Below are 115343 nucleotides of genomic sequence, written 5' to 3'. Positions count from 1 at the left end.
GGTTCTTACAAGGACCATACGTACGAGCTGGGCGTCAGCTTTTTGCAGGAAGAAATTCGGCGCACGCATGCGATCGGAACCAAGCAGATCGTGCTGCATCCCGGCGCGTTTACCGATAAAGACGTCGAATACGGCATCGAGCGCATCGCGGCGGGCCTGACGGAAGTGCTGAGCGGCGTGCAGGAAACGGACGTGAACATCGCGCTGGAAACGATGGCAGGCAAAGGCACGGAAGTCGGCCGTTCGTTCGAAGAGATCGCGCGGATCATCGAAAAAGTGCCGAACAACGAACGTCTCAGCGTCTGCATGGATACGTGCCATATTCACGATGCCGGTTACGATGTCGCGAACGATTTCGACGGCGTGCTGGAGCAGTTCGACCGCATCGTGGGACTGGGCCGGATCGGCGTCATGCACATCAACGACAGCAAAAACCCGGTCGGCGCGAAAAAGGACCGCCATACGCCGATCGGTTCGGGCTGGATCGGATTCGACGCGATCGACAAAGTCGTCAACCATCCGTCGCTTGCGCATCTGCCGTTTATTTTGGAAACGCCGTGGATCGGCAAAGACGTCAAGACGCAGCGCCCGATGTACGAGATCGAAATCGCGCTGCTGCGCGGCACCGTGGGGGAGCGCTTCGGCTCGGGCTTTGCGGAAGACGTCGAGAAGCTGCATACGTTCTTCGCGGCGCAGAATCTCGATCCGCGGGCGTTCACGCTGGACGTCTGGTCGCTGCTGAAAAACGACGCGAAGGCGAAAAAGGCCGACCCGCGCGAACCGCTCGAGCGGATGTACGATTTGGCTCTGGAAGCCGCCGTGCTGCCGGGACTGTCCGAAGAAGACCTCAACAAGCGTCTGATCGCCGTGCTGGCGGGCAAGGAAGCGCTGGCGCGTTTCTAAGCGATTCGCTCCTGGGCAAAGTTTCAACAAAATGCGGGGGAAAGAAGCGGCGCCGACGTCCATAACGCGTCGTCGCCGGGCTCCTCTGCGCGCAAAACGTCAACAAGACCGGCGCACGCAAGTGCAGGTCCGGACTCAAGGAGGATATTGGAATCATGGAGCTTCATATCAAAACTGCGGGTTCCGCAGGCCAGCAGCAGCCCGAAAACCGGGCCCGCATGCTGATTTCGTGTCCGGACGGTCCGGGCATCGTATCGACGGTATCCCGCTTCCTGTTCGATCACGGAGCGAATATCGTGCAGTCCGACCAATATACGATGGACCCGGACGGCGGCATGTTTTTCATGCGGATCGAATTCGACCTGGACGGGCTGAACGGCAAGCTGCCGCGTTTGGAGTCCGATTTCGCGGAGATCGCGGAACGTTTTTCGATGGATTGGCAGATCAACCGGGCCGCCAAGAAGAAAAAGCTCGCCATCTTCGTCTCCAAGGAGGATCACTGCCTGGTCGAACTGCTCTGGCAGTGGCAGGCGGGCGATCTGGACGCGGAAATCGCGGTCGTCGTCAGCAATCACCCGGACATGCGGGAATACGTCGAATCGTTCGGCATCGAATACCGGCATATTCCGGTTACCAAGGACAACAAGCCGGAAGCGGAGCGGCAGCAGCTTGAGGCCGTAGGCGGCGACATCGACTTGATCGTGCTGGCGCGCTACATGCAGATCGTGTCGCCGTACTTTATCGAGAACTACCGCAACCGGATCATCAACATCCATCATTCCTTCCTGCCTGCGTTCGTGGGCGGCAAGCCTTACGCCCAGGCGTACGACCGCGGCGTGAAGATCATCGGGGCGACCGCCCACTACGTGACGGAAGAACTGGACGGCGGCCCGATCATCGAGCAGGACGTGCAGAGGGTCAGCCACCGCGACGACGTGCCGGAACTGAAGCGGATCGGCCGGACGATCGAGCGGGTCGTGCTGGCGCGGGCGGTCAAATGGCATGCGGAAGACCGCATTCTGGTGCATCATAACAAGACCGTCGTCTTCAACTGAACATCAATTTCGTAACAAAAAGCTGCCGGCGGCCGTCTTAATAAGGGGAAGTCCGGGCAGACGATTCCAATATCATTCTGCTGCCGAAACGGCGCATAACCGGCCTGTTGAGTTCTCAACAGGCCGCTGCCGTTTTCAGGTATGTAAAATTTAGCTATTTATGGCGTCTAAGTGTTCTGTAAGCTGAAGGAACGAAAGGAGAATGTTATGTTTGCATGGAGAAAAAGAGCGGCCGTAAGCGTCACGGCGCTGCTGCTGCCGATCGTGCTGATCGCGGCGCTGCTGCCGATTTTCCCGGAAGGAGCCGCTGCCAAGGAAGACACGGGCGGTCTGCGGGTATCCGCGGAATTCGGCTACGGAGGCAAGGTTAACGAGGGCCGCTGGAATCCGCTTACGGTAACCTTGACGAGCGGAGAGGACTTGACCGGCGACCTGGTCGTGCAGGTGGCGCCGCAGAACGGGATGGGAGAAAGTACATATGTGCGCCGCGTGGAGCTTCCGGCCGGAACGGCCAAAGAAGTGACGCTGGCTATTCCGGGCGGTTCGTATTCGCGCAATACGAGCATGATCCGCTTTTACCCGGGTTCGGTGGAGAAAGGGGACGCCGCGCCTTTCCGGGAAGGTCGGGCTTATCTGAGCAGTTCAAGCCAATACGGCGGGATCGTCGGCGTCCTGGCATCCGATCCCGACACGATGAATTTCCTGAGTCTGCTGCAGAGCAGCGGACAGACGATCAGCGTCGTGCCGCTCGAAGCGGACGATATCGGCGGCAATCCGATGCTGCTCGACGGACTCGACGTGCTGGTCCTGAACGACTTTGCTTCCGATACGCTGAGCGAGGAACAGCTCGGCGCGATCCGGACCTGGGTGGAGCGAGGCGGCTCCTTGCTGCTGGGGGGCGGCGCGGGCTACGCGAAGACGGCGGCCGGGCTGGAAGATCTGTCGCCGGTCGAAGTCTCGGGCGGCACGGAATCCGTATCGGCCGCGCCGCTGGCGGGAGGAGGCGGAGGCAAAGCCCTTCCCGCAGGCTCTTCGCTGACCGCGGCGAAAGCTTCGGCCAAAGCGGAGGCTTCCGTGCGCTACAGCTCGGGCGGCCTGCCGCTGATCGCTTCGATGCCGGTCCAGGCGGGGCGCGTGTGGTATTCGGCGTATGACCTGTCGCTCGCGCCGCTGTCCTCCTGGGCCGGCAGTGCGGATCTGTGGGGCAAGCTGCTGACAAGCGACTTATCCGCCGCCACGGCCGTCGGCGGAGGAGTGGCCGTACCTTCGTTCAGCTCCAACTATTACAATCTGTCGTATGCGCTCGACTATTTCCCGTCGCTGCATATGCCGAAGCTGAGCGTGCTCGTTTGGCTGCTGCTGATCTATGTCGTGATCGCGGCTCCGATTCTGTATCTGATTCTGCGCAAATTCGATAAACGCGAATGGGCCTGGGTGCTTATCCCCCTGATCGCGATCGTATCCAGCGCGGCGATCTACATGACGGGCTCTTCGGACAAAACGAACGAGCTGGCCCATACGCTGAGCTATGTCACGCTGGACGGCGAGGGCGAAGGGTTACGACGCAGCGCGACGGCGTTATTCGTGCCGAATTCCGGCAATTATAAGGTCGATTTCCCGGCCGGCACGCAGGTGTCGATGATGAGCGGGGACAATTGGATGGGCGGCAGCGGCGGACAGGTGAGCGGTCAGCTGAACAATTTCGTGCGCGAACAGCCGGACGGCACGCAGCTTCGTCTCGGCGGCATGTCATATTGGTCCGTCGCCAAGTTCACGGTCGAAGAGCCGGAAGGGCTCGAGACGGGAAAATTGGATGCGGAGCTGAAGATCGACGAGCAGGGAGAGATCAGCGGCCGCGTCGTCAACGATACGAATGCTCGGTTGACGGATGCCGCGTTGGTCGCGGGCGGCAAATTGTACAAGCTCGGTCAGTTGGAACCGGGAGGAGAAGCGACGATCGGCAAAGGCATGACGCTGACCTCGGGCTATTACGACATCGGCAGCTTTTTGTTCTCGACTCCGATGTCCGGTAACGATCCGTATGTCCGCCAACGGTCGATGACGCAAAACATTCCGGGAAGCGGCGTGCTGAACGGGGTCGGCATGCAAAACGCGTTCCTGATGGCTTTCGCGGAAGATTCCGGCGATAAGCTGACCGCGGGCGGCAAGTCGGTCACGAACGACCGTCTCAGCATGTATACGCAGCCGGTCACCGTCGAGCTGATTCGGGAAGGAGAAGTCAACATTCCTTACGGATACGTGGGAGGCTCCGTCATTCATACGAATACGACGCAGGTCGGCGACGACGGCATGGGCCGAGTCAGCGCTTCGCCGGGCACGATGACGATCGGATATTCGCTGCCGGATCTGGAAGGCGTGAATTACGAGCAGCTGGATGTCCGCCTGCCGGACGGCAGGGTTCAGACCGCGACGCTGGAGATCTGGAACGAGGCCGAGAAAAAGTGGCAGCCGATCGATTGGAAGACCGGAGCGGTATCGGAGAATTACAAGCAGGCGGACGATTACGTGACAAGCGGCGGCCAGGTTCAGATCCGCGTTCGCGTGAACGAGTGGACCACGATGGCTCTGCCGGAAATCAAGCTGAAAGGAGCGGTGCAGCCATGATCGAGATCAAGGATCTGAGCAAGCGCTACGGGAACTTCCAAGCGTTGGACGGTATCAGCATGACGATCGACGCGGGAACGGTATTCGGCTTCGTCGGTCCCAACGGGGCGGGCAAGTCGACGACGATGTCGATCCTGGCGACGCTCCTGCTGCCGGATTCGGGCATCGCGAAAGTCAGCGGGTTCGACGTGACGAAGCATCCGAAAGAGGTGCGCCGCCGGATCGGCTACATGCCGGACTTTTTCGGCGTATACGACCGGTTCAAGACGGACGAATATTTGCATTTTTACGGAGCGAGCTACGGCATTGCGCGATCCGAACGCGAGAAATTGATCCCGCAGCTGCTGGAACTGGTCAATCTGTCGGATAAAAAAGAAGCTTACGTGGACGGACTGTCGCGCGGGATGAAGCAGCGTCTGTGCTTGGCGCGCAGTCTGGTGCACGATCCGGAAGTGCTGATTCTGGACGAGCCGGCTTCGGGTCTGGACCCGCGGGCGCGGATCGAAATGCGCGAAATTTTGAAAGAACTCAAACGGATGGGGAAAACGATTATTATCTCCTCGCATATTTTGCCGGAACTGGCGGAGATGGTCGATCAGATCGGCGTGATCGAACACGGAAGAATGGTCGCGCAGGGCAAAGTATCCGATATTCAGAGCCGCTTGCGGGTCAACCGGGTGCTGCATATCCGGACGCTGGCGCGTCAGGAAGAATTGGCCGCGAAGCTGCGGGACGAAGCGCACGTCAGCCGGGTGCTGAGCGACGCGAACGGCATCCAGGTACATTTCAGCGGACAGGACGTCGAGCAGATGCAGCTGCTGCGCCGCGTGCTGGACTGGGAATACGAAGTGGTGTCCTTTAACGAAGCGCAGACCAACCTCGAAGACGTCTTTCTCGAAATCACGAAAGGAGGAGCCGCGACATGAGCTTGAAAAACAAGGCCGGCGGAGGAAGTTTGTGGATCAATCCCGTGCTGGACAAAGAATTTCGCCTTCGGATGCGCACGCCTCGTTCGTTCGTCGCGCTGCTGATCTATGTCATGGTGCTGGGACTGCTGGCGATCGGATTTATCTACGTGACGACGGGGCTGCAGGATCAGCAGTCGGGCGGAAGATTCGATCCGTCGGTCAGCCGAGTCTTATTCTACGTGCTGAGCATCGCGCAGCTCGTATTGATCGCGTTCATGACGCCGGCGCTTACGGCGGGCGTCATCAGCGGAGAACGGGAAAAGCAGACGCTGAACATCCTGCTGACCACGCAGCAGAGCTCGTCGGCGATCGTGCTGAGCAAGCTTTTTTCCTCGCTGGCGTTCATGGTGCTGATCGTGCTGGCGACGCTTCCGGTCTACAGTATCGTATTTTTGTACGGAGGCATCTCGCCGTCGCAGCTGGCGCTCGTGTTCCTGTTCTATCTGTTCACGATGCTGCTGCTCGGCGCGCTGGGCATCATGTGCTCGACGATCTTTAAACGCACGATTATTTCGGTCATCATGACTTACGGCATGACGATGTTCATTTTCGCCGCGACGGGAGTCGCCTATCTGCTGATGCTCGCGATCGTGCAGCAGTCTTATTACAGCGGTACGGTCCCGCCCAAATACTCGTGGGTCGGGTTCATTCTGGGACTCAATCCGGTAGGCGCGCTGGTCAGCATTTTCGAGCCCGGCATTTCGAAGCAGGCTTTCCTCGTCAACAGCGGCAATCTGCAGGGCAAAGCGCCGATCGCGCTGTGGCTGCAGTTCCTGCTCGTTTACTCGGTCGTGATCGTCGGCGCGCTGTGGGTCGCGATCCGTCGCATTCGGCCCGTCCGCCGCAAACGGCGAGAAGACGATTTCGACGCGCCGAATAACGGCGCCTCTGCGGGAGAAGTCGCGGAGATGAAGCCTGCCGAGGGCATGAAGAACGATAAGTAAAAGACTGTCGCAAGCGCGAGAGGAAGGGAGGAGACGGCATGGATAACCTGATGGCTTCGATCCGATCGGTCAGGCTGCGGCTGCAGATTTTTAAAATATGCGCTTTCGCGTTCAGAGGCCTGCTGATCGGCCTCGCGGCCGCCGTCCTGCTCTCGGGTGCCGCTTATTTGATTCCGATTCCCCGCGCGGCGCTGTGGGCGGCCGTCTGCGCGCTGCTGGGCGCTGCCGCGGGAGCCGCGGCGGCTTGCTTGCGCCCTGTCGGAACGGAGGAGGCTGCCCGGGCCATGGACGCGGCGGACCCGGCCGAAGAACGGCGCGATCTGGTGACGACCGCCCTGGAGTTCGCGGACCGCGATTCTTCCGCTTCCAGATGGCAGCGGGCGCAGGCGGAGGCGTACGGGCTGGAGTTTGCGGCCAAACGCCGGGAACGGCTGCCTTTCGGCTGGAAATTCGGCCGTGCCGAGTCCGCGGCTTCCGCTCTGGTCGTCGTCTGTGCGCTGCTGCTCCTCCTGCCCAATCCGATGGACGGCGAACTGCGTCAGCGCGAGCGGGAGCAGGCGCTGATCGACGCGCAGCAGAAGCGGGCCGAAGCGCTGGCGAAAGAGCTGAACGAAGCGCCGATCCCGCCGGAGGAGCGGGCCCCGCTGGCCGAGTCCGCCGCCGGTCTCGCGAAGGAACTGGGAAATTCGCGCCGCGCGGAAGAAGCGCTGGATAAAATGGAAGAAGCGATGAAGGAGCTGGGGCGCCAAGCGGATACGGCGGAGAAGCAGCAGCAGGAGCTGCAGGACTGGAACCGGCAAATCGCCGCCCAGCAGGCGCTCAAGGAGGCGGCAAAGCAGCAGGCAGCCGACGCATCAGAGCGGGCGGAAGCGCTGAAGAACGCCGTGTCGAAGCTGTCGGAGCAGCAAAAAGAGCAGCTGGCAAATGCCATGAAGGGGCTTGCGGAGCAGGCGCCGAAGGAAGGAAAGGAAACGGCAGCGCTGCAAAAAGCGCTGCAGAAAGCCGCCGAACAGCTGGCCGCTTCGGGGAAATTGTCGGATGAGCAAATTCAAGACTTGGCCGAGAAGCTGGCGGCTTCCGCCGCCGAATCCGGATCGCTCGGCGAGCAAAGCGAGCTGGCGGCCGAAGCGGCGGCGCAGCTCGCTCAAAGCGGCATGGACATGGCCGGGCAGCTGGCCGCCTCGGGCATGTCGGTATCCGACGCCTGGGGCAAAGGAGGCGCAGCCCAGGCGCTGGCGGATGCCGCTTCGGCCGCCGAGGGAGGCTCCGAAAGCGCGAACGCTTCCGAAGGCTCGCAGAGCGAAGGAGCGGAAGGGCAAAGCGCCGACGGCGAAGGTTCTTCCGGAAGCGGACAAGGTTCCGGCTCCCAAGGCCGATCCGGACAGGGAAGCGGCAGCGGTCAAGGGCAAGGTCAAGGCCGAGGGAACGGTTCGGGTTCCGGAGGAAACGGCTCGGGACAGGGAGGCGGAGCCGGCTGGGGAAGCGGCGGCCGCGAGCTGGTCACGACGCCGAGAGATCTGAAAGGCGAAGGCAATGTCCAGTCCGACGGCGGCCCTTCGAGCGGCGGAGACAAGCAGACGGGCGGCGTTTCGCCGACGATCGACGGCGTGAGCCGTCCTTACGAGGAAGTATACGGCGAATATTCCGAGAGGGCCAAAGATTCGCTGGGCCGCAGCGATCTGCCGCAGAGCGTGCAGGGCCTGGTGGAAAGTTACTTTACCGAGATCAGACCGGAATCCTGAACGGGATTCGGGGAAAAACCGACCCGGCCCGTCAGCGGCCGGCAGAGGGGGAGAAGCTATGCTGCAGGAAACCGATCGCATCGAGATCTGGAGGAGAACGATGGAAGAGGTGCGCGACGAGATCGGCAAAGTCATCGTCGGGCAAAGCGAGACCGTCGAACAAATGCTGTGGTGCGTATTCGCGGGCGGGCATGCCCTGCTTGAAGGAATTCCCGGGCTGGGCAAAACGATGCTGGTCCGCTCGGCGGCGGATGCATTGGACCTGCCTTTTTCGCGGATTCAGTTCACGCCCGACTTGATGCCGAGCGATATCACGGGCACGGACGTGATCCACTTCGGAGGAGAAGGAGGCGTATCCGGCGAATTCCGCCGCGGTCCGCTGTTCGGCAGCATCGTGCTCGCCGACGAGATCAACCGGGCGACTCCGAAGACGCAGAGCGCCCTGCTCGAGGCGATGCAGGAGAAGACGGTAACCGTGGGCGGAACGACGCATCGGCTTCCGGAGCCGTTTTTCGTTCTGGCGACGCAGAATCCGCTGGAAAACGAAGGTACATATCCGCTGCCGGAAGCGCAGCTCGACCGATTCCTGCTGAAGCTGGACGTCGACTATCCGTCGCCGGAAGAGCTGAAGGAAATCATTCGGCGCACGACCGTATCGGATAACCGGCAGGCGGTCAGACGCGCCGATGCAGCCGCGCTGCTCGAAATCCAGCAGGGGGCGAAGGAAGTGCTCGTCGCCGAGGAGGTGCTGGACTACGCGGTGCGGCTGCTTATGATGACGCATCCGGCGCAGACCGAATCGCCGGAGTCCGTCAAACGTTACGTTCGCTTCGGTTCGGGGCCGCGCGGGCTGCAGGCGATGATCGCCGTCTCCAAAGTCCGCGCGATCGCCAAAGGACGCATGCACGTCTCGACCGGAGACATATTGGCCGCCGCCAAGCCGGCGATGCGGCACCGGCTGCTGCTGAATTTCGAAGGGCAGGCGGAGGGCGTCTCGCCGGACGCGCTGGTCGGAGACATTCTCGATCGGCTGGAGCAGTCGAGATGAAGCCGGAAGAGCTGCTGAGCGCGGAATGGATCGCGAGATTGGACCGGTTGACGCTGGCGACGGGCCGCCGCGTGCGGGGAACGAGGCAGGGAAGAAGGCGGTCCCGGGAATTGGGCGCTTCGCTCGAATTTGCGGATTACCGCGAATATTCGCCCGGCGACGACGTTCGGCGGTTCGACTGGAGCGTATACGGACGAACGGGCCGCAAGGTGGTCCGTCAATATCTCGACGAGCAGGAGCTTCAAGTGACGCTGTATGTGGACGTTTCGCGGTCGATGGATTTTTCCGACGAGGACGGCCCTTCCAAGCTGCTGCATGCGTCCCGTCTGGCGGCAAGCATCGGCTATATGACGCTTGCCGCGTACGACCGGCTCGGCGTCTACCGGGTGAGCGAGCGGATCGGGGAAGGGCTGCCGCTGCTTCGGGGACGTCCGGCGGTACACCGGATGCTCGATTTTTTGGCCTCTTCGGAAGCGGAAGGGCGCGGCGACCTGGCGGGAGCTTTTGCGGAACGTTCGCGGCTTCCGAGGCTGCCGGGCATGACCTGGATTTTTTCGGATTGTTGGACCGAGCGCGGCGAAGAGGAACTGGAAGAGGCCATGGCACGGCTGCAGGCGGCGCGTCAGGAAGTCGTGCTGGTGCAGGTGCTGACGAGAGGCGAGATCGCCCCGCGCTTAACCGGCGATCTGAAGTTGATCGACGCCGAGCTGGGAACGTTCAAGGAAGCGGCGCTGACCGGACGCCTGGTCGAAGCGTACGAGCGGGAATTCGACGCTTACCGCGGGCGGCTGGCGGAGTTCTGCGCGCGCAGGGGAATCGCTTACGTGCTGGCGCCTACCGACGTTCCGCTCCGCGAGACCGTGCTCGGCACGATGCGCGAAACGGGACTGGTTCGTTGAACGGGACGGATAAACGCAAAGAAGGGAGGTGCGGCCGATGGGAATCGGTTCGTGGGCCGGGCTCTGGTTTGCGCTGGGCATTCCGGCGATTCTGATCATGTACCTGTTCAAGCGCAAATTTATCGACACGCCGGTGCCCAGCCATCTGCTCTGGAGAAGGGTGCTGGAAAATACCGAAGCGAACCGCCCCTGGCAGAAGCTGCGCAGCCGGCTGCTGATGTGGCTGCAGCTGCTGGCGGCGGCGGTGCTGGCTTTCGCGCTGATGCGTCCGTTTTTGTGGGCGGAAGCGGGTTCCGGCGGGCACTTGATCGTCGTGGCCGACGTCTCGGCCAGCATGAGCGCGCGGACGGGCCCCGGCAGCGGGGGGAAAGACCCGTCCGGCGGAGAAACGCGGCTTGACGAGATGAAGCGGCGGATTCTGGAGGATACCCGGCAGTCGGACGGCGGACTTACGCTGATTCGCATGGGAGCCCATCCGCAGGTTGCCGCGTCGGGAACGGAAGATCGCGGGGCTTGGGAACGGGCGGTGGAAGGGCTCGCCCCGGACTACGCGCGAACGTCTTACCGCGAAGCCGTTTCCTTGGCGTCGGCGGTCGCCGAAGGACAGGAGGATGCGCGGATTATCGTCTATACGGACGGGCAGTGGAGCGAAAAGACGGACGGTATTCCGGTGTCCGCGCCGATCGAAGCGCGTCGGGTCGGGGGGACCGTCTACCGCAACGCGTCGGTCGAACAGTTCGGCGTGGACGGCGGCGGACGGGCGGTCGGCGTCGTGGCCAATACGGGCACCGAGCCTCTCGAAGCCGTCGTGGAATTATCGGGCGACGGCCGGCCCCAGGGCAGCGAGAGCCTCAGCCTGCAGCCGGGCGAGCGGCGGACCGTCACGTTCGACGGAGCGGGAGCCGCGGAAGTCTATCGGCTGAGTCTAAAGGGGACTCCGGACGACTATGCGGCGGACGACGACGCGTTCGCTTTCCCGCAAAGCGGAGGCGCGGTCAAAGCGCTGCTGCTGTCGGACGGCAATTTGTTTCTTGAAAAAGCGCTGAGGTTGTCGGGTGCCGAAGTTACGCGGCTGGACCTGAACGGCAGCGTGCAGGGAGGCGGCGAAGGTCGGAGCGAGGGCGGCTTGGCGAACGGAAACAGCGCCGTGCCGCCTCTTCCCGAAGCCCGGCCGGATCTGGTCGTCGTGGACGGCAGGCTTCCGGACGATCTCCGCAGCGGCGAATGGGGCCGCCTGCTGAACGGAGCCGCGCTCTGGACGATCGGCGGAACGGACGATCCCCGGCAGCCCGCGGACCGGCGCGTGACAGTATCGGCTCATCCCGTAACCCGGTATTTGTCGCTGACAGAGCCTTATTTGGGGCCGTTGACGGAAGGACGGCCCGCCGGTCTCGAAAATATCGTAACCGTCGGGCAGCGCCCCGCCATTGCGGCCGGCACGGAAAACGGGCGCCGGACGCTGTGGTTCGGCTTCAATCTGCAGAACGGCGACCTGCCGCTGAACAGCGAGTTCCCCGTACTGGTCAGCAATGCGGTGACCTGGCTGACCGGCGGACGCGGAGGCGGCCTCGGCCGGGCGGAAGCCGGAGCGGCGGTCGAAGTGCCGATCGCGGCGGGAGCCGAATCCGCCGTATGGCGGCCGCTGCAGGGAACCGCGTTCGAAGCCGGGGACGGGGCGATTCCGGCGGAAACGATCTCGGATTCGGCGGCAGCCGGAAGCTCGCCCGGGGAAAAATCGGATTCAAAAAACGATCCGGTTCCGGCCCGGCCTGCCGACAACAGTCCGGACTTAACCGGTATTCCGAGCTCTTCGCAGCCCGCGCCGAACGTTCCGGGATTGTACGCGTTCGAGCAGGCGGGAACGGGACTAGACGATGCGCCGGTCTATCTGCTCGATGTGCGCCCCGACGCTTCGGAGTCGGCGGCACCCGCCGAGGAGGGGCCGGCGTTCGGAAAAGGAGCCGAAAACGAAGCGCAGGCAGGGGGCGAAGCGGCGCCGGACCGGGCCGCCGCCGGCGACAGTAGGGGCCGGCTGCCGTTGACGCTGCCGCTGGCGGCGCTGATCGCCGTTATCATGCTGACGGAATGGGGGGTGTACCGGCGTGGGCGTTCAATTTGATCATCCTTGGCTGCTGCTGTTATCGGTTCCGCTGGCGGCCTTTGCGTTCTTCGCGTTTCGCGGGCCCGCGAGAATCTCCATGTTCCGTCATCGGCTGGCGGCTTCGCTGCGCACGCTTGCGCTGCTGCTGCTCGTGCTCCTTCTGGCCGGTATGCAGCTGTATACCGTCGAACGCCGGCACGAAGTGGTCTACGCCGTCGACCGTTCGTCCAGCGCCGATTCCGGCGATTCGGACCGGGAATGGATCTCTTCGTCGCTGAAAAACAAACACGAGGACGACGAGTTCGCCGTGATCTCTTTCGGCCGCGACGCCGCGGCGGAACGGACGATGAGCGGGAATTCTTCGCTGGGCGGACTGGATGCCGCGGTCGATCCCGATTACACGAACGCGCAGCGGGCGCTGCAGCTGGCTTCCGGCATGCTGGGCGCCGGCGATCCGCGAATCGTGCTGATCAGCGACGGAGCCGAAAATATCGGGAATATGCTCGAAACGGGACGGCTGCTGAAAAATCGCGGCATTGCCGTCGACGTGCTCGAAAAGCAAGCGGACACGGACCGGGACGCCGCGATCGACTCGCTCTCCCTGCCGGGCAAACTGTATCTCGGCGAAGCTTTTACGGTCGAAGCGCAGCTGCGCAGCACGTTCTCGGGAACGGGCGAAATCCGGCTGTACGAAGACAATGTCGAGATCGGCTCGCAGACGGTGCGCGTGGAACGCGGGGACAGCAGCGTACTGCTGCAGGGACTCGCCAAGAGCGCCGGCCTGCACCGCTACCGGGCGGAATTAAGCCTGCCGGGCGATCGTCAGTCGGCCAACAATGCCGCTTTCGCGTTTACCCGGGTGGCCGGCAGCCCTTCCGTGCTGATCGTGGAAGGCAAGCCGGGTACGTCGGCGAATATCGCGAACGCGCTGAACGCCGGGCTGATCGATGCGACCGTCATCGTACCGGGACAGCTGCCGACGGAAATCGCGGGTTACGCGCGCTACGACAGTATCCTGTTCAACAACGTCTCCGGCGACTCGCTGGGGCAGGCCAAAATGGATCTGATCGAAACGGCGGTGCGCAGCTACGGCATCGGCTTCATGATGAGCGGCGGCGACCAGAGCTTCGGGCTCGGAGGGTACTTCGATACCCCGATCGAACGGGCGCTGCCCGTCTCGATGGAGCTGGAAGGCAAGCGGGAGATCCCCGAGCTGGGCTTGATTCTGGTCATCGACCGATCGGGAAGCATGAGCGGGAGCAAGATCGAGTTGGCGAAGGAAGCCGCGATGCGCACGGTCGAATTGATGCGGGCCAAGGATACCGTAGGCGTCGTCGCTTTCGACGATGCGCCCTGGTGGGTCGTGGAACCGCAGAAGTTGACCGACAAGGAAGAGGTGCTGGCGCAGATCCAGTCGATTCCGGACGGCGGCGGAACGAACATTTACCCGGCTATGGCCTCGGCCGCGCAGTCCATGCAGGAGATCGACGCGCAGCGCAAGCATATCATTCTCCTGACGGACGGGCAGTCCGCCGGAGGAGGGAATTACGATGAGCTGCTTGCCGAACTCGGCAAACAGAACGTGACGGTCTCCGGCGTAGCGGTCGGTTCCGACGCCGATCGGGGACTGCTGCAGCGCATCGCCGACCTGGGCAAAGGCCGCTTCTACGATGTTCAGGACGAAACGACGCTGCCGGCGATCTTCAGCCGGGAGGCGGTGCTGCTGGCCAGGACTTACGTGGTCGACAAGCCGTTTACGCCGGCCGTCGCCGACGCGGGCGACTGGTCGCCGCTTTTTGCGGGCGGGCTTCCGCAGATCGGCGGATATGTCGCGACCAGCGCCAAGCCGTCGGCGCAGACGGCGCTCGTCAGTCCCGAGCCCGATCCGCTGCTGGTCAGATGGCAGTACGGCTCGGGCAGAACCGTCGCCTGGACAAGCGACCTGACCGGGGCATGGTCGGGGAACTGGGTATCCTGGGACCGGTTCGCGAACGTGCTGACGCAGACGGTAAAGTGGACTTTTCCCCAGTTCAGCGCTTCGCCTTACCGCATCGAAACCGCGCTCGGCGAGGGAGGGACGGAGCTCAGCGTAACCGCTTCGCAGGAAGGGGACGCCGCGCTGCCCGACGAGCTGGTCGCTTCGGTCGGAAGCGGAGAAGAAGGCGGCGGAGCGGCGGAGCCGGTCACGCTGGTGCAGACGTCGCCGGGACGTTATACCGGAACGCTGCCGTTAAGCGATCCGGGAGCGTATCTGCTCCATTTGTCCCCGGCGGGCCAAAGCGCGCCGGAAGGACAGGACGCCTCCCGACAGGACGGGTCGACGGAGAGCGGCGGCGAAGGAGAGCCCGGCGGAACGGAGGGTTCGGCCGCGGAAACGGGCGAGCCTCCCGCCTCGATCGGCACGGGGCTCGTCATTCCGTACTCGCCGGAGTACCGGATCGCTTCGTCGTCGGACGAAGGCGCATCCCGCCTGTCCGAGCTGGCTCGGCTGACCGGAGGACGCGTTCTGTCCTGGGACGATCCGTCCCAAGTGTTCGCTCTGCCGGCCGCTCCGCACAAACGGATGCAGGATTGGACTTCGGCGCTGCTGGCCGCTGTGCTGGCGCTGTGGATCGCGGACGTCGCGGTCCGCCGCCTGGCCGTTCCGTGGGAACGGCTCGCCGCCGCGCTGGCCGCGCCGTTCGCGGCGGCCCGCCGGCGGAGCTCCGGCGCCGCTTCGGGCGAAGCCGCCTCCGCGGAGGACGGCGCGCTCGCGCGCCTGTCCGCCGCCAAGCGGCGGAGCACGGCCTTCCGAGGCGGCGAGAAGCGCGCCGCCGAAGGCGGGGCCGCGCCTTTGCAGGGCGCGGCGGACCGGCCCGCGCAGCGGCCGGCCTCGGCTCCCCGCGCCGAAGGCGGGGAGCCCGGGTCCGCGGCGGAGGGAGGCCTGACCTCCGCCGTGGACCGCCTCCGCGCGGACCGCGGAGGCGCCGTGCCCGGCCGCGAAGCGGGCCGGGCGGATTCCCCGGCCGGCAGCGCGCAGCCGCCGGCCGAAAAGGCCCGTCCGGCCCAGCCGGCACGGCCGGACGGAGAGTCGCCGACGGAGTCCGGCGGCAGCGCCATGGATCGGCTGCTGGCCGCCAAGAAGCGAAGCGGCCGTTAAAAGCCGAGCCGCGTTTCTTCTTGGGGAGGCAGCGTCTTAGGAAAGTTGAGCGAAGCCCGTTCGATTCGCGAACGGGCTTTTTTGCGCCTGCGGGGCAGGGGCCGGACGTTACTAACGATGAAATTTTACACAAATCCCGATCCGCGTTAACACGCCGGGGCTGGACGAACGCGAAGGATCGACTTATAAAAGATAAGAAGAGTTGGAAATAAGAAAGGCGGGGTTCCGTGAAGGACGAATCCGATCTCAAATCCGGCGCCCGGCCGGGAGAAAATCGACAGAACGCGGGCCGTCTGCTTGAAATTTTCGCCGTATCGGCCAAACTGGGCCTGACTTCGTTCGGAGGCCCTGTGGCCCATCTCGGTTATTTCCGCGAGGAATACGTGCGGCGCCGGGCCTGGCTGGATGAGCGAAGCTATGCGGAATTGGTCGCGCTGTGTCAATTTTTGCCGGGTCCGGCAAGCAGTCAGGTAGGAATGGGCATCGGCATGATGCGCGGCGGTATCGGCGGCGCGCTGCTCGCCTGGCTCGGTTTTACGCTCCCTTCGATCGTGCTGATGATCGCGTTCGCCTTTTTCCTGCAGGCGTTCGATGTGGGGAATTCCGGCTGGGTTCATGGCCTGAAGATTGCCGCGGTCGCGATTGTCGCGCAGGCCGTACTCGGGATGGGCAGGACTCTGGCTCCCGACCGGGTGCGGGCGGGGCTCGCCGTTTTGGCCGCCTGCATCGTGCTGTTGTGGCAGACTTCTTTCAGTCAGATCGCGGTAATCGCAGCGGCCGCCGCGGCGGGAATCGCGCTCTACGGCAGGACGGGAGGAGAGGGCGCGCCTTCGCTTCCGGTTCCGATCGGACGGAAATTCGCGGCCGGCTGCCTGGCGCTCTTTTTCGCCCTGCTGTTTCTGCTGCCGCTGCTGCGTTCCGTGGTAGGCGGCAGCCAGCTGGCGCTGTTCGACGGTTTCTACCGGGCGGGAGCTCTCGTATTCGGAGGCGGACATGTGGTGCTTCCGCTGCTCGAACGCGAGGTGGTGCCGACGGGATTCGTGAGCGCTTCCGACTTTTTGGCCGGATACGGCGCCGCGCAGGCGGTTCCCGGGCCGCTGTTTACGTTCGCTTCCTATCTGGGTGCGGCGGGAGGCGGTTTGACCGGAGCGCTGGTCGCTACCGCTGCCATCTTCCTGCCCGCTTTTCTGCTGATCGCCGGCACGCTGCCTTTCTGGGGCGCCTTGAACCGCAGTCCGCGCATTCGCGGAGCGCTGACCGGCGTGAACGCGGCCGTGGTCGGCATCCTGCTGGCGGCGCTGTACGATCCGGTATGGACGGCTGCCGTTCATTCTTCCGCAGACTTTGCGCTTGCGGCGCTGCTGTTCGTCCTGCTCGCTTTCTGGAAGCTGCCGGCTTGGGCCGTGGCGGCGGCGGGAGCGGTCGGCGGCTGGCTGCTCGGATTCCTGTAACGGCGTACCTCCGCGGGACCGACCGCCGAAAAAAGCTTCCGGGCTGTGCCCGGAAGCTTTTTTCGTCCTGCTTTTCGATACCGGACGCTTCGCCGTTACGGCGGGTTTATTTCCTCAGTTCGTAAAATTCGCACGTATGCCGGTCGTAATAATCGAGGTCGCTGACGCTCGACTGCACGGCGATCATGGAGGAATCGAAGCGGATCACCCGTCCTCCCGCGTTGAGCATTTCGTCGTCCCGGAACACGCGTATGGTCCGTTCCTGGTCCATCGCTTCCTGAAAATCCTGCTCGGTCTCGAGCCTGCGGTTCGTAGCCATAGTGTTCCCTCTTTCTGTAACGGATTCTGTTCGCGCGCGGCGCCAAACTTATTTTAGCATAATCCGGATCCGAGGCTTTCGCCTTTCTCATGCTCGCGCGCTGACGAAGACGGGCGCCCGGCAAATCCCTGTCAAAAGGCAACGCCGTTTTAGGCGTCTTGTTCCGCTTTCCGGACCGGGAAGACGCGAACGGGCTTTCGTTTCGAGGCGAATCCCGGCGGGGCTTCTTTAATTTTCCGAAACCCCTTTCGCTGTTTTGGGCAGGGCGTATAATAAGACGGTGAGCTCTGCACAAAAGCCGCCGAGAGGCGGGGAAAACGACTTTTAGGAGGATGCACGAATGAATCCCGTAATTTTATGGCCGGAAGGCGCGCCGAATGCCGCCGGAACTACCGATGAGGACATACCCGCGATCTTTCCTTATCTGGCGGAAGGGGAAAATCGGGCGGCCGTTATCGTATGCCCGGGCGGAGGCTACGAGTTCCGCGCCGATCACGAAGGGGAGCCGATTGCGCTGTGGTTGAATTCGCTGGGGATTTCGGCTTTCGTTATTCGGTACCGGGTGGCTCCGTACCGTTATCCGAGCGCTTTGTCCGACGTCCGGCGGGCGGTGCGCACCGTGCGTCATCGCGCCGGGGAATTCGGCGTCGATCCGGCGCGAATCGGCGTGCTGGGCTTTTCGGCGGGCGGCCATCTGGCTTCGACGGCGGGGACGCTGCACGATGCCGGAACGCCGGATGCGGAAGACCCGATCGAGCGGCACTCGAGCCGTCCGGATCTGCTGATGCTGTGCTACCCGGTAATTACGCTGCAGGAGCCGTATACGCATGCCGGTTCGCGCATCGCCCTGCTGGGCGCGGACGCTTCTCCCGAAGCGATCGAGGCGCTCAGCAGCGAACGCAATGTCAATGCGGATACGCCGCCGACCTTCCTGTGGCATACTTCCGAAGACGGACTGGTTCCGGCGGAGAACAGTCTGCTGTTCGCTTCTGCGCTCGGTCGGCACGGCGTTCCGTTCGACCTGCACGTTTATGCGCTGGGAGGACACGGGATGGGGTTGGCCGAAGGGGACGAACATGTGCGCCGCTGGACGGACGAATGCGCGTCCTGGCTCAAATTGAACGGGTTTGCGGATCCTAAGTAAAGAAAGCGGACCCCGCGGAACGCGGCACCCGTTCGGTCGAACTTCGGTCGAACCGAGCGTTCCCGCGAATTTGTTTCTCCTACGGGAAAGCCGAAGCGGCCCGGTGCCGCTCCGGCTTTTTTTTCGTGGGCAAAAAGACAGGGATTCGCCGCCGAAAACTTCCTGTGCGAAAACCCGAAAATGCTCAAAAAGAAGCAGTTTCGGCAAATTGCAAAAAGGGGAATAGGAGAGTGAAAAGGAGGTGGAAACGTTTCCTATGGCTAAATTGAAAAACTCAATGTGAGAATTTTTTGATGAAATCCAAAAGGCAAAAACATCAAATGGAAGCGCTTCCCATTCGCGGTTTTTATTTTTTTCGACGTTTTGATGCCAAGTCGGTGAAAGCAATTCAAAGAAAGCGGTTTTTTATTTTCGGATTTTTGTAAAAACCGTATTGACACTTCTAAAATTCAGGTTTATGATGTGTATCGAAACGATTCGACAGACCAGGAAAACGCTTCCTTCACTTAAGGAAACGTTTCCCATAAACGAAGTCGAGCACGATCAAAATCGGCTTGGGTGCTTAGAAGCCGACTGATAACCGAGGTGAAGCGGCAGACCAGATGAACATCAAGGACATAGCCAAAATTTCCGGAGTGGGCATATCGACGGTATCGCGAGTGCTCAACAACAGCGGAGTCGTCAGCGATGCCACTCGCGCCAGGGTACTGGCGGTAGTCAAGCAGCATAACTACGTTCCGAACAGCAATGCCCGCAATTTGAAGAAGACCCAGTCCAACACGATCGCATTGATGGTCAAAGGCATTTCCAATCCCTTTTTCGCCAATATGATCAAGGAGGTCGAACGGCAGGTTCATTTGAGAGGCTGTCCGCTGATGATCCAGCATGTGGAGGACGGCGTGGACGAGATTGCCGCGGCGATGCAGCTTATTAAGGAGAAGAATTTGTGCGGCGTCATTTTTATGGGCGGCACTTACGACCACTCCGAAGAAGAGTTCCGGCAGCTGGGCGTTCCGTTCGTATTGACGACGATCACCACGCTGAAAGAAGTCGATCCGTCCGCGTATTCGAGCGTATCGATCGACGACGTGAAGAGCGCCTATAAGGCGACCAGTTATTTGATCTCGATGGGACACCGCAACATTTGTTTTCTGGCCCGATTCCCGTTCAGGGAAAACACGATCGGCAGCCGACGGCTGCTCGGTTACAAGAAAGCGCTTGAAGAGCACGGAATCGAATACGATCCGGCGCTCGTGGAAGACTGCGAGTACGCGCCGAGCTTCGGCTTCGCGGCCGCCAAACGCCTGCTCAATAAGAACCTGGGCGTAACGGCGATGTTCGCGGCCTCCGACGCCATCGCGATCGGAGCCGCAAAAGCGGTGCTGTCCTCGGGCTTGTCGATCCCCGGCGACATATCGGTAGTCGGTTTCGACGGCATCGAAATGGCGGAATACTATCATCCGTCGCTCGATACGGTCAGCCAACCGGGCGTCGAAATGGCCCATGTCAGCGTCGAAATTTTGTTCGATCTGATCGCGGGGGAGACGACGAACCGGCATGTGGTATTCGAGTCCATGCTCGTCAAGCGCGGTTCCAGTCGGAAAGTCAATTGATCGGCCGGAAGCGGGCGGCCGCTTCCGGGTCCCGGCGGAGAGGAAGCCCGAAGGGGCTTCCGATCGGGCCGACAAGTAAACGCTTGCTGTAACCGTTCACGCGGTGGCGGCTTTTCGTTTGACGTCGATCGAAACGATTCGCTTCAAGATCGAAACGACATCGGAAACGAAAGGTTTTCTTCTTTCAGCATCACAGAGACCCAAGTAGAGTGAGGAGATGTCATGTGAAACCCGCAGCTATAACCCCGGGCACGTCCAAAGGGGAACAATCGAAATTCAAAAGGCTGTTCGTCGAAATCTGGAAGTACAGAATGACGTACACGCTGCTCATTCCCGGATTGATCTGGCTGATCCTGTTCGCGTATCTGCCGATGGGCGGCCTGTCGCTGGCATTCAAGCATTACCGCGCCAATGACGGAATCTGGGGCAGCGAGTGGACGGGTCTGGAGAACTTCATGTACGTGTTCCGGGATCCGGCATTTATCGACGCCGTATGGCGTACGCTGTACGTCAACATCATCAAATTGTTCATTACCTTCCCGTTCCCGATCCTGCTCGCCCTGCTGCTGAACGAGCTGCGGATGAGACGGTACAAAAAAGTGCTTCAGACGGCCTTTACGTTCCCGCACTTCCTGTCCTGGATCATCGTATCGGGGATTATCATCAACGTGCTGGCCTACGACGGTTTCGTCAACAGCCTGCTCGCGCTGCTCGGCCTGCCGACGATCAACTTCCTCGGTTCCGAACAGAACTTCTATCCGATGATCATTTTGACGGACATCTGGAAGTCGACCGGTTGGGGCGCGATCGTGTTCCTGGCGGCCATATCCGGCATCGATCAGGAACAGTACGAGGCGGCGCAGATCGACGGCGCGACGCGGATGCAGCAGATGTTCAGAGTTACGCTCCCGAACATCATGCCTACGGTCACGATCATGTTCATCCTGTCGGTCGGCGGACTGATGTCCTCCGGTTTCGACCAGATCTTCAACTTGGCGAATGCCGCCACCCAAAATGTATCGCAGGTGCTCGACGTATATATTTATCGGATCACGTTCCAGTCCTCGACCGACTTCGGCTTCTCGACCGCAGTCAGCTTGTTCCGTTCCATCGTGAACATGGTGCTGCTGCTGCTTGCCGACCGGGCGGCCAAATGGATGGGCGGAGACGGCCTGTTCCGATAAGAGAGGAGAACGAAGCCCAATGAGTACTTTGGCGAGAAAAACAAAAAAAGCAAAGGTCGGCACGAACCGGATGGGCATCATGGATTACGTGATCTTCGCCATCCTGACGCTCGGCGCGCTGTCGATCCTGGTTCCGTTCTGGAACGTCATCATGATTTCGTTCGCGACGCAAAAAGAATACGCCGCGAACCCGCTGCTGATGTGGCCGAAAGACCCGACTCTGGCGTCTTACAAAGCGCTGTTCGCGGACGGAAGCATCGGAACCGGCTACTGGAACACGCTTAAGCTGATGGCCGCGGGGCTCCCGCTGAGCTTGTTCCTGACGGTCAGCATGGCCTACGGCCTCAGCCGTCCCAGCTTCCCGGGCAAAAAGCCGATCTTCTTCCTCGTGCTGTTCACGATGATCTTCAACGGCGGGATCGTGCCGCTGTATCTGGTCATGAAAGACCTGCATCTGACCGGGTCGCTCTGGGCCGTCATCCTGACGGGAAGCTTCAGCGTGTTCAATATGATCCTGATGATGAACTACTTCCAGGGTCTTCCGGAATCGCTGATGGAATCCGCAAGGCTCGACGGAGCGGGAGAGTGGAAAATCTTGGCTTCCATCGTGCTGCCGCTGGCCGCTCCGATCATGGCGACGATCGCTTTGTTCTACGGAGTCGCCTTCTGGAACAGCTGGTACGACGCGATGATCTTCCTTCGCAAAGCCGAACAGCTTCCGCTGCAAAACGTGCTGCGGGCGATCATCGTCGAATCGCAAACCAACGCCTCCAACGCGACCAGCGTCGGACAAGGCGTGGCGCAATCCTTCTCGACGGGTATGAAAATGGCGGCGGTGTTCGTCACCATGGTTCCGATCATGGCGTTCTTCCCGCTGCTGCAAAAGCACTTCGCAAAAGGGGTATTGACAGGGGCTATCAAGACCTGATGATACGATAGACAGATTCGCAAGGGGTAAAAAGGGCTTTCAAAATCTTATTGAACAATGGGGGTAAAACATGAAAGCGAACAACAAGTTTTCGGTCAAAGCGCTGCTTCTGCTTGCGCTGTCCCTGGTCATGGTGCTCGTTACGGCCTGCTCCAGCGGCGGCTCCGGCGACTCCAAGACGGGCTCGGCCGACGCGAAAAACGAGGACGGCACCTACAAAGACAATCTGACCATCTCGTATGCCAGCGTTACCGACGTTTCGAAAGCCAAAATGGACGACAAATTCCACAAGTTCTTCACGGACAAATTCAATATCACTTGGGACTACAACTATATCGACTGGGATTCCTGGCCGGAAAAAATGCGCCTCTGGATCAACTCGGGCGACCTGCCGGACTTCGCCAGCTGGAACTACGTGAACGGCGACGCGATGAACTACATCGACCAGGGCCTGTTCTACAAGTTCCCGGACGACTGGAAAGAACGTTGGCCGGAAACCGCCAAAGCCTACGCATCGACGGGCCTCGGCGAGCGTCTCGAAGAAAAAGTCGGCGGCACTTACGTTCTGCCGAAGCCGGTTTACTTCCAGAATCAGCCGGCCGATCCGCTGCTGAACCAAATCGGCGTTATCGCCATCCGCAAAGACTGGGCCAAAGAAGTCGGCTTTGAACTGAAAGACGCTTACACGGTCAGCGAACTGATGGAATTCGCCAAGCTGGTCAAAGAAAAAGACCCGGGCAAAGTCGGCTCCAAGCTGATCCCGATGTCCTTCAACGCCGGCGACCTTCTGACCGGCTTCATGATGGCCAACAACGAGCATTCCCGCGTCGAGTCCGCCTTCTACAAAGGCGAAGACGGCAAGTACAAATGGGGACCGGCCGACGAGTCCACGCTGACCGGCCTGAAGCTGATGCAGCAGGCTTACAAGGACGGACTGCTTGATCCGGAATTCTACACTTGGAAAAACAGCGAAGGCGGCGACGCGTTCAAAGTGACCGGTAATTCCGCAATCGCGGGTCTGGGCGGACTGGCTTCGTACAGACAGGATATGGACACGGCCATGAAAAAGAACCTGAACCTGAACAGCTCCGACGTCGTGCACGAAGCGCTGATCATCGGCGAAGACGGCAAATACCGCAACCTGGAGCAGGTTAACTTCTGGTCGTCCCTGGTGTTCTCGCCGGATATTTCGCAGGAGAAATTCGAGCGCATCATGGACATGATCGAGTACTCCGTAACGGAAGACGCGCAGCGCATTCTGAATCTGGGCTTCGAAGGCGAAGACTGGAAAGAAGAAAACGGAGAAATCGTAACGACGCTGCCGGAAGGAACTACGCTTGAAGACAAATACCCGGGCCGCTTCGAAGGCCTGTACGTTCTGGGCGACGACTTCAGCGTGATCAACCCGGCGATCAAAAAAGAATTCCGCGAACGTTCGGTCGACTTGTATAAAGAAAAAGCGAAACTGAGCACCGAAGGCGGCGCAATGGCAGCTTACGATTGGGACTTCCAACTGTACAGCTCCAAAGCGAAAGACCAAGCCGGTTTCGACTACGCGACCGAATACGCCAACCTGATCCTGCAGCCTGGCGATCTCGAAGCGAACTGGAAAAAATGGGTAGCAAGCAAGCAGACTCTGGTTCAACCGGTTCTGGACGAACTGAACAAAGAGTTCGCGAAATAACAGATTGAACAACGCAACATCCGGGCCCGGACGGCACCTCGCCTGCAGGCCCGGCCGTATTCCAACCCGGTGCGCGCGGAAATTCCGCACGAACCGGGTTTTCTATCTATTATGACCGACAGCAGCTTCACGGATTTATCTTCTAAATGAGGAATTTGCATAATTCCCTCGTTCCCGATGTTCCGGCTCGGTCCGTTCCGGCAATTGTGCAAAATCCTGAAAAAAGGAGAAAGCAACTTCAACGTTTCACCCTTTTCATTTTACAATTTTATCTAATTCGCATTTTGACTTTGACTTTGACTTTTGAAGGTTTGGAGGACTCGGTATGGACAATCAGCAGCTTCTCGGCCTGATCGGCCGAATGACGCTCGAAGAGAAAATCGCTCAGCTGGTCCAGCTGGCCGCTCCTTTCTACGAGGGCGTGGACGACGAGGGTCAGATTACCGGACCGATGCAAGCAATGGGAATCACCGATTCGATGATCGCAAGCAGCGGTTCCGTTTTGGGCTACGCGGGCGCGGCGGGCGCGATCGCCGTACAGGAAGCCCACATGAAAAAAAATCCGCACGGTATCCCGCTGCTGTTCATGGCGGATATCGTACACGGGTTCCGAACGATTTTCCCCGTGCCGCTGGCGATCGGCTGTTCCTGGAATGCCGAGTTGGCGCAGAAAAGCGCGGAGATCGCGGCGCGCGAAGCGGCCGTGTCCGGCATCCATGTCACGTTTGCGCCGATGGTCGATCTGGTGCGCGATCCCCGCTGGGGACGCGTCATGGAATCGACGGGCGAAGATCCGTATTTGAACAGTCTGTTCGCCCGGGCTTTCGTTCGGGGATTCCAGGGCGAAGACCTGAAAGAGGAGACCGAACGCGTCGCCGCCTGCGTCAAGCACTTTGCCGCGTACGGAGCTTCGGAGGCCGGGCGGGACTACAATACGGTCGACCTGTCCGAACGCCAGATGCGCGAATATTATCTTCCGGCTTATAAGGCCGCGCTCGAAGAAGGCTGCGAGATGGTCATGACGTCGTTCAATACGATCGACGGCATTCCGGCCAGCGCCAACGAAAAGCTTATGCGCAGCTTGCTGCGGGAAGAATGGGGCTTCGACGGCGTACTGATCTCCGACTGGGGCGCCGTCAAGGAATTGATCCCGCACGGCGCGGCCGAAGACGAGCGCGAAGCCGCCTACCGGGCGATCCGGGCCGGCGTGGACATCGAGATGATGACCGCCTGCTACGTGCACGAACTGCCGGAGCTCGTCCGCGGCGGACGCGTGGACGAAGCGCTGGTCGACGAAGCCGTGCTTCGCATTCTCAGGCTCAAAGACAAGCTCGGTCTGTTCGACAATCCGAACCGCGGCGCAAGTCCCGAGCGAGAAGCGGAAATCGTGTTCAGTCGGGAGCACCGCGAAGCGGCGTACGAACTGGCGGCCCAATCGACCGTCCTGCTCAAAAACGACGGCGTGCTGCCGCTCAAACCGGATGCCAAAGTCGCCTTGATCGGACCTTTCGCGCGGAGTGGGGACATTCTCGGCCCATGGTCGTGGGACGGTTCGACGGAAGATGCCGTTAAGCTGGACGCCGCGCTGGCCGAGCGTCTGGGTCCGGGCAATCCGGCGGTGGCCGAAGGATGCGGCATCGAAGAAGGCACCGAAGAGCAGCTGCGCGAAGCGCTGAACGCCGCTGCCGCGGCCGACGTGATCGTGCTGGCGCTCGGCGAAGCGTCCGAGATGAGCGGCGAAGCCGGCTGCCGGACGGATATCCGTCTGCCGCAGGTTCAGCTTGATCTCGTCGCCCGCATCGCGGAGCTGGGCAAGCCGACGGCCGCCGTTCTGTTCAACGGCCGTCCGCTTGATCTGCACGGCATGTACGATCGGGTCGATGCCGTCGTCGAAGCCTGGTTCCCAGGCAGCGAAGGGGGAGCGGCGGTCGCCGACATCCTGATCGGCGCCGTCAACCCTTCGGCGCGGCTGACCATGTCGTTCCCGCATTCGGTGGGCCAGGTTCCCGTCTATTACAATCACTTCAACACCGGCCGCCCGCAGGGAGCGCCAGACGCTCAGGTCCGCTACGTCTCGCAGTATCTCGACGCCCCGAACGAACCGCTGCTGCCGTTCGGCTTCGGGCTGTCCTATACGACCTTCGAATACGACGGTCTTAAGCTTTCTTCGGATAAGATGACGCCGGATTCCCCGATCGCGATCAGCGTGAACGTGACCAACACCGGCAGTCGCGCCGGCACGGAAACGGTACAGCTGTACGTTCGCGATATCGCGGGCGACGTCGTGCGCCCGGTGCGCGAACTGAAAGGCTTCGTGAAGCTCGATCTGGCGCCGGGGGAAAGCGGCACCGCCGTATTCACCCTGAACGAAGAACAGCTGCGCTACCACCATTCGGATTTGAGCTTCAAGAGCGATCCCGGACGGTTCGACGTGTTCGTCGGCCGCAGCAGCGCGGATACGCTGAACGGTTCTTTTACCTTGATTTAACATCGGCCCCGGTACCGGGGACCGCATACTGACGGAATTGGGAGTGAAGCATTCATGACGACCATGGCAAATCCAAACTCGAAGTTCAATGTTCAGGCGGGAAGCCTGAACTTCACCTTCTGGCCGAGCGGCGACCTGTATCAGGCGCTCGGCGGCAAAACGATGCTTAACCAGCTGCTGTCTTCTCCGCTCGACGGCTCGCTGAACAATTTGTACCTGCGGCTTCACCGGGAATCGGGCATTTCGTTCCACCCGCTGCTCGGCATCCGTTCCGGAAGCAAAGTCAGCCGCGGTTCGAAGCGTGTCGTATGGGAAGGACAGATCGAGGGCATCTCTTATACGGTGACCTTCGCCGTAACGGACCGCGACGTCTGGTTCTGGGACGTGAAGACGCGCGGCGAAGGCGTCAACATCGATCTCGTATACGGCCAGGACGTCGGCAACGCCGATCCGGGCGCCGTACGCAGCAACGAGGCATACCTGTCGCAGTACATCGACCATGCCGTGTTCCGGGACGAGAAGAACGGCTATGTCGTCTGCTCCCGCCAGAATCAGCCGCAGGGCGGAGCGTTTCCGTACATGCAGCAGGGTTCCTTGACGCGCGCGGCCGGTTACTCGACCGACGGATTCCAGTTCTTCGGCCAATCGTACAAAGAGAGCAACGTGCCGGAATCGTTGACCGTCGGACAGCTGGCAAACGAAGTGTACCAATACGAATTCGCTTATACCGCGCTGCAGTCGGAACTGGTCGCGTTGAGCGGGGAAGCGCGTTTCGTCTTCTACGGCCTGTACCGCGCCGATCATCCGGCCGCGATCACGGAGCTCGAATTCGCGGACGACGTGCAGGCGGCATGGAAGGCTTACGAAGCCGAAGCGGACGGCGAACTTCAAGCTCTGCCCGCGGCATCGCTTAAAGACTCGATCGGCGAGCCGCTGCGGACGCTGGACTTGAGCGAAGAAGAAATCGCGTCGCTGTTCCCGAACCGTTACGAAGAAGAGCGCGCCGGCGGCAAGCTGTTGGCCTTTTTCACGGATACGTACGAGCACGTCGTCCTGAAGGAAAAAGAACGCCTTGTGGAGCGCCCGCACGGCCACATCCTGATGAGCGGAGGCAACGTAACCTTCGGCGTCCCGGTGATGGCGACGACGGCGTACATGTACGGCATTTTCAACTCTCAGCTCGTGCTGGGCAATACGAACTTCAACAAAATGATGAGCAACGCGCGCAGCGCGCTCAACGTTCCGAAGACGGCCGGCCAGCGCATTTATGTCGAGATCGAAGGGCGGTACCGCCTGCTCACGATGCCGTCGCTGTTCGAGATCGGCTTCAACTATGCGCGCTGGACGTACAAAACGGAGACCGATACGATCTTCGTCACGACCTTCACGACCGTCGACAGCCCTGAAGTGCGCCTGAACGTGCAATCGAAAAGCGGCCGCCCGTACCGTTACCTGGTCACGACGCAGGTTACGATGAACGTGAACGAATACGAATTCCCGCTGCATATGACGGAGCGGGCCGGCACGCTGACCTTTACGGCCGACTCGGCTTCGCTCAGCGCTTCCTCGTACCCGGAACTCGCTTACCGCATGAAAGTCGACGGCGCGGAAGCGTCAGTCGGCGACGAGACGGTGCTGGCGGACGGCGTCAATTCCGGCGATGCTTCGCTGGTTGCGCTGACGCTTGCGCCGAGCGCGGAATGGACGCTGACGATTCAAGGGCTGCTGGACGGCGAAGAGATTCCTTTTGCCGAGCGTTCGCTGGAAGAAGAGATCGTGAATTACCGCGAATTCTACCGGGACGTCATGAACGGCTTCCGCCTGTCGAAGGACGGAAGCGCGACGCACGAAGAACTGTTCAAGGTCAATGCCCTCGCCTGGTGGTATACCCATAATATGCTCGTCCATTACTCCTCCCCGCACGGCCTGGAGCAGTACGGCGGCGCGGCGTGGGGAACGCGGGACGTCTGCCAGGGGCCGGTCGAGTACTTCATGGCGACGCAGAAATTCGGGCAGGTCCGCGACATTCTGAAGACCGTCTATTCGCACCAGTACGAGGACGACGGCGCTTGGCCGCAGTGGTTCATGTTCGACAAGTATTTCGCGATCCAGCAGGAAGAGAGCCACGGCGACATCATCGTATGGCCGCTTAAAGTGCTGGCCGATTATTTGAAAACGACGCGGGATTTCGCCCTCTTGGACGAAAAAGTTCCGTACACCGTCAAGCACGAATTCGGCTTTACGAAAGAAGCCTACAGCATCTTGGATCACGCGAAAAAAGAGATCGGCTACATCAAGGAACATTTCCTGCACGACACGTTCCTGTCCTCGTACGGCGACGGCGACTGGGACGATACGCTGCAGCCGGCCAACGCGCAGCTCAAGCAGTACATGGTCAGCAGCTGGACGGTCGCGCTGACGTATCAGACGGTCAATGTGCTGTCGGGGGCGATCCGCGAGCATGACGCGGCGTTCGCGGACGAGCTGGCCGGGCTGGCCGAAGGCATCCGCGCCGACTTCGGGCGGTACATGCTGAACACGGACGTCATTCCGGGCTTCGTGTACATGGAGGAAGCCGACAAGCCGAAGCCGATGCTGCACCCGAGCGACAGCGAGACGGGCATCCATTACCGGCTGCTGCCGATGACGCGCAGCATGATCGCGGAACTGCTGGAGCCGGAGCAGGCGAAAGCGCACTACGATCTGATCAAGCGCGAATTCTTCTGTCCGGACGGCGTGCGTCTGATGAACCGCCCCGCGCAGTACGCGGGAGGCGTCAGCTCGCACTTCAAGCGCGCCGAGCAGGCGTCGAACTTCGGCCGCGAGATCGGGCTGCAGTACGTGCACGCGCATATCCGCTACGTCGAAGCGATGGCGAAGCTGGGCCGTGCGGACGAAACGTGGAACGGGCTTGCCATGATCAATCCGGTCGGCATCCAAAAAGTCGTGCCTAACGCGGAACTGCGTCAGAGCAACTCGTACTTCAGCAGCTCCGACGGCAAATTCAACAACCGTTACGAGGCGCAGGAAAGATTCGGCGAGCTGAAGAGCGGGGATGTGGCGGTGAAGGGCGGATGGAGAATTTACTCCAGCGGCCCGGGGATCTACATGAACCAGCTGATCGGCAGCGTGCTGGGCATCCGTCAGGAAGGCGGCGACCTGATCGTCGATCCGGTGCTTCCGGCCTCGCTGGACGGATTGAGCCTGGACTTCAGCTACGACGGCATTCCGGCGACGTTCGTTTACCGGATCGGCGCCGGAGAAGCCGGTACGGTCAAGCTGAACGGCAAAGAGATCGGCGAACGGATCGGAGGCAACCGCTACCGCGAAGGCGGCGTGCGTATCGGACGGGCCGATTTCGAGGCTTCCGCTTCCAAAGAAGGGAATAAAATCGAAATTTTCGTATAAAATTCACCGAAAAACACAAGGCGATCTTGACGGATCGCCTTTGTTGTCTGTTAGATTGAGATATCTAGAAAAAGGCAACCAGACAGGGGAGCGAGTGGATTGGTAAGTATCAAGGATATTGCCAAAAAGGCGGGAGTATCGATTTCGACGGTGTCTTACGCGTTAAACGGCAGCAGCAAGGTGACGGACGAGACCAGTTCGCGCATCCTGGCGATCGCCGAGGAACTCAATTACGTGCCGAACGCCGCGGCGCGTACGCTGAAGAAGAGGGAATCCCGCATTATCGGCGTGTTCCTGACCGACTTCCGCGGCGATGTCTACGGCGATCTGCTCGACGGCGTCAAAGACGTGCTCAACCGAAGCGGTTACGACATGATCGTATGCAGCGGCATTCAGTCGCACCGGATGCTGCCCGAGCGGATGATCGACGGCGCCGTCATTCTCGACTCGGGCTTCGACAGCGAAGAGATTTTGCGGTATGCGGATCGGGGGCACCGGATCGTCGTGCTGGACCGCGAGCTGATTCATCCGAACATCAATCGCGTGCTGCTCGATAATCAAGCCGGCGCGGCGGCGGCGATGAACTATCTGCTTGAACGCGGGCATCGCCGGCTGTATGTCGTTACGGGACCGGAAAATTCGTACGATTCGAATCAGCGTCTGGCCGCCGTGCGGCAGATCGCGGCCGGTTATCCGGACGTGACGCTGAAGGAAATCCGCAGCAACTTCGAAAAAAAAGGCGGAGAGGCCGCGGCGCGGATCATCCTCGACGAGTACGCGGAACCGGTGGCGGTCTTCTGCTTGAACGACGAGATGGCGGTCGGCATCTGCAACGTGCTGGCGGAGACGGAACTGAAGATCGGCGAACACGTTCATCTGATCGGCTTCGATAACATCGAACTGACCAAGTATCTGCAGCCCCGCCTGGCGACGGTCGATTATTCCCGGGCCAAATGGGGAGCCGCGGCCGCGGAGCATCTGCTCAAGATTTTGGCGGGCGAGCCGGTCGAGCACGAACGTCTGCAGGTCAGGCTGATCGAAGGAGGCTCCGTCGGGACGCTGAACGAGCCCGCGGGATCGATCGGTTGAAAACGTATTCCTTTTTTTGCCGAGCGTCTTGAATCGGCGGTTCGGTCATCCGCGCCTTCCCTGCAGGGAAGGCGCTTTTTTGCATGGGAGGAAAGAGGGCGAGAATTTGAACCGGCACTCGGCCCTATGTTTAAATGAACAGGAAAGAGTTAAAAAACAGTCGTTCGATGCGGAAAGGCAGGAGAGACGATGGAGTATAGAACAATGGCCACAAAGCAGGGAGAAATTCGTGGAGCGGCGGCAAACGGTGCCGTATCGTGGAAAGGCGTGCCGTACGCCAGACCTCCGGTGGGCGGGCTGCGCTTTCGCGCGGCTCAGCCGCCGGAAGCCTGGACCGGCATTCGGGACGCGCTGACGTTCGGACCGGTCTGCCCGCAGCCGGTGCCCGATGAAGCGTCGACGTTCGGCGGCGGCGTTCCGGAGATGTCCGAGGACTGTCTGTTCTTGAACGTATGGGCGCCGGAAGACGGCGGAGAAGGTCTTCCGGTCATGGTGTGGATCCACGGCGGAGCCTTCGTATCGGGCTCGTCCAGCATTCCGCTCTACGACGGGACCCAGCTGGCGCTGCGCGGGCGGTGCGTCGTCGTTTCGCTCAATTACCGGTTGGGTCCGTTCGGGTTCCTGCACCTGGCGCCGCTCGGAGAGGCATTCGACTCCAATGCGGGACTGTCCGATCAGGTGATGGCTCTGAAGTGGGTGCGGGAAAATATCGCGGCGTTCGGCGGAGATCCGGACAACGTGACCTTGTTCGGGGAGTCGGCGGGCTCGATGAGCGTCGCCGCGCTGCTGGCGATGCCGGCCGCAAAAGGATTATTCCACAAAGCCGTCCTGCAGAGCGGAGGCGCCCAGGCCATGTCGGCCGCGCAAGCGGAGAGCGTCGCGGCGGCTTATTTGCGCCGGCTGAACGTGGACGGGGGAAACCTGGAGACGCTCAAGACGCTGGCGGCGGAAGATCTGCTGGCCGCCGGAGCGGGACTGGAGAACGCCGGCGAAGATTTCCCGGCGCTTGCGTTCCAGCCCGCGCTGGAGCCGTCGACGCTTCCCGAAGAGCCGCTTCGGGCCATATCGGAAGGCTCGGCGGCGGGAATTCCGCTGATCGTCGGCACGAACAAGGAGGAAGGGGCTTTCTTTTTCCGCGAAGAATCGCAGCGTCTGGAACCGGAACAATCGGCCCGCACGCTGCGCGCGATCGCGGGATTGGATAACGCGGAAGAGTGGGTCGCGCAGTATCCTTCCACCGTCGAGGGGCAGGCGCGAATGATGACGGAGCTGTATTTCTGGCGGTCGGCGTTGGCGCTCGCGGAAGCGCAGGCCCGGCATGCGCCGGTATGGATGTACCGTTTCGACTGGTCGCTGCCCGGGCACCCGTTTTTCGGGAAAGCGGTCCATGCCGCCGAAATTCCGTTCGTATTCGGCAATCTGGTTCTGCTGCCGCGAATGGGCGTGCGGATCGAACCGTCCATGCATAATCTGTCCGAAGCCATGCGCGGCGCCTGGCAGGCGTTCGCCGCATCCGGCGATCCTTCGACGGGAGCGCTGCCTTGGGCGCCTTACGACACGGACAGCCGGACGACGATGATCTTCGGCGCGGAAACGCTGCCCGAACTCGATCCGGACCGCGAAAAAAGGGAAAAGCTGTTCGCGCGCGGCGTCTGACGAGCCGGCAAGCGGGACCGAACGACGGCCGCGATTCCGCGAGGGGATTCGCCGCAAACTTGTTCCGCGGCGAATAACCGCACGGCATCTCGGGTAAAGGGTCATGTAGGCGCGGCGGACGAAGTTCGGGAAAACGGTCTTTTTCGCGGAGATTCTTCAAATTCCGGGCTTTATCCCGAATCCTATGGAAATGAATGTTTCAAAGTGATATACTGGATCACAGGAGTCTTCACAATCCGCTTCCGGCATGCCGGAAACGACCGAGGAGGATATTAGAACATGGCCAACAATGTCAAAATCGACGATTTGTCGATTGCTACAATCCGTACCCTTTCGATCGACGCGATCGAGAAGGCGAAATCCGGACACCCGGGTATGCCGATGGGTTCGGCGCCGATGGGTTACCAGCTCTTCGCCAAGACGATGAACCATAACCCGTCCAACCCGACCTGGGTTAACCGGGACCGCTTCGTGCTGTCCGCGGGCCACGGTTCGATGCTGCTTTACAGCCTGCTGCACCTGTCGGGCTACGACCTGCCGATGGACGAAATCAAGCAGTTCCGCCAATGGGGAAGCAAGACGCCGGGCCACCCGGAATACGGTCACACGGCGGGCGTCGACGCGACGACCGGACCTCTGGGTCAAGGCGTGGCGATGGCGGTCGGCATGGCGATCGCGGAAGCGCACACGGCTGCCGTCTACAATAAAGGCGACTATAAATTGATCGACCATTACACATACGCGATCTGCGGCGACGGCGACCTCATGGAAGGCGTTTCGCACGAAGCGGCTTCCATGGCCGGACATATGCAGCTCGGCAAACTGATCATGCTGTACGATTCCAACGACATCACGCTGGACGGCGAAGCTTCGCTCTCGTTCACGGACAGCGTCATGAAGCGTTTCGAAGGCTACGGCTGGCAGGTGCTTCGCGTCGAGGACGGCAACGACGTCGATGCGCTGGACAAAGCGATCGCCGAAGCGAAAATGGATACGGGACGCCCGACGCTGATCGAAGTCAAGACGATCATCGGCTACGGCAGCCCGAACAAGCAGGGCAAAGGCGGACACGCGGGTCCTCACGGTTCCCCGCTCGGTTCCGACGAAACGAAGCTGACCAAAGAATTCTACAACTGGGTTTACGAAGAAGACTTCTACGTGCCGGACGAAGTTCGCGAACACTTTGCCAAAGTAAAAGAAAAAGGCGAACTGGCCAACAAAGTCTGGGACGACCAGTTCGAGAAATTCCAAAAAGAAAACCCTGAGCTGGCCGCTCAATTCCTGATGGCGTTCAGCAACGATCTGCCGATCGAATGGGATAAGGAACTGCCGAAGTACAAAGCGGAAGATAAAGAAATGTCGACCCGCGTCGCTTCCGGCAAAGCGCTGAACGGCGTCGTGCATCGCGTGCCTCAGCTGTTCGGCGGATCGGCCGACCTGGAAAGCTCGACGATGACGCACCTGAACGATATCACGGTATTCACGCCGCAGGAACGCGCCGGCCGCAACATCTATTACGGCGTACGCGAATTCGGCATGGCGGGCGCCATGAACGGGATCGCTCTGCACGGCGGCATCAAAGTGTTCGGCGGTACGTTCTTCGTATTCACCGACTACCTGCGTCCGGCGGTTCGCCTGGCCGCGCTGATGAAGCTGCCGGTCACTTACGTGCTGACGCACGACAGCATCGCCGTCGGCGAAGACGGCCCGACCCACGAGCCGATCGAACAGCTGGCGTCCGTACGCATCATCCCGGGCCTGACGGTAATTCGTCCGGCAGACGCGAACGAAACGTCCGCGGCATGGGCTTACTCGCTGCAAAACAAAGAAAATCCGGTTGCCCTGGTTCTGACCCGTCAAAACCTGCCGATCCTCGAAGGAACGGTCGAAGGCGCATGGGAAGGCGTGACACGCGGCGCTTACGTCGTGTCCGACGCTAAGGACGGCAAGCCTGCCGCCCAGATCCTCGCCACGGGTTCGGAAGTGCAGCTGGCCGTCAAGGCACAGGCGAAGCTTGCCGAAGAAGGCATCCAGGTTCGCGTCGTCAGCATGCCGAGCTGGGATCTGTTCGAGAAGCAGGACAAAGCTTACCGCGACTCCGTCATCCTGCCTGACGTCAAAGCCCGTCTGGCCGTCGAAATGGCGAGCCCGTTCGGCTGGGAACGCTACGTCGGCGACGCAGGCGCGATTCTCGCCATCGACACATTCGGCGCTTCGGCTCCGGGCGGCAAAGTCATGGAAGAATACGGCTTCACGCCGGAAAACGTCGTTTCCAAAGTCAAAGAACTGCTTAACTAATATTTGAGCGCGTCCCGATTCCTTCCGGAGCGGCCGCTGCGGCTTGTTCCGCCGCGGTCGACCCGGTTCCTAGGAGCGGACAACGCTTTTTCGCCCCTGCGGCGTCCGTGCGAAAGAGAGCATCCGGTGATGAACTCCGGCCGGATAACGCCAGGGGCGTTTTTTATGCGGCAGAAGCACGGCGGACGCATGTTCGGACGGCGATTATTCCGTCCGGGGTGTGATCGGTCTCGCTTGTCTCTGTCCCGGAAATCCAGTATGCTGGTTCTGGATGTTTAACCGCGCAGCACCCTGCAAGCGGCAAAAAGCAGCAAATTCAGAGGAGGCTTTTCATTATGGCTAAAAACGTTCATTTCGATTACAGCAAAGCGCTCGGATTCGTCGCCCAGCACGAAGTCGACTACTTCGCGGAGCCGATCAAGCTCGCCCACGAGCAGCTTCACAACAAGACCGGCGTAGGTTCCGACTACCTCGGCTGGATCGACCTGCCGAAAGCGTACGACAAAGAAGAATTCGCGCGCATCAAGAAGGCGGCCGAAAAAATCCAGAGCGACTCCGAAGTGCTGATCGTGATCGGTATCGGCGGTTCGTACCTGGGCGCCCGCGCCGCGATCGAGATGCTGACGAATTCCTTCTACAACGTGCAGGACAAGTCCCAGCGCAAGACTCCGCAGGTCTTCTTCGCCGGCAACAGCATCAGCTCGACGTATGTCGCGCATCTGATGCAGCTGATCGAAGGCAAAGACTTCTCCGTCAACGTCATCTCCAAATCCGGCACGACGACGGAACCGGCGATCGCGTTCCGTCTCTTCCGCGCCGCCCTGGAGAAGAAGTACGGCAAGGAAGAAGCGCGCAAGCGCATCTATGCGACAACGGACAAAGCCCGCGGCGCGCTGAAGAAACTGGCGACCGAAGAAGGCTATGAATCGTTCATCATTCCGGACGACGTGGGCGGACGCTACTCCGTGCTGACGGCTGTCGGCCTGCTGCCGATCGCGGCTGCCGGCGTGGACATCGACGCCATGATGCAGGGCGCGGCCGACGCTTCCGACGAATTCTCGAATCCGAACGTGGCCGAGAACGAAGCGTATCAATATGCAGCCGTCCGCAACGCGCTGTACCGCAAAGGCAAAGGCACGGAAATTCTCGTCAACTACGAGCCGTCGCTGCACTTCGTGTCGGAATGGTGGAAGCAGCTGTTCGGCGAGAGCGAAGGCAAAGACTTCAAAGGCATCTATCCGTCCTCCGTGGACTTCTCGACCGACCTGCACTCGATGGGCCAATTCATTCAAGAAGGCAGCCGCAACATCTTCGAGACCGTGATCCAGGTGGAAAACGTGTCCGAGCAGATCACGATCGAAGAAGATCCGGACGATCTGGACGGCCTGAACTTCCTCGCCGGCAAGACGATGGACTTCGTCAACAAGAAGGCGTTCCAGGGCACGATGCTGGCGCACACGGACGGCCAGGTGCCGAACCTGATCGTCAACATCAAGGATTTCAGCCCGTACACGTTCGGCTACCTCGTGTACTTCTTCGAGAAAGCCTGCGGCATCAGCGGCTACCTGCTGGGCGTCAACCCGTTCGACCAGCCGGGCGTCGAAGCGTACAAGAAGAACATGTTCGCGCTGCTCGGCAAGCCGGGCTTCGAAAAAGAAAAAGCCGAACTGGAATCGCGCCTGTCGGAATAATTCCGCGGAATAATGCTGACATGAATCTTTACGGAAGCGTCAATTCCTGTTTTAATAAGAGAATAACCACCGGTTAATTTGCTGTTAAGCGGAAGCCCCGGGCCAAACAGAGGAAAGCAGTTCACCCATCCGAATCGCGGATTTATCGCGTGTTCGGACTAGGGGGGCTGCTTTCTACTATAAGGAAAGGTTCGAAAACCTATATGTTGGAACGCTACAAGACCGTCAGAAGCGAAGGGCAAAAAGAAATCGTCATTCGCAAATCGCGCTTTATCGGCCATATTCGACCCGTCTCGACGGAAGAGGAAGCCATTGCTTTTATCGACGAAATCAAAAAGCTTCATCGCGACGCTACCCACAACTGTTCGGCTTACCTGCTCGGCGAGCGTGATGAGATTCAACGGCAGTCCGACGACGGGGAACCCAGCGGAACGGCCGGAAAGCCCATTTTGGAAGTATTGAAAAACCGGGAACTCAAAAACGTGGCGGTCGTCGTGACGCGCTATTTCGGCGGCATCATGCTGGGCGCCGGCGGCCTGATTCGCGCTTACGCGGACGGAGCCGTGGCCGCGGTGGAAGCCGGAGAAGAGATCACGCGGGTGCTGCATACGCAGATATTCGTGACAATCGATTATACCTGGCACGGCAAAGTGGAGAACGAACTTCGCGAACGCGAAGTCCGTACGGGCGACACGCAGTTCACGGACAAAGTGACGCTGCTCTGTCTGCCGCCGTCCGGCGAAGCCGATCGTTTCATCTCCTGGATTACCGACCTGACGCAGGGGCAGGCCGACATCGTGAAGGGAGACCCGGTTTATTACATCGAAGGGGAATAACGACTATGGCGAGAAGAGCAGTAGAGCAGGAATTGTCGCGGGAGCGAATTTTGGAGGCGGCCAGGCACTTGTTCATCACCAAAGGATACCGTGCCATTTCCATGCGCAGTATCGGACAGCATCTCGGTTACAGCCATGGCTCGCTCTACTATCACTTTAAAGAAAAAGCGGAACTGTTTTACGCCATCGTTATTGAGGACTTCGGCTATTTGTCGAGCTGCCTGAACAGCGTGATGAACGTGCCGGAGACGGAAGAATTTACGCGCACCGAACTGCTGCTGCTGGAATTCATCCGCTTCGGCCTGGATCATCCGCATCAATACGAAATCATGTTCATGACGCGCGACGAAGAGCTGCTGGCTTACTGCCGGAACGAACAGGGCCGATGTCTGGAGCTGTTCGCATCCATCGTTCGCGGACATCTGGATCAGAGCCTGCATACGGAGGAATCGCTGAACAGCGTGCCGCTCAGCTTGTTCTTGTCCGCGCACGGATTCATCTCCTATTACATTCAGGAAAAAGTTTCGTTCGAAGAAGTCCATGATGCCGCGGTGAGGCATGTGCGCATTTTATGCGAAAATCTGCATCTGCCTGCTTCAAGACGTTGAAAGGTTAATTTAGAGACGCTTTGATGCGACACTGCATAAAGTTATCGCAGCTGAGCAGGCGGATACCGCTTTTGCGGAAGAAAACCAAGTTTTTTAGAAAGCCCATATCTTCCCGAGATATGGGCTTTTCGAGTTTTGTTTCATCCATATATGGGTTAACCCTGTTTATTTGAGCGGAAAAGTGAAAAGACGATAAAAGGCTGAAATTTTTGCAGCAAATGATGAAAGCGCTGGGAGCGGATATCGTAAGCGATCGCTTGATTCAAAAGATCCGGAACGATCAAAACGGACTTTTCTCTGAGTGAGGGTCAGGAACAGAAAAGTTACGGGAACGGAAAAAACGAGTATTTTGCGGAAGTACGCGGAGGGACTTTTATGCTGCAAAAAAGCTGACAAAACTTCAGAAGTCATTCCGGAGGGCGAAAGCGGATAGAACCGGGTTGGATCGTCGCGGATTGGATAAATCCGAAAAAAGGCCGAACAGCCGCCCGCTCGCGCCCGGAAGCTTTCCGGAATTCGCGGCAGGCGGCTGTTTGGTCTGTCAGGGGGACAGAAAGTCCTGTTCTAACTCTCTACCCCTCCACAATTTTCACCTTAAACGTCCTGGAACGCGGCCCGTCGAATTCGCAGAAGTAGATGCCCTGCCAGGTGCCCAGCACCGGGCGACCGTCCTGGATGATCACCGTTTGGGACGAGCCGCAGGTAATGGCTTTCAGATGCGCCGCCGTATTCCCTTCGGCATGGCGGTACTTGGGATGCTCCCACGGATACACCTCGTCCAGAATCATCAGAATATCGCGTTTGACGTCGGGATCGGCATTTTCGTTGATGGCGATGCCGGCCGTCGTATGCGGACAATACACGAAGGCGAGTCCTTCCCGGACGCCGCTCTGCCGGATAAGCTCCCTCACCTGCGGCGTGATGTCGACGATCTCGTCGCGGCGGGAGGTGGACAGTTCGAACGTATGCAGCATGCGAATTCCTCCTTGTTTTCTCAGGCACTGCGCCTGTCAGCTTCCTCTTCAGTATATACCCGGCAGTCGTCGATATGCCTGCGACCGGATAAATCCTTTCCGAAAAAAGCGATTGACGCTAATCCGTAACCCTGATACATTATGCAGTAAGTTAAACCGAGTAGTCTAATGGGAATAATGAAGAGTTGGAGGAATATCCGGTGCAAACGTCATGGCTGCGTCACAAAGGCTGGACCTACGGTTTTCGTTCGACGGTCCTGCTGTATTTTGTCGTATTGATCGTACTTCCCATAGCGGGCGTGTACGTCTATTCTTTCTCGGAAGGTTGGGGACCGTTCTGGGAAAACGTCTCCGATCCTATCGCGTGGAAAGCCGTGCTGCTGACGCTGAAGCTCGCCTTGGTCGCCACCGTCATCAATGTGCTGATCGGAACGATGATCGCCTGGGTGCTGGTACGCTATCGTTTCCCTGGACGGACCGTGCTGAACAGTCTCGTCGACCTGCCGTTCGCGCTGCCGACGGCCGTCGGCGGGCTGATGATCCTGCTGCTGCTCGGACCGAACAGCTGGGTCGGCGGCATTGCGGAAAAGTTCGGCTTCGATATCGTGTTTCACCAGCCGGCGATCGTGATCGCGATGGTCTTCGTCACGTTCCCGTTCGTGATCCGCGCCATTCAGCCGCTGCTGGAGGAGATGGACGCATCGGCGGAGGAAGCTTCGTATACGCTCGGAGCATCGCGCGCGACTACTTTTTTTCGCGTCATTCTGCCGCAGATCGCTCCGGGAATCGCCGGGGGAGCCATGCTGGCCTTCTCGCGGGCGCTCGCCGAATTCGGCGCCGTCGTATTGGTCGCGGGCAATATTCCGGCCAAGACGCTGACGGCTTCCGTGTTCATTTACGGGGAAGTGGAGAGCGACAACAATCTGGGCGCGGCCGCCGTATCGGTGCTGCTGCTGACTTTATCGCTGGGCATCCTTTGGCTCATTAACCGGGTACAGCGCAGGGGAGGTCGGAATTAAACGATGAGAAAACTGTGGATCATTCTGACTTATGCCGTCTTCGCCGTCCTGCTGGTCGCGCCGCTCGCCAAAATGGTGCAAAGCGCTTTTTCGAACGGATGGTCGGGCTTCGCGGAAGCCGTCACCCGTCCCGAAGCGCTGCACGCGCTGATGATGACCGGGCTAGTCGTGCTCTGCGTCACGGTGCTGAACGGCGTATTCGGCATCATGACGGCGCTGTATCTGGTGCGGGGCAAATGGCTCGGCCGCCGGCTGCGCAGCGTCATGAACAGCATCGTCGACCTGCCGTATGCCGTGTCGCCGGTCATCGGGGGCCTGATGATCGTGCTGCTGGTCGGTCCGGATACGGCGATCGGTTCCTTTTTTCAAAACATCGGCTTCAATATCGTGTACGCGTTCCCGGGCATGGTCATCGCGACGCTGTTCGTGACGTTCCCGCTCATGGTGCGCGAGATCATGCCGGTGCTGGAAGAGATCGGCGACGATCAAGAGCAGGCTTCGGCCACGCTGGGCGCTTACGGCTGGACGACGTTCCGCCGCGTGACCTGGCCGTCGATCCGTTGGGGCGTCGCATACGGGGCGGTTCTGACGATCGCGCGCTCGATGGGCGAATTCGGCGCTGTGCTGGTCGTGTCGGGCAATATCATCAACCGGACGCAGACGGCGACGACGCTCGTGTATCAGGACGTGGAGAACTTCAATATCGCGGCGGCCGGAGGCATCGCGCTGATTCTGGCGGCGTTCTCGGCCGGGCTGCTGCTGCTGATGGAATGGACGAAGAAGAGAAGGGAAGTGCATTAAGATGCATGTGGAAGTTCGCGGGCTCGACAAACATTTCGGCAGTTTCCATGCAGTGAAGGACGTCTCGTTCGGCATTCAAAAAGGGCATCTGATCGGCCTCCTCGGTCCGAGCGGCGGCGGCAAGACGTCCATTCTGCGCATGCTGGCGGGATTGGAAACGCCGGATTCCGGCGAGATTCTGTTCCACGGCAAAAGGGTCAACGATCTGCCGACGCAGGAGAGAGGTATCGGCTTCGTGTTCCAGAACTATGCGCTGTTCAAGCATATGACCGTGTTCGAAAATATCGCTTACGGACTCAAAGTCAAAAAAGCGCCCAAAGCGCAAATCCGCGACCGGGTCACGGAACTGGTGGAGCTGACGGGACTCAAAGGATTCGAACAGCGCTATCCGCAGCAGCTCTCGGGCGGGCAGCGTCAGCGGGTAGCGTTTGCCCGCGCGCTGGCTCCCGAGCCTCAACTGCTGCTGCTCGACGAGCCGTTCGCGGCGATCGACGCCAAGATTCGGCAGGAGCTGCGCTCGTGGCTGCGGGAGCTGATCGAGCGGGTCGGCATCACGTCGATCTTCGTCACGCACGACCAGGACGAAGCGATCGAAGTCGCGGACGAGATCATGGTCATCAGCCAGGGCAGGGTCGAGCAAAAAGGGACGCCGTGGCATATTTACAAAGAACCGGCCACGCCGTTCGTCGCTTCGTTTATCGGAGAATCGACGCAGGTGGAGCACGCGGCGAAGCTGCACGGTTTCGATTTGGCGGCTGCCAAGGCGGGGACGCGGGCATTGATCAGGCCGGAATATGTCGAAGCGGGACGCCCGAATGAGTTCACGCTGCTGTCCGCCACCGAAGAAGGCGTCGTGCGGCATCTGCATTTCCGCGGCAGCCAATGGTTGGTCGAGGTGCAGGTCGGCGAGCAGAGCCTGATCACGTACCGTTCGCTGGAAAAAGATTCGCTTCAGGTCGGAGACCCTGTGCGCGTACTGGTGCACCGAGCTTATTTGTACAATGACGAGCGCAGCTGGATTGCCGAGAATCGATTCAAAGCGGATCCGATGTCGATGATGATCTGACGGCGGGCGATACGGCGAAGACTGCCGAAGCATACGGGATAACGTTAACACATTAAACGAGGGTGTGAAGCGGATGAGACGCAATAACATACGACCGGGCGGCGGGCAGGCGGAATCGGACGGCGGCGAACGACGGTCAAGCGCCGGAACGGACCGAAGCGAACAAGGCGGCGCGCGGCGCAGGCGGGACGCCGAACCGTCCCGCGTAAAACGGAGTCCGCTTAAGCGGCTGTCCGCGCTGATGGCGGCGGCGGCGCTGACGGGTTCCCTGCTGGCCGGCTGCGCGGGACGCGAGAGCGCGGCCGAAAGCGGCGGCAGCGGCGGAGGAGCGGAGCAGCAGGGCGACGTGAAGCTCGTAATCGGCGCCTACAGCGTCGTGAAAGATTCGGTGCAGGACATTATTCCGCTGTTTCAGCAAAAGTGGAAGGAAGAGACCGGTCAGACGGTCACGTTCGAAGAATCGTACGAAGCGTCCGGCACGCAGGCGCGCGCCATCGCGGGCGGATTCGAAGCGGATGTGACGCTGCTGTCGCTGGAAGGCGACATCGACAAGCTGACGAAAGCGGGACTCGTGAACGAAAATTGGAAAGACAAGCCGGACGGGGGCATGATCACGCGCTCGGTCGTCGCGATCGGGACGCGGGAAGGCAATCCGCTCGGAATAAAGAACTTTGCTGACTTGGCGAAGCCCGGAGTCAAAGTGCTGTACCCGAATCCGAAGACGTCGGGCGGAGCGCAGTGGGACATCAACGCGATCTACGGCGCGGGACTCAAAGAGTCGGAACGCCGGACGGGGCAAAAAGATCCGGCATTCGCCAAAACGTTTCTGGAGTCGGTACACGCGAATATCGAGTCTCTCGATAAAAGCGGCCGCGCTTCGATGGCGGCGTTCGAATACGGCGTGGGAGACGCGCTGGTCACGTACGAGAACGAGCTGGCGGCCCGGATCAAGCAGGGCGCGAAATACGAGGTGGTCGTTCCCGACGACACGATTTTGATCGAGAATCCCGCCGCCGTCGTGGACGCCAATGTCGATAAACACGGTACGCGGGAAGCCGCCGAAGCGTTCTTGGACTTCCTCTGGTCGGCCGAAGCGCAGCGGGTGTTCGCGGACAACGGATTCCGACCGACCGATCCGGAAGTATACGCCGAATTCGAGTCGAGTTATCCGGTTCCGCCGGGGTTGTTCGATATTCAATATTTGGGCGGTTGGAGCGAAGTGCGGGAGAAGCTGTATTCGAAGCGCGGCGTGTGGTATGAGGTGTTGGCGGGGATTTAAGGGGGAGCGGGAGCGGCGTTCTGTCGGGCTGCGCTGATTTCGATTGTCGCTCCGGCTCGTTTTCTTCCCCTTTTATTGGAGTGAAAGATTCAGAGGAGGGGGAAGAAAGCCGAAAGTCGCTCCAATTCGAAATCAGCTCCGCCAGTTCGCCCGCTCTCGGAGGGAGGGCAAGGCAGGGCTCGCGTGCCGCATCGCCGAAGGCGGAAAGGGCAGAGCGGGGCTCGCGTGCCGCATCGCCAAGAGCAGGAAGGGCAGAGCGGGGCTCGCGTGCCGCATCGCCGAGAGCGGGGAGGGCAGAGCGGGGCTCGCGTGCCGCATCGCCAAGAGCAGGAAGGGCAGAGCGGGGCTCGCGTGCCGCATCGCCGAGGGCGGGGAGGGCAAGGCGGGGCTCGCGTGCCGCATCGCCGAAGGCGGGATAAAAATAAAAAGAGCGCAGGCCGGGGAGTTGCCGGCCTACGCTCGGATTGCAGAGAAACCCGGACGCATCAAGCCGGGTTTCTTTGTTTACGGGTTCGCGTCGACAGCGCGAATAAAGACAACGGAAGCGTTTGTGAAGGGGAATTTCGAAAATAAGTGCAGGAGAGCAGTTATTTCCCGAAAAACACCTACTTTTTTGGAAATAACTGCATATAGATCGTTATTTGTCCGGAAAATGAGCGAAAAGGCGATAAGCAGAGTAAATAGCTGCTTATGCGCAGTTATTTTGTCTTGATGCGTCTAAAAATCGAAAATAAGCATTCATGCGCACTTATTTCCGAATCCGCTGTCCGGATTTTTGCGGCGCTCCGAATTTGATTGGGGGTTGCTGCGTTTCGGACTGCCTATTCGGCTCCCGGATCGTTCTCGTTTATTTTCTGCCCCGGCGCATGCCGCTGATCTCGAACATCAGATAAACGATGCCGCCGATCACGATGCCGGAAATGAGGGCGGCGACAAGCGAGGAAGTCAGGACGGACAAAAGGCTGTGACCTTCTTTGCCGAAATTTTGCCAGACGCCGAGGATAAGAACCAGAATGAACGGAATCCAAAAGGATTTCGAAGTAATGAATGTTTTCATGGAAGCTCCTTTATCAAGATAGTGGATACAAGAATGGATAAACGGACCGGCGCGGGTCGAGCCCGACGATTCCGCATCTTCTTCATTATACCGGAGGAACGGTGTCCCGTCTGCGGCGCTTTGTTTTTCGGGCAAGAAAAGTCGGGTATAATCGGGGAGTGAGCAGCAAACGTTCAGGAAGGTGAGAATAATGACGGAAGACCGGCTGGTATTTTGGGGAACGGGCGACGCGATGGGCGTGCCGAGAGTGTACTGCGGATGCGAGGTGTGCGAGGAGGCGCGAGCAGAGGGAGTCAATCGGCGCATGCGGTCGATGGTGGCGGTCGAAAGCGGAAAGGAACAGGACCGCTTCCTGATCGACTGCGGGCCGGATTGGCGAATGCAGATGGAGATGCGGGGGATTCGGACGATCGACACGATTCTGGTCACGCATGCGCATTTCGATCATATCGGCGGGCTGCCGGAATGGGCCGATCAATGCCGCTGGACGGGGATTCGGGGGAATCTGTACGCGCCCGGCGAAGTGCTGGAGGCGATCCGGGCCCGTTATCCGTGGCTCGATCGAAATTTGGAGCTGCGCGAAACGGAGCCGGGACTCCGCCTGGGCGGCTGGAGCATTGCAGGTTGGAGGGTCAATCACGGGCAAAACGGTTACTCTTATGCATATAGGCTGGAAAAAGAGAACTTCGCCTGGGTATACTGCCCCGACTCCATCGGATTGTCCGAGGAGGAGACCCGGCCGATGCGAAACGCGGATCTGCTGGTGCTGGGAACGAGCTTCGTACGGGAAGAAGCGGAGTATTCGACCCGGTCGGTGTACGATATGCGGGAAGCGGCCGAGCTGCTGGCGGAGATCAAGCCGGCGCGCGCGATTTATACGCATATGTCGCACGACGTCGACCTGAACCGGCTGCCGGATTTGCCGGCGAATGTGTCGGCGGCGAGAACGGGCACTGCAGTGGATTTGAATGACCCGGCACGGAATCGAAATCGAAAACTCGGAGGGATGCATGATGAACGATAACGAACAGAACTACCGCAGCGTCGATCCGTCTGACGACGAGACGACCAACCTGAAGGATGACGGATCGACCGAAGAGAGAGCGATCGAAGCGGACCATTTGGACGAAGGCGAGCGCCCGGATATCCATACCGGGGCCGTGCCCGGCCAAGTCGATCCGCGCATGGCGGAAGCCGCGGCACAGATCGAGAGCGAGCATCAAGAAGCCGATATGTCCGAAACGGGCCGGGAAGCGAATCTGCGCGATCCGCTCCGCAGCCCGAACGGCGGAACGGAACAACCGTAAAACGCATGCCCGAAGAGCGCGCCGCGCGTCGGCAGCAAGTCCGGAAGCCGGAAGCTTCCGGGCTTTTTGCGCTGCCCGAGAGGCAGCCGACTCCGTTCCTTCTTCCTATCGCGCGAAGGCCCGGATGTGGTAAACTGGTAACTCGGAGATAGATGTTTAGACAACTTATACTTACAAGGAGAAGGATTAGAATGGAAGAGAAGCAAAGAATCGCGCTGCCGTTCCCGGAGGCGCAAGGCAAGCGCGTCAATCGCCGGCGTCTGCTGGCCGCGGCGCTCGGCGTCATTCTGCTGACGGGCGGAACCGCGGGCTTGCCCGGAGCGCAAGCATACGCGCAGACGCAGCAAGCGGCAGCGACAATCGACACGGCCAAGCTGAAGTCGATCAGCCGGCTGTCGTTTCCGATGCGGGACGAGAAGGGCAAACTGTACACCGTGTATATCTTCTCGAACCGCGAAAAAAAGTCGGTCACTTCCGAGGATGAAGCCTGGTCCGGCGCGCAAAAAGGAGACGTCGTTTATTCAGGTGCTTATCGCGCGGCTCTGGCGAAACAAGGAGAGAAATCCGGAAAGGTGCAGAGTGTTCGATTGTCGCTGGAAAGCGTCAATACCGCCCGCCGGGACAGCTTCCGGTTGGCCGGAGACGGCAAAAGCAGGCCGGATCTGCTGTTCCTCGGCGAGCCGGGAGGTTCCAATGCCGACTTCGTGTATCCTTATGTCATCACGAACGGAACCCTGCATTCGCTCGATTTCTCGGATGCGAAAGGCGCGAAGCGGAGCAAAGAAGGCGTCGCCGCTCCGTATCAAGGAATACGCGGACTCGGCGGCGGCCGAATCCAGACCCGGGTGTACAGCAACACGGATATCCGTTATTACTTCAGTACATACAAGCTCGATCTTGCGACGCTCACGCTGCGGCATGTCGACGATTGTTATCGGTACTCGGGCGACTGGCCGAGCACCGCTGGAGCAAGGTCTTATCTGGCTTCCCTGATGGGCAGCGCGAAAAAGCACGTCCTGCCGTCCGATCCGAGAATCAAAATCGGCATGACGTGGGCGCAGGTTCGGTCGCTGCTCGGGGATTCCCGTAAAAAAAGAAGCGACGAATGGTTCGAGTACGTCGGCTACGGAAAGAGCTGGATCGGCTACGATAACACGCTGGACGCGGGTTCCCGTTTACCGAGCACGCCCGTCGAAGCGCTGGCGTTCGACTTGGGGACGAACGAAAACGACTGGTATCTCATGCCGGAGCAGGTCCGGGAATGGCTCGGAACACCTACCGAAGAATACGACAATCCGGCAGAAGAAGGCCATATCATCAGCTATCATTGTCCGGGCGGATCGATCACGTTCGAATACGAGGAGGAAGGTTCTCCGATCGACCGGGTCACGATTTATTAAGCGGGCATGGCCGAAGCGGCACCCGACCGGGCGAATGTTCCAGATGCGCGGGATCGGAACCGCGACAAAAAGCCGGGAAGCGGAAGCTTCCCGGCTTTCTTTTTATCTAGGCGGCGACTTACTTGCCCAGCACGAACTTGTCGATAACCACTTTCACGCCGTCGTCGTTGTTGCTGAGCGTGATAAAGTCCGCGATGGCTTTCAGCGGTTCGATCGCGTTGCCCATCGCCACGCCGAGGCCGGCGGCTTCGAGCATTTCATGGTCGTTCCACGAATCGCCGATCGCGATCGTTTCTTCGAGCGTGCAGCCGAAGTAGTCGGCCAGGAAAGCAAGCGCATGGCCTTTGGTGCCTTCCTTGTGCATGATCTCGAGGAAATGCGGCTTGGATTTGGTGATATGCACGCCGTCGCCCAGCAGTTCGTGCAGCTTCGGCGCCAGTTCGTCCAGGAAGGCCGGATCGTCGATGATCAGCATTTTCGGCGTCGGCTGCGAGAACAGCTTCTCGAAGTCCGGCTCGATATAGTAGCGGGTGTTGTTGAGCTGCGAATAGGCCGTCAGCTTCTCGTTCTCTTCGCGCGCGTACAGTTTGTCGTCGATGTACGTTTGCAGATGCAGCCCGTTTTCCAGGCAGTATTTGCCCAGTTTGAGCGCGGCTTCGACCGGAACGTGGCGCTCCAGCAGCACTTTGCCGTCGATCAGGTTCTTAACCAGCGCGCCCTGATACGTGATGATCGGCACGTTGAGTCCCGTCTGCGCGGCGAGCTGCTTGGCGGAAGCGTAAGCGCGTCCGGTGGCGAGCGTCACGACCGCGCCGGCTTCGACCGCCTGCTCGAGGGCGACCTGAGTGGCCGGCGTCACCTGTTTGTCGTCGTTGATGAGCGTATCGTCGATGTCGATGGCAATAAGTTTGTAAGTCATGGTTTCTCTCCCGTCTGTATCCGTTCTGTGTCTGTAAAAAGGCGAAGCTTAGTCTTCCAGGAACACGAGGCCGACGAAGTCTTCCGTCTCGATATTGCCGAAGTAATGTTTGAGGTTGACGCCTTCCAGCGCCGCGCGGATCTCGGATTCTTCATAGCGCTTGCCGCGCAGCAGTTCCGCCACTTCCGACGCGTCGCCCACGCCGAAGAAGTCGCCGAAAATGGTCATGTCTTCGATTCGGCCGTTCTTTACGTTCATGCGCAGATCGATGATGCCGACCGGGAACTTTTTGGCGTGCTTCACATTGTATTCCGGCGACTCGCCGTAGTTCCAATCCCAATTCTGATACCGTTCCTTGGAGATTTCGTGGATTTTGGCCCAATCTTCCTCGGTCAGTTTGTATTCCGGCACTTCGTTCGGCTCCGTCTTGAAAATGTGGCGCAGAATGCTGTCGCGGAACTCCTGCATCGTCAGCTTCTCGGTCATGAACTCGGAGATGTTGGCGACGCGGCTGCGGACCGACTTGGTGCTTTTCGATTTGAATTTCTCCGGATTGGCCTTGAGCGCCGAATGCACGTTGTCCAGTTCGGAGTCGAACATGAGCGTGCCGTGGCTGAACATGCGTCCGCGAGTCGAGAACTGGGCGTTGCCCGAAATCTTTTGTTCGCCGACCTGCAGGTCGTTGCGTCCGGACAGCTGGGCTTCGACGCCTATTTCGCGCAGCGCTTCGACCATCGGCTCCGTGAACTTGCGGAAGTTGTGGAACGATTCGCCGTCGTCCTTGGTCAGGAAGCTGAAGTTGAGATTGCCCAGATCGTGGTAGACGGCGCCGCCGCCGGACAAACGGCGCACGACGTGGATATTGTTCTCCTTGACGTATTCCGCGTTGATCTCCTCGACCGTGTTCTGATGCTTGCCGATAATGATCGACGGTTCGTTGATATAAAACAGCAGATAACTGTCGCCGTCCATCGGCAGATGGCGCAGCACGAATTCTTCGATTGCCAGGTTGATCCGCGGATCGTTGATGCCCTGATTGTCGATAAAGCGCATGGTATGGCCTCCCGTTTCGATAAAAGTTTCGTCCGAGCGAACCTGCCGAAGCGATGCGTTCGCTCGGTGCGTTCGTTTGCTTGTTCTTTTGCCTCTACCATTGTAAACCAAACAAATTGCCCAAGACCAGTACTTCGTGCCCGGAGCGGACCGAACATTTGGCGCTGGCGGTATGCGGGAAGCTTCGAAGGAGCGGAAATGGGCTTTTTTCGTTTGACCGGGCGGGGCGCGGGTAATACATAACTATCCCGATCCTACACCAATCCGCGGAGGACGCGAAAGCTTCCGACGCACAGGAGGTTGAATTCGATGGACGACAAAGCCAAGGCGATGCTGGATCAGAAGAACCATCATGACCGCAGCGGCGAACTGAAAAATTTTGTCGAGAATCAGATCGAAGGGACGGAATCCTCGGTGCCCGGGCGCATGGAGGCGACCAAAGATCAGAAAATGGATCAACAAAACCGTCTCAAAGACCAGCACAACATGAGAAGATAACCGCATAAAACGCATAGCAGGAGGTTGAACAAAATGGATGAAAAAGCCAAAGAAATGCTCGAGCAGAAAAAAGAGTACGAGCAGGAGAAGAGCGGGCAGCTGAAGCAGTTCGTCGAGAATCAGGTCGAAGGAGTGAACGACAATCTGCTCGCTGACGGCGAAACGTTGGAAGATCAGCGTTTCGAGCACCAGAACCGGACCATCGACCAACAGAATCGGATGAAAGATCAGGAGCACCGGGGATCGAACCATACGGGAGCCCGCGGCACGGATCGCAAAGTATAAGAGGGAAAACGGGCGTTCAGCCCGCCGGCTATGCATCGAATAGCCGTTTAGAACAAACCGCTTCGGTGTTCCCGTCTGGGAAAGACCGGGGCGGTTTTTGCCTGCAAAGGTTGTCACCTTCTCCCGCATCCCCTATAATCGGAAAGATGACAACTGAAGAAGTACAGCTGCCGAGGTGCCGAAAGGCGGCGGAGCGGACGACGGCCGAACGCGCCGCCGCGTCCCCGCCGCTTTTCGGTTAAAAGGGAAGCCGGTGCAAGTCCGGCACGGTCCCGCCACTGTAACACGGAAAGGAATCCACAAAGCCATTGCGCGAGCGCGAGAAGGCGGATTCCGCAATCTCTCTTCCGTGAGTCAGGAGACCTGCCCGGCAGCCCCGATGCTGGTCCCGTTCTTCGAGGAAAGAGCGTTCCGTGCACGTACGCCGGTCTTTCGGTCCGCCCGCCGTTTTTTTGGTTCGGTGCAGGGCCTTTATTGGCGTGCGTCCCGAACAAGTCCTTCCCGCGAACGGTCCGGAGGGGCTTTTTTCTTTTGAGCGGCGAACGGGAAAAAGGCGTACGGTTCGGAAAAAACCAAGGGGGAAGACCTATAGTGGCGACAGACGGGAACAGAAAAGAAACAGGAAGCGGGAGCTTGGGATACGGGCATACATGGAAAAAGAGGCTGCTGACCGGTTCGGCCACGCTGCTGCTGGCGCTGGGCCTCGCGGCCTGCGGACAGAACGGCACGGCGGAAGCGCCGCGGCCGACGAAGGCCGAAACGCAGCCGGCCGAGCAGAAACCGGCGGAAACGGCCGATACGACGAAAGCGGCGGACGAAGCCGCGAAGACGGTCTATCCGCTGACGCTGAAGGACGCGACCGGCAAAGAGATGACGTTCGAAGCCGCGCCCGCGAAGATCGTGTCGCTCGCGCCGTCGGAGACGGAATCGCTGTTCGCGCTGGGGTTGGACCAAGAGATCGTCGGCGTCTCGGACAACGACGACTATCCCGAAGCGGCCAAGTCCAAGCCGAAAATGGGCGGCTTCGAGCTGAACACGGAAGCGATCGTGGCGGCGCGGCCGGATATCGTGTTCGTCGCCGACGTGACCGACGATGCGACGGTCGAATCGCTGCGCGGGCTGGGGCTTAAAGTATTCAAATTCAATCCCGATACGCTCGAGGACGTCATGAACGATATAGCCGTCTACGGCGAAATTACCGACCGGCAGGCGGAAGCGAAATCGGTGACGGACAAGATGCGCGGAGACATCGAAAAAGTCCGGACGGCGGCGGCTTCGATCGAAGAGGGAGAGCGCAAGACCGTGTATTTGGAGTTTTCTCCGGGCTGGACCGTCGGCAAAGGCGAATTCATGGACGAGCTGATCGACACGTCGGGCGCGGTCAATGCGGCGGCCGATACGACGGGTTGGAGCGAAGTCGACGCGGAAGCGATCATCGACGCGAATCCGGACGTTATCCTGTACAGCAAGCTGTCCGTCGATCCGCAAACGATCAGGGACCGCAGCGGTTGGAACGGCATCGAGGCGGTCAAGGCCGGCCGATTGTTCGCGATCGACGACAATCTGGTCAGCCGTCCGGGACCCCGCTTGACGGAGGGGTTGATCGAAGTGTTTGACGCGATCTATCCGGACAAGCTGCAATGATTCGCAGACTGGGCGGATACGGAGGCGCGGCTATCCTGCTGCTGCTCGTCAGTCTGGTGCTGACGCTTCGGCTCGGTTCGGTCGAGCTTCCCGCCGGCAAAATCGCATCGATTCTGCTGCATGAACTGCCGGGAATCGGACGCTGGTTCCCGCAGACGTGGGACGATTCCGCTTCGCAGATCGTGCTGAAGGTCCGGATGCCGCGGATCTTGCTCGCCGCTCTCGTCGGCGCGGCGCTGGCGCTGGCGGGCGCCGCGTTCCAGGGCGTGCTGCGCAATCCGCTCGCCGATCCGTTTACGCTCGGCGTATCTTCCGGTTCTTCGCTGGGGGCGGCGCTCATTATCTTCTTCGGCCTGCGCACCGCCTGGATCGGGCAGTGGACGCTGCCGCTGACGGCTTTTGTCACCGGCGCGCTGACGCTGTTCGCCGTGCTGGCGCTCGCCCGCGACCGGGGCAGGCTGCCCGTCCACGGCCTTCTGCTGGCCGGAGTCGTCATGCAGTCTTTTCTGGGGGCGGCCGTGACGTTTCTGTCGGCCATGTCGGACCGTCCCGTCAACGAGATTCTGTACTGGACGTTGGGAAGCCTGAATTTGCGCGGCTGGGATTATTCGGCCATTCTGCTGCCGTACGTGCTGATCGGAGGCGCATTCCTCTGGGCGAACGCGGGAGCCATGAATTTGTTCGCGCTCGGAGAGCGGCAGGCCGGACATTTGGGCCTGGACACGGAGCGGACGAAAAGCGCCGTGCTGCTCGTCGCGACGCTGGTTACGGCCGCCGCCGTATCGGTGTCCGGGGTGATCGGCTTCGTGGGCCTCGTCGTTCCGCATATGATCCGATTGATCGCCGGGCCGGATTACCGGCTGCTTGTGCCGCTGTCCGCGCTGGGCGGCGCATTGTTTCTGATGTGGGCCGATACGCTGGCCCGGTCGCTGGTCGTCGGGACGGAGATTCCGCTCGGCGTCGTGACGGCGTTCGCCGGCGCGCCGTTCTTCGCGCTGCTGCTGCAGCGTAACAAGCGCGGGAAGGGGGAGACGGCATGAAATGGCCGGATTGGCGGAAAAAGGGCGATCGGGCCGGCGGGAAGGCTAGCCGTTTTCATTTTATGCGGGACGAAGGCGGCGAAGCGGAACGGGACGCGGCGGTTTCGTCCGGGGCAGGCGAGGCCGATTCGCCCGCGATCGAATTGGTCGGAGCGGCCTGCCGCTACGGCCCGGTGCAGGCCGTCCGCCCGCTGGATTGGACCGTCCGCCGCGGCGAATTCTGGGCCGTGCTCGGGCCCAACGGCAGCGGCAAGTCCAGCCTGCTCGGGCTGGTCTCCGGCGCGGAGCGCCCGTCGGCGGGCGTCGTGCGGCTCGGCGGCCGCCCCCTGGCGGATTACGGACGCCGCGAACTGGCGCGCCGCCTGGCCGTGCTGCCGCAGGAAGGCCTGCCGCCGCTCGGCATTACGGTACGGGACGCGCTCGAACTGGGGCGCTTCCCGTACCGCGATCGCTTCGGCCGCGAGCGGGACCCCGCGGCCGCGCGGGAACTGCTCGCCCGCATCGCCGGGCGGCTGGAGCTGACGGCGCTGCTGCCGCGCCGCCTCGACGAGCTGAGCGGCGGACAGCGGCAGCGCGCCGCCCTCGGCCAGGTAATGGCCCAGCAGCCGGAAATTCTGCTGCTGGACGAGCCGACGTCTTATCTCGACATTTATTATCAGCTCGACGTGATGGAGCTGGTGCGGGAATGGCGCGAGGCGGAAGGACTGACGGTCGTGGCCGTACTGCACGACTTGAACCTGGCCGCCCAGTATGCGCAGCGGCTGCTTCTGCTGCGCGAAGGACGCCGGGCGGCGGAAGGCGTGCCGGAAGCCGTGCTGACGCCGGCGAACGTCGGCGGCATCTACGGCGTCGATCCGCCCATCGTCGTGCGGCGCGAGGAAATCGGCGCGCCGCAGCTGCTGTTTCGCGCAGACGGGCGCGGCGGTTCAACCAAGCCCTTGACGGATGAATAGAAGGGTCCTGCAGGCGGCTGCCGGGCCTGCGTCCATTCGCCGGCGTCCCGCGGGATTCCTTGGGCATCGGTTCCGGACGTCGGCTTCGGCATTCGCCGCCGGGGGACCAAAACAAAAAAGGCCGGGGCTCCCTTTCCCCGGCCTTTTCGTGCTGCCGCGGCGAAACCGATCCTGCCGATCGGCCGCCGCTAAATTTTGAACTTCCGTACCGTTTCTTCCAGTTCGTCGGCCTGGCGGGTAAGTTCCCCGACCGTGCGAGCGTAGGATTCCATTTCTTCCAGCTGCCTTGCGCTTCCTGCGGATACTTCCAATACGCGCTCCTGCACGCGTTCCGTGATGCGGGCCGTCTCTTCGACGGACGCGCTGACCTGCTGGCTGCCCGCCGAGACCTGCTCGGTCGAAGCGGATACTTCCTGCACGGATTGGCTGAAGCGCTGCATGAGGCTCATCAGCTCGTCGAACGCGCCGCCGGCGCTGCGAACCGCTTCCGCTCCGGACATGATCTCTTGATGCACGGAACCGATGGCCTGGACGGAATGCTCCGAATTTTCGCGCAGCGCGAGCAGCGACTGTTCGATCTGTCCTGTCGCTTCGCGGGATTGATCGGACAGCTTGCGCACTTCGTCCGCGACGACGGCGAAGCCTTTGCCGTGTTCGCCCGCGCGGGCGGCTTCGATCGAAGCGTTCAGCGAGAGCATCTGAATTTGTTTGGAAATGCTGGTGATCGCCTGAAGCACTTCCGTGATCTCGTCGGAACGCGAACCCATCGTTTCGATGTAGCCGCGGGCTTGAACCGTCATTTCCTGGACGCGGTTCATCTGCTCGACGGCCTGCTGAGCCCGCGCATTGCCGGAGACCGCCTCTTCGGAAGCGCGGGCGATCTGCTCGTTGACTTCCGCCGCGGACGAAGCGATATGCTGAATGCCGCCGCTGATTTCTTCCATGGCTTTTGCGTTTTCCGCGGCGCTGGTCGCGACCGTCTCGCTGCTCTGCGCGATTTCCACTGCCGAGGAGGAAGACTGGCTGCCGATTTCGTACAGCAGGCCGATGCCCCGCGACAATTCGACGGAATCGCTCTTGACCCGATCCGTGGCTTCGAGCACCTGCCCGATCATTCCCCGGAGATTGATCGTCATCTGCTGGAAGGCCGAAGCGAGTTCGGCAATCTCGTCGCGCCCTTTGACCGAGATGTTTTCTTGAAGGTCTCCTTCGGCGACAAGGCGCGCATGCTTGACCAGGCGTCCCAGCGGCTTGGTCATCCGGCGGCTTACGGCTGCCGCTACCAGCGCTCCGAGCACGATTACGATTGCCGTGATGGCGATGCTCGTCCACAGGATGGCTTGGGTCACTTGAGTCACGAAGTTAGCATCGAGCGTGCCGCCCACGATCAGCGTGCTGCCGGAGATCGCGTGGTAACCCTGGAGGTCCGCGTCGTCGCCCTGCTGGTTCAGCGGCGTGACGACCGTGTCTTTCGGGTTTTTCAGCGCCTGCTGCATATAGGAAGTGGCGGACAGCTTATCCCCCGGTTTGATCTCGGCGCCTTTGCTGGCGAGCACGACCGCAGCCTCGTTGTTTTGCACGTCCAGGATATAAACGTTTTCGAGGCGGAATTCGGCAGCCGCGTCGTTCAGGTACGTCTGCAGCTTCATCGAAGCGGCCGCGTTGGCTTTGGCGGCCATGCCGGCCTGGGTAGGATCGATGCCGCCTTGAATTTCCGTAACGCTCAGATCGAGCGTTTTGCTGAATTCGGGTATGATGCGGCTGTGCAGGGTATTATTGAAGATGACGAAAAAACTCGCGCACAGCAGCAGACTCACCGCAAGAATGATCGCTCCCGACAAAGCAATGATTTTGCGGCTGATGGAACGGTTTAGCATAGTAGGCTCCCCCTTCGTTGTGAAAAAAGCAAAACGCAATCCGGAACGCGGCGCCTGAAATTTGCAGTAAACGAAACCGGACCCGAGTTCTTGGCAGGGAAAACCGGGACTTACGTTCGTTCTGAATGGAGTAAATTTAGGGCCAAAGAAGGAAAAGGCATGAAAAACGTTCGGAAGTTGTGCTTGACTAGTTCATATCATACATGAAATTAGCCAATTTTGACCAGATTCATGTAAGCTCTTTTCGTAAAACGCGAATATTTTCGCTATTTTTTGAAGTTTACCGAAACTTTGCAGACGGAGAAAAAAAGTATACCAAAATGATCGGAATAATGTTATTATGAGGGTCGAATTGAGAGGTTTACACGGAAGGGCAGCTTGACCGCTGTTCAAATAAGGGAATAAGGAGAGGGATTGAACAATGGAAACCTTTTTTGTCATTTTGAATATCGCCGTGCTGCTCGCGCTGGCCGTCGTGCTGTACATAATGCAGAAGCGCCACGTTTCGTTCAGCAAACGCGTGTTTACGGCGCTCGGCCTGGGTATCGTACTCGGAGGAGCGCTTCAATGGATCTACTCGGCCGACTCCGACGTGGTCGCGCGGTCGATGGACTGGTACAGTCTGCTGGGCAGCGGCTACGTGCATCTGCTGCAGATGATCGTCATTCCGCTGGTCATGGTCTCGATCATTACGGCCATCATGAATATCAAGGGCGGCAAAAAGCTCGGGAAGATCAGCGCTTCGATTCTGCTGACGCTCGTGCTGACCACGGCGATCGCCGCTACGGTAGGGATCGTGTCGGCGCTTACGTTCAACCTGAACGCGGAAGACCTGCTGGCCGGACAAGGCCAAGCCGAGATCGAACGCGGCGAAGCGCTGAATGCGCGCCTCGGCGAAGTCGAAGGGCTGTCCCTGCCGGAACAGATCCTGTCGTTCATCCCGACCAACCCGTTTGAAGACATGACCGGCGCCCGTCCTTCTTCGACGCTCGCGGTCGTGATCTTCTCGGCCTTCATCGGTCTGGCCGTACTGGGACTCGATCGCAAAAACGCGCAGCAGGCCGAGACGTTCCGCGGCATGGTCAACGCGGTGCACGGCGTCGTGATGCGTATCGTGACGCTGATCCTGCGCTTGACGCCGTACGGAATCCTCGCGCTGATCGCCAAAATGATGGCGACGACGGATCCTGCCGGCATTCGCAAATTGGCCGAATTCGTCATCGCTTCCTACGCGGCGCTGATCGTCATGTTCCTGATCCATCTGCTGATCCTGATGCTGTTCGGCATGAATCCGATCACTTATGCCAAGAAGGTCGTCTCGACGCTGATCTTCGCCTTTACTTCCCGTTCGAGCGCGGCGACCATTCCGCTGAACATCGAGACGCAGACGAAGAAGCTCGGCGTGTCCGAAGGCGTGGCCAACCTGTCGGCCAGCTTCGGCGCCACGATCGGCCAGAACGGCTGCGCGGGCATCTATCCGGCCATGTTGGCGGTCATGATTGCGCCGGCCGCGGGTACTCCGGTGGATATGTCGTTCATCCTGACCCTGATCGCCGTCGTTGCCATCAGCTCGTTCGGCGTAGCGGGCGTAGGCGGCGGAGCGACGTTCGCCGCCCTGATCGTCCTGTCCACGATGAACCTGCCGGTCGCGCTGGCCGGACTGCTGATCGCGGTCGAGCCGCTGATCGACATGGGCCGCACGGCGCTGAACGTCAACGACTCCATGGTAGCGGGCGTCGTAACGGGCAAAGTCACCGGGGAGATCGACAAGAACACGTACGATTCCCCGGACACGCCGGAACTGGAAACGGCGCGGGCTTAATCTTCGCTTCGCGGTTCGATCCATTCGGGCCGCGGATCGCCGGAAAGAAGGCTTTCGTTAACCAGGCTCAAATCGACCAAGCCCGGCTCTCCATGCGAGAGCCGGGCTTTTTTTGCGAATTTCGGGCCGGCATGCAAACGGGGCGCCGGTCTGCGGCAGGCTTGTACGCGGCTTTAATATTCGATCGGCCGATTTCCCGCAAAAAAAGATGGTGCAAAAGCCGCCGCTGTGGTAAAGTGATACGGGACTTCGGGCTCCGAAAAGGGCGCGGCGTTTTTTTTGTGTGCGGCGAGATCGCGACAGGGAAGAGCTTCGGCGCTCCTCTCGAACGCGTTCGCCCGGCAATCGAGCACGCCGCCGTACCCTTTTCGCGGGCAAGTTCGTTCCGAGACGCGGTTCGTAACCATCCCGCGATACCAAAACTAGGGGGATTCAACTTGTTCAATTTTACGTGGGGCGTCTTTTTCGTCCTGGTCAATTTTGCGTTTTTCCTGCTGTGCTTCAAGTTTTTCGGCAAAAAAGGGCTGTATGCCTGGGTGGGAGTCGCGACGGTCATCGCCAACATCCAGGTTACCAAAACGATCGACATGCTCGGGATCACGATGACGCTCGGCAATGCGATGTACGTCAGCATCTATATGACGACGGACCTGCTGAACGAGCGCTACGGCGTCAAAGCGGCGCGAAAAGCGGTATGGTTCGGGTTTTTCATGCTGATCATGACGACGGTCATTATGCAGATGGTGCTGAATTTCCGGCCGTCGGAAGTGGATTTCGCCCAGGGACCGATGGAAGCCCTGTTCGGCCTGCTGCCGAGACTGGCGCTGGGAAGCCTGACGGCCTATCTGGTCAGCCAACTGCTCGACGTCTATTTGTACGCCCGGATTCGCCGCCGCTTCGCTTCCGCAAACCAGCTGTGGATTCGCAATAACGGCAGCGGCATCGTGAGTTCCTTTATCGATACGCTCATCTTCTGTTCCATTGCCTTCACCGGTCCGGAATACGGAGGGTTCTCCGTGTGGATCCAGTTGTTCCTCTCGACTTATGTGTTCAAGTTCATCCTTACGGCCGCGGGCACGCCGGTACTGTATTGGGCGCGAGGCTTGAAGGTTCCGGCCCAGGAGGCCGATTCCGGACTGCCGACGATCGCTTCGAAGTAAAGGCCGCCGAACGCATTTGCGTTTGCGGATAAACCCGCGATTCTCGCGGAAGCGGCAGGCGGTTCCGAGCCGATTGCGATAAATTCGAAAAAGCTGTCCCCGAACAATCGGGAGACAGCTTTTTTGATAGGGAGCTCGTCGTGTTCGATGCGAGGCCGCATACGGCGCTTACGCTCCGGCTTCAGCCGCCGATGACGGTCAGCTCTTTCGGGAACGTGGTCAGCACGTCGGCTCCGTTCTTCGTGACGATAATGTCGTCTTCGATGCGGACGCCGCATTCGCCGGCGACATAGACGCCCGGCTCGACGGTGAAGCAGAGTCCTTCCGTGACGAGTTCCTCGTTGGCGCCGTGCACGGACGGATATTCGTGCACGTCCATGCCGAGCCCATGGCCCAGACGGTGCATGAAGTAAGGGCCGTAGCCGGCTTCCGCAATGACTTCGCGCGCGGCGGCGTCGACCGAAGCCAGCGTGACGCCGGGGCGGATCTGCGCGATCGCGGCCAGGTTGGCGGCCAGCACCGTTTCGTAGATTTTGACCGATTCGTCGCTTGGACGCTCGGCCACGGCGAACGTGCGCGTAATATCCGAAGCGTAGCCGTCCAGATAGACGCCCATGTCGAACATCAGCATGTCCCCGGCCCGGATCTTGCGGCTGCCCGGATTGCCGTGCGGCAGCGCCGTTTTGTCGCCGCTCAGCACCATCGTGTCGAACGAAGGACCTTCCGCGCCCAGCTTTTTCATCTGGTACTCCAGCTCGGCCACGATTTCGATCTCCGTCGCGCCCACGCGGACATGTTTCAATCCTTCGGTCAGCACCGCTTCGATCAAATGCACGGCGCGGCGCAGCTTCTCGATCTCTTCCGGCGTTTTAGCCGCGCGCAGCGCGTTCAGCACGCCGCCGACGTCGGCATAATCCGAGGCGCCGAGCGCGGCGTTCAGACGCTCGAAGCGGGAGACCGACAAATGGTCTTTTTCGATGCCTACGCTGCCTTGTCCGCCGCCGAGCCAGCCTTTGATCAGCTCATACGCGTCGTCGGTATCGCTGTGGGTACGGATCAGAGGGACGGAAGATTCGGCTTTGGCCGCTTCCAAATCGAGCGAGGGCACGATCAGGAACGGTTCGTCGTTTTTCGGAATCGCCAGCCCGAGGAAACGCTCGTGCGGGTCGGAGAAGAAGCCGGTCAGATAGCCGACATGCTTCGGTTCGGTGATAAGCAGGCAGTCGAGCTGACGCTCGTCCATATGGGTTTTGATTGCGTTCCAGCGTTGATCGTTCATGGATTTTTCGCTCCCGTTCATTATCGATTGATGATTTGTTGCAGCCCCGCGCGGACGTCGCCTTCGAACAGCCCGCCGTGATAGCAGAGCACCCGATCGATGTCGAGCTCGAGCAGCTGCTCGAGCGACCGCGAAGCCTGGGCCATGTCCGGCGTGAAGTTTTCCGGAGGAAGGGCCAGCACGCCGTCGTCGATGCGCAGCGCGTCGCCCGCAATCAGCAGTTTTTCCCGGGGAATATACAGGCTGATATGTCCGGGCGTATGGCCCGGCGTATGCAGCACGATCGTTCCGCCCTGCAGAGGAAGTTCTTCGCCGTGCTCGAGCACATGCGTCACGCGTCCCGGAACGAGCGATTCGATCATCCGCTCCGTCAAGGCGCGCATGCCTTCGGGCATCGACCGCACACGTTCCCGGGGCACTTTGATCAGCGGTTTTTCGCCTTCGAGATAAGGCTGCTCGCCTTGGTGCGCCCAAACTTCCAGACCCGGGAAACGTTCGAGCAGCTGCGGCAGCGTGCCGATATGATCGAGATCCTGGTGGGTAAGCAGCAGTCTCTTCACGCCGTCGGGACTGCAGCCCGCCGCCCGGATCTTTTCTTCGATCTGGCCGAACATGCCCGGCAGTCCCGCGTCGATCAGCGTCAATCCGTCCTCGTCGGCCAACAGCGAAGCGTGGTACGCGTTGGGCGTTTCTCCCTGCATGACCGTCAGTTCCAAATCCGTGATATTCGCCGTGATTTTCATCAAGTACGGCCGGATTCCCGGCCTACACCTCCCGAGTTTCGTTATCGCCGCGCCGATTCGGACCGTTCGGCCGCGGCGGGCTTACGCTGTCCATTATAGACCAAGGCCGGGGAAATGGACAAAAGACGCGAAAATCGCTTCCAGTATTAGGGTTGACAACCGCCGTTTATAGGGGCTATGATTAAATTACTATTTGACAAAGGAGGCTGGCAGCAATGATCGTCGTTAACCGTTACTTGACAACCGAATCTTCGCCTTTCGTTCTGCCTGTCCTCGACGGGTACGGCCTGGCTTGAGCTTCGCGGCGCGGCAGCGTTCCGTTTGACGGACCTGCATCGCCTCGCGGTCGTTTTCCGCACCTCTGACGGAGATGCGGAAAGCGCCTTCCAATCATGGAGCTTGAGCAATGCCGGCGCAGCCGCGGACGAGAGGTCCGCGGTTTTTTTGCATGCATTTTTATCCCGATTTGTCCAAATAGAGAGGAATGGAATTTTACTTGATGTCCAAACACTTACAACCTAACGTTAACCCAACGGGCTTTGAATCCTGTTATCATGAAGTCAAGCTTGCCGAAGGCAGCGTTCACGTCTATGCGGACAAGGAGCTGTTCGCCGGGCTGGACCCGCGCATTTTCGAAATGGCCGGACGAAATCTGCAAATTCCCGGCATCCGCTATATGGGCTACACGCCAGACGTGCATGTCGGCGTCGGTACGTGCATCGGCACGACGGCGGTCTGGAATAGCGAAGACGGCATGGTGTCCCCGTCGATCGTCGGCAGCGATATCGGCTGCGGCATGCGCGTCCATCTGACCAATCTGCACCGCCGCGATGTGCAGGATCTGCGCCTGCGCCGCAAACTGGTCAACCGGATCGAAAAATATCTGCCGATGGAGGCGCACAAACGGGGCGCTTTCTCCGACCTGCGGATGGACCATATCGTGCAAAAAGGACTCAAAGGGCTGCCGGGCAAGTATTTGCCCGATAGCATGCCGGTCAAACGCTCGCCTTCGCTGACGCGCGTAGAGCAGGCGAGATTCGCTTTCGATCCGGAAGAGCTGAATGCGGTAGCCGACAATTACTGGGTCAAAGGACTCCGGCAGCTCGGCACGCTCGGCGGCGGCAATCATTTCGCGGAGATTCAATATCTCGAGATTGCGGAAGAGAACCGGGAGATCGCGAAGCGGTGGGGAATGTTCGACGGTCAGGTCGCCGTCATGATCCACTCCGGCTCGCGCGCCTGGGGGGCGATGGTCAGCCAGCATTATACGCCGATGGCGGCCCGCGCGATGAAGCGGCTCGGGTTCGGCACGGACGATCCGAAGCTGATCTTCGCGCCGCTCGATTCGCCGGAAGGCCGGCGGTATACCGATATGATGGCTTCGGCGCTGAACGTGGCGGTCGTCAATCGTCATCTGATCGCTTACGCGATCCGCGAAGCTTTTCTGGACGTTTTCGGGCCGAAGCTCGAAATGAATCTTCTGTACGACCTGATGCACAATTACGCCTGGGAAGAGCGTCACGGAGGAGAAGAGCGGTTCGTGCACCGCAAAGGCGCGACCCGGGCGCTTCCGGCCGGGCATCCCGATAATCCGGACGTCTATATGGAGACCGGCCATCCGGCGCTGATTCCGGGTTCGATGGGAACGGCTTCGTATATTATGGCCGGGCTGCCGGGCGGAGCGGCCAACTATCACTCGATCTGTCACGGCGCCGGACGGGTCCGTTCGCGCAGCGCGACGAAGCGTCTGGTGACGGTGGATCAATTCGCCGCCGCGCTCAAGGTCGGTACCGAAGAAGAAGTTATCGTCAACCACAACTCGCTGGGCGTCATTCTGGACGAAGCGCCGCAGGCATATAAAGACGTGGATCAAATTATCGGCAGCGTAACGGGAGCGGGACTTGCTTCCGTCGTGGCCAAATGCAGGCCGCTTGCGGCAGTGAAGGGAGCGAAATCTTAATATGGAACGAAAAGCAAAATCGGATAAAGGCCTGCGAATCGCGGGAATCGATATTCCGGCCGGCCAGGAACGAACGATCGTCGCTTACGAACCGGGCAATCCGAATATGGGCGATTACGAAGCGTACGCCCGCGTGACCCGGGGCATCGAAGCGATGCTCGAAGAGCGCTACGGCATCGCCTATACGCTGTATGCCAGCGACGACGGCAACAGCGACTATTGGGATCTGCTCGAAGAAGACGTGAAGAAAGGCGCTGCGGAAGTGGAATGCGCCGGGAAGATTTACGAAGGCCTTGAAGGCCGGACTTTCGCTTACGACGAGGACAGCAGCTCGCCGGAATATACGATCCATCCGGCCATTCGCAACAATGTGTTCGTATACCCGCAGCAGGGCGTGGCGCTGGCGCGCATTCCGATGTTCCGCCAGCACGGCATCTACAGCGAAGATTTCGTGTTCGCGACGGACGACGAGGCGATCAGCCGATTCCTGGGCAGCGTTCGCACCCGTCAGCGCAATCGGGAGAAAAATCGGATCACCGTATTCACGGACACGAACAACGGCATTCAGCGGGAAAGCGAGCCGATCACCCGCACGGTAACGCGCGACGATGTCATTTTGCCCGAACCGCTGAAAAAAGAAATTTACCGGTCGCTCGATCAATTTTTCGCTTCGGACCGGACTTTTTACCATAAGCATAATCTGCCGTTCAAACGGGGCATCCTGCTCTACGGACGTCCCGGCAACGGCAAAACGACGCTGGTGAAGTCGATCGCCGGCAGCGTGCCGGGACCGGCCGCTTACTGGCAGATTACCGAATATACGTCCAGCGGCTCCGTTCAGGAAGTGTTCGAGACGGCCGCTCGCCTGGCGCCGATGGTGCTCGTTATCGAAGATATCGACTCCATGCCGCAGGGCGTACGCTCCTTTTTCCTGAACACGCTGGACGGCGCCACTTCGAAGGAAGGCATATTCCTGATCGGTACCACGAACTATCCCGACAAGATCGATCCGGGCCTGATGAACCGCGCCGGCCGCTTCGACCGATCGTACGAGATCATGCTGCCGGACGAAGGCATGCGCCGGGCGTTCCTGGAACGCCGCGGACTGACGGAATTCGTCTCGCAGCAGGGGTTCGAGCAGGCGATATCGCTGACGAAAGGCTTCAGCATGGCGCAGCTCGGCGAGCTCTACGTATCGGCCGCCCTGGATTGGAACGAGCGCGGCGAAGCGGATATCGCGGGCATCGTCCGTTCGATGAACGGGGAACTGAGCAAGGAGAAGAAGGGCAGCTGGATGGACGGACGGGACGGCGGAATCGGATTTCAGTTCTGAAGCGGATTGAAAAAGCGATCGCGATTTATCAAGAAACCGGTTAGGCGCCGCATGCGGCGTCTAACCGGTTTTTTTGATGGTCGATACGCTCTTTGTAAGACTAATGAAAATATAGCTTACATTCATCTTGTCATTTGTTTGCTCCTTAACTATAATGCGTCGTAACAGTAGTGGATTAAAGAAAAAGAAAACAAACTACGGAGGCGTTTATGGAGCAGATTGCGAATTCGATTTCAGCGGTACTATGGAGCACGCCCGTCATCTACATCTGCTTGGGCGTCGGTTTGATTTTCAGCCTGCTGACGAGGTTTTTGCAGGTAAGGCACATCAAGGAAATGATCGTGCTGATGTTCAGGGGCAAGAGTTCGGATGCGGGCGTGTCTTCTTTTCAAGCTTTGGCCATCGCTTTGTCGGGAAGAGTGGGGACAGGCAATATCGCGGGCGTCGGTACGGCGATCGGACTGGGAGGTCCGGGGGCGGTATTTTGGATGTGGGCTATCGCTTTTATCGGGGCGGCGACCGCCTACATCGAGTCGACGCTGGGTCAAATTTATAAAGTGAAGCAGGACGGGCAGTATCGCGGAGGTCCCGCCTACTACATCGAGAAAGGGATCGGCTGGAAGTGGTTCGCCATCATCTTCGCGATTGCGGCGCTGCTGGCGATGAGCCTGCTGATGCCCGGAGTGCAGTCCAATTCGATCGCGGTAGGCATGAAAAATGCTTTCGGCATTACCCCGGCGGTGACCGGAACGGTATTGGTCGTGCTGCTTGCCGTCATTATTTTCGGCGGGGTACGCAGCATCGCCCGAGTGGCGGAGTTCGTCGTGCCGTTCATGGCTCTGGCTTACATCTTGATGGCGGTCGTCATCATCGGAATGAATTTTACGCAAATTCCGCAGGTATTCGGTTTGATTTTCCGGAGCGCGTTCGCTTCGGACGCCGCTTTCGGCGGAATCGTCGGTTCGGCGATCGCCTGGGGCGTCAAGCGCGGCATCTATTCCAACGAGGCGGGACAGGGGACGGGGCCGCATGCCGCTTCGGCCGCGGAAGTCTCCCACCCGGCGAAGCAGGGATTGGTACAGGCGTTTTCCGTATACGTCGACACGCTGCTCGTCTGCTCGGCGACGGCATTCATGATCCTGTTCACGGGCATGTATAACGTAGAAGACGGCAGCGGCAGCTTTATCGTGCAGAACCTGCCGGGCGTGGAAGAAGGGGCGGGGTATACGCAGGCGGCGATCGAATCCGTCGTACCGGGGCTCGGTGCCGGATTTGTCGCGATTGCGCTGTTCTTCTTCGCCTTTACGACCATCATGGCCTACTATTATATCGCGGAGACCAATCTGGCGTATCTGTTCAAAGGGAAGAAGTTGTTCGGCCCGGCGCTGATTCTGAAGCTCGTCGTACTGGGCGCCACTTTCTACGGGACGGTCAAAACGGCCGCTCTGGCCTGGACGCTGGGCGATATCGGCCTCGGGCTGATGGTCTGGCTGAACGTTATCGCCATTCTTCTCCTGGCCAAGCCGGCGCTTCAGACGCTCAGAGATTACGAGCGGCAGAAGAAGGAAGGGCTCGACCCCGTCTTCGATCCGGAGAAGCTCGGCATCCGCAACGCGGAAATCTGGAAGGAAATTAACGGCGGGCCGTCCGGCGCGATATCGCAGCCGCCGAAGAATCGCTGATTCGCAGCCGCTTCGCGCGGAAGCTTCCTGCGCGAAGCGCCGGGGCTTCCTGCGGAAAGTCCGAACGCGCGAACACGGAGCCTACGAACGAACCCCCTCATCCGGCGGATGAGGGGGTTCGTTTTTTGCTTATCGCTTTGACTGCCGTTTCTTCATTGCGGCAGGCCGGGATTAGATGATGCGGCGGCGCAGCCAGCCGGAAATCAGGTCGATGATGATGACCAGAATCACGATGCCCAGCAGGATAATGCCGACGCGGCCCCAGTTCCGGGTCTGCAGGGCGAAGATCAGCGGGGTGCCGATGCCGCCCGCGCCGACGAGACCGAGCACGGTCGCGGAACGGATGTTGATCTCGAACCGGTACAGCGCATACGAGATGAACTGCGGGATGACCTGCGGCAGCACGGCGAAGCGCAGCACCTGCAGCTTGCTCGCGCCGCTGGAGATCAGCGCTTCGCGCGGGCCGTTGTCGACGGCTTCGATCGTTTCGGAATAGAGCTTCGCCAGCATGCCGATCGAGTGGACGCCGAGCGCCAGTACGCCCGCGAACGCGCCGGGACCGACCGCGACGATGAACAGGATCGCCATGATGATTTCCGGGAATACCCGGATGACCGTCAGCACGAATTTGCCGCTGCCGGATACGATCTTCAGTCGGCTCATGTTATCCGAAGCCCAGAAGGCGAACGGTATACAGAGGAAGGCGGAGATGAACGTGCCGAGAATGGAAATGATCAGTGTCTCCAGCAGGCCTCTAAGCAGGTCTTCTCCTTCGGGCATGTATACATAGTCCCAATCGGGGTGTGTGAATCCGTGCCAGATCGATTTCATGACCGTGGCGCCGTATTCCTGAATGCCTTCGAACTGCATCGCGGACAGCGACCACACGAACAGAACGATAAGCAGCGCGCCGACGATCCAGTTGCGGATCAGCGGAAGACGGGATTTGGAAGGAACGGATTGGTTCATAGCAATTTCCTCCGTAAGTAAGTACTCGCGTAGTCGATGATCAGAACGATCACGAGCGTCAGCAGAATGATCGTCGAAGCGCGGTCATAGCGCAGCGAGTTGAGCTGCTGGTCCAGATGCAGACCGATACCGCCCGCGCCGACGAAACCGAGCACGGCGGCCGCTCGCACGTTGACCTCGAACGTGTACAGCACGTACGAGAAGAAGTAAGGCAGCGCCTGCGGCACGACGCCGAAGACGATCAATTGAATCTTGTTGGCGCCCGACGCCGTCATCGCTTCGAGCGGGCCCGGGTCGATCGCTTCGATCGCTTCGTACGTCAGCTTGGCGACGAGACCGAACGAGAAGAAGACGAGCGCCAGCATGCCGGCGAACGCGCCGATGCCGAATACCGCAACGAAGATGGCGGCGAACAGCAGGTCGGGAATGGTACGCACGAGATTCAGCACCATACGCGCCGGAATCGAAACGATTTTCTGAGGCATAATATTGACCGCGCACAGCAGCGCGACCGGCACGGCAAGCACCGAACCGATCATCGTGCCGGCGATGGCGATCTGAACCGTTTCGAGCATCGGTTCCCAAATATCTTCGGCATAGCTCCAATCCGGACGGGCCATTTCGCCCAGGATGCGTCCCATATTGTCGCGGGCGTTCTGGCTGAACAGGGCCGTGAAATCGGCGTCCACGCTGACCAGGCAGACGATCAGAACGGCGATAAACAGCAGCCAGGTTCCGAGCATTTTATAACGTTGAAGGCCTTTGGATTCGATGGTCGGGGCCGGCTTTTTGGAAGGCGGAGGAGGAGGCGCGCCTACTTCCGCCGCTTCCGGCTTGGGAGCGGGCGTCATACCGTTGCGCCTCCTTTTTTTGCAGCCTCGGCCGCAAGCAGCTCGTCCTCGTTGATCGGACGGCCGTAGATTTCGGCGAATTTCGCGTCGGTTGCTTCGGAGACCGGACCGTCGAACACGACTTCGCCGGCGCGAAGGCCGATGATGCGCGTCGCGTATTCGCGGGCCAGATCGATGAAGTGCAGGTTGACGATCGTCGTGATCTTCAGATCGCGGTTAATTCGCTGGAGATCGTCCATGACCTGGCGGGTCGTCAGCGGATCAAGGGAAGCGACCGGCTCGTCGGCCAGAATGACTTTGGGCTGCTGGGCCAGCGCGCGCGCGATCGAAACCCGCTGCTGCTGTCCGCCGGACAGCTGATCGGCGCGTGTGAAAGCTTTCTCGCGGATATTGACGCGGCTCAGCGCGTCCAGCGAGATTTCATGGTCTTCTTTCGGGAAGTAGCCGAACATCGTGCTGAACGTGGAATGGTAGCCGACGCGGCCGGACAGCACGTTGCGCAGCACGGTCGCCCGTTTTACGAGATTGAAGCTCTGGAAAATCATGCCGATATCTCGGCGGATGCGGCGAAGCTGCTTGCCGTTTGCCCGGGTGACCGATTTGCCGTCGACGAGAATCTCGCCCGCGCTGATGTCGTGCAGACGGTTGATGGAACGCAGCAGCGTCGATTTGCCCGCGCCGGACAATCCGACGATGACGACGAACTCGCCTTCTTTAATCGTGAGATTGATGTTATTCAGGCCGATCGTGCCGTTGGGATACTGCTTGATTACATTTTTAAATTCGATCATCGTTGCCCGCTTTCTCCGGATTCGCATCCCTGCTTGGCGGGGAAGAACCGGTTGGATTCGTACCGTCTCCAAACGCCGCACAGCGCCGCTGGCGGCTGTAAAAAACCGCAAGCGGCGCTGCATGAAAGAACGGAGAGGGCGCGTTTGGATAGGTTTTGCCGAAATTATACCATAACGCTCCTGAACTGGCGAAGATTAGAACTACTCGATTTTTTGGCCGACCGCTTCAGCGGATTCACGAACGATATTGAAGTTAGCGTCGTCGCCTTTCGCATAACCCACGTGCGTGTATACGTCATTGATGACTTTTTGGCCTTCCGGATCTTCGCCCAGCGCGATGAACGCGTCGGCAATCTTGTCTTTCCACTCCTGCGACATGTCGTTGCGCACGCTGATCGTGTCGTTCGGGATCTTGTCCGTAGCATACAGAATTTCCGTCTTGTCGAATACGTCCGGAACGTCGCCTTTGACCGTGTTGCGCGCGTCCTGGAAGACGGCAACCGCGTCAACCTGTCCGTTCAGCAGAGCCAGTACCGCTTGGTCATGACCTTTGAGCGTAACGCCCTGAACGTCTTTGGTCGGGTCCATACCTTCTTTGATCATGGCAGCCGCCGGGAATACGTAGCCCGCGGAAGACGTAACGTCCTGCCAGCCCATTTTTTTGCCTTTCAGATCTTCCAGGCTCTTGATGCCGGAATCCTTTTTCACGAGGATCAAGGATTTGTAGAAGTCGACTTTTTCTTCCGTCGGAGCGCCTGTTGCTTCTTCGACGCCGTAGCGCTGAGCCTGCAGCAGAAGGTCCGCGGATTTTCTGACGTCATGAGCCAGCACGTAACCGTTAGGAGGCAGGAAGCCTACGTCGACCTGTTTCGCGGACATGGCTTCGATGATGGTGTTATAGTTAGGAGAAACGCTGACTTTTACCGGAATGCCGAGCTTGTCGCCGAGCAGCTTCTCGAGCGGCTTCGCTTTGGCTTCGAGCGTTTCCGCGTTTTGCGAAGGAACGAATTGAACGCGCAGTTCTTTCGGAACAAAGCCCGCGGCTTCCGTCTTTGTATCGTTATTGGCTGCGGCGTCTCCGCCCGACGCGTTGCTGTTGTTGTTGCTTCCGCATGCCGCGAGGCTTGCCGTAACTGCGAGAGACATGCAGATCGTAAGTACTTTCTTGAACAAAATCTTTTCCCCCTTGGTGGTTATGTGTGTGATGCAGACGTTACGGCTTGAAGCCGACAAACAGAAGTGTACCAGCAATTTCCTCGTTATGAGTAAAGTTGGAACGCGATTTTTGTTAAATGCATGTAAAAATCTGCGCCCTTCTCTTGCGGAAAACACCGTTAAATGTCATCCTAATCAAGCCGGGGAAAAGGGGGACGCTCTGTCGGACCGCTTCAAAAGACGAACATTATTCTTACTTGTGTCAGTTAATATGCTGCTTTTTTCGCTAACTACCACTGGTAAATTAATGTTCATAAACGATATTACCATAAAAAACGAAAAATGCACGGACTTTATTCAAAATTTTGGGATAAAAAAGGCGAAAGTCGCTGCTTGAAAAAGCAGGTGTCAATCAATCTTACATAATGGAGGAGAGTAAACTGAGTATTAAAGCGGCCTTAAGAATTTTGGAAACGACGGATCTGCACGTTCATATGATGAATTACGATTATTACGGCGACCGGCCGGTATCGGAATACGGATTCGCGCAGACGGCGTCTTTGATCCGCCAGGCGAGAGCCGAGAAAAAGAACGTGCTGCTGTTCGATAACGGCGATCTGCTGCAGGGCAATCCGATGGGCGATTACATGGCGTCGGGCGGCTTGGCGGAACAGGCGGAAGTCCACCCGGTCTATCGGGCGATGAACGAACTGGGGTACGACGCGGCCACGCTCGGCAACCACGAGTTCAATTACGGGTTGGAGTATCTGGATCGCGTCCTTGCGGGGGCTTCTTTCCCGTATACGAACGCGAACCTGTATCTCGACGGAGCGGACGTACCGGCGAATGCGCATTATCTGCCTCCGTATCTGCTGCTCGAACGGACGGTGGAAGACGAAGAGGGGCATGTCCATCCCATCAAAATCGGAGTGATCGGGCTGGTGACGCCGCAGATCATGAATTGGGACAAAGCCAATCTGGAAGGCCGCTTGAAGGCGGAAGATATGGTCGAGACGGCGAAAGCTTTCGTGCCGAAGCTGAAGGAGGAAGGCGCGGATCTGATCGTTCTTCTCGCGCACTGCGGGTACGAGGATATTCCGGAAGCGCCGATGACGGAAAACGCCGTCCTGCATTTGAGCCGTATTCCCGGAGTGGACGCCATTCTGTTCGGTCACGCGCATAAAGTGTTCCCCGGCGCGGCATTCGAAGGAAAAACGGGCGTCGACCTGAAGCGCGGCACCGTCAACGGCGTGCCGGCGGTCGAAGCGGGCTATGCGGGGGATCATCTCGGGGTAGTGGATTTGGACCTGGAGCTCGGAAGCGGCGGATGGAAAGTGACGGGCGGCCAAGCGGAAGCCCGGCCGGTCTATAATGCGGCGCAGGCGGCCGCGCTGGTAAGAACGGACGACGCGGTCGCCGAAGCGGTACGGGAAGCCCACGAGGGCACGCTGGCCTATATCCGCGCGGCGGTAGGGGAGACGACGGAGCCGATCGACAGCTTTTTCGCCTTGGTGCGGGACAGCGCTTCGGTACAGATCGTCAACGACGCGCAGCGCTGGTATTTGAAAAAAGAGATGCAGGGCACGCCGTACGAGAATCTTCCGGTATTGGCCGCCGGCGCGCCCTTCAAGACGGGCGGACGCTACGGTCCTTCGTACTATACGAGTATTCCCGCCGGGCCGCTGGCCGTCAAGCATATCGCCGACCTCTACAATTATCCGAACACGCTGTGCGCCGTACTGCTCAACGGCGCGGAGCTGAGAGAGTGGCTGGAATGGGCGGCCGGGCTGTTCCGCACGATCGATCCGCAGGGAGGAAGCGGCCAAAGCCTGATCGATCCCGACTTCCCTTCTTTCAATTTCGATATCGTGGACGGAGTCTCTTACACGATCGACGTCAGCCGTCCGGCCAAATATTCCGCCGCATGCGAGCTGCTGCATCCGGATTCGCGCCGGATCGGCGATCTCCGTTACGAGGGGCGCCCGGTGGAAGACGGGGAGAAATTCGTGATCGCGACCAACAATTACCGCGCGTTCTCCACGCCGATCGCCAATCCCGACGGGCGGCGCGTCGTGCTGGAAGCGCCGGACGAGAACCGGCAGATCCTGACGGATTATATTCGAAGTTCCGGCGTGCTGGCGCCGAAGGCGGACGGCAATTGGAAATTGACCGGCGTTCCCGCCGGGCTGACGGCGGAGCTGCTGTCGTCGCCGGAAGCTCGCGGAGCGGGACTGCCGGCAGGCATCGAATTCGCGGGCATGACCGAGGACGGCTTTGCCCGTTTTACGATCGAAGTCTCCGCCCTCAATCACGGATGAGTCCGCGACTCCCGTGGAAGAACGAATAAAAAAAGCTGCCCCGATCGGTCGTGACCGATACGGGGCAGCTTTTTTCGGGAAAAAGAGAGGCGTAAAGAGTAAAGAGCCGGCAGGGAGTTCGGATCAGTCCGCCAAGCGATACAGATCGGAAGTCAGATTGATCCGGTCCTTCAATCCGCTTGTCGCGTGGATCCGATTGTCTTCCGTCACGAAAAACGCTTCGACGCCGGGCTGCTTCTCGATGTAAGCCATGCCGTCTTCGAGACCCATAACGAAGGCGGCGGTGGAAAGCGCGTCGGCATCCGTGGCCTCGTCGCTGACGATGGTAAGGCTCATCAGGCCGTTCTGCGTCGGATAGCCGGTACGCGGATCGAGAATATGATGATAGCGGACGCCGTCCTGCATGAAGTAGCGTTCGTACACGCCCGAAGAGTCGATCGTCTCGTTGTTGACCTTGATCGTGCCCAGTTGGCTGCCGCGGCTCTTGTCCGGGTCCTGAAGGCCCACGTTCCAATCCGCGCCTCCCGGCTTGCCGCCGACGGTAATGATGCTGCTGCCCCCCAAGTTGATCAGGGCGCTGTTCAGCCCGCGGTCGCGCAAATACGCCGATACGCGGTCGGCCGCGTAGCCTTTGCCGATCGAGCCCAGATCGAGGATCATGCCCGGCTCTTCGAGCTTGATCGTCCGAGCGGCTTCGTCGAGCTCGACCTTCCGGTAGTCGGTCAGCCTGCGTGCCGCTTCGAGACGGTTCCGATCCGGGACCTTCGCGTTTTCATGCCCGATGTCCCAGAGATTGATCAGCGGACCGATCGAAGGGTCGAGCAGTCCGTCCGTATCTTTCGCGTAGCGCAGAGCCAGCTTGACGACGTCGAACGTTCCCTGCGACACCTTGATCGCGTCTTTGCCTGCCGCGGCGTTCACCTTATAGAGATCGCTGTCCGGATTGGTACGGCTTAACTCCAGGTCGATCTTTCCGAGCAGGTCGCGGATTTCGTCCATGTTTTGTTCGGTTGCTTTTTCGTCGTAGATCTTGATCGTCGCGACCGTATCGTAGACGTAAAAGGTTGCCGATAGCGGATCGCGCTGCTGCGTCTGGGCCGCTTCCGTTCTCGGCGTGTTATCCTGTCCGCAGCCGCTAAGAGCCGCGCCGGCAATAAGGGCGGCACCGGCCGCTTTCATGATTTTTTCTGCATGCTTCCACATTGTCGAAGTCACCATCCTGTCAGAGTGGCCCTTCGTCCGTGATCATCCCGGCAGGAGTACGTGAAAGACCTCACAACTATCATACTCCTCCGGGATACGTGGAAACATCAAAAAATTAGTCAAATTTTTGAGTATTTTTCGATTCCTTATGAAGCTTCGGCGCTTTCGGAGTTTTCGGCGCTTTCGGCGTGCCGTTTTCTCTCAGCTGCTGTTCTTTAGCGGCGTCGAAAATCGATTTATACTCGGCTAGCATGCGTTTTTCGCGTTTTCTGTGTTCGTGATGTTCGTCGGAAAGAGCTTTATGAAGCGAGAAGCACATCCCGACCATGATGACGGAAAAAGGCAGCGCCACGACGATCGAAGCGGTTTGCAGAGCGCTGAGACCGCCGCTGACCAACAGGACGATGGCGATCGAAGACTGCACGATGCCCCAGGTCACTTTGATTTTTCCGGACGGATGCAGGTTGCCTTTGGAAGACAGCATGCCCAGCACGAAGGTGGCGGAATCGGCCGACGTAATGAAGAACATGCCGATCAGCATCAGCGCCAGGAACGATACGATCGCGCCCATCGGCAGATTATGCAGCATTAAGAACAGGGCGGACGTGACGTCGTTTTGAACCGCTTCGGCCAAGCCGCTGTTTTGATAGCGCTCGGAATAAATGCCGGAACCGCCGAACGTCGCGAACCAGAAGCAGCCGAACAGGCTCGGTACGAGCAGGACGCCCAGAACGAATTCCCGAATGGTGCGGCCTTTGGAGACCCGGGCGATGAACGTGCCGACGAACGGCGCCCAGGAAATCCACCAGGCCCAATAAAACAGCGTCCAGGCCGCAACCCACGTGCTGTCGGAGAACGGGGTCATGCGCAGGCTCATTTGAACGAGGTTTTGCAGATATCCGCCGAGCGTGACGGTAAACGTATCGAAAATGAACGAAGTCGGGCCGACGAACAGCACGAAGAGCAGCAGCAGCACCGCGATGACCAGATTGGCGTTGCTCAAGATCCGTATCCCGCGATCCAGCCCGGTGGTCGACGAGGCCAAATACAGGACGGTCACGATCACGATGATGATGACCATCATGAAGGTGCTGCTCTGATAGCCGAAGATCTGCTCGATGCCGCCCGCGATTTGCAGCGTGCCGAGACCGAGCGAGGTCGCCACGCCGAAAGCGGTCGCGATGATGGCGAGCACGTCGATCGTTTTGCCGATCGGTCCGTTCACCCGTTCGCCGAGCAGCGGGACAAAGGTCGAGCTGATCAGCCCTTTATACCCTTTGCGGAACTGGAAATAGGCGAGCGAAAGCGCGATGACCGAATAAATGGCCCACGGGTGTAGTCCCCAGTGGAAGAAGGAATAGCGCATGGAGATCCGCGCCGCATAAGCGGTGCCGCCATCTACGTCTTCGGGAGGATCGATATAGTGCGAGACGGGTTCCGCCACCCCCCAGAAAACGAGGCCGATGCCCATGCCGGCGCTGAACAGCATGGCGAACCAAGAAGTCGTCGAGTATTCGGGTTCATCCTCGTCTTTGCCCAGTTTGATGCGTCCGAATCGTCCGAACGCCAGATACAAGGCAAACACCAGGAAGCCGAAAGCGGTCAGGAGGTAAAACCAACCGAATTTTTCCGTGGAAAAATCAAGCGCGATCTGCGCCGAATTCCCGAGCTGTTCGGGGAAGAAAGCCCCCCATAACACGAATGTCAAAATGATCGCAAGAGCGATGCCAAAAACCATAAATTGTACTCCTTTCTTTGGAAAGTTCCGCGGTCCGCGAAACTTGATTCAGCATTCATTACCCAAGTTAGCGAACAACGAAAAAAGCCGACTCAAAGGTCGGCAGGAAAGACGAGTCCGAACTGCCTGCGGGCTTCTTCCATCACCTCGGCGGCGGCCAGCGAACAGGCGCGGGAGTTGACGGACGATTCGGAGGCGCCCGAGCGGACGACGTCCACGAATTCCTGAAGCTCGTAGCTCATGACCGGTTTGCCGGCCGGTTCGCTCAAGTCTTCGATGCTGCCGTCGCGGTAGCGGATCTGCACGCTGCGCGGTTCGCTGATCTTGTCGATCAGAATGCTGCCGAGCTCGCCCTGAATTTCCGAAGGCACGAGCGAATCGGTGATTTTGGAATACATGACGACCGCGTCCATGTCTTTGTAGCGAGCCAGCAGGCTGCCTTCGCCGTCAACGCCGGACTCCAGCATGTAGGCGGTGGCCTTGACCTCTTCCGGTCTGCCGAACAGCAGCACCATCGGATAAATGCAGTACAGGCCGAGATCCATCAGCGCGCCGTTGGAGAACTCGGGCCGGAACGCGTTCAGCACCATGCCTTCCTTATAAGCGTCGTACCGGGACGAATACTGGCCGTAGTTGGCAAAATAGCGCCGGATCGGGCCGATCTTATGCAGGTTTTCCCGCAGCAGCGCGAAGGAAGGAAGCAGGGTGGTCTTGACCGCTTCCATGAGCACGGCTCCGCCTTCTTCCGCGGCTTCGAACATGGCTTTTACTTCGCCCGCATTGGAAGCCATAGGCTTTTCGCACAGGACATGCTTGCCCTGCTTGAGAAACAGGATCGACTGCTCCGCATGCAGCGAGTTGGGGCTGGCAATATAAACGGCGTCGATCCGGTCCGAGGCGGCCATTTCATCGAGGTCCGTAAACGTAAGCCCGATTCCGAAGCGGTCCGCGAATTCGCGCGCGCGTTGTTCGGTGCGTGAGTAAACCGCGGCGAGCTCCAGACCGTCCGTTTGCCGCGCTGCGTCGATAAAACGTTCCGTAATAAAATTCGTGCCGATCATGCCGAATCGAATCATGAATAAATCCACTCCCAGCTCATGTATTGAAAAAACCGATAATGTTCCAGTCCATCATAACACGAGTCGTCAAGTCAGGATTCGTAATTTTTGACGTTGCGCAGCGTCGATTCGTCGCTGTCTCCGTCGGGTTTCGAAATAATGGACAGGCTGCCGTTCGGTTCGAGGACGATGGCGTGAATCTTCCCCATCGAATCGATGCCTTTGTTTCGTGCGGCCTGCCAGACTTCATCGGGGCTCATTCGGCCCTTTTTCATCGCGTCCGGAAGAAAATGGTCGTCGTAGTACAGCAGCGTAGGCGCGGACTTCACGATCTTTTCGAACGGCTTGAAGCGGGAAGTCGTCCAGGACACGAGAAACTGCATGCCGACCAGAACCAGGTAAGCCGTCAGCCCGTCGGTGAGCGTAATCGATTGGTTGAGCAGAATGGTGGCAAGGGTAGAGCCTAAGGCGACGCTGACGACCATATCGAAAGCGTTCATCTGCGTCAGCGTCCGCTTCCCGCCGAAGCGCAGCATGACGACGAGCGAGATGTAAGCCAGCACGCCGACCAGCAGCGTTCTTCCGATGGATTCCCAACTGTTGAATAACATGACCAAGCCTCCTCTCGCTTCCCTATTACCCCGGTTTATCCGCGCAGCCACATCGTGCGATAATCCGGAAAAGCATAGGGGCTCAAGCGGACGTCCTGAAGACGGGAATCGTACACCGTATGTTGAAAGGTGGTATACAGCGGAAGCCATACGCAGGCGCGGTGCAGTTCCGCCATGATGCCGTCCAGCCGCCGGCGCCTCGTTTGAGGCTCGGGTTCTCTTCTGATTTCCGCAACCTCGGCGTTTAAGGCTTCAAGCTGCGGCTTGGCGAGCACGTTTTGCAGGACGCCGGAAAGTTCGGACAGCAGCGCGAGTTCGGACAATTCGGCAGAAGGGTGAAGCACGATGCTGCCCAGCAGCAGGTCGGCGGGTTCGTCGAAAAGAGTCCACTGCCGGAAAGGCAGTATGCCGGGCTCGCAAGCGATTCCGCCGCGTCCGAGCCGTTCCGCAACCCATTCCAAGTCTTCGGCGTGCAGCGGCATGTCATAGGAAGAGAGGCGGAGCGGAAAGCGGCCCGGCTCCGAATGGGACGGATGAACGCTCAATGGCTCGCCGGCCGCCTGATCGACTTCGGGCAGGCGGAACACCGGGTGGGTCTTCTCGGCGCAGCGGTCGAGGTCGATCCGGTCCGGCGCGCCGCCGGGAAATCGATATGCTCCTTCGAGGGGCTTCCGGTTGCCGCCCAATGCCCCGGCAGGTTCCGCTTCCGCGATCAATCGGGCGGCCTTGCTGCGGAATTCCCGGCTGAGCTGCGGACCGTTTGTTCGGAAATTGAATATCAAAAATTTGAGTTCCAGCTTTTCCCGCGACAATTCGGATTCTTCCCGAAGGGAGTCCGTATCTTTTTCCCGGAAAGGCACGAAGCCGATCTGGTCGGCGCCGGGAGCGCCGCCGAAATCGGCAAGCACCCACATGACCACTTTGTCCAGATGAGGACGTCCCAGAAAATAACGGTCGAAAGCTTCGATCGTCAATCCGTTGGAGCCGCTGTGCGTCAGGACATACGGGCCGCTTCCCGAAAAAGGCGGCGCATGCACGGCGTCCGTGCCGGCGGAAAGGCCGCTTTCGCGGACAACGGAAGAGGAGGGAAGGGCCAGAATGTCCGCCAACAGCGGTTCGGGAACGGAAGTCTCGATCTTAAGTCTGTAAGGCCCGTCCGCTTCGATCCCGGATAGATTGCCGTACCAGTGCCTGTGCGGCGAAGCCGTATCGGAACTGCGAAGGCGCTTAAGCGTGAAAGTCGCGTCCCGAGCCGTCAATTCCGAGCCGTCATGAAAAAGAACGCCTTTTCGCAAATAAAACGTCCAGCGGGTATAGTCTTCGGAATGTTCCCAAGCATGGGCGATATGAGCGGCCGCGCTTCCGTCTGCCGCCGGCAGAAGAAGAGGATCGAACAGCTGCCCGAACAGATGATATTCGGTTTGGCGCACGGCAAAAGCGGGATCGAGCGGACCGGCCGCCCGGTAAAACGAAAAGTGCAGCGATTCCTCGATCCGACGTCGTCCGCCGCGCTCGGCCGCGTCCAGCCGGTATCCCATCCGCTGCGAAAGCCAAGCGGCAAAACGGCGTTCCGCCGCCGCGCTTGCCGTCAGCGAGGAAAAGGCGCGTTCGAAGTGCCCCGAGTCGAAGTCTTTGCAGCTTTTCTCGAACAAAAGGTCTTCCGGGGAGACCAGAAGGCGCAGACGCGAACGTCGGCTTCTGCCGCTTCCGGGCCGCCACGCGACCCACCCTTCCGATTCCCACCTGCGCAGCAGAAACACGGCGTTTCGGGTCGTGCAGCACAGCAGCTCGGCGAGCGCCGCAAGCGCAACGGGAACTTCGCTGCGGCGGTATTCGGCGGGAAGTTTTTCGTAGAGGCTAATATAATGATCTTCGGGCTGCACGAAATCGCTCCTTTGCAAAAGGGTGAAAAGATTTGCTGTCCGGTATTCGCTTTTTCTTCATCCTTAAACGACCCATAATCGAACATACGGCAGTCGCGGGCGTTTTCGCGGCTGTGCCGATCTCAAGCCGAAATCCGGGCGTCGAAAGGATGAAACGATATGCTGAAGCGGATGCTCGCTATGAGTATGGCCGTTCTTGTGACTTGGATCTGGTCGTCTTCTTATTTTCTCAACGTTTATGCTTTTGAACAAGGACTCGGTCCTTTTACCCTGTCGGGCCTGCGGTTTCTGATCGGTTCCGCCGTCCTTGCCGTTATCCTTGTGCCGAGTTATCGGAGGAGAAGGGCGAAAGGGAACAAAGACGCAAACCGGCCGAAAAAACGTCCACCTCTATATGTATGGCTGCTGCTGGGACTTTCCGGGTATGCGGCGGCGCAGGGGCTGCAGTATGCGGGTCAAAGACTGCTCGAGCCGACGCAGGTATCTTTGATTCTGAGCATGGCCAATACGTTGATGGTGCTGGCGGTCGATCGCCTCGGCGCCGGGGAATCCCGGGACGGGGTTACCGTTCCGGGGGCGCTCGTCATGATTGCGGGAGTCGTTTTGTTTTATTTTCCCTGGCATTTCGGCGGGGGAAGCGCTTGGGGAATCTCGCTCGTGCTGCTTTCGTCGGCCGGGTACGCGCTGCACTTGACGCTCAATCGTCGGATGCTCGCCAATGCCTGGTCGGATCCTTTGCTGCTGACGCTTGTTCCGATGGCGATCGGCGGCGCCGTACTGTTAAGCTGCGGCTTGGCATTCGAAGAAGCGCCCCGCTTTGGCGGAGCGCTTGTCGGAGTCGTGCTGTGTCTCGGAATCGTGAACGGAGCGGCTGCCTTTTTGCTGTGGACTTGGAGCCAGCAATTTCTGAGCGCGGGCGACAGCGGATTGATCAACAATTTGATGCTGCCCGAAATCGCGCTGCTCGAAATGGTTCTTTTTGATCGGCGGTTCGAGGCTTGGCAGTGGGGCGGGATTACGCTGGTGCTGGCGGCCGTCATAGTCGTGCAGGCACGCAGGCAGCTTCGCGTTAGACGCCAAGCTGACGTTCGTTCCCCTTAAGCTTTGCGTCCGCGTTTTTTATTTGCTGCGGCCCAAGCGGTTGAAATGTCTGCGCAGGCCTTCCCCGAGTAGGCTGAACGCCAGCACGGCGTAGACGATCGCGCAGACGGGTACCATGACGGAGGCGAAACGTCCCACTCCCAAGTCGGCCACGTGATCCGAGAGCATGGAACCCCAATCGTGGGCGGTGTTGATGAATTCGAAGTCGTTGTTCATGCCGGCTTCGGCCGATCCCGGATTCAGGTAGACGGTCAGAACGCCGAGCTGGCCGATCAGGATCAGCACTTTGCCGAGGTCCAGGCAGAAATTGACGATCATTTCCGGCAGCAGAGCCGGTATGTAGTAGGCTTTCAGCAGGCGGAGAGGCCGAAGCCCCAGCGCTCGCCCGGCTTCCATGTACGACTCGTGCGAGATCGAGGCGGCCTGCTGCCTGACGATATAGCCGACTCGGCCCGTTTCGACCAGAGCCATGATGCCGATCATCCAATAAAGCCTTCCCGACGAATAGAGGAAAAAGGGAACCGCCGCAAGCAGCACGGTCATCAGCAGAGTCGGCACGGAGGAGAACAGCTGATTCAGCCAGTTCAGCAGCGCGTTGGCGGCTCCGCGCTTGCGCCGGGCCATCAGGCCCAGCGGAATGCCGATCGCGTAGCGCAGCACGGATACCGCGAAGACGATCAGCAGCGTCTCCCTTGCTCCGATCACGATCCGGCTGAGGTTGTCGACGCCGAATTTGCTCGAGCCGAGCGGGTTCTGCCAGGAGATGGGGTACGGCGCCTTCTTCAGATGACCGTCTTCCATGCGGAACCGGATTTGTTCCAGATTGCGGTCGATAAAAGGCAGATAAGGACCGAGCGCGGCGATCAGCAGCAAGAGGGCAAGCATGGCCGCGCCGGTCCACAACAGAACGTTTTTTCTCAACTCGAAACTTCCTTTCCGCGGTCTTCGCAGAGCGAAGAAGACCGTTTATTGGGCGGATATCCGTCTCCGGGCCAGATAGCCGATCAGCTGGAATACCAGCGTCAGCAGCATAAAGCAGAGGGCGGTGCCGATGATGACTCCGGGCTCGACATTGTTTGCCGCCGAAGCGATCTTGTTATAGCCGATCGCCTGGAACATTCGGTACGATACGCCGGGGACGTTGCGCAGCGCTTCGATCAGCAGCAGACTCGACAGAATATAGACGCCGACGGGCATGAAATGGGTCAGGACGCGCCCCGCGGCATTGCTCATGATATGGCGCAAAAAGACCAGATGTTCCGGCAGGCCTTTGGCCCGGGCCGTCTGGATATACATCTTGCCTTCTTCCGACGCGATCGAAGCGGAAGTCACGCGGGCGATATAGAACACGGGATAGATCGCGGCCAGCACGGTGGGAAGGACGAACGCTTCCCAGCCTTCGCGGGCGAAAAACTGGATGCCCAGCTCCTGATGGTGAAGCAGATAGCGCCTGGCGATCAGCAGCAGGAAGAAGTCCGGCAGCGCCTGCATCAGCCAGGTCATGCCGCCGCCGAGCAGGGAGAATCGGGTACGGGACAGCGCGTAATCGAGCATGCCTTTCGGAACGCCGAGCAGAAATCCCGTCAGCAGGGCGCCGAAGATGACCGGAAGGCTTTCCCACAGGGCGGCCAGCACGACCGGACCGACGGATTCTCCGTAGCGGGTTTCGCCGAGCGAGCCGTGCGCGAACAGATTGGCCGCGTAAGTTCGGATATTTTCTCCGTATTCGTGCCAATTCAGGCTTCCGTCGGGAATAACCCAGTAGTCTTTCGTCATAGTGACCGTAAAGCTCCTCGGAATCAGGGCGACAAGGACGACGAAGACGAACACGGCCAGGCAGATGGACAACGACCTTAGCATGGACTTGAACAGAAAACAGCCCTCCTTTCCAATGACTGGAAGAAATTGAACAGTGGATTATTCGCTAGTTTAGACGAAGATGAATGTCTTTACAAGCAAAAAAAATTAGTTGTGTAAAGAAAACTCACATGTAAAACCATATTGCTTTTTCGCGCGTCTTTATAAGTTTGGGGTAATGAAAAGAAGACGTCCGGAAACTGCGCACAAAGGAAGATGAAACCGGGAAGCGGGAAAGGGGAGAGACAAAAATGACTCGGAAAACGCCGTGGGATATGACCATCCGAGAGTTCGCCGAGCGGGCGGGCAGTTCGAAAGCGACGCCGGGCGGGGGCAGCACTTCCGCGCTGGCGGCCGCGCTCGGTTCGGCGATGACGTCGATGGCCGCGAGCCTTTCGCATCGGGAACGCACGCCGGATCAAATCGAACATATCGAGGCGGCGGAACTTGAAATGAAGGAAGTGTCGGCGGAGTGCGAGCGGTTGATGTCCGAAGATATGCGGAGCTTTGCCGAGTATTTGAAAGCGAACGAGGCGGCGGAAACGGAAGAGGACGAGGCGCTGATCCGGGCGGCGCACAAGACGATCGAGGTGCCGCTGTCGCTGATGGAAGTGTGTATCCGCGGCCTGAAAAGCGCGCGCGGCATCGCCGAAGCGACGCGGGAACATGTCTTGTCGGATCTCGGAGTCGGGATCGTCATGTTCGAAGCGGCGGCCCGGTCGGCTTATTTGACCGTCCGCATCAACCTTCCGGCGTGCGGCGACGCAGGGAAGCGGGAAGCCTACGGCGACCGCGCGGACGTGCTGCTGCTTCAGGCGGAGCGGCTGCGGGAACTGGCGCTCAACGAAGTGACGCGGGCGATCGAACGGGCCGCGGAGAAGGAAGCCGGCGGGAGCTGACGCCATCCGCGCGCCGGCGCGCGGATGGCGTCCGGGCAAAAGGAATGGCATAATGAAGAAACGGGACCGGCAGCTGCGGAGCTTCCGGTCTTTGGGTTGCGGAAGGAGAGGAAGAGATGGAAGGCGGACAGCCGGATGAAATCATATACAGCGCGCAGACGCCCGAACAGTGGAAACGGCGGCGCGCCGAATTGGGGCGCTGGGCGGAACGGGAAAAGATCCGCCGGTCGTCCAAGCGAACCGGGCTGCTCGACGGCGTCGAAGTCGACGCGGAGCTGCTGGAAGCGCTCCGGCTTTTGAACGCCGCCGGCGTGCGGACGGAATTTTCCTGCGCGGGCGTCAGTCCCCTGGACGAGCCCGAAGAGCATTCCCTTTATGCGTACGTCACGTTGATCGACAGCGAGTCTGCCCGCGCTTTCGTCGATCGCGCGATGCGGCGGATGGGACGCCGTCTGCTCGTGTCTTACGAACCGTCGGGACGGCGATACGACTTGTCCTCGTTCATGCTCGGCCAAAATCGTTCGTTCTGCCTGCTGCTGGAAGCGTGCGCGCGGGAATTCGCGCGGGGCGGACGGGGATAGAGTCAAGTCGGAACAACCGCGCAATGGCGATAGAGAATACGTTCGCCGCGATACGCGTAATCGAACAGACGAGGAGTTGAAGATCGAATCATGCTGACCGTTGAAAAAAGAAGCCGGCAGATCGTCGGCAAGGTGGCCGCGCAGGCGGCCGCCCGGCCGCTGCTGCCGAGCGGCCTATGGTTCCACGACGACGTCAGGAACAATTTTTATTACGCCTCCTATCTGCACGCGGCCGCTTCGGACCCGGACATCCGGGTCCGCTTCGACCGAGAGCAGGCGAAGGAGACGGCGGCCGCGGTGCTTGGCCGCGTGCTGGAGCTGCAGGACCGCCGCGAAGGCAGCGAAACTTACGGCCACTGGCCGCTGGGCCTGGGCGACGAGCCGGAAGCGGCGGAGCCGAATCCGCTGCCGGTCGAACTGATGGGCAGCCTGATGCTGTATTTCTTCGAGCGCTGCGGCGAGTCGCTGCCGCGCGAGCTGCGCGAAGCGTTCGAGACCGCGTTGAAGGCGGTCTACGACAGCCGGTTCTACGACCGCCCGCTGCGGGAATACGGTCATCACGAAGCCAAGTATACGGCCGCGAAGCTGCTGTTCGGTCAGTTCTACGGCGACGCGGAACTGCTGGAGGACGGCCGCCGCTCGCTGAAAGCGATGCTGAAGCGCCTGAACGAGCGCGGCATGCACGAATACGGCTCGCAGCCGTGGTTCTGGCACTGGGTGCAGGCGTTCACCTGCGCGCGCCTGCTGCTGGACGACGCGGACATCGCGGAAGATCTGAACCGCATGCTGGATTATTTGTGGAGCCAGCGTTCGCTGCATTACATCGGCGGCGCCTGGGCCGGCCCGCACGCCCGCGGGTTGACCGCGGACGCGCCGAAGGACCGGAACGTCGCCTTCGACTATTTGCAGTTCGGCGATTTCCGGCTTCCGCCGGAACTGGTCCGGGCCGAATATGCGGGCTTCCTGTATTACGAGGCGCCGGAGGAAATTCGGATCGCGGCGATGGACCGTCTGGTGCCGGTCGAGGTCAAGAAGAAAATCTTAAAGCCCCGGGAAGACGGTACCGACCGGGAACTGCACAGCTATACGTATTTGACCGACGCTTACGCGGCGGGCGGCATGTGGGAGCGCTCCGAAGAGTTCGACAACGAGCAGCACCGCTGGGATGTCACGCTGCCGCTGTCGTACGAGCTGGGCAGCGCGGCGAACCAGGCTTACTTCATTCATCCGGGGCAGGGTTATGCCGAAGGGGATTTGCGTCACGAAAGTCCCTATGCGAAAATCCTGCCCGACAGAGGGGCGATTCTGGCGCTGTATCCCGTGCCGGAAGGGGAAGACCCCACGATCGTCGGCGTGCTGCCGAAAGGCGAATGGATCCGGGAGGAACGGGCTTTGTTCGGTCAGGCCGGAGGTGCTTATCTGGCGGTCTATCTGCGGCACGCATACGAGGCCGAGGAAGCGGAAGACCGGGTGAATGTGCGCAGCGCGGGGCCGCTCGGCGCCGTCGTGATCGAAGCGGCGAGCCTGGAAGAAGCGGAAAGCCTGGACGCCGACGACCTGGAAGGCTTCGCAGACTTGATGAGAGACCGGGCGCCCGTCTTCGCGGAAGACGGCCGAAGCGTGCGCTACCGCAGCCTGCACAGCCGCCGGCTGGAGCTGTCGCTCGGCGATAACGGCGAAGCGGAAGCACGGATCGACGGGAAGGACGCGGAATTCGGGGATTACGTTCTCTAGAAGGAAAACGGCAAAAAGTCACGTCCCCGCTGGGGGGACGTGACTTTTTTTGAATCTTATCCGGTTGAACCGATTTTCGGAAGCCGAAGCGTGCGGCAGCGCAGCCCTGCACTCCGCCGCTTCATGCCCGCGCCTGCCCGCTTAGGCCTGACCGTTGTCGTTGAACGGCGCCAGAAACGTCTTCGGCACTTCCGTTTCGATCTTGGTCGTTCGGCCCGTCTCCGGATGGACGAAGGTCAGCTCGTGCACGTGCAGGCCGAGCCGGCCCAGATTGCGCAGCGAAGAGCCGTATTTTTTGTCGCCGACGATCGGATGGCCGATGTCTTCGAATTGGGCGCGGATCTGATTTTTGCGGTTGGTCTCCGTCGTGACTTCGAGCAGCGAAACCTGGGAGCCCGCCTTCAGAAGCTTGTAATGAATGACCGCGCGCTGGCCGTCGCCTTCTTTGCGGCTGGCGTACATTTTCAGCGTTTTCGTCTCGCGCAGCCAGGAAGTCACGGTATCGGCTTCCGTCTTGACTTTGCCTTCGACGAGAACCGTATAGGCCTGCTTGGCCGTTCCCGCGTTCCACTGCTCGAGCAGCGCTTCCTTCGCGGCTTCGGTCTTGGCGAGGAGCATGACGCCGGAGGCGTCTTTTTCCAGCAGCTGCAGGGCGAACAGGCGGCCGTTCGGATCGTTGTGGCGGATATGGCCCATCAGCTGACGGTACACGGTGTTGTCTTCGTCCCGCGAAGACGACATCGACAGCAGGCCCGCTTCCTTGCGCACGACGATTACCTCGTCGTCTTCATGCAGGATGCGCAGGCCGGTCAAGCTGACCTTCGGCTTGGCGCGCTCTTTGCCGACGACGACCGTCTGGCCGGGCTGCAGTTCATGGTTGTGGCGAGTGACCGGCACGCCGTCCACCCGTACCTGGCCGTGCGACAGCACGGACTTGACGGAGTTGCGGCCCGTGCCGCTCATGGCGCTCAGCAGGAAAGGCAGCAGCTCGGCCGTTTCCTTGACCGTAAAGCTGCGTTCCTGCGCTTCGGTCTTGGCGCGGCGCGCTTCGGCGCGGGCCGCGTAGGACGTATCTTTTTTGACGCCGGGAGGACGCTTCTTGCCGCCCGGCCGTTTATTGGTATAAGCCATATTGGGATGAACTCCATTCTCGAAAAGGGATCTGAGGCGAATAAAGGTTCACCGAGAACCGCGATTCGCCGTGTCCACTATACCAGAGCCGCCGCCAAAAGGCCAGGGATCGCCGCATTCGGCCGGCGCCGAACCGGAGTCGAATCGGGCGGCCCGGAAGTGCGGTCAGCGATACGGAAGCTTCGAATTTTCGGGAAAAGAATATTTGTTCGCGTCCGGTTGTTGCCCGAATCGTCCGCGCCCGGTAAAATATAGGGAGAACGCGCCCCCGCCGAAGCCTCCGACCCGATCTCGAACCGGACTTCCCGCCGGGCGCCTTGAAGAGCAGCGAATACACGGGAATGCCGATCCGGCATTCCCTTTAAGGAGTTTTGCATAATGGCTATTGAAGAAACGAGGTTGATGGAGCAGGCCGGCGAGCTGCTGCAGAAGTATTACGGGTATCCCGATTTTCGGGAAGGCCAGAAAAAGATCGTCGAAAGCCTGCTGACCCGCAGCGATACGCTGGGCATTCTGCCGACGGGCGGAGGCAAGTCGATCTGCTACCAGATTCCGGCGCTGATGATGGAAGGGCTGACGCTGGTCGTCTCGCCGCTGATCTCGCTGATGAAAGACCAGGTGGACGCGCTGGTGACGAACGGGATCGCGGCGGCTTACATCAACAGCACACTGAGCGGCCGCGAGGTCAACGAGCGCATCCGGGCGGCGCAGCGCGGCGAATTGAAGCTGCTGTACGTCGCGCCGGAACGTCTGGAACTGGACTGGTTCCGGGACGAGATGGCGCAGCTGCGCATCGACTGCGTGGCGGTGGACGAAGCGCACTGCGTATCGCAGTGGGGACACGATTTCCGGACGAGCTACCTCGCCGTCGCGCCGTTCGTCCATTCGCTGCCGCACCGTCCGACCGTGGCGGCGTTCACCGCGACGGCGACGCCGCAGGTCATGGACGATATCGTTCGCCTGCTGGAGCTGCACGAAGCGAACACGTTCGTGACGGGGCTGGGCCGTCCCAACCTGGCGTTTTCCGTGCTGCGGGGCGAAAACAAGAAAGAATACATTTTCGATTACGCCAAAAGCCACGCGAGCGAGGCCGGCATCGTCTATGCCGCCACGCGCAAAGAAGTCGACGAACTGTATTCCAAGCTGTCGATGCAGGGACTGGCCGCGGGCCGTTACCATGCCGGCATGAGCGACGAGGAACGCGAAAACGCGCAGGAAGCTTTCCTGTACGACGACGTGCGGGTGATGGTCGCGACCAACGCCTTCGGGATGGGCATCGACAAATCGAACGTGCGCTACGTCATTCATTACAATATGCCGAAAAACATGGAAGCGTACGTGCAGGAAGCCGGCCGCGCGGGCCGGGACGGCGAACCGAGCGAATGCATCCTGCTGTTCAGCGCGCAGGACATCGTGGTACAGAAGTTCCTGATCGAACAGAACGGGCAGGAAGAGGAACGCCGCCATAACGAATACCGCAAGCTGCAGCAGATGGTCGATTACTGCTATACGACGAGATGCCTGCGCAGCGCGCAGCTCGATTATTTCGGCGAGGAACACGGCGACGAACCGTGCGGAAGCTGCAGCTCGTGCCGGGACGACCGCGAAATTCTCGATATCACGGTGGACGCGCAGAAGATCTTCTCCTGCATTTACCGGATGAGAGAGCGCTTCGGCGCTTCGATGGTGGCGGGCGTCCTCAAAGGCTCGCGCAACAAAAAGGTGCTGCAGTACAAGTTCGATCAGCTCTCGACGTACGGCATGATGAACGGCAAGACGGAAAAGGAAATCGTCGACATGATCAACGTGCTGGCTTCGGAAGGCTATCTGGAGCTGACCGAAGGACAGTATCCCGTCGTGAAGCTGCGCCCGCTCGCCACCGAAGTGCTGAAAGGCGGCCGCCAGGTGTTCCAGCGCGAAGCGCGCAAAGCTTCGTTCGCCGCTTCGTCCGGTTCGAGAAGCAGCCGTCCGCGGGCGGACGAGAAGCTGTCGGCGGTCGAAGTGACGATCTTCGAACAGCTGCGTCTGATCCGGCGCGAACTGGCGGAGAAGGAGCATGTGCCTTCCTATATCATCTTCAACGACGCGACGCTGAGCGAGATGAGCATCCACAAGCCGAGAACGGAGTTCGAGATGCTGCGCATCAAAGGCGTCGGCGAAGTCAAATACCGCAAGTACGGCCTTCCGTTCCTGGAGTTTTTCCAGAATCGGGAAGGGGAAGCGTCGGGAGGCGGCGCTTCGGATGACGGTTATTACGACATGGAAGCTCCGCCTGAAGAAGATTCGAATCTGTTCGCGTATTATGAGGACTATGACAGCTGACAAGAAGGAATAGGGAAAAGGAGCTTTCCGCGAAGATGCGGAAAGCTCCTTTTTTGTCGTTGGCCGCTGCGCCCGAGAGGCGGAAAGGGTTCGTTTGCAAGAGGGGGAAGAGCGAGCCGCCTCAGCCGCGACCGTCCTGCCCGCTGCAGGAACGCGCCGCGGCGAAATGCCGGTCCAGCCAATCGATCCAATCCGCGGCGATCTCGCCGCGGTTGGTCTCGAATGCCAGTTCGTGCCGGGCGTTCCGGTACACCCTGCACTCGAGATCCCGCAGGCCGGCCTCCTCGTAGAAGGCCTTTAACCGCCGCAGACCTTCCGTTCCGCCGACGGGATCGCGCTCGCCGGAGCAGAGCAGGACCGGCTTGTCGGCATGGATCCGTTTCGCGAGTTCCGGGCGCTGGATCTCGAGCAGCAGCCGGAAAAAGTCGCGGAAAAAGCCGCAGCTGAACAGCGTCTGCCCGTATCGGCGGACGAAGTCGTCGACCGCCCGCTCGTCGCGCGACAGCCAGTCGAAGCGGGTGCGGCGCGGCTTGAAGCCGCGGCCGAACGGGCCGAACACGAGCGCGTTCAAAGTGAACGACGCGAAGGCCGGAGAGAGCAGCCGCGCCTCGGCGGCGGCGAACGCGCCGCCGAGCTTCAGCGGCAGCGCGGCCCGGCGCCCGCAGCTGCCGGTCAGCATGAAGCCGGCGTACGCGGCCGGCTTGTCGGCCATCAGCTTCTGGGCGAGAAACGAGCCCATGCTGTGGCCGAGCAGCACCGTCGGCGCGCCCGGATGGCGCCGGGAGATTTCCGCCGCGACGCTCAGCAGGTCGCGGCACATGCCGTTCAGCGCGTCGGGGCCGGCGTAGCCCTGGCGCAGAGGTCCGGCATCGGTCATGCCGGACGTGCGGCCGTGGCCGCGATGGTCGCCGGCGTAGACGGCGTAGCCGGCCGCGTTCAGCCGAGCCGCGAGCTCGGCATAGCGCGCGCCGTTCTCGCCCATGCCGTGGGCGATCTGCACGACCGCTTTCGGACGGGGCAGCGGCCAGGCATGCACGCATAGCGCGATGCCGGCATCGGCGCCTTCCAGCATGAACGAACCGGCCGGCGCCGCGCCCTGCCCGGATTGCCGTTCGCGTTCGTTCGTCCCGGCGGAGCTCCGATCGGACATCCCGAACGTTCTCGTTTTTGTATTCGTATTGGTGTTCCGGAATTTCGGCTTCGCCGCGGAGCGCGCCGAAGCGCCGTTCGATCGGCTGAACATGATGGAATCCCTCCCGGTTATCCGTCGTCTTTTATGATAGCCGCCGAAAGCTCTAATCGTCGGCGATGGTAACGAGGCCGGCCGGTCAGAGCCCGGGCGTTTTGCCGGGCCGATCGGCCCGCTGCGCGATGCGGACGCCGCTTTGCCGAGCGGATGGGGCTGCTGCTGCCGGCTGCTGTCATTGCCGATCAGATTCGAGCACAGATCGTCTTCTGCTGTTTTATACCCCTTTTTGCGCGGATACGATTGCGGATAAGGATAAAAACGCACAGAAAATCCGGGGATCTCGAATAACGGATTCCCGGATTTCCGACTGCGCAGCATGTTGCAGGGATCCGCGTTATTCGAGTTATCCGGGTTCGCGGAGTCGACCGGGAAACGAGTGCCGTCTCGCCTAACGGAACGTATGTCCGTCAGACGACGGATTTTCGGTCTGCACGGAAATTAACGGATCGTACGGACGCTTAAACGACAAAAACCTGCCCGTGGGGGCAGGTTTTCGGTCTTTTGCGATGTTAAGCGCCGCCTCGATCCGTTAAAAATTCTCGCATGCCGATATGCGCTTCTAAGCGTCATGTCGATCCGTTAAAACTGCGGCGGCTCCGCTGCGTCGATCTTCGGCTCTCGGCGTTAGGCCGATCTCTTCGCGAGACCGAACCGGAGCAGGCGCGCCGCCGAGCGGCGCAATCCCGCGAAGCGGCAGACGGGAGAGCGGCAGGCGGGAGAACGAGGGTCGGAAGGGAGAAAAAGCCGCACGGCAGAGCGGGAGCCCTTCCGGCCGCGAATCGCGTCCGTTCACGGGAACCGGCCGCGCGGCTGCGCTTTCCCGATCGCGATGGGGCAAGGCGCTTGCGGCCGGCGAATCGCGTCCGGTCGCGATTCGCTGGCCCCGCCGCTATACCTTCTCGATCGCGATGAGGTAAGGCGCTTCCGGCCGCTGCGGCTGCCGGTACAGAATGACCCGCGCCGCAGCGCCCGGAAGTTCGCCGGCCCAGCGTTCGACGGCGAGCGCCTCGGCGCCTCCGCCGGCATGGCCGGGATACAGCACCGCGGTAAGGATGCCTTTGGGCCGCAGCATCGACAGCGCGGCTTCGAGAGCCGGCAGCGTCGATGCCGGCGCCGTCATCACGCTCAGATCCTCCGCTCCCGGCAGGTAGCCGAGATTGAACATGACGGCTCCCACCCGGCCGCGGAGTTCCGGCGGCAGCGCCTCCGCCATCTCGGCGTGGCTGCGCAGCAGCAGCTCCGGGGCGGCCAGTTTCGCGCCGCCTTCGCGCTCGCGTTCGAGGCGCGCCCGGGCTTGGTCCAGCGCTTCCTGCTGGATATCGAACCCGTAAACCCTGCCGCGGGCTCCCGCCGTCCGGGCGAGAAACAGCGTGTCCGCGCCCGTACCGACGGTGGCGTCGATCGCGCTCTCGCCCGGCTGCAGCCTTTTTTGGATCAGCTGCTGGGCAAAGTTAAGCACCGATACGAATCCCATATTGTTAGCCCCTCCAATACTTGCCCTGCCAGGTGCCGCGGTTTTTCAGCTCGTCGTCGATCCCGTTCAGCACTTCCCATTTTTTCAGGCTCCACATCGGACCGACCAGCAGATCGCGCGGCGCGTCGCCGGTGAGACGGTGCACGATCATTTCCGGCGGCAGGATCTCCAGCGTATCGACGATCAGCTTGATGTACTCGTCACGTTCCAGGAAGCGGAGCAGTCCGGCTTCGTACTGCTTGACCATCGGCGTTTTGCGCATCAGGTGGAGCAGATGGATCTTGATGCCCTGCACGTCCATATTCGCCACGGCGCGGCCGGTATCCAGCATCATTTCGTGCGTTTCCTGCGGCAGTCCGTAAATGATATGCGCGCATACCCGGATGCCGCGTGCCCGCAGCTTCGCCACCGCTTCCTCGTAGCAGGCCGTGTCGTGAGCGCGATTGATCAGCGTCGAAGTGGACTCGTGGATCGTTTGCAGTCCCATCTCCACCCACAGGTAAGTCCGCTCGTTCAGTTCGGCCAGATAATCGACCACGTCGTCCGGCAGGCAGTCGGGACGGGTGGCGATCGCAAGGCCCACGACGCCGGGCTGCTTGAGAATTTCTTCGTAATACTCGCGCAGCGTTTCCAGCGGCGCGTACGTATTCGTATAGGCCTGGAAGTAGCCGATATATTTGGCGCTCGGCCATTTCAAATGCTGGCGGTCGCGAATGTTGTTGAATTGGGTGACGAGATCGTCCCGACGGCTGCCGGCGAAGTCGCCCGAACCCCGCGCGCTGCAGAAGGTGCAGCCGCCTTTGGCGATCGAGCCGTCCCGGTTGGGGCAGGTAAAGCCGGCGTCCAGCATGACTTTGAACACCTTGTCGCCGAACCGGCCGTGCATTTCGGTGTTCCAGGTATGGAACCGTTTGCCGCTCCAGAGCAGGGGGGCTGCCGGTTCAAATGTCGGAATATGGGAAGACATGAGTCGAACTCCTTTCGGTATGGACAGAGGTTCACGCATCATAACAGCGGATCAGTCAATCTTTAATACTACCAAATTCGCGGAAAAGTGAAAAGGAAAAACCTGCGAAGGGGCTTGGTTTCGCGCAAAAAAATATTTCAAAAAATAAATTTTGCGCTTGATATATATTACATGGATGTGTTATATTTATCTCGAGATCGGAAGTTAGGGAAAACGGCGGTATATCAACAATGATAGCGCTATCTAAAGTTTCCGGAACATGCCGATTATTCTAAAGAAATGAAGAGGTGATTGACGATGACGACTCAATTTGCGCCGGATCATTCGCAGGACAAGATCGCGGTCGAGCTGACTCGCGAAGAAGCGCTGGCACTGACCGGCGTTCGTTTCCACAACGGACACAAGATCGAAGTGGATGCCCGCAAGAAAATTCGCAGCGCTTTTGAAAAGGCATTCGATATTGCCGCGGATCGCACGGAATAAACGAGACTAAGGCGCCTTAAGCGCACTTTCGGTTAACCGGAACCCCATCCCGGCATAGATGAGCGGCAGCGGCGGAGCACGATCCGGCCGGCCGACGGGAAGTCCTTCCTTCGGGAAGGGCTTCTTTTTCTTTTCGCCCGCGACGTTCCGGCGTCTTTTCGTCTTTACTTTTCGCGGGAACTTGGGCACAATAAGGCGGAGGCTCGAGCAGGCGGCGATCGGACGGACGAACGAACCGATACGCCATGCCGCCCGACGACAAGCGCAGCATCGGCCTCGGGCGAGCCGAGATTTTTATAGCGGAGGAATGACATGCGTTTACGCGGAAGAAAAGGAATCCGGGAAAACCTGGAGGCGCAGCCGGAATTGGTTGTCCTCGAACCGGAACAGTATAAGGGACGTTGGGCCGAGCTGTTCGGCAACGACCGTCCGATTTATGTGGAACTCGGCATGGGCAAGGGACGCTTCATCAGCGGCACGAGCGTGCGCAATCCCGAAGCGAATTTCATCGGCATCGACATGTACGACGAGCTGGTGCGCCGGGCGAGCGAGAAGGCGAGAGGAGCCTGGGCGGAGCAGGGCCACGAGACGCCGCCGAGCCTGAAGCTGGCGCGCGCCAACGTCGAGAAGCTGGAAGACATTTTCGCTCCCGGGGAACTGGAACGGATCTATCTGAACTTCAGCGATCCTTGGCCCAAGAAAAAGCATGCCCGCCGACGCTTGACGCATCCGCGCTTTCTGGAGATGTACAAGCGCGTGCTGAACGAGAACGGACAAATTCATTTCAAGACCGATTCGGAGACGCTGTTCGAGTTCTCGCTGAACGCCTTTGCGGATTCCGGTCTGCAGATGACCAACATCAGCTTGAATCTGCACCGAGACGGCATCAACGAAGAACACGTCATGACCGAATACGAGCATAAATTTATGGGCAAAGGCATGAACATTCACCGCTGCGAAGTGGTAATCGGCGAAAAAGCGCTGCAGCGTTACGACGAGATCCGCATGGAGCCTTACCGCATTTCTTCGGACGAGCGCGCCGCCCTGGCCGCGGAAGAAGCCGAAGAAGCCGCATCCGCCGAAAGCGACAAGACGGAAGCCTGATGTTCGCGATTTTTCGGTAATCGAGGTTTCGAGTTTTGCTTTTTTGAAGTTTTTTGCTTTAGCTCTCAAGTCCGCACGGCGATGCTAAACGCCGGCCCGGACTTCCGAGGTTCTGTTTTTTTCGAGATTTATTGCGGTAAGCATCAGGCGGAGTAGGCGTCGGGGAACAGTCCGGCGCCTACTCCGCTCTTTTTTGTTTTCCCCGATCGGAAGGACTCCCCAAAAAACAAACCGCAAAAAAGGCGCCTCCCTGAGTCCGCTCAGTAAGGCACCTTGTTCGTCGTTTCCAAAATCTCGATAATCCGCCGCGCGCTGTGCATCGGACGCAGCTTTTCGATATTCATGCGGCTTTCCGCGCGCCGGCGGACGAGCTCCTCGTATTCGTCCGGGTTCGTCAACCGGGACATCCATTTGCCGACGACTTCCAGCGAGGAAAGGCGTTCGCCCCAGCCCTTGCTGGTGAAATATTCGCAGTTTTCTTCCTCCTGACCGGGCAGGGGGTTGTGGAACAGCATCGGAATCGCTTTGGCGAGTCCTTCCGTGCAGGTCATGCCGCCCGGCTTCGTGATCAGCAGGTCCGACACTTCCATCAGCTTGTCGATATCCTTCGTATAGCCGATGACGTGCACGTTGTCGTGCTGGAAGCGAGGGTCCCTTTTCAGCTTGCGCAACGCCTTCTCGTTGCTTCCGACGCAAAACACGAGCTGAACGTCTTGACGCCAGCGCGTCAGATACGGATTGAGCACGTCGCCGTTCATCAGCCCCCAGCCGCCGCTCATGATGAGTACGGTCGGCATGTCCTTGAGACCCATTTGCTGCAATATGCCGGCTTTGACCGGATGCTCCCAGAAGCTCGGATGTACCGGAATGCCGGTGACGTCGATGCGAAACGGGGACACTCCGCGTAGCAGTACCTTATTTTTGACCTCCTGCGTGGAGACGAGGTAGTGGTCCACGCCGGTGCTGATCCAGGTGCCGTGCGCGTCGTAATCGGTGATCACCGTGCAGAGAGGCACCTGGAGACCCAACCGTTTGAGCCGGGAGATGACCGCGCTCGGGATCGGATGCGTGCAGACGACAAGATCCGGCCGGAGCTGTTCGACGACTTCCCGGGCATGCGCGTAAAACAGCCGGTGAAGCGCGAGCGTCGTCAGCCGATTCAGCGATTTTTTATACTGCTGCTTGTACATCATGCTCACGAAGCGGGGCTGCGTGACCACGGTTTTCTTATAAGCGTTGATGAACAGCGGAGCGACCTTGGGATTCAAAAAGCTCCCGAGTTCCAACACCCGGGTCTGAACGTCGGGAGAAAGCTTGCGGAGGCTGCCGGACAGGGCGTAGGCGGCCCGCGTATGTCCGGCGCCGAAACCTTCCGACAGGATCAGCACTCTGTATTTGGACACGTTTTTCGTCACCTTTTTCGGAAAGGCCCGCCTCTGCGCCTTCGGCGGGAAGCGGGCCGTTTTTTCGATTCGCCAGTCTGGTTTTCAGGCTGTTTACCCTTTCTACGATAGCCGCTTTAAGGCCATAATGCAACCGTCAGCCAGGCGGTCAACGAACCGATCGTACCGCCCGCGAGCACGTCGGACGGATAATGCAGACCGAGGTACATGCGGGATATTCCTACAATAAAGGCGAAGGGAAGCAGCACGGCCGTCGTCCACGGAATCAGAATCATGATCGGAACCGTAACCGAGAAGATCGCCGTCGTGTGGCCGGAAGGGAACGAATGGTCCACGAGCGGGTTGCGGAACGTGTTCGTCTCGGGCAGCGCCAGATGCGGACGCACGCGCGGATACAGCTTTTTGACGATCGCGACCGGCACGTGACTGACGGCCAGGGCGACAAGCGAGTGCAGAGCCGCCGAATTCCACGGCGCCGGGGCGAGCCATGACGCCAGCACGGTCGCCGTGATGGTGAACGTGGCGCCGCCCAAATGCGTCAGATAATACAGCAGGATACTGAGAACGCGGTGATGCAGACGTCCGTTGACCCATTTGAAGATGCGCTGGTCCAATTGGCTCAGCTTGATCAGCAAGCTACGCATAACGACATACCTCCGGATAAAGAGCCCGGCGATTGGAGAAGGCGACGGGGCTGTCTTTTTTTTCTGCCGGCGTCCGGCGGTCCGCCGCCTTTGAACTGAATCGAGGCGTCGAAGCCGGGACGGACGGAACGGCAGGTCCATATCGGGTTGCACTTTTGACTCTATCAACCCCGAATTATACAATGATTCAAGGCAATTATAATAGGGTTAAAAAAAATTAACCGAAATTGCCCAACTTTTATCAGTCTGCCCGCGTTTAAATATGGGCGGAAGGAACGGGAGGCGGGCAGACCTCCGAAGTCCGCGGGCAACATTGCGCAAGTCGGCGGAATAAGGATATAATCGATGCTGGCAAGCGAAACGAAGGGCTGCTGCGGAGAATTCGAGGGCAAAGGCTTCTTTTTTTGCCCGGCAGCACGATTTCACGGTTTTGACAAATGTCTGCAAAATGTCCAAAATCGAAAAGAACGACGAGAACCAGGTCAAAAAACAACAAAAGGGTCATTAAAGGTCGCTATGGAACGCAAGGCACAGAAGATAAACAAAAAAACTTTCTGTGTACATAGGGGTAAAAAAAGGGGGTTCAACCAACCATGCTGCAAGCATTATTCATGACACTCCAGGTGCTGCTGGCCGTAATCGGGGTGTATCAGTTCGGTTTTGCGCTGTTCGGACTGTACAAAAAGAAAAGACAAAAATCGTTTGAGCCGCAAAAGTCGTTCGCCATTCTGGTTGCCGCTCACAACGAAGAAGAAGTGATCGGGGCGCTGATGGAAAACCTGAAGCGTCTGCGTTATCCGAGAGAACTGTACGACGTCTTCGTCATCTGCGACAACTGCACGGACAAGACGGCCGACATCGTGCGCGAGCACGGCTGGAACGCCTGCGTCCGCGTCAATCCGAATCTTCGCGGCAAAGGCTACGCGATCGAATGGATGCTGGAAGAGCTGTGGAAGCTGGACCGCGAGTATGACGGCATCGTCATGCTGGACGCGGACAACCTGGCTCACCCGGACTTCCTGATCGGAATGAACGACGATCTGTGCCAGGGCGCGAAAGTCATTCAAGGCTACATCGACACGAAAAACCCGAACGACTCGTGGATCACGGCCGCTTACGGCATTTCGTACTGGTACATCAACCGGCTGTGGCAGCTGTCGCGCCATAACCTGAAGATGGCCAACTTCCTCGGAGGCACGGGCATGTGCTTCGATAACCAGCTTCTGAAGGATATGGGCTGGGGCGCGACGAGCCTGGTCGAGGACTTGGAGTTCACGATGCGCTGCGTCAAGCGCGGCGTGTATCCGAAGTTCAACTACCACGCGAAAATCTACGACGAGAAGCCGCTGACGTTCAAAGCTTCCGCCGTGCAGCGTCTGCGTTGGATGCAGGGACACTTTACGGTGGCCCGGAAATACTTCTTCCCTCTGCTCTGGCAGAGCATCCGCGACCGCAGCATCGTGAAATTCGACATGGCGCTGTATGCGGTGAACGTGTACATCGTGCTGCTGACGCTCATGCTGACGGTCGTATTGTACGGAGACATCGCGCTGTTCGACGGACCGCACCTGCTGACGATGTACGACTATCTGCCGCTGTGGGTAGCCGCTGTAGCGATCTTCGCCCAGGTAGCCGTGTTCTTCGTGGCCATGTTCCTGGAGAAGGTCAAGTCGTGGAAAGTTTACGCGTACATCCTGCTCTTCCCGATCTACCTGCTGTCGTGGTTCCCGATCACGTTCTACGCGTTCTTTACGCAGAACAACAAACAGTGGAGCCATACGAAGCACACCCGGGTAGTTCGCATCGACGAAATGCAGGGCGAGCAGAGCAAAGCTTAAGCGTCCGCGGGAGACCGGTTTTTTTCGGAAAACTATTTACATTCGGTCGCAGATATGATAAAGTTGTAAAAGTGTTGTTTAACAATAAGGATTCAAAAGCAGAAGCTCCGCTTCTCACCTGTCCGGCAGTCGTCGGCTGGTTCCCGATCCGATCGTTTATGAAGAGTTTTTCTCATGAAGATTGAAGATCACCGGGATGCGGACTGCTTGTCCGTATCCCTTTTATTTTGGGCAAAAAGCCCCTGCAACAAAATCGATTTGGAGGTGGACGGTTATTAGTAAGGACCATATGATCAATGAGGAAATCCGGGCACGCGAAGTACGCCTGGTAGGCGCGGAAGGCGAACAGATCGGCATCAAGCCGCTGCGCGAAGCTCTCCAGATGGCGGCAGATCTCAACTTGGATTTGGTGAACATGGCGCCTCAAGCAAAACCGCCAGTTTGCCGGATCATGGATTATGGCAAGTTCCGCTACGAGCAGCAAAAGAAAGAAAAAGAAGCACGCAAAAACCAGAAAATCGTCGAGCTCAAAGAAGTTCGCTTCAGCGCGAACATCGAAGAGCACGATTATATGACAAAGCTGCGCAACGTGGTCAAGTTCCTGGAAGCCGGCGACAAAGTGAAATGCTCCGTGCGTTTCCGCGGCCGTGAAATCACCCACGCTTCGCTTGGCCAGAAAGTGCTCGAACGGGTACGGGACGAAGTATCGGAAATTTCCGCGGTCGACCGTCAACCAAAACTCGAAGGCCGCAGCATGATCATGATTTTGGCTCCGAAAAACCAATAGGGGGAAGACAACAATGCCTAAAATGAAAACACACAGCAGTTTGAAAGGCCGTTTCAAGATTACAGGTACAGGTAAAGTGACGCGTTACAGCTCGCACAAAAACCACCTGCTCTCGCACAAATCGAAGCGTGCCAAGCGTAACCTGAAAGCCGATCATCTGATGGCTCCGGGCGACGTAAGACGTCTGGCTCAAGGTCTTAAGCAGCTGAAATAGTTTCAAACATAATCGACTGGGAGGTCTTTAGATATGGCAAGAGTTAAGGGCGGTTTCGTGACGCGTCGTCGTCATAAGAAAGTACTGAAGCTGGCAAAAGGTTATTTCGGTTCCAAACACCGCATTTTTAAAACGGCAAAAGAGCAAGTCAACAAATCGATGCTCTACGCTTACCGCGACCGTCGTCAGACGAAACGCAATTTCCGCAAACTGTGGATCGTGCGTATCAACGCGGCAGCGCGTCAAAACGGCCTGTCCTACAGCAAAATGATGCACGGCCTGAAACTGGCGGGCATCGACATGAACCGCAAAATGCTGGCCGATCTGGCTGTGAACGACCTGACGGCGTTCAACTCGCTGGCATCCGCGGCAAAAGAAAAAATCAACGCTTAAGTTTAGGCTTGAGCAGGACCCCTGCCCGAAATATCCATTTCGGCGTATGGGGTCTTTTTTATATAGAAGAAAATCGTTTCGTTCGGTTTAATGCTTTAAAGCGTTTTTACGATGTTTCCTTAAATAATAGAAGCGATTGTTCGTTATTAAGTCACAGCCTATGTGAACTATGATGGGATTAAGCGATTGCAGTTCAAAAAATACGAATTTTGTTTCCGAAATCGATTTTTAATAGTAGATTTTGTGGCGGACTGAATGTATAATCTGAAAAGCGAAAGCATACCTGCGAAGAGAGACGCTTAACGTTCAGCCACCGCAGATCATACGGCAAGCGCTCATTCTTAGCAGGCAAAGATCCTAAGGGGGAACTATCCAAAATGAAGAAAGCTGTAAAACTCTCGCTTTTCATGCTGCTTGCCTTCTCGCTCGTTCTGGCAGCATGCGGCAACAATAACAGCGGCGGTTCGGCAAAAACCGGCGGCGAAGGCGAAGGAAGCGGTGCCGGAAGCAACATCAAAATCGGCATGGTTACCGACACCGGCGGCGTAAACGACAAGTCGTTCAACCAGACTTCCTGGGAAGCCCTGCAAGCGCTGAAAGAAGAACAAGGCGTTAAGGTCGAATACCTGCAAAGTAAGAGTGAAGCGGATTATCAGCCGAACCTGAACCAATTCGTAAAAGGCGGATATAACCTGACTTGGGGAATCGGCTTTGCATTGGAAAGCGCACTGAAGGAAATCGCGGGTCAAAATCCCGATGCGAACTTCGCAATCATCGACGCTGCGGTCGATGCTCCGAACGTAGAATCCGTTCTGTTCTCCGAGAACGAAGGCGCGTTCCTGGTCGGCGTCGTTGCCGGCAAAACGACGAAAACGAACAAAATCGGCTTCGTCGGCGGTATGGATTCCCCTACGATCAAGAAATTCGAAATCGGCTTCAAAGCCGGCATCGAAGCAGTTAACCCGGATGCTCAATTCACTGCGGTGTACGCGAGCGGTTTCGACAAGCCGGACGAAGGCAAAGCGGCTGCGGCTACTCTGTACAACGACGGCGCGGACATCGTGTTCCAAGCTGCAGGCGGTACGGGTACTGGCGTATTCAACGAAGCCAAAGACCGTAAAGCTCAAGGTCAAGACGTATGGGTAATCGGCGTAGACAAAGACCAATCGCTGGAGTTCGGCGACGACATCACCCTGACTTCCATGATCAAGCGCGTAGACGTTGCCATCAAGACGGTATCGCAGCAGGTGATCGACGGAACGTTCAAAGGCGGTACGACTACGGTCCTGGGTCTGAAAGACGACGGCGTAGGCATTGCCGATACGTCGAGCAAGAACGTCTCGCAGGAAATCCTTGATGAAGTTCAGTCTTACAAAGAAAAAATTGTTAGCGGCGAAGTCAAAGTTCCTACTGTAGAATAATCGCTTCGCACGATATAATATCTGTGACAAGGCCGGTTCCTTGAACCCGGCCTTGTCGCTACGTTTACCTTTAATTGCAGGTCCACTACGAAATATGAAGGGTGATTCCATGGCTGCTGCAGCTCCCGTTGTCGAGTTAAAGCAAATTACGAAGCGTTTTCCCGGAATCGTCGCCAACGATTCGATCAGCATCAAGCTGCATAAGGGCGAAATCCACGCCCTGCTCGGCGAGAACGGCGCAGGCAAATCGACGCTGATGAACATCCTTTTCGGGCTGTACCAGCCTGACGAAGGGCATATCGAAATTAATGGAGAACCGACCGCAATCGACAGTCCGAACAAGGCGATCGAACTCGGGATCGGGATGGTGCATCAGCATTTCAAGCTGGTTCAGCCTTTTACCGTAACCGAAAACATCATCCTGGGCATGGAACCTTCCAAAGCCGGCGTGCAGATCGACTACAAGACGGCGTCGGAGAAGGTCAAGCAGCTGTCCGACCAGTACGGTTTTCATGTCGATCCCAACGCGAAGATCGAAGACATTTCCGTCGGCATGCAGCAGCGTGTCGAAATTCTTAAGACGCTTTACCGCGGCGCGAATATTCTGATCTTCGACGAACCGACCGCCGTATTGACTCCGCAGGAGATATCGGAACTGATCGAGATCATGCGCCGGCTTGTGGCCGAAGGCAAATCGATCATTCTGATTACCCATAAACTGAAAGAGATCATGTCCGTTTCCGACACCGTGACGATTATTCGCCGCGGCAAAGTCATCGATACGGTGAAGACGAGCGATACGAGCCCGTTCGAACTGGCAGAGAAGATGGTCGGACGGAACGTATCGTTCAAGGTCGACAAGAAACCGGCCGAACCCGGAGAAAAGGTCATCGAAGTGAAGAACGTCTCCGTCAAGAACAAGGACGGTATCGGACTGCTGAACGGGATGACGTTTGACGTGCATGGCGGCGAGATCGTCGGCATCGCGGGCGTCGACGGCAACGGGCAAACGGAAATTATCGAAGCGCTGTCGGGACTTCGCAAGATCGACAGCGGATCGATCGTACTGAACGGAAAAGAAATCGGCGGTCATACTCCGCGCCACATTTCGGAAGCCGGCGTGGGACATATTCCGGAAGACCGTCATAAGCACGGCCTTGTACTCGATTTCTCCGTCAGCGAGAACATGGTGCTCGAAAGCTATTACAAAGAACCGTATACCAAGCGGGGCTTCTTGAATTTCCGCGCGATCAACGATCTGGCGGCCCGCCTGGTCAAAAGTTTTGACGTTCGTACGCCGAGCATTCACACGAAAGCGCGCTCATTGTCCGGCGGCAATCAGCAGAAGGCGATCATTGCCCGGGAAATCAACAAAAATCCGGACTTCCTGATCGCGGCCCAACCTACCCGCGGTCTTGACGTCGGCGCGATCGAGTTCGTGCAGACGCAGCTGATCAAGCAGCGGGATCAGGGTAAAGCCGTTCTGCTCGTTTCGTTCGAACTGGACGAAATCCTGAACGTCTCGGATCGGATCATCGTCGTATACGAAGGCAAAGTTATCGGCGAAGTGCGTCCGGAAGAGACGAACGATCAGGAGCTGGGTCTTATGATGGCCGGCAGCCGGCAGGGAGGAACTAAGGCATGAATAAATTTCTGAAGTGGTTCGCGAGCGATTCGTTTATCGTTTCGCTGGCGGCCATCGTCATGGGTTTGCTGCTTGGAGCGATCGTTATGATGATCGGCGGCTACAACCCGATCGACGCTTACATGGCGTTGATCTCCCGAGTATTCGGCGACACGTACGGCTTCGGCGAAGCTCTGCGCGAAATGACGCCGCTCGTCCTGACCGGTCTTGCGGTCGCCTTCGCTTTCCGTGCGGGCATGTTCAACATCGGCGCGGAAGGCCAGGTGCTGATGGGCATGACCGGCGCTTCGCTGATCGGGATCAAACTGACAGGTCTGCCGGCGTTGATCCATGCGCCGCTGGCCATTATCGTAGGCGCGCTGTTCGGCGGTCTCTGGGCTGCGCTGGCCGGTTACATCAAGGCCAAGCGCGGCGTCAACGAAGTCATCACGACCATCATGCTGAACTGGACCGCTTTGTTCCTGTGCAACTATATCGTGCGCACGTTCCTGCTGATGCCGGGCAACCAGCGTTCGGTCGACATTCAGCCTTCGGCTTCCATTTCGATCGGATGGCTCTCGGAAATGATGGGCAACGCCCGCGTTCACTGGGGCATTCTGCTCGCGCTGCTGGCTTCGACGTTTTTCTATTACTTCCTGTGGAAAACGAAACAGGGCTTCGAACTTCGCGCGGTCGGCAGCAATGCCGAAGCCGCTCGCTACGCCGGCATCAACGTCAACAAAAACATCGTGAAAGCCATGTTCATCAGCGGCGTGTTCGCCGGTTTGGCCGGCGCTTTCGAGACGCTGGGCGTATTCCACTACCAGAGCGTGTACGCGTCTTCGCCGGGTTACGGCTTCAACGGGATCGCCGTCGCGCTGCTCGGCATGAACCATCCGTTCGGCGTATTGGCCGGCGCGGGATTGTTCGGCACGCTGACTTACGGTTCCGCCGGCATGAGCTTCGACGCGGGCGTCCCGCCGGAGATCATTCAAATCGTGATCGGCTCGATCATATTCTTTATTGCGGCCCAGGGAATCGTGCGCTTTATCCTTAAGCCCGTTTACAAGCGCAAGAAAGAGAAGGTGTTGTAAATGGATCTTCTTACACTCGGCAACCTGATCAATACGACGCTCGTCTTCTCGACCGCCCTGATCTTCGCCGCGCTCGGCGGCCTTTTCTCCGAGCGTTCCGGTATCGTCAACATCGGCATCGAAGGCCTGATGGTATTCGGCGCCTTCGCCGCGGCTGTCGGCACGCACTATGCGGAGGAAGCCGGCATGGGCGGCGCTTCGCCCTGGGTAGGGCTGTTGACGGCAGTCGTCGTCGGCGTGCTCGGCTCGCTGATCCACGCCGTAGCGACGATTACGTTCAAGGCGGATCAGACGATCAGCGGCGTCGTCATCAACTTCCTGGCGACGGGGATCACGCTGTATCTCGTCAAACTGCTGTTCGAAGGCGCTGGCGAAACGCCGCTGCTGATGAACCGTCTCGCAAAATTGAGCTTCCCGGATATCGCTTCTATTCCCGTCATCGGACCGATCTTCGGAGTAGGCATTCTGAACGCCTATCCGACGACGTTCATCGCGATCGCGCTGGTATTTGTCACGTATTACGTGCTGTACAAGACCAAATTCGGTCTGCGTCTGCGCGCGGTCGGCGAGCATCCGAGCGCGGCGGACACGATGGGGATCAACGTCAACCGCATGCGTTATATCGGCGTTATGCTGAGCGGCGCGCTGGCGGGACTCGGCGGGGCAACCATCACGCTGACCACGACCGGACTGTTTTCGCACACGACGATCTCCGGTCAGGGCTTTATCGCCATTGCCGCGATGATCTTCGGCAAGTGGAACCCGCTCGGCATTTTCGGCGCGGCGCTGTTCTTCGGCTTCTCGCAAGCGATCCGCAACTATGTCCAGCTGTTCGAATGGTCGGCCAGCATTCCGCAGGATTTCATCCTCATGCTGCCGTATGTACTGACGGTCATCGTGCTCGTCGTCGCGGTCGGCAAATCGAGAGCTCCAGCAGCGCTCGGGGAACCTTACGATCCCGGCAAGCGCTAAGAACAAAAGGCGGCAGCCGTATAGCCCTGCGCACACGGGCTTGGCATCTTTCAGCCGCGAACATCGGCAAAAACCGCTTCTTTCCGATCGCTTCGGCGCGGGAAAGAAGCGGTTTTTTTGTCCTCCCGTGAAGGACCCGGGGTATGCCGAGCGTGTATGCGAAAAAGCGGAGTTTCGATTTTTGTTGAAAATAGGTGTTGACTTCCTCAAAACTTAAGTCATATAATAACCCTAACATTCAGCACCATACAGCTTGAATAACTGATCGGCTATGAAGAGGACGAAGTTTTAAGGGCTCTTTTGCCAGAGAGCGGAGGAAGCAGTACGCTGGAACCTACCGCCAAAATCCCTTAGATACGAGCTCACCTCGGAGCTGTTTTCCTGAAAAGCGAAGGAGTGTCCGGTCTGGAACAGACCTGCTGTCACGTTCGGCGATTAGGGAAAATCGTGAGGTTCGCGTTACGAACCGCGTGTTTGGAATCGGAGTTCGTTCGATTTCGGATTCGCTTGAGGCTGCGCACCGCAAGGTGCGGGCAAATTTGGGTGGTACCACGTGAGGCTTATAACCTTTCGTCCCTCGAAGCAGAACATCTGCTTTGCGGGGCGAAAGGTTTTTTGATTTTCGCGGACGGGTTCCGATTCCGCGCGGGGCATGCCGAAAAGCGGACAAATTCCGTTCGGGCGGCCTTTTGCAAACTGACGATGTGAGATTGATGTAATCTTTGGAAGGAGGAATAACGATGAGCGCGCAAATGCCAGAAGCGAGATCGACGGAAGAATTAAGAGAAAAATGGGTGGACAAACAGGAAGTCTTGACAGGTTCGGACATCCTCCTCCGCAGCCTGGTGCTCGAAGGCGTCAAATGCGTGTTCGGTTACCCGGGAGGCGCGGTGCTGTATATCTACGACGCCATGTACGGCTTTAAAGATTTCCACCATCTGCTGACCCGGCACGAGCAGGGAGCGATTCACGCGGCAGACGGTTATGCCCGGGCATCCGGCGAAGTGGGCGTCTGCATCGCCACTTCGGGACCGGGAGCGACCAATCTGGTCACGGGCATCGCGACGGCGTACATGGATTCGACGCCGCTCGTCGTCATTACCGGCAACGTCGCTTCGACGCTGATCGGAACCGACGCTTTCCAGGAGGCCGACATCACGGGGATCACGCTGCCGATCACGAAGCACAGTTATCTGGTGCGCAGCGTCGACGAACTTCCGCGCATCATCCACGAAGCTTTCCATATCGCGAACACGGGCCGGAAAGGACCGGTGCTGATCGACATTCCGAAGGACGTGTCGGCGGCGATGACGCTGTTCCAACCGCATACCGAACCGGTTGCGCTGAGAGGTTACAATCCGCGGACAATGCCGAACAAGCTGCAGGTGGAGCGTCTGGCCGAAGCGATCTCGAAAGCGGAACGCCCGCTGATCCTGGCCGGCGGCGGAGTCGTCTATTCCGGCGGACACGAAGCGCTGCTCGAACTGGTCGAGAAAACGGGAACCCCGATCACGACTACGCTGCTCGGACTGGGCGGTTTCCCGAGCGGGAACGAACACTGGCTGGGAATGCCGGGCATGCACGGCACGTTCGCTTCGAACATGGCCATCCAGGAATGCGACCTGCTGATCAGCATCGGAGCGCGTTTCGACGACCGGGTCACGGGCAAGCTGAACGGCTTTGCGCCGAAAGCGAAAATCGCGCATATCGATATCGATCCGGCGGAGATCGGCAAAAACGTCAAAACGGACATTCCGATCGTCGGCGACGTCAAGACGGTATTGGAACTGCTGAACAAATCGGTCAAGCGGGCCGAATTGGCGGACGAGTGGAGAACGCGGCTTCAACAATGGAAAGCGGAGAAGCCGTTCCGTTATAAAGACAGCGAGACCGTGCTGAAGCCGCAGTGGGTCGTCGAGCTGCTGAACGAAACGACGAAAGGCGAAGCGATCGTGACAACGGACGTCGGCCAGCACCAGATGTGGGCGGCCCAATATTACAAGTTCAGCAACCCGCGTTCGTGGATCACTTCCGGAGGACTCGGCACGATGGGATTCGGACTTCCGTCGGCGATCGGCGCCCAGATGGCGCAGCCCGAGCGGCTGGTCATCTCGATCAACGGCGACGGCGGCATGCAGATGTGCTCGCAGGAGCTCGCCATCTGCGCGATCAACAATATCCCGGTCAAAGTGGTCATTTTGAACAATCAGGTACTGGGCATGGTTCGTCAGTGGCAGGAGCTGATCTACGAGAACCGCTACAGCCACATCGACCTGGCCGGCAGTCCGGATTTCGTGAAGCTGGCGGAAGCCTACGGAGTCAAAGGCCTTCGCGCAACGACCAAAGAAGAAGCGCGTGCCGCCTGGCAGGAAGCGCTCGATACGCCGGGGCCGGTCGTGATCGATTTTGTGGTCGAAAAGGGCGAGAACGTGTATCCGATGGTGCAGCAGGGCATGACGCTGGATCAAATGCTGATGGGGGACGAATAACGATGACGAATACGACGCAGACCAAACATACCATTTCCATCCTGGTCAACGACCAGCCCGGCGTGCTGCAGCGGGTATCCGGATTGTTCGGCCGCCGCGGATTCAACATCGAGAGCATTACCGTGGGCCAATCCGAAGAACAAGGGCTTTCCCGCATGGTCATCGTCACGAGCGGCGACGACAAGACGATCGAGCAGATCGAAAAGCAGCTGTACAAAATCATCGATGTCATCAAAGTCATCGACTTGAGCGCCAATCCGATGGTCGGACGGGAGCTGGCGCTCATCAAAGTCAAATCGGAACCGAGCGCGCGGCCGGAAATCATGGGACTGGTCGAGACATTCCGGGCGGCGGTGGTCGATATCGGCACGCACAGCCTGATGGTTCAGGTCGTCGGAGACACCGAGAAGATCGACGCGATGATCGAGCTGCTGACCCCTTACGGCATTCGCGAGCTGTCGCGCACCGGCGTGACGGCGATGGTTCGGGGCAATGCTTAAACGTTCCGACAGGAAACGGGAAGCGTGCGGCGAAATGAATAGATAGCGGCAGGAAGCGGCGAAAGATCGGACTTTGAGATAGTGAAGGGTTGACGCTTCAGGGCGGCGATTCGCCGTTCGGAAGTTCGAAGAATCACCGCCCGAACGGGCGGGGAGCTGAACGGAGCCGGTCTCGGACACGAAAAGACGAATATTTTCGAAACTCGGTTCCGCTGAGCTACCCGCTTGTTTGGGCAGGGTTGAGGTTTTATACACAAAGGAGGAAATAAGAATGGCAGTTACCACGTACTATGAAAATGATGCAGACCTGAGCGTACTTCAAGGAAAAACGATCGCGATTATCGGCTACGGCAGCCAGGGACATGCGCACGCGCAGAACCTGCGCGACAGCGGCCTGCAGGTGGTGGTCGGTCTCCGCGAAGGCAAATCGGCGGACAAAGCGAGAGAAGACGGCTTTGAAGTGCTGTCGGTAGCGGATGCGACCAAGCGCGCCGATATCGTTCAGATTCTGATGCCTGACGAAACGCAAGCCTCCGTGTATAAAAGCGAAATCGAACCGAACCTGAAAGACGATGCGGCGCTGCTGTTCGCGCACGGCTTTAACGTTCACTTCGGCCAGATCGTGGCAAAAGCCGGCAACGACGTGCTGCTGGTCGCTCCGAAATCGCCGGGCCACATGGTCCGCAGAACGTATGAAGAAGGCTTCGGCGTGCCGGGCCTGATCGCGATTCATCAAAACGCGACCGGCAAAGCGAAAGACATCGGCTTGGCTTATGCGAAAGGCATCGGCTGTACCCGGGCCGGAGTCATCGAGACTTCGTTCCGCGAAGAAACCGAGACGGATCTGTTCGGCGAGCAAGCCGTACTGTGCGGCGGCGTGAGCGCTCTCGTCAAAGCCGGATTCGAGACGCTGACGGAAGCCGGCTATGCGCCGGAAATGGCTTACTTCGAATGCCTGCACGAACTGAAGCTGATCGTCGACCTGATGTACGAAGGCGGCCTGGCGACGATGCGCGATTCCATCAGCAATACGGCGGAATACGGCGATTATGTAACGGGCCCCCGCATCGTGACGGAAGACACGAAGAAGGCGATGAAGGAAGTGCTGACGGATATCCAACAGGGCAAATTCGCGCGCGACTTCATTTTGGAGAACCAGTCGGGACGCGCTTTCCTGACGGCAACCCGCCGCAACGAGTCCGAGCATCAGCTGGAAGTCGTCGGCTCGCAGCTGCGCGAAATGATGCACTGGATCAAGAAGTAAGCTCTTTTTGAAAAAGGGAAGCGGGGCTACCCCGGGCTGCGCGAAAACGGCGACCGGGGCGGCCCCTTTCCATATCCATTTCCATTCGACTAGGAGGCGCAAACCGTGCGGAAAATTTATATCTTCGATACGACGCTGCGCGACGGCGAACAGTCGCCCGGCGTCAACCTGAATACGCGAGAAAAAGTCGAGATCGCCCATCAGCTGGAGAAACTCGGCGTGGACCGGATGGAAGCCGGCTTCCCGGCCGCTTCGCCGGGCGATCTGGCGGCGGTCAACGCGGTTGCCCGCGCGGTCAAAAATGCCAGCGTCGTCGGCCTGTCGCGTTCGCGCGAATCCGATATCGACGCGGTGAGAGAAGCGCTGAAAGGCGCGGCCGATCCGTGTCTGCACGTGTTCCTGGCGACTTCTCCGATCCACCGGAAATATAAGCTGAAAATGGAGAAGCATCAAGTGCTGGAGGCGGCGCAGTCCGCGATCCGCTATGCCAAGAAATACTTCTCCAAGATCGAATTTTCGCTCGAGGACGCGGGACGCACCGAGGCGGACTTCCGCGCCGAAGTGGTGGCGATGGCCGTGCGCGAGGGCGCTTACGTCGTCAACATCCCGGATACGGTCGGCTATCTGAACCCGGCCGAATACGGGGCGATCTTCAAGCATTTGAAAGAAACGGTACCGGGAATCGAAAAAGTGCAGCTGAGCGCGCACTGCCACGATGACCTCGGCATGGCGACGGCCAATACGCTGGCCGCCATCCTGAACGGAGCCGACCAGATCGAAGGCACGATCAACGGCATCGGCGAACGCGCCGGCAATACCGCCATCGAGGAAATCGCGATGGCGCTGGAGACCCGCGCCGATTTCTTCGGCGCGAAGACCGGGCTGGCGCTGAGCGAGATCGCCAGAACGAGCCGGCTGGTCAGCAAGCTTACCGGCATGAACGTGCCGGGCAACAAAGCGATCGTCGGCGCGAACGCGTTCGCGCATGAGTCGGGCATCCACCAGGACGGGATGCTCAAGGAGAAGACGACGTACGAAATCATGTCGCCGGAGACGGTCGGCTTCAAGGAGAGCAAGCTGGTGCTCGGCAAGCATTCCGGCCGACACGCTTTCCGCGAGCAGCTGCTCGAGCTGGGGTACACGCTGGAGGAAGAGCAGCTGAACGAAGCGTTCGCCAAGTTCAAAGATCTGGCGGACAAGAAGAAAGAGATTACCGACGACGATCTGCTGGCGCTGCTCGAAGAGCGGCTGGCCGACGCGCCTGAGCAGTACGCGCTGGAGTCGCTGAGCTTCTCGTTCGCGACCGAAGCGGCGCCGACGGCAAGCGTTACGGTATCCGTAGCCGGCGAAGGCAGCCGCACGGCGAAATCCGGCGGCAACGGTACCGTCGACTCGATCTATAACGCGATCGACCAGGCGGTGGGCGAAGAAGTCACGCTGGTGGACTACGCTATCCAGGCGGTTACGCTGGGCAAGGACGCGCTCGGAGAAGTGCATGTCACCATGCGCCAGGGAGAGACGGAAGTGCGCGGACGGGGCGTCAGCACGGACGTGCTCGAGGCGAGCGCCCGCGCTTATATCGACGCGCTCAACCGGCTGGCGGCCAACCGCCGCCTTCCGAGCGGACGCAAGGGCGCGGAGAAGGTCTGGTAAAAAACGAAAATTCGGCAACGTCGAAAAACGGTACCGCATGTCCGATAATCGGACGGCGGTACCGTTTTCGTCTACAGCTAGCACGTTGACCCACCCTAATCAGAGGTGTGCGTTCGCCTGAAACGCACATGCTTTAGAGGCGTTTCAGAGGGCGTAACCTTACTTTATCACGGTCAAGGTGGTGGATTTGTTCGATCGAATCTGCCGCCCGATCGGTTACCAGGCGTAAGCGTTCGGAGCCGACCCGCCCGGTCCCGGGAAGATTTCGTCCAGACGTTTCAGCTCGGCTTCGCCCAGCTTCAATTCGATGATGCGCAGCGCGTCTTGAAGCTGCTCGAGCGTCCGCGGTCCGATGATCGGAGCGGTGACGGCCGGGTTGGACAGCAGCCAAGCCAGCGCAACGGTGTCCTGCTGCTCGCCCAGTTCTTCGCTGAACGTTTTGAACTGCTCAAGCTGTTCTTTGTGCTTGTCCACCAGTTCGGCGTTGCCGCCGCTGCGGGAGCCTTCGATCTTTTTGAGCGCGTTGCGGCCGAGCAGGCCGCCGGCGAGCGGACTCCACGGAATGACGCCAAGGCCCAGCGCTTCCGAAGCCGGCAGCACTTCGAGTTCCGGTTCGCGGGTCAGCAGGCTGTATTTGTGCTGTTCGGAGATCAGACCGAGAAAACCGCGCTTTTCCGCTTCTTTTTGCGCGACGGCAATATCCCAGCCGGCAAAGTTGCTGGAGCCGACATAGTCGATTTTGCCCTGGTTCACGGCAACCTCGAAAGCTCCCCAAAGCTCGTCCCAACTGGCGTTGCGGTCGACGTGGTGCATCTGGTACAGTTCGACGTGATCGGTCTGCAAACGCTGCAGCGATCCTTCGAGGTGGCGGCGAATCTTATAAGCGGACAGTCCGCGCTCCCCGTTCGGCCCGTCGACGTCGTTGCCCATGCCGCCGTACACTTTGGTCGCGAGCACGACTTTTTCCCGGCGGCCTCCGCCCTGTTTGAACCAGCGTCCGATGATTTCCTCCGTAAGGCCGGCGTTGTCTTTGCCTCCGTAAACGTTTGCAGTATCAAAGAAGTTGATTCCGGCATCCAGAGCCGCATCCATGATGCGGAACGAATCTTTTTCATCCGTTTGATTGCCGAAATTCATGGTGCCCAGACAGATGCGGCTGACCTTAAGTCCCGACTTTCCCAAATACGTGTATTCCATGTTGTTCGCTCAGCTCCTCGATCGATGATTTGGCGAAACGTTATTCCTTTATCATTACCCTATTACTGTAACAATCAGCTTAAGCATAAGCAAATTTCTTTATGTAAGTAATGATGAAAGATAGTCGTCGGCCTATAGGCAAATCCTATCAAGTTGATAGTTTCTATATCTTGGTCAATCTCTGACGGAGTATGTTACTGTTTTGGAATAGAGGTTCCAACCCGGAGCGGTGACGGAAAGCAAGCATTTCGCCGGCGGGAATTCCATGACGAATAGGGAGTGCGACAAATGGCGGAAACGAAAAAAATCGCGGTAATCGCGGGAGACGGTATCGGACCCGAAGTAGTGGCGGAAGCGGAAAAAGTGCTGCACAAAGTCGGCGAAGTATTCGGCTATTCGTTCGAAACGGAGCATGCGCTGTTCGGCGGGATCGCGATCGACGAGAAAGGCACGCCGCTTCCGGCCGAAACGCTGGAAGTCTGCAAGCGCGCCGATGCGGTGCTGCTGGGCGCGGTCGGCGGACCGAAATGGGACAACAATCCGAAGGAGCTGCGTCCGGAAACGGGGCTGCTCGGCATCCGCAAAGAGCTCGGCCTGTTCTCCAACCTTCGTCCGGCCGTCGTCTTCGACTGCTTGAAAGACGCCTCGACGCTGAAGCCGGAAGTGCTGGAAGGCACGGACCTGATGGTCGTGCGCGAGCTGACCGGCGGCATATATTTCGGGGAGAAATTCCGCAGACAGACGGAACAAGGAGAAGAAGCGGTCGATACATGCGCCTACAATGCGGCCGAAGTGGAGCGCATCGCCCGTCAAGCCTTCGACATCGCCATGAAGCGCCGCAAAAAGCTGGCTTCGGTCGATAAAGCGAACGTGCTCGAAACGTCGCGGCTGTGGCGCGAAACGGTGATTCGTATCGCCGAAGAGTATCCGGAAGTCGAACTGGAACATGTGCTGGTCGATAACTGCGCCATGCAGCTGCTGCGCCGCCCGTCGAGCTTCGACGTGATCGTGACGGAGAACATGTTCGGCGACATCCTGAGCGACGAAGCGGCTATGCTCACCGGTTCGATCGGCATGCTGGCCTCGGCGTCCCTCGGAGAAGGCAGCTACGGACTGTACGAACCGGTACACGGCTCGGCGCCGGACATTGCCGGACAAGGGCTGGCGAATCCGATCGCGACCATTCTGTCGACCGCGCTGATGCTGCGTTTGACGTTCGGCTACGGCGAAGCGGCAGATGCGATCGAGCGCGCGGTAGCCGAGGTGCTGGACGCGGGACACCGGACGAGCGACATCGCCGCCGGCCGCGCCGAAGCGCTGTCCACCACGCAAATGGGCGAGCTGATTCTCAACGCGATTCGTAAATGATAATCATTACAAATAAATAAGCGTTATAATCTTGACTTCGAAAAATCCCGGTGATAACATAGTGTCATGGGTTTCAGAATATTCAGAAAACACTCTTCACCGGGTGTCATTTTGAAGGAGGATTTTACGACAATGGCAGAACGTTTGGTAGGCAAACCGGCTCCGGCCTTTACAATGGAAACTGTATCCGGGGACGGACAGGAATTCGGCAAAGTATCCCTCGAAGATTACCGCGGCAAATGGCTCGTGTTCTTCTTCTATCCGCTGGACTTCACGTTCGTGTGCCCGACTGAAATCACGGCACTGAGCGACGCCTTCGGCGACTTCCAGACTCTCGATACCGAAGTTCTCGGCGTGAGCATCGACTCCGTGCACAGCCACAAGGCATGGATCGCGGCTCCGACGGAAATCGGCGGCCTGGGCAAGATCAACTTCCCGCTCGCTTCGGACATCACGAAAAAAGTCGCAAGCGACTACGGCGTTCTGATCGAAGAAGAAGGCGTCGCGCTGCGCGGCCTGTTCATCATCGATCCGGAAGGCGAACTGAAATATCAAGTCGTGAACCACAACGACGTGGGCCGCAGCGTGGAAGAAACGCTGCGCGTGCTTCAAGCTCTTCAATCGGGCGGTCTGTGCCCGATGAACTGGAAACCGGGCGACAAAAACCTTCAAGGTTAATGGCGCGCGTCGGCCCTGCCGACGCAGTCTCGGTTCATAGGCAAAGCCTTCTTCCCGGCATGTACCGGGAAGGAGGCTTTTTTGCACCTTTGTCTCTGGCGTGCCGCGAAATTCCATGCTAAGATGAGGCCAGGCAGGACCGAAACATTGCAAGACGGATAAGCGACAGGTATTCAAAATGCCGCAAGAGGGTTGATAATAGCCAAGGGATGAACCAATAAAGGAGGGTGAACGGCCATGAGTTTCTGCTGCGGAGCCAGTATGATCGGAACAAAGGGTACGCTGACACACTACCGGACCCAGGTTCACAACGTTCCTCTGTTATATTGTCCGGTATGCCAACGGATCGAGGTTCATTACAAGGTCGAAAGCGAGTATGAGATTCTCGCCGAATACGCGCACGGCGACGGCGAATCGGAAATCGATTTCCAGGATTACATTTTGGAAGACGATGTCGAAATGTTCGCCAACTGCGTGAGCATGGAAAGCGACGATAAGCTGGAGTCGGTTCGCAATCAGATCGATCTGTCGCTGGATCTGCTCGGCGTCGCCAAACAAATGGGAGACAAACGCTGGCAGATCGAACTGAAGCGGCGTCTTGCCGTAATGAGCCAGAAGTTGGACAAGATTCAGCAAAAAAACGGCAAATAAGCGGCATGGGCGATCCCGATATTCTCCGGTATTCGTATCCGACGCTGCTGAAAAGAAGCAAAAATTTGTCGTACCGCAAGCAGGTCGAAGAAACCACGCTGGCGCTGCTGAACTTTTTGTTGGAAAACGAGCTGCTCCTTGCAAATCCGTTCAACGAGGACGGTTCGATCAAAAGCGATCTGGTCGTTCGGCGTTCGGATTTGACCGAAACGGGCGATCTGCTGATGAAGACGTATTTCCCCAAATGGTCGGCTTATATCGATCGCGGCGGAGAAGTGACACGTGTGAACATACTGTCCAACGGATTGAAAAAGCTGCGCGAAAGCGCCGCTGTCGAATAAATAACAAAACCGGAAGCGATCCCACCCGATCCTTCCGGTTTTGTTTTATCCCCGTCCGCTGCCCTTCGTGGAGCGAGGCTGTCCAAGAAGTTTGGAAAACGCTATCGTCTTTGTTAAAATAAAAAGGTAGGAAGAAACAGGAAGTTAAACGAATCCCAATACATATCCCGGACGGCGATTTGCCTTCATGCAAGGCGCGGCATAGGGAAGACGGAGGAACGTTCATGAAAAGCGTACAGGACCTCGCATCGAGACTTAAGCAAAATATCGGGAATATTATTGTAGGAAAAGAAGACGAAGTGGATTTGCTGCTGACCGCGCTGCTCGCTTCGGGTCACGTACTGCTCGAAGACGTGCCGGGCACGGGGAAGACGATGCTTGCCAAAAGCCTCGCGGCCTCGCTCAGTCTCAGCTTCCAGCGCATTCAGTTCACGCCGGACCTGCTGCCTTCGGACTTGACGGGCATTCATTTTTATAATCAAAAAGACGGCGAATTCCATTTCCGGCCGGGGCCGCTGTTCGCCCGCATCGTGCTGGCCGACGAAATCAACCGGGCGACGCCTCGTACCCAGTCCAGCCTTCTGGAATGCATGGAGGAGCGCCAGATCAGCGTCGACGGAGAGACGATGAAGCTGGAGCAGCCGTTCATGGTGCTGGCGACGCAGAATCCGGTCGACAACCAGGGAACGTTCCCGCTGCCGGAAGCGCAGATGGACCGCTTTATGATCCGGATGAAGCTGGGTTATCCTTCGGCTCCGGAAGGGCGGGAGATTTTGCGGCGTACCGTGCAGGCGGGCGGATTGGCGGCCGAAGCGGCCGCGACGACCGCGACGGCGGAAGAGGTGCTCGAAGCGCAGGCCGTGTGCCGCCGGGTCACGATTACCGACGACCTGCTCGATTATATCGTGGCGCTGGCGGACGCTTCGCGCGCCCATTCGGAACTGGCGCTCGGCATCAGCCCGCGCGGCACGCAATCCCTGCTGAGAGCCTGCCAGGCTTACGCCGCCCTCAAGGGACGCGATTACATTTTGCCCGACGATATCAAAAAGCTGCTGGTACCGGTCTGCGCCCATCGCCTGGTGCTGAACAATCGCTACGATCTGCAGGATCATCCCGCCGAGCGCATCTTGGCCGAGCTGTCGGATCGGGTCCCCGTGCCGAGCGAAGAGGGACTGGAAAGCGAAGTGAGATAAATGGCGCTGCTCGGATTTTTGATCCTGGTCGGGCTCATCGTCATCGCGCAGGGTTGGATTTTGGGTCGGCCGGCTTTGAGCCGGCTCGATTACCGGCGCGATTTCAGCAAATACGTCTGCCGGGAGGGAGAGCGAATCGAGATGGTCGAGACGATCTCCAACCGCAAACGCCTGCCTGTGCCTTGGCTGCGCTTGGAATCGATGCTTCCTTCGGCGCTGTCCTTTACCCGCAGTTCCGATACGAGCGTAAGCGAAGGAAATATTTATCAAAACCATGCGAGCCTGTTTACCCTGCCGGCCCGAACCAAAATCACGCGAACGCATCGCATCACCTGTCGGGAGAGAGGGATCTATCCGATCGAAAGCGCGACGATGACCGGCGGCGACCTCTTCGGAATGTATGCGCCTTCAAAAAAAATCGACCTGCACGCGCGCATGGTCATTCATCCCCGGATGCTGGGCGACGGCGAGCTGCCGATTTCCTGGAAAACATGGCAGGGCGAGCTTGCGGTTCGGCGCTGGATCGTCGAAGATCCTTTTCTGATCACCGGAGTCAGGGAATACGCGCAGAGCGATCCGATGAACCGGATTCATTGGAAAGCCAGCGCGCGTACCGGTCGGCTTCAGGTACACAAAAGCGGGTATTCGGCCGACCCGCGCGTCATGATTCTGTTGAATGTCGAAGATTCGGAAACGATGTGGAGCGTCGTGACCCGTAAGGGGCTGGTCGAACGGCAGCTGTCGCTGGCGGCGACCTGCGCCGCTTCGCTGATCGGTCAGGGCATGCCCGCGGGGTTCGCCCATAACGGAGAATCGCAGCTTGGGGAAGCGGGGTATCGTCTCGACACGGACTACGGACCCGTGCATCTGGGCCGGATGCTGGAAGCCATGGCGGGCTTCGAATTGAAGTCCCGCCTGCCGTTCCACGAACTGATGCAGCTGGAGGCGCAGCGCGAGTTCAGGGAACCGATCGATTATTTGATCGTAACGGCCCATCGCTCGTCGAAGGTGGAAGAAGCGATAGCGTCGCTGGAACAGCTCGGTCACCGGGTCGGCGTCACGGGATTTTCGGCCGACGGAGCGAATGTGGCGGCGTCCGGCATTCGCTCGTCGGGACAGCGCGAAGCTGCTTCGTTCGGAGAGGAGGCCGCGTTATGAAGACGAATGC

At 59.1% G+C, this 115343-nt stretch carries 94 protein-coding genes and 1 riboswitch (2 of these 95 running past the window's edge); of the genes, 68 read left to right on the top strand and 26 right to left on the bottom strand.

The window, feature by feature from the left end:
* The 11 genes from GYN08_RS11810 to chrA form a co-directional block, all read left to right on the top strand.
* On the top strand, window positions 1-903 hold the 3' portion of the coding sequence (locus GYN08_RS11810) for a deoxyribonuclease IV (protein ID WP_166274387.1). 225 nt of this gene lie to the left of the window's left edge; 903 of the gene's 1128 nt are visible here — the last part of the coding sequence; the start codon falls outside the window, past its left edge; it ends in the stop codon at window positions 901-903.
* A 155-nt stretch (window positions 904-1058) separates the two neighbouring features.
* Window positions 1059-1958 (top strand): formyltetrahydrofolate deformylase, encoded by a 900-nt coding sequence (gene purU, locus GYN08_RS11805; RefSeq protein WP_166274386.1) that lies wholly within the window; start codon window positions 1059-1061, stop codon window positions 1956-1958.
* A gap of 207 nt (window positions 1959-2165) precedes the next feature.
* Window positions 2166-4583, top strand: coding sequence for a hypothetical protein (locus tag GYN08_RS11800; protein WP_166274385.1), 2418 nt, complete (start codon window positions 2166-2168; stop codon window positions 4581-4583).
* The gene (locus tag GYN08_RS11795; RefSeq protein WP_166274384.1) at window positions 4580-5509 is read left to right on the top strand and encodes an ABC transporter ATP-binding protein; all 930 of its coding nucleotides are present in this window, start codon (window positions 4580-4582) and stop codon (window positions 5507-5509) included. Before GYN08_RS11800 ends, GYN08_RS11795 begins: the two co-directional genes overlap by 4 nt.
* Window positions 5506-6495: an ABC transporter permease gene (locus GYN08_RS11790; protein WP_166274383.1), complete on the top strand. Its 990-nt coding sequence runs from the start codon at window positions 5506-5508 to the stop codon at window positions 6493-6495. The genes GYN08_RS11795 and GYN08_RS11790 overlap by 4 nt, the downstream gene beginning before the upstream one ends.
* A 38-nt stretch (window positions 6496-6533) precedes the next feature.
* On the top strand, window positions 6534-8237 hold the full coding sequence (locus GYN08_RS11785; RefSeq protein WP_166274382.1) for a phage tail tape measure protein: 1704 nt from the start codon (window positions 6534-6536) through the stop codon (window positions 8235-8237).
* 58 nt (window positions 8238-8295) lie between these two features.
* On the top strand, window positions 8296-9285 hold the full coding sequence (locus tag GYN08_RS11780) for an AAA family ATPase (RefSeq protein ID WP_166274381.1): 990 nt from the start codon (window positions 8296-8298) through the stop codon (window positions 9283-9285).
* The gene (locus GYN08_RS11775) at window positions 9282-10184 is read left to right on the top strand and encodes a DUF58 domain-containing protein (protein WP_166274380.1); all 903 of its coding nucleotides are present in this window, start codon (window positions 9282-9284) and stop codon (window positions 10182-10184) included. The genes GYN08_RS11780 and GYN08_RS11775 overlap by 4 nt, the downstream gene beginning before the upstream one ends.
* Window positions 10185-10221: 37 nt before the next feature.
* Window positions 10222-12303, top strand: coding sequence for a vWA domain-containing protein (locus GYN08_RS11770; protein WP_166274379.1), 2082 nt, complete (start codon window positions 10222-10224; stop codon window positions 12301-12303).
* Window positions 12287-15424 carry a VWA domain-containing protein gene (locus GYN08_RS11765; protein ID WP_166274378.1) on the top strand — a complete coding sequence of 1046 codons (3138 nt, stop codon included), beginning with the start codon at window positions 12287-12289 and terminating at the stop codon, window positions 15422-15424. Before GYN08_RS11770 ends, GYN08_RS11765 begins: the two co-directional genes overlap by 17 nt.
* Before the next feature lie 227 nt (window positions 15425-15651).
* Window positions 15652-16875, top strand: coding sequence for a chromate efflux transporter (gene chrA / locus GYN08_RS11760; RefSeq protein ID WP_166274377.1), 1224 nt, complete (start codon window positions 15652-15654; stop codon window positions 16873-16875).
* Between the two features lie 106 nt (window positions 16876-16981).
* Here the strand turns inward: chrA and GYN08_RS11755 are convergent, their stop codons facing one another.
* Window positions 16982-17194 (bottom strand): hypothetical protein, encoded by a 213-nt coding sequence (locus GYN08_RS11755; RefSeq protein WP_166274376.1) that lies wholly within the window; start codon window positions 17192-17194, stop codon window positions 16982-16984.
* 340 nt (window positions 17195-17534) lie between these two features.
* On the opposite strand from GYN08_RS11755, the gene GYN08_RS11750 reads away from it, so the two are divergent.
* From GYN08_RS11750 to GYN08_RS11690, 13 genes are all read left to right on the top strand, one after another.
* Entirely contained in the window at window positions 17535-18338 is an 804-nt protein-coding gene (locus GYN08_RS11750) for an alpha/beta hydrolase (RefSeq protein ID WP_166274375.1), read from the top strand.
* A gap of 602 nt (window positions 18339-18940) precedes the next feature.
* Complete coding sequence (locus tag GYN08_RS11745) at window positions 18941-19951, top strand: LacI family DNA-binding transcriptional regulator (RefSeq protein ID WP_166274374.1); 1011 nt, start codon at window positions 18941-18943, stop codon at window positions 19949-19951.
* A gap of 224 nt (window positions 19952-20175) precedes the next feature.
* Window positions 20176-21135 (top strand): ABC transporter permease, encoded by a 960-nt coding sequence (locus GYN08_RS11740; RefSeq protein WP_166274373.1) that lies wholly within the window; start codon window positions 20176-20178, stop codon window positions 21133-21135.
* A gap of 19 nt (window positions 21136-21154) precedes the next feature.
* Window positions 21155-22063, top strand: a complete 909-nt coding sequence (locus GYN08_RS11735) for a carbohydrate ABC transporter permease (protein WP_206023695.1) — start codon at window positions 21155-21157, stop codon at window positions 22061-22063.
* Window positions 22064-22133: 70 nt separating this feature from the next.
* Window positions 22134-23747 (top strand): type 2 periplasmic-binding domain-containing protein, encoded by a 1614-nt coding sequence (locus GYN08_RS11730; RefSeq protein ID WP_166274372.1) that lies wholly within the window; start codon window positions 22134-22136, stop codon window positions 23745-23747.
* Window positions 23748-24072: 325 nt separating this feature from the next.
* Entirely contained in the window at window positions 24073-26235 is a 2163-nt protein-coding gene (locus GYN08_RS11725) for a glycoside hydrolase family 3 N-terminal domain-containing protein (protein WP_166274371.1), read from the top strand.
* A gap of 54 nt (window positions 26236-26289) precedes the next feature.
* Entirely contained in the window at window positions 26290-29643 is a 3354-nt protein-coding gene (locus GYN08_RS11720) for a GH36-type glycosyl hydrolase domain-containing protein (RefSeq protein ID WP_166274370.1), read from the top strand.
* Between the two features lie 99 nt (window positions 29644-29742).
* A complete protein-coding gene (locus tag GYN08_RS11715; RefSeq protein ID WP_166274369.1) occupies window positions 29743-30732 on the top strand; it encodes a LacI family DNA-binding transcriptional regulator in 990 nt (329 codons plus the stop codon).
* Window positions 30733-30921: 189 nt separating this feature from the next.
* The gene (locus GYN08_RS11710) at window positions 30922-32388 is read left to right on the top strand and encodes a carboxylesterase/lipase family protein (RefSeq protein WP_166274368.1); all 1467 of its coding nucleotides are present in this window, start codon (window positions 30922-30924) and stop codon (window positions 32386-32388) included.
* 279 nt (window positions 32389-32667) lie between these two features.
* Window positions 32668-34686 (top strand): transketolase, encoded by a 2019-nt coding sequence (tkt, locus tag GYN08_RS11705; protein ID WP_166274367.1) that lies wholly within the window; start codon window positions 32668-32670, stop codon window positions 34684-34686.
* Between the two features lie 335 nt (window positions 34687-35021).
* The gene (locus GYN08_RS11700) at window positions 35022-36377 is read left to right on the top strand and encodes a glucose-6-phosphate isomerase (protein WP_166274366.1); all 1356 of its coding nucleotides are present in this window, start codon (window positions 35022-35024) and stop codon (window positions 36375-36377) included.
* A 203-nt stretch (window positions 36378-36580) separates the two neighbouring features.
* On the top strand, window positions 36581-37213 hold the full coding sequence (locus GYN08_RS11695; protein WP_166274365.1) for a YigZ family protein: 633 nt from the start codon (window positions 36581-36583) through the stop codon (window positions 37211-37213).
* Between the two features lie 5 nt (window positions 37214-37218).
* Window positions 37219-37821, top strand: coding sequence for a TetR/AcrR family transcriptional regulator (locus GYN08_RS11690; RefSeq protein ID WP_166274364.1), 603 nt, complete (start codon window positions 37219-37221; stop codon window positions 37819-37821).
* 572 nt (window positions 37822-38393) lie between these two features.
* Here GYN08_RS11690 and GYN08_RS11685 read toward each other — a convergent pair.
* Window positions 38394-38795 carry a secondary thiamine-phosphate synthase enzyme YjbQ gene (locus GYN08_RS11685; protein ID WP_166274363.1) on the bottom strand — a complete coding sequence of 134 codons (402 nt, stop codon included), beginning with the start codon at window positions 38793-38795 and terminating at the stop codon, window positions 38394-38396.
* Window positions 38796-38995: 200 nt separating this feature from the next.
* Between GYN08_RS11685 and cysT the strand changes: the two genes are divergently transcribed.
* From cysT to GYN08_RS11665, 4 genes are all read left to right on the top strand, one after another.
* Window positions 38996-39814 (top strand): sulfate ABC transporter permease subunit CysT, encoded by an 819-nt coding sequence (gene cysT / locus GYN08_RS11680; protein WP_166274362.1) that lies wholly within the window; start codon window positions 38996-38998, stop codon window positions 39812-39814.
* Between the two features lie 3 nt (window positions 39815-39817).
* The gene (locus GYN08_RS11675; RefSeq protein WP_166274361.1) at window positions 39818-40615 is read left to right on the top strand and encodes a sulfate ABC transporter permease subunit; all 798 of its coding nucleotides are present in this window, start codon (window positions 39818-39820) and stop codon (window positions 40613-40615) included.
* 1 nt (window position 40616) lies between these two features.
* Complete coding sequence (locus tag GYN08_RS11670; protein ID WP_166274360.1) at window positions 40617-41681, top strand: sulfate/molybdate ABC transporter ATP-binding protein; 1065 nt, start codon at window positions 40617-40619, stop codon at window positions 41679-41681.
* A gap of 241 nt (window positions 41682-41922) precedes the next feature.
* Window positions 41923-42960: a sulfate ABC transporter substrate-binding protein gene (locus tag GYN08_RS11665; protein WP_166274485.1), complete on the top strand. Its 1038-nt coding sequence runs from the start codon at window positions 41923-41925 to the stop codon at window positions 42958-42960.
* Window positions 42961-43807: 847 nt separating this feature from the next.
* On the opposite strand, the gene GYN08_RS11660 is transcribed toward GYN08_RS11665, so the two are convergent.
* Window positions 43808-44017, bottom strand: a complete 210-nt coding sequence (locus GYN08_RS11660) for a hypothetical protein (protein WP_166274359.1) — start codon at window positions 44015-44017, stop codon at window positions 43808-43810.
* Window positions 44018-44207: 190 nt separating this feature from the next.
* Between GYN08_RS11660 and GYN08_RS11655 the strand changes: the two genes are divergently transcribed.
* The 3 genes from GYN08_RS11655 to GYN08_RS11645 all read left to right on the top strand — a co-directional run bounded on the left by GYN08_RS11655 (window position 44208) and on the right by GYN08_RS11645 (window position 46724).
* Window positions 44208-45041: an MBL fold metallo-hydrolase gene (locus GYN08_RS11655; RefSeq protein WP_166274358.1), complete on the top strand. Its 834-nt coding sequence runs from the start codon at window positions 44208-44210 to the stop codon at window positions 45039-45041.
* A complete protein-coding gene (locus tag GYN08_RS11650; protein ID WP_166274357.1) occupies window positions 45028-45324 on the top strand; it encodes a hypothetical protein in 297 nt (98 codons plus the stop codon). The genes GYN08_RS11655 and GYN08_RS11650 overlap by 14 nt, the downstream gene beginning before the upstream one ends.
* Before the next feature lie 191 nt (window positions 45325-45515).
* Entirely contained in the window at window positions 45516-46724 is a 1209-nt protein-coding gene (locus GYN08_RS11645; protein WP_166274356.1) for a hypothetical protein, read from the top strand.
* 118 nt (window positions 46725-46842) lie between these two features.
* On the opposite strand, the gene GYN08_RS11640 is transcribed toward GYN08_RS11645, so the two are convergent.
* A complete protein-coding gene (locus tag GYN08_RS11640; RefSeq protein ID WP_166274355.1) occupies window positions 46843-47643 on the bottom strand; it encodes a Cof-type HAD-IIB family hydrolase in 801 nt (266 codons plus the stop codon).
* Between the two features lie 48 nt (window positions 47644-47691).
* Window positions 47692-48696: a lipoate--protein ligase gene (locus tag GYN08_RS11635; RefSeq protein WP_166274354.1), complete on the bottom strand. Its 1005-nt coding sequence runs from the start codon at window positions 48694-48696 to the stop codon at window positions 47692-47694.
* A gap of 309 nt (window positions 48697-49005) precedes the next feature.
* Between GYN08_RS11635 and GYN08_RS11630 the strand changes: the two genes are divergently transcribed.
* From GYN08_RS11630 to GYN08_RS11610, 5 genes are all read left to right on the top strand, one after another.
* The gene (locus tag GYN08_RS11630; protein WP_166274353.1) at window positions 49006-49194 is read left to right on the top strand and encodes a hypothetical protein; all 189 of its coding nucleotides are present in this window, start codon (window positions 49006-49008) and stop codon (window positions 49192-49194) included.
* 33 nt (window positions 49195-49227) lie between these two features.
* Window positions 49228-49479: a hypothetical protein gene (locus tag GYN08_RS11625; RefSeq protein ID WP_166274352.1), complete on the top strand. Its 252-nt coding sequence runs from the start codon at window positions 49228-49230 to the stop codon at window positions 49477-49479.
* 201 nt (window positions 49480-49680) lie between these two features.
* Window positions 49681-49864: riboswitch (cobalamin riboswitch) on the top strand.
* A 248-nt stretch (window positions 49865-50112) separates the two neighbouring features.
* Window positions 50113-51123 carry an ABC transporter substrate-binding protein gene (locus tag GYN08_RS11620; RefSeq protein WP_235946151.1) on the top strand — a complete coding sequence of 337 codons (1011 nt, stop codon included), beginning with the start codon at window positions 50113-50115 and terminating at the stop codon, window positions 51121-51123.
* Window positions 51120-52163: a FecCD family ABC transporter permease gene (locus GYN08_RS11615; protein ID WP_166274351.1), complete on the top strand. Its 1044-nt coding sequence runs from the start codon at window positions 51120-51122 to the stop codon at window positions 52161-52163. The genes GYN08_RS11620 and GYN08_RS11615 overlap by 4 nt, the downstream gene beginning before the upstream one ends.
* Entirely contained in the window at window positions 52160-53116 is a 957-nt protein-coding gene (locus tag GYN08_RS11610; protein WP_235946149.1) for an ABC transporter ATP-binding protein, read from the top strand. The genes GYN08_RS11615 and GYN08_RS11610 overlap by 4 nt, the downstream gene beginning before the upstream one ends.
* A gap of 188 nt (window positions 53117-53304) precedes the next feature.
* Here the strand turns inward: GYN08_RS11610 and GYN08_RS11605 are convergent, their stop codons facing one another.
* The gene (locus tag GYN08_RS11605) at window positions 53305-54993 is read right to left on the bottom strand and encodes a methyl-accepting chemotaxis protein (protein ID WP_166274350.1); all 1689 of its coding nucleotides are present in this window, start codon (window positions 54991-54993) and stop codon (window positions 53305-53307) included.
* Window positions 54994-55414: 421 nt separating this feature from the next.
* On the opposite strand from GYN08_RS11605, the gene GYN08_RS11600 reads away from it, so the two are divergent.
* On the top strand, window positions 55415-56815 hold the full coding sequence (locus GYN08_RS11600; protein ID WP_166274349.1) for an L-cystine transporter: 1401 nt from the start codon (window positions 55415-55417) through the stop codon (window positions 56813-56815).
* A gap of 437 nt (window positions 56816-57252) precedes the next feature.
* Window positions 57253-57975 (top strand): queuosine precursor transporter, encoded by a 723-nt coding sequence (locus GYN08_RS11595; RefSeq protein ID WP_166274348.1) that lies wholly within the window; start codon window positions 57253-57255, stop codon window positions 57973-57975.
* 181 nt (window positions 57976-58156) lie between these two features.
* On the opposite strand, the gene GYN08_RS11590 is transcribed toward GYN08_RS11595, so the two are convergent.
* Both GYN08_RS11590 and GYN08_RS11585 read right to left on the bottom strand, forming a co-directional pair.
* Entirely contained in the window at window positions 58157-59254 is a 1098-nt protein-coding gene (locus tag GYN08_RS11590) for a M24 family metallopeptidase (RefSeq protein WP_166274347.1), read from the bottom strand.
* Window positions 59255-59274: 20 nt separating this feature from the next.
* A complete protein-coding gene (locus tag GYN08_RS11585; protein WP_235946187.1) occupies window positions 59275-59997 on the bottom strand; it encodes an MBL fold metallo-hydrolase in 723 nt (240 codons plus the stop codon).
* A 499-nt stretch (window positions 59998-60496) separates the two neighbouring features.
* Between GYN08_RS11585 and GYN08_RS11580 the strand changes: the two genes are divergently transcribed.
* From GYN08_RS11580 to GYN08_RS11570, 3 genes are all read left to right on the top strand, one after another.
* A complete protein-coding gene (locus GYN08_RS11580) occupies window positions 60497-61957 on the top strand; it encodes an RtcB family protein (RefSeq protein WP_166274345.1) in 1461 nt (486 codons plus the stop codon).
* 1 nt (window position 61958) lies between these two features.
* A complete protein-coding gene (locus tag GYN08_RS11575; RefSeq protein WP_206023693.1) occupies window positions 61959-63290 on the top strand; it encodes an ATP-binding protein in 1332 nt (443 codons plus the stop codon).
* 209 nt (window positions 63291-63499) lie between these two features.
* Entirely contained in the window at window positions 63500-64972 is a 1473-nt protein-coding gene (locus GYN08_RS11570) for an alanine/glycine:cation symporter family protein (protein WP_166274344.1), read from the top strand.
* Between the two features lie 171 nt (window positions 64973-65143).
* Here GYN08_RS11570 and phnE (GYN08_RS11565) read toward each other — a convergent pair whose 3' ends face one another.
* The 4 genes from phnE (GYN08_RS11565) to GYN08_RS11550 all read right to left on the bottom strand — a co-directional run bounded on the left by phnE (GYN08_RS11565) (window position 65144) and on the right by GYN08_RS11550 (window position 68756).
* Entirely contained in the window at window positions 65144-65941 is a 798-nt protein-coding gene (gene phnE, locus GYN08_RS11565) for a phosphonate ABC transporter, permease protein PhnE (protein WP_166274343.1), read from the bottom strand.
* On the bottom strand, window positions 65938-66792 hold the full coding sequence (phnE, locus tag GYN08_RS11560) for a phosphonate ABC transporter, permease protein PhnE (protein WP_206023692.1): 855 nt from the start codon (window positions 66790-66792) through the stop codon (window positions 65938-65940). Before phnE (GYN08_RS11560) ends, phnE (GYN08_RS11565) begins: the two co-directional genes overlap by 4 nt.
* The gene (gene phnC / locus GYN08_RS11555) at window positions 66789-67583 is read right to left on the bottom strand and encodes a phosphonate ABC transporter ATP-binding protein (RefSeq protein ID WP_166274342.1); all 795 of its coding nucleotides are present in this window, start codon (window positions 67581-67583) and stop codon (window positions 66789-66791) included. Before phnC ends, phnE (GYN08_RS11560) begins: the two co-directional genes overlap by 4 nt.
* A 201-nt stretch (window positions 67584-67784) precedes the next feature.
* Complete coding sequence (locus tag GYN08_RS11550) at window positions 67785-68756, bottom strand: phosphate/phosphite/phosphonate ABC transporter substrate-binding protein (RefSeq protein ID WP_166274341.1); 972 nt, start codon at window positions 68754-68756, stop codon at window positions 67785-67787.
* 407 nt (window positions 68757-69163) lie between these two features.
* Between GYN08_RS11550 and GYN08_RS11545 the strand changes: the two genes are divergently transcribed.
* Entirely contained in the window at window positions 69164-71056 is a 1893-nt protein-coding gene (locus GYN08_RS11545; RefSeq protein ID WP_166274340.1) for a bifunctional 2',3'-cyclic-nucleotide 2'-phosphodiesterase/3'-nucleotidase, read from the top strand.
* A gap of 123 nt (window positions 71057-71179) precedes the next feature.
* Here the strand turns inward: GYN08_RS11545 and GYN08_RS11540 are convergent, their stop codons facing one another.
* The 5 genes from GYN08_RS11540 to GYN08_RS11520 form a co-directional block, all read right to left on the bottom strand.
* Complete coding sequence (locus GYN08_RS11540; RefSeq protein WP_235946147.1) at window positions 71180-72259, bottom strand: FAD:protein FMN transferase; 1080 nt, start codon at window positions 72257-72259, stop codon at window positions 71180-71182.
* Between the two features lie 115 nt (window positions 72260-72374).
* On the bottom strand, window positions 72375-73997 hold the full coding sequence (locus GYN08_RS11535; protein WP_166274338.1) for a glycine betaine uptake BCCT transporter: 1623 nt from the start codon (window positions 73995-73997) through the stop codon (window positions 72375-72377).
* A gap of 92 nt (window positions 73998-74089) precedes the next feature.
* Window positions 74090-75073 carry a Gfo/Idh/MocA family protein gene (locus GYN08_RS11530; RefSeq protein ID WP_166274337.1) on the bottom strand — a complete coding sequence of 328 codons (984 nt, stop codon included), beginning with the start codon at window positions 75071-75073 and terminating at the stop codon, window positions 74090-74092.
* A 74-nt stretch (window positions 75074-75147) separates the two neighbouring features.
* On the bottom strand, window positions 75148-75666 hold the full coding sequence (locus GYN08_RS11525) for a DUF421 domain-containing protein (protein WP_166274336.1): 519 nt from the start codon (window positions 75664-75666) through the stop codon (window positions 75148-75150).
* A 35-nt stretch (window positions 75667-75701) separates the two neighbouring features.
* Window positions 75702-77549 carry an ABC transporter substrate-binding protein gene (locus GYN08_RS11520; RefSeq protein ID WP_166274335.1) on the bottom strand — a complete coding sequence of 616 codons (1848 nt, stop codon included), beginning with the start codon at window positions 77547-77549 and terminating at the stop codon, window positions 75702-75704.
* 159 nt (window positions 77550-77708) lie between these two features.
* Between GYN08_RS11520 and GYN08_RS11515 the strand changes: the two genes are divergently transcribed.
* Window positions 77709-78650 carry a DMT family transporter gene (locus GYN08_RS11515; protein WP_166274334.1) on the top strand — a complete coding sequence of 314 codons (942 nt, stop codon included), beginning with the start codon at window positions 77709-77711 and terminating at the stop codon, window positions 78648-78650.
* Between the two features lie 18 nt (window positions 78651-78668).
* On the opposite strand, the gene GYN08_RS11510 is transcribed toward GYN08_RS11515, so the two are convergent.
* Both GYN08_RS11510 and GYN08_RS11505 read right to left on the bottom strand, forming a co-directional pair.
* Window positions 78669-79571, bottom strand: a complete 903-nt coding sequence (locus tag GYN08_RS11510; protein ID WP_235946143.1) for an ABC transporter permease — start codon at window positions 79569-79571, stop codon at window positions 78669-78671.
* A gap of 45 nt (window positions 79572-79616) precedes the next feature.
* On the bottom strand, window positions 79617-80426 hold the full coding sequence (locus GYN08_RS11505; RefSeq protein WP_166274333.1) for an ABC transporter permease subunit: 810 nt from the start codon (window positions 80424-80426) through the stop codon (window positions 79617-79619).
* Window positions 80427-80758: 332 nt separating this feature from the next.
* Here GYN08_RS11505 and GYN08_RS11500 point away from each other — a divergent pair, with 332 nt between their 5' ends.
* The 3 genes from GYN08_RS11500 to GYN08_RS11490 all read left to right on the top strand — a co-directional run bounded on the left by GYN08_RS11500 (window position 80759) and on the right by GYN08_RS11490 (window position 83721).
* On the top strand, window positions 80759-81406 hold the full coding sequence (locus GYN08_RS11500; protein ID WP_166274332.1) for a cyclodeaminase/cyclohydrolase family protein: 648 nt from the start codon (window positions 80759-80761) through the stop codon (window positions 81404-81406).
* A 116-nt stretch (window positions 81407-81522) separates the two neighbouring features.
* Entirely contained in the window at window positions 81523-81987 is a 465-nt protein-coding gene (locus tag GYN08_RS11495) for a hypothetical protein (RefSeq protein WP_166274331.1), read from the top strand.
* A 90-nt stretch (window positions 81988-82077) separates the two neighbouring features.
* Window positions 82078-83721, top strand: coding sequence for a hypothetical protein (locus GYN08_RS11490; RefSeq protein ID WP_166274330.1), 1644 nt, complete (start codon window positions 82078-82080; stop codon window positions 83719-83721).
* 141 nt (window positions 83722-83862) lie between these two features.
* Here GYN08_RS11490 and GYN08_RS11485 read toward each other — a convergent pair whose 3' ends face one another.
* A complete protein-coding gene (locus GYN08_RS11485) occupies window positions 83863-84852 on the bottom strand; it encodes an RluA family pseudouridine synthase (protein WP_166274329.1) in 990 nt (329 codons plus the stop codon).
* A 378-nt stretch (window positions 84853-85230) separates the two neighbouring features.
* Here GYN08_RS11485 and recQ point away from each other — a divergent pair, with 378 nt between their 5' ends.
* A complete protein-coding gene (gene recQ, locus GYN08_RS11480) occupies window positions 85231-87174 on the top strand; it encodes a DNA helicase RecQ (protein WP_166274328.1) in 1944 nt (647 codons plus the stop codon).
* Between the two features lie 121 nt (window positions 87175-87295).
* Here recQ and GYN08_RS11475 read toward each other — a convergent pair whose 3' ends face one another.
* The 3 genes from GYN08_RS11475 to GYN08_RS11465 all read right to left on the bottom strand — a co-directional run bounded on the left by GYN08_RS11475 (window position 87296) and on the right by GYN08_RS11465 (window position 90864).
* Window positions 87296-88417 carry an alpha/beta fold hydrolase gene (locus GYN08_RS11475; RefSeq protein ID WP_235946142.1) on the bottom strand — a complete coding sequence of 374 codons (1122 nt, stop codon included), beginning with the start codon at window positions 88415-88417 and terminating at the stop codon, window positions 87296-87298.
* Window positions 88418-89312: 895 nt separating this feature from the next.
* Window positions 89313-89897 carry a class I SAM-dependent methyltransferase gene (locus GYN08_RS11470; protein ID WP_166274327.1) on the bottom strand — a complete coding sequence of 195 codons (585 nt, stop codon included), beginning with the start codon at window positions 89895-89897 and terminating at the stop codon, window positions 89313-89315.
* A 4-nt stretch (window positions 89898-89901) separates the two neighbouring features.
* The gene (locus GYN08_RS11465) at window positions 89902-90864 is read right to left on the bottom strand and encodes a TIGR01212 family radical SAM protein (protein WP_166274326.1); all 963 of its coding nucleotides are present in this window, start codon (window positions 90862-90864) and stop codon (window positions 89902-89904) included.
* A gap of 297 nt (window positions 90865-91161) precedes the next feature.
* On the opposite strand from GYN08_RS11465, the gene GYN08_RS11460 reads away from it, so the two are divergent.
* Window positions 91162-91347: a hypothetical protein gene (locus GYN08_RS11460; RefSeq protein WP_166274325.1), complete on the top strand. Its 186-nt coding sequence runs from the start codon at window positions 91162-91164 to the stop codon at window positions 91345-91347.
* A 312-nt stretch (window positions 91348-91659) separates the two neighbouring features.
* Complete coding sequence (trmB, locus tag GYN08_RS11455; RefSeq protein WP_166274324.1) at window positions 91660-92451, top strand: tRNA (guanosine(46)-N7)-methyltransferase TrmB; 792 nt, start codon at window positions 91660-91662, stop codon at window positions 92449-92451.
* Between the two features lie 260 nt (window positions 92452-92711).
* Here the strand turns inward: trmB and GYN08_RS11450 are convergent, their stop codons facing one another.
* Together GYN08_RS11450 and GYN08_RS11445 are read right to left on the bottom strand one after the other, a co-directional pair.
* Window positions 92712-93854: an MGDG synthase family glycosyltransferase gene (locus GYN08_RS11450; RefSeq protein ID WP_166274323.1), complete on the bottom strand. Its 1143-nt coding sequence runs from the start codon at window positions 93852-93854 to the stop codon at window positions 92712-92714.
* A 116-nt stretch (window positions 93855-93970) separates the two neighbouring features.
* Window positions 93971-94498 (bottom strand): phosphatase PAP2 family protein, encoded by a 528-nt coding sequence (locus GYN08_RS11445; protein WP_166274322.1) that lies wholly within the window; start codon window positions 94496-94498, stop codon window positions 93971-93973.
* Window positions 94499-95091: 593 nt separating this feature from the next.
* Between GYN08_RS11445 and GYN08_RS11440 the strand changes: the two genes are divergently transcribed.
* From GYN08_RS11440 to GYN08_RS11385, 12 genes are all read left to right on the top strand, one after another.
* Entirely contained in the window at window positions 95092-96336 is a 1245-nt protein-coding gene (locus tag GYN08_RS11440) for a glycosyltransferase family 2 protein (RefSeq protein ID WP_166274321.1), read from the top strand.
* A 289-nt stretch (window positions 96337-96625) separates the two neighbouring features.
* Complete coding sequence (gene infC / locus GYN08_RS11435) at window positions 96626-97123, top strand: translation initiation factor IF-3 (protein WP_143535965.1); 498 nt, start codon at window positions 96626-96628, stop codon at window positions 97121-97123.
* A 13-nt stretch (window positions 97124-97136) separates the two neighbouring features.
* Window positions 97137-97337 (top strand): 50S ribosomal protein L35, encoded by a 201-nt coding sequence (rpmI, locus tag GYN08_RS11430; RefSeq protein ID WP_087799971.1) that lies wholly within the window; start codon window positions 97137-97139, stop codon window positions 97335-97337.
* A gap of 33 nt (window positions 97338-97370) precedes the next feature.
* Window positions 97371-97730 (top strand): 50S ribosomal protein L20, encoded by a 360-nt coding sequence (rplT, locus tag GYN08_RS11425; RefSeq protein ID WP_166274320.1) that lies wholly within the window; start codon window positions 97371-97373, stop codon window positions 97728-97730.
* A gap of 377 nt (window positions 97731-98107) precedes the next feature.
* Window positions 98108-99151 (top strand): BMP family lipoprotein, encoded by a 1044-nt coding sequence (locus GYN08_RS11420; protein ID WP_166274319.1) that lies wholly within the window; start codon window positions 98108-98110, stop codon window positions 99149-99151.
* A 109-nt stretch (window positions 99152-99260) separates the two neighbouring features.
* Window positions 99261-100796, top strand: coding sequence for an ABC transporter ATP-binding protein (locus GYN08_RS11415; protein ID WP_166274318.1), 1536 nt, complete (start codon window positions 99261-99263; stop codon window positions 100794-100796).
* Window positions 100793-101869 (top strand): ABC transporter permease, encoded by a 1077-nt coding sequence (locus GYN08_RS11410; protein WP_166274317.1) that lies wholly within the window; start codon window positions 100793-100795, stop codon window positions 101867-101869. The genes GYN08_RS11415 and GYN08_RS11410 overlap by 4 nt, the downstream gene beginning before the upstream one ends.
* Window positions 101870-102841, top strand: a complete 972-nt coding sequence (locus GYN08_RS11405) for an ABC transporter permease (RefSeq protein WP_166274316.1) — start codon at window positions 101870-101872, stop codon at window positions 102839-102841. It abuts the gene before it with no gap.
* A gap of 740 nt (window positions 102842-103581) precedes the next feature.
* Window positions 103582-105330, top strand: a complete 1749-nt coding sequence (gene ilvB, locus GYN08_RS11400) for a biosynthetic-type acetolactate synthase large subunit (RefSeq protein WP_166274315.1) — start codon at window positions 103582-103584, stop codon at window positions 105328-105330.
* Window positions 105331-105332: 2 nt separating this feature from the next.
* Window positions 105333-105830, top strand: a complete 498-nt coding sequence (ilvN, locus tag GYN08_RS11395) for an acetolactate synthase small subunit (protein ID WP_166274314.1) — start codon at window positions 105333-105335, stop codon at window positions 105828-105830.
* Window positions 105831-106101: 271 nt separating this feature from the next.
* Window positions 106102-107094, top strand: coding sequence for a ketol-acid reductoisomerase (gene ilvC / locus GYN08_RS11390; protein WP_166274313.1), 993 nt, complete (start codon window positions 106102-106104; stop codon window positions 107092-107094).
* A gap of 105 nt (window positions 107095-107199) precedes the next feature.
* On the top strand, window positions 107200-108747 hold the full coding sequence (locus GYN08_RS11385; protein WP_166274312.1) for a 2-isopropylmalate synthase: 1548 nt from the start codon (window positions 107200-107202) through the stop codon (window positions 108745-108747).
* Window positions 108748-108963: 216 nt separating this feature from the next.
* Here the strand turns inward: GYN08_RS11385 and GYN08_RS11380 are convergent, their stop codons facing one another.
* The gene (locus GYN08_RS11380) at window positions 108964-109944 is read right to left on the bottom strand and encodes an aldo/keto reductase (protein WP_166274311.1); all 981 of its coding nucleotides are present in this window, start codon (window positions 109942-109944) and stop codon (window positions 108964-108966) included.
* Between the two features lie 288 nt (window positions 109945-110232).
* Here GYN08_RS11380 and leuB point away from each other — a divergent pair, with 288 nt between their 5' ends.
* The 7 genes from leuB to GYN08_RS11345 all read left to right on the top strand — a co-directional run.
* Entirely contained in the window at window positions 110233-111312 is a 1080-nt protein-coding gene (gene leuB / locus GYN08_RS11375) for a 3-isopropylmalate dehydrogenase (RefSeq protein ID WP_166274310.1), read from the top strand.
* Between the two features lie 132 nt (window positions 111313-111444).
* Complete coding sequence (locus GYN08_RS11370; RefSeq protein ID WP_166274309.1) at window positions 111445-111990, top strand: peroxiredoxin; 546 nt, start codon at window positions 111445-111447, stop codon at window positions 111988-111990.
* Between the two features lie 237 nt (window positions 111991-112227).
* Window positions 112228-112641: a hypothetical protein gene (locus GYN08_RS11365; RefSeq protein WP_166274308.1), complete on the top strand. Its 414-nt coding sequence runs from the start codon at window positions 112228-112230 to the stop codon at window positions 112639-112641.
* A gap of 5 nt (window positions 112642-112646) precedes the next feature.
* Complete coding sequence (locus tag GYN08_RS11360) at window positions 112647-112982, top strand: hypothetical protein (protein WP_166274307.1); 336 nt, start codon at window positions 112647-112649, stop codon at window positions 112980-112982.
* 224 nt (window positions 112983-113206) lie between these two features.
* Entirely contained in the window at window positions 113207-114175 is a 969-nt protein-coding gene (locus GYN08_RS11355) for an AAA family ATPase (protein WP_166274306.1), read from the top strand.
* Window positions 114176-115333, top strand: a complete 1158-nt coding sequence (locus GYN08_RS11350; protein WP_166274305.1) for a DUF58 domain-containing protein — start codon at window positions 114176-114178, stop codon at window positions 115331-115333.
* On the top strand, window positions 115330-115343 hold the 5' portion of the coding sequence (locus GYN08_RS11345) for a DUF4129 domain-containing protein (RefSeq protein WP_166274304.1). Its footprint extends 1258 nt past the window's final position; the window shows 14 of its 1272 coding nt (coding positions 1-14); it begins with the start codon at window positions 115330-115332; its stop codon lies beyond the right edge, outside the window. The genes GYN08_RS11350 and GYN08_RS11345 overlap by 4 nt, the downstream gene beginning before the upstream one ends.

It is taken from the genome of Saccharibacillus alkalitolerans, assembly GCF_011090185.1.
GTDB lineage: Bacteria > Bacillota > Bacilli > Paenibacillales > Paenibacillaceae > Saccharibacillus > Saccharibacillus alkalitolerans.
Note: the sequence above shows the minus strand (reverse complement) of the source record. Positions and strands in the feature narration are given on the sequence as shown.

Excerpts from the sequence above, each read along its gene's own strand:
- purU (WP_166274386.1), top strand. The coding sequence starts at position 1,059 with ATGGAGCTTCATATCAAAACTGCGGGTTCCGCAGGCCAGCAGCAGCCC.
- GYN08_RS11800 (WP_166274385.1), top strand. The coding sequence starts at position 2,166 with ATGTTTGCATGGAGAAAAAGAGCGGCCGTAAGCGTCACGGCGCTGCTG.
- GYN08_RS11795 (WP_166274384.1), top strand. The coding sequence starts at position 4,580 with ATGATCGAGATCAAGGATCTGAGCAAGCGCTACGGGAACTTCCAAGCG.
- GYN08_RS11790 (WP_166274383.1), top strand. The coding sequence starts at position 5,506 with ATGAGCTTGAAAAACAAGGCCGGCGGAGGAAGTTTGTGGATCAATCCC.
- GYN08_RS11785 (WP_166274382.1), top strand. The coding sequence starts at position 6,534 with ATGGATAACCTGATGGCTTCGATCCGATCGGTCAGGCTGCGGCTGCAG.
- GYN08_RS11780 (WP_166274381.1), top strand. The coding sequence starts at position 8,296 with ATGCTGCAGGAAACCGATCGCATCGAGATCTGGAGGAGAACGATGGAA.
- GYN08_RS11775 (WP_166274380.1), top strand. The coding sequence starts at position 9,282 with ATGAAGCCGGAAGAGCTGCTGAGCGCGGAATGGATCGCGAGATTGGAC.
- GYN08_RS11770 (WP_166274379.1), top strand. The coding sequence starts at position 10,222 with ATGGGAATCGGTTCGTGGGCCGGGCTCTGGTTTGCGCTGGGCATTCCG.
- GYN08_RS11755 (WP_166274376.1), bottom strand. The coding sequence starts at position 17,194 with ATGGCTACGAACCGCAGGCTCGAGACCGAGCAGGATTTTCAGGAAGCG.
- GYN08_RS11750 (WP_166274375.1), top strand. The coding sequence starts at position 17,535 with ATGAATCCCGTAATTTTATGGCCGGAAGGCGCGCCGAATGCCGCCGGA.
- GYN08_RS11745 (WP_166274374.1), top strand. The coding sequence starts at position 18,941 with ATGAACATCAAGGACATAGCCAAAATTTCCGGAGTGGGCATATCGACG.
- GYN08_RS11735 (WP_206023695.1), top strand. The coding sequence starts at position 21,155 with ATGAGTACTTTGGCGAGAAAAACAAAAAAAGCAAAGGTCGGCACGAAC.
- GYN08_RS11730 (WP_166274372.1), top strand. The coding sequence starts at position 22,134 with ATGAAAGCGAACAACAAGTTTTCGGTCAAAGCGCTGCTTCTGCTTGCG.
- GYN08_RS11725 (WP_166274371.1), top strand. The coding sequence starts at position 24,073 with ATGGACAATCAGCAGCTTCTCGGCCTGATCGGCCGAATGACGCTCGAA.
- GYN08_RS11720 (WP_166274370.1), top strand. The coding sequence starts at position 26,290 with ATGACGACCATGGCAAATCCAAACTCGAAGTTCAATGTTCAGGCGGGA.
- GYN08_RS11710 (WP_166274368.1), top strand. The coding sequence starts at position 30,922 with ATGGAGTATAGAACAATGGCCACAAAGCAGGGAGAAATTCGTGGAGCG.
- tkt (WP_166274367.1), top strand. The coding sequence starts at position 32,668 with ATGGCCAACAATGTCAAAATCGACGATTTGTCGATTGCTACAATCCGT.
- GYN08_RS11700 (WP_166274366.1), top strand. The coding sequence starts at position 35,022 with ATGGCTAAAAACGTTCATTTCGATTACAGCAAAGCGCTCGGATTCGTC.
- GYN08_RS11695 (WP_166274365.1), top strand. The coding sequence starts at position 36,581 with ATGTTGGAACGCTACAAGACCGTCAGAAGCGAAGGGCAAAAAGAAATC.
- GYN08_RS11690 (WP_166274364.1), top strand. The coding sequence starts at position 37,219 with ATGGCGAGAAGAGCAGTAGAGCAGGAATTGTCGCGGGAGCGAATTTTG.
- GYN08_RS11685 (WP_166274363.1), bottom strand. The coding sequence starts at position 38,795 with ATGCTGCATACGTTCGAACTGTCCACCTCCCGCCGCGACGAGATCGTC.
- GYN08_RS11675 (WP_166274361.1), top strand. The coding sequence starts at position 39,818 with ATGAGAAAACTGTGGATCATTCTGACTTATGCCGTCTTCGCCGTCCTG.
- GYN08_RS11670 (WP_166274360.1), top strand. The coding sequence starts at position 40,617 with ATGCATGTGGAAGTTCGCGGGCTCGACAAACATTTCGGCAGTTTCCAT.
- GYN08_RS11665 (WP_166274485.1), top strand. The coding sequence starts at position 41,923 with ATGGCGGCGGCGGCGCTGACGGGTTCCCTGCTGGCCGGCTGCGCGGGA.
- GYN08_RS11660 (WP_166274359.1), bottom strand. The coding sequence starts at position 44,017 with ATGAAAACATTCATTACTTCGAAATCCTTTTGGATTCCGTTCATTCTG.
- GYN08_RS11655 (WP_166274358.1), top strand. The coding sequence starts at position 44,208 with ATGACGGAAGACCGGCTGGTATTTTGGGGAACGGGCGACGCGATGGGC.
- GYN08_RS11650 (WP_166274357.1), top strand. The coding sequence starts at position 45,028 with ATGATGAACGATAACGAACAGAACTACCGCAGCGTCGATCCGTCTGAC.
- GYN08_RS11645 (WP_166274356.1), top strand. The coding sequence starts at position 45,516 with ATGGAAGAGAAGCAAAGAATCGCGCTGCCGTTCCCGGAGGCGCAAGGC.
- GYN08_RS11640 (WP_166274355.1), bottom strand. The coding sequence starts at position 47,643 with ATGACTTACAAACTTATTGCCATCGACATCGACGATACGCTCATCAAC.
- GYN08_RS11635 (WP_166274354.1), bottom strand. The coding sequence starts at position 48,696 with ATGCGCTTTATCGACAATCAGGGCATCAACGATCCGCGGATCAACCTG.
- GYN08_RS11630 (WP_166274353.1), top strand. The coding sequence starts at position 49,006 with ATGGACGACAAAGCCAAGGCGATGCTGGATCAGAAGAACCATCATGAC.
- GYN08_RS11625 (WP_166274352.1), top strand. The coding sequence starts at position 49,228 with ATGGATGAAAAAGCCAAAGAAATGCTCGAGCAGAAAAAAGAGTACGAG.
- GYN08_RS11615 (WP_166274351.1), top strand. The coding sequence starts at position 51,120 with ATGATTCGCAGACTGGGCGGATACGGAGGCGCGGCTATCCTGCTGCTG.
- GYN08_RS11610 (WP_235946149.1), top strand. The coding sequence starts at position 52,160 with ATGAAATGGCCGGATTGGCGGAAAAAGGGCGATCGGGCCGGCGGGAAG.
- GYN08_RS11605 (WP_166274350.1), bottom strand. The coding sequence starts at position 54,993 with ATGCTAAACCGTTCCATCAGCCGCAAAATCATTGCTTTGTCGGGAGCG.
- GYN08_RS11600 (WP_166274349.1), top strand. The coding sequence starts at position 55,415 with ATGGAAACCTTTTTTGTCATTTTGAATATCGCCGTGCTGCTCGCGCTG.
- GYN08_RS11590 (WP_166274347.1), bottom strand. The coding sequence starts at position 59,254 with ATGAACGATCAACGCTGGAACGCAATCAAAACCCATATGGACGAGCGT.
- GYN08_RS11585 (WP_235946187.1), bottom strand. The coding sequence starts at position 59,997 with ATGAAAATCACGGCGAATATCACGGATTTGGAACTGACGGTCATGCAG.
- GYN08_RS11580 (WP_166274345.1), top strand. The coding sequence starts at position 60,497 with ATGTCCAAACACTTACAACCTAACGTTAACCCAACGGGCTTTGAATCC.
- GYN08_RS11575 (WP_206023693.1), top strand. The coding sequence starts at position 61,959 with ATGGAACGAAAAGCAAAATCGGATAAAGGCCTGCGAATCGCGGGAATC.
- GYN08_RS11570 (WP_166274344.1), top strand. The coding sequence starts at position 63,500 with ATGGAGCAGATTGCGAATTCGATTTCAGCGGTACTATGGAGCACGCCC.
- phnE (WP_166274343.1), bottom strand. The coding sequence starts at position 65,941 with ATGAACCAATCCGTTCCTTCCAAATCCCGTCTTCCGCTGATCCGCAAC.
- phnE (WP_206023692.1), bottom strand. The coding sequence starts at position 66,792 with ATGACGCCCGCTCCCAAGCCGGAAGCGGCGGAAGTAGGCGCGCCTCCT.
- phnC (WP_166274342.1), bottom strand. The coding sequence starts at position 67,583 with ATGATCGAATTTAAAAATGTAATCAAGCAGTATCCCAACGGCACGATC.
- GYN08_RS11545 (WP_166274340.1), top strand. The coding sequence starts at position 69,164 with ATGGAGGAGAGTAAACTGAGTATTAAAGCGGCCTTAAGAATTTTGGAA.
- GYN08_RS11540 (WP_235946147.1), bottom strand. The coding sequence starts at position 72,259 with ATGTGGAAGCATGCAGAAAAAATCATGAAAGCGGCCGGTGCCGCCCTT.
- GYN08_RS11535 (WP_166274338.1), bottom strand. The coding sequence starts at position 73,997 with ATGGTTTTTGGCATCGCTCTTGCGATCATTTTGACATTCGTGTTATGG.
- GYN08_RS11530 (WP_166274337.1), bottom strand. The coding sequence starts at position 75,073 with ATGATTCGATTCGGCATGATCGGCACGAATTTTATTACGGAACGTTTT.
- GYN08_RS11525 (WP_166274336.1), bottom strand. The coding sequence starts at position 75,666 with ATGTTATTCAACAGTTGGGAATCCATCGGAAGAACGCTGCTGGTCGGC.
- GYN08_RS11515 (WP_166274334.1), top strand. The coding sequence starts at position 77,709 with ATGCTGAAGCGGATGCTCGCTATGAGTATGGCCGTTCTTGTGACTTGG.
- GYN08_RS11505 (WP_166274333.1), bottom strand. The coding sequence starts at position 80,426 with ATGACGAAAGACTACTGGGTTATTCCCGACGGAAGCCTGAATTGGCAC.
- GYN08_RS11500 (WP_166274332.1), top strand. The coding sequence starts at position 80,759 with ATGACTCGGAAAACGCCGTGGGATATGACCATCCGAGAGTTCGCCGAG.
- GYN08_RS11495 (WP_166274331.1), top strand. The coding sequence starts at position 81,523 with ATGGAAGGCGGACAGCCGGATGAAATCATATACAGCGCGCAGACGCCC.
- GYN08_RS11490 (WP_166274330.1), top strand. The coding sequence starts at position 82,078 with ATGCTGACCGTTGAAAAAAGAAGCCGGCAGATCGTCGGCAAGGTGGCC.
- GYN08_RS11485 (WP_166274329.1), bottom strand. The coding sequence starts at position 84,852 with ATGGCTTATACCAATAAACGGCCGGGCGGCAAGAAGCGTCCTCCCGGC.
- recQ (WP_166274328.1), top strand. The coding sequence starts at position 85,231 with ATGGCTATTGAAGAAACGAGGTTGATGGAGCAGGCCGGCGAGCTGCTG.
- GYN08_RS11475 (WP_235946142.1), bottom strand. The coding sequence starts at position 88,417 with ATGTTCAGCCGATCGAACGGCGCTTCGGCGCGCTCCGCGGCGAAGCCG.
- GYN08_RS11470 (WP_166274327.1), bottom strand. The coding sequence starts at position 89,897 with ATGGGATTCGTATCGGTGCTTAACTTTGCCCAGCAGCTGATCCAAAAA.
- GYN08_RS11465 (WP_166274326.1), bottom strand. The coding sequence starts at position 90,864 with ATGTCTTCCCATATTCCGACATTTGAACCGGCAGCCCCCCTGCTCTGG.
- GYN08_RS11460 (WP_166274325.1), top strand. The coding sequence starts at position 91,162 with ATGACGACTCAATTTGCGCCGGATCATTCGCAGGACAAGATCGCGGTC.
- trmB (WP_166274324.1), top strand. The coding sequence starts at position 91,660 with ATGCGTTTACGCGGAAGAAAAGGAATCCGGGAAAACCTGGAGGCGCAG.
- GYN08_RS11445 (WP_166274322.1), bottom strand. The coding sequence starts at position 94,498 with ATGCGTAGCTTGCTGATCAAGCTGAGCCAATTGGACCAGCGCATCTTC.
- GYN08_RS11440 (WP_166274321.1), top strand. The coding sequence starts at position 95,092 with ATGCTGCAAGCATTATTCATGACACTCCAGGTGCTGCTGGCCGTAATC.
- infC (WP_143535965.1), top strand. The coding sequence starts at position 96,626 with ATGATCAATGAGGAAATCCGGGCACGCGAAGTACGCCTGGTAGGCGCG.
- rpmI (WP_087799971.1), top strand. The coding sequence starts at position 97,137 with ATGCCTAAAATGAAAACACACAGCAGTTTGAAAGGCCGTTTCAAGATT.
- rplT (WP_166274320.1), top strand. The coding sequence starts at position 97,371 with ATGGCAAGAGTTAAGGGCGGTTTCGTGACGCGTCGTCGTCATAAGAAA.
- GYN08_RS11420 (WP_166274319.1), top strand. The coding sequence starts at position 98,108 with ATGAAGAAAGCTGTAAAACTCTCGCTTTTCATGCTGCTTGCCTTCTCG.
- GYN08_RS11415 (WP_166274318.1), top strand. The coding sequence starts at position 99,261 with ATGGCTGCTGCAGCTCCCGTTGTCGAGTTAAAGCAAATTACGAAGCGT.
- GYN08_RS11410 (WP_166274317.1), top strand. The coding sequence starts at position 100,793 with ATGAATAAATTTCTGAAGTGGTTCGCGAGCGATTCGTTTATCGTTTCG.
- GYN08_RS11405 (WP_166274316.1), top strand. The coding sequence starts at position 101,870 with ATGGATCTTCTTACACTCGGCAACCTGATCAATACGACGCTCGTCTTC.
- ilvB (WP_166274315.1), top strand. The coding sequence starts at position 103,582 with ATGAGCGCGCAAATGCCAGAAGCGAGATCGACGGAAGAATTAAGAGAA.
- ilvN (WP_166274314.1), top strand. The coding sequence starts at position 105,333 with ATGACGAATACGACGCAGACCAAACATACCATTTCCATCCTGGTCAAC.
- ilvC (WP_166274313.1), top strand. The coding sequence starts at position 106,102 with ATGGCAGTTACCACGTACTATGAAAATGATGCAGACCTGAGCGTACTT.
- GYN08_RS11380 (WP_166274311.1), bottom strand. The coding sequence starts at position 109,944 with ATGGAATACACGTATTTGGGAAAGTCGGGACTTAAGGTCAGCCGCATC.
- leuB (WP_166274310.1), top strand. The coding sequence starts at position 110,233 with ATGGCGGAAACGAAAAAAATCGCGGTAATCGCGGGAGACGGTATCGGA.
- GYN08_RS11370 (WP_166274309.1), top strand. The coding sequence starts at position 111,445 with ATGGCAGAACGTTTGGTAGGCAAACCGGCTCCGGCCTTTACAATGGAA.
- GYN08_RS11365 (WP_166274308.1), top strand. The coding sequence starts at position 112,228 with ATGAGTTTCTGCTGCGGAGCCAGTATGATCGGAACAAAGGGTACGCTG.
- GYN08_RS11360 (WP_166274307.1), top strand. The coding sequence starts at position 112,647 with ATGGGCGATCCCGATATTCTCCGGTATTCGTATCCGACGCTGCTGAAA.
- GYN08_RS11355 (WP_166274306.1), top strand. The coding sequence starts at position 113,207 with ATGAAAAGCGTACAGGACCTCGCATCGAGACTTAAGCAAAATATCGGG.
- GYN08_RS11350 (WP_166274305.1), top strand. The coding sequence starts at position 114,176 with ATGGCGCTGCTCGGATTTTTGATCCTGGTCGGGCTCATCGTCATCGCG.